The organism is Colwellia sp. MB02u-14 (genome assembly GCF_014076915.1).
GTDB lineage: Bacteria > Pseudomonadota > Gammaproteobacteria > Enterobacterales > Alteromonadaceae > Colwellia_A.
Map to the genome: position 1 here is coordinate 57,672 of NZ_JACGUX010000049.1, position 94,056 is coordinate 151,727.

At 37.3% G+C, this 94,056-nt stretch carries 75 protein-coding genes and 4 pseudogenes (1 of these 79 cut by a window edge); 35 read left to right on the plus strand and 44 right to left on the minus strand.

Annotation, left to right across the window (positions count from 1 at the left end):
- The 10 genes from H4J52_RS04235 to H4J52_RS04280 form a co-directional block, all read right to left on the minus strand.
- On the minus strand, positions 1-4 hold the 5' end (the start) of the coding sequence (locus tag H4J52_RS04235; protein WP_182177862.1) for a hypothetical protein. It extends 917 nt beyond the left edge of the window; the window shows 4 of its 921 coding nt (coding positions 1-4); the start codon lies at positions 2-4; its stop codon lies beyond the left edge, outside the window.
- 63 nt (positions 5-67) lie between these two features.
- A complete protein-coding gene (locus tag H4J52_RS04240) occupies positions 68-715 on the minus strand; it encodes a hypothetical protein (RefSeq protein ID WP_182177861.1) in 648 nt (215 codons plus the stop codon).
- Between the two features lie 84 nt (positions 716-799).
- Positions 800-1,261 (minus strand): hypothetical protein, encoded by a 462-nt coding sequence (locus H4J52_RS04245; protein ID WP_182177860.1) that lies wholly within the window; start codon positions 1,259-1,261, stop codon positions 800-802.
- 55 nt (positions 1,262-1,316) lie between these two features.
- A complete protein-coding gene (locus H4J52_RS04250) occupies positions 1,317-1,577 on the minus strand; it encodes a DnaJ domain-containing protein (protein ID WP_182177859.1) in 261 nt (86 codons plus the stop codon).
- A gap of 213 nt (positions 1,578-1,790) precedes the next feature.
- Positions 1,791-2,228 (minus strand): group 1 truncated hemoglobin, encoded by a 438-nt coding sequence (locus H4J52_RS04255; protein WP_182177858.1) that lies wholly within the window; start codon positions 2,226-2,228, stop codon positions 1,791-1,793.
- Positions 2,228-3,058, minus strand: a complete 831-nt coding sequence (locus H4J52_RS04260; RefSeq protein WP_182177856.1) for a DUF3034 family protein — start codon at positions 3,056-3,058, stop codon at positions 2,228-2,230. Before H4J52_RS04260 ends, H4J52_RS04255 begins: the two co-directional genes overlap by 1 nt.
- The gene (locus H4J52_RS04265; RefSeq protein ID WP_182177854.1) at positions 3,042-5,369 is read right to left on the minus strand and encodes an EAL domain-containing protein; all 2,328 of its coding nucleotides are present in this window, start codon (positions 5,367-5,369) and stop codon (positions 3,042-3,044) included. The genes H4J52_RS04260 and H4J52_RS04265 overlap by 17 nt, the downstream gene beginning before the upstream one ends.
- The gene (locus H4J52_RS04270; protein WP_182223272.1) at positions 5,359-6,024 is read right to left on the minus strand and encodes a methylamine utilization protein; all 666 of its coding nucleotides are present in this window, start codon (positions 6,022-6,024) and stop codon (positions 5,359-5,361) included. Before H4J52_RS04270 ends, H4J52_RS04265 begins: the two co-directional genes overlap by 11 nt.
- Before the next feature lie 289 nt (positions 6,025-6,313).
- The gene (speE, locus tag H4J52_RS04275) at positions 6,314-7,171 is read right to left on the minus strand and encodes a polyamine aminopropyltransferase (RefSeq protein ID WP_182177850.1); all 858 of its coding nucleotides are present in this window, start codon (positions 7,169-7,171) and stop codon (positions 6,314-6,316) included.
- Entirely contained in the window at positions 7,161-8,123 is a 963-nt protein-coding gene (locus H4J52_RS04280) for an adenosylmethionine decarboxylase (RefSeq protein WP_182223271.1), read from the minus strand. Before H4J52_RS04280 ends, speE begins: the two co-directional genes overlap by 11 nt.
- A gap of 316 nt (positions 8,124-8,439) precedes the next feature.
- On the opposite strand from H4J52_RS04280, the gene speB reads away from it, so the two are divergent.
- Complete coding sequence (gene speB / locus H4J52_RS04285) at positions 8,440-9,306, plus strand: agmatinase (protein ID WP_310649972.1); 867 nt, start codon at positions 8,440-8,442, stop codon at positions 9,304-9,306.
- A gap of 59 nt (positions 9,307-9,365) precedes the next feature.
- On the opposite strand, the gene nhaD is transcribed toward speB, so the two are convergent.
- Positions 9,366-10,787, minus strand: coding sequence for a sodium:proton antiporter NhaD (gene nhaD / locus H4J52_RS04290; protein WP_182177955.1), 1,422 nt, complete (start codon positions 10,785-10,787; stop codon positions 9,366-9,368).
- A gap of 511 nt (positions 10,788-11,298) precedes the next feature.
- Between nhaD and H4J52_RS20390 the strand changes: the two are divergent.
- The 3 genes and pseudogenes from H4J52_RS20390 to H4J52_RS04300 form a co-directional block, all read left to right on the plus strand.
- Positions 11,299-11,376 (plus strand): annotated as a pseudogene (locus H4J52_RS20390) (hypothetical protein); the annotation flags it as partial.
- A gap of 543 nt (positions 11,377-11,919) precedes the next feature.
- Entirely contained in the window at positions 11,920-13,383 is a 1,464-nt protein-coding gene (locus H4J52_RS04295; protein ID WP_182177846.1) for a methyl-accepting chemotaxis protein, read from the plus strand.
- A 4-nt stretch (positions 13,384-13,387) separates the two neighbouring features.
- Complete coding sequence (locus H4J52_RS04300) at positions 13,388-13,894, plus strand: DUF6436 domain-containing protein (RefSeq protein WP_182177844.1); 507 nt, start codon at positions 13,388-13,390, stop codon at positions 13,892-13,894.
- 200 nt (positions 13,895-14,094) lie between these two features.
- On the opposite strand, the gene H4J52_RS04305 is transcribed toward H4J52_RS04300, so the two are convergent.
- From H4J52_RS04305 to H4J52_RS04315, 3 genes are all read right to left on the minus strand, one after another.
- Positions 14,095-17,232 carry an efflux RND transporter permease subunit gene (locus H4J52_RS04305; protein WP_182177842.1) on the minus strand — a complete coding sequence of 1,046 codons (3,138 nt, stop codon included), beginning with the start codon at positions 17,230-17,232 and terminating at the stop codon, positions 14,095-14,097.
- Between the two features lie 9 nt (positions 17,233-17,241).
- A complete protein-coding gene (locus H4J52_RS04310; protein WP_182223270.1) occupies positions 17,242-18,654 on the minus strand; it encodes an efflux RND transporter periplasmic adaptor subunit in 1,413 nt (470 codons plus the stop codon).
- A 247-nt stretch (positions 18,655-18,901) separates the two neighbouring features.
- Positions 18,902-19,753, minus strand: coding sequence for a DUF6279 family lipoprotein (locus tag H4J52_RS04315; protein ID WP_182224262.1), 852 nt, complete (start codon positions 19,751-19,753; stop codon positions 18,902-18,904).
- Positions 19,754-20,176: 423 nt separating this feature from the next.
- Here H4J52_RS04315 and H4J52_RS04320 point away from each other — a divergent pair, with 423 nt between their 5' ends.
- The 3 genes from H4J52_RS04320 to H4J52_RS04330 are packed head-to-tail and all read left to right on the plus strand — an operon-like array spanning position 20,177 to position 22,725.
- Entirely contained in the window at positions 20,177-21,001 is an 825-nt protein-coding gene (locus tag H4J52_RS04320) for a PEP-CTERM sorting domain-containing protein (protein WP_182177836.1), read from the plus strand.
- A 28-nt stretch (positions 21,002-21,029) separates the two neighbouring features.
- Entirely contained in the window at positions 21,030-21,737 is a 708-nt protein-coding gene (locus H4J52_RS04325) for a phage tail protein (protein WP_220459994.1), read from the plus strand.
- A gap of 1 nt (position 21,738) precedes the next feature.
- Positions 21,739-22,725 (plus strand): tetratricopeptide repeat protein, encoded by a 987-nt coding sequence (locus tag H4J52_RS04330; RefSeq protein ID WP_182177834.1) that lies wholly within the window; start codon positions 21,739-21,741, stop codon positions 22,723-22,725.
- A gap of 188 nt (positions 22,726-22,913) precedes the next feature.
- Here H4J52_RS04330 and H4J52_RS04335 read toward each other — a convergent pair whose 3' ends face one another.
- From H4J52_RS04335 to H4J52_RS04340, 3 genes and pseudogenes are all read right to left on the minus strand, one after another.
- Complete coding sequence (locus tag H4J52_RS04335; protein WP_182177832.1) at positions 22,914-23,456, minus strand: TetR/AcrR family transcriptional regulator; 543 nt, start codon at positions 23,454-23,456, stop codon at positions 22,914-22,916.
- A gap of 76 nt (positions 23,457-23,532) precedes the next feature.
- Positions 23,533-23,651 (minus strand): annotated as a pseudogene (locus H4J52_RS20395) (glutaredoxin); the annotation flags it as partial.
- A 130-nt stretch (positions 23,652-23,781) separates the two neighbouring features.
- Positions 23,782-24,894, minus strand: a complete 1,113-nt coding sequence (locus H4J52_RS04340; protein WP_182224263.1) for an FAD-dependent oxidoreductase — start codon at positions 24,892-24,894, stop codon at positions 23,782-23,784.
- Positions 24,895-25,072: 178 nt separating this feature from the next.
- On the opposite strand from H4J52_RS04340, the gene H4J52_RS04345 reads away from it, so the two are divergent.
- Together H4J52_RS04345 and H4J52_RS04350 are read left to right on the plus strand one after the other, a co-directional pair.
- Positions 25,073-25,690 carry a glutathione S-transferase gene (locus H4J52_RS04345; RefSeq protein WP_182224281.1) on the plus strand — a complete coding sequence of 206 codons (618 nt, stop codon included), beginning with the start codon at positions 25,073-25,075 and terminating at the stop codon, positions 25,688-25,690.
- Between the two features lie 87 nt (positions 25,691-25,777).
- The gene (locus H4J52_RS04350) at positions 25,778-26,482 is read left to right on the plus strand and encodes a cupin domain-containing protein (protein WP_182177828.1); all 705 of its coding nucleotides are present in this window, start codon (positions 25,778-25,780) and stop codon (positions 26,480-26,482) included.
- A gap of 19 nt (positions 26,483-26,501) precedes the next feature.
- On the opposite strand, the gene H4J52_RS04355 is transcribed toward H4J52_RS04350, so the two are convergent.
- On the minus strand, positions 26,502-27,440 hold the full coding sequence (locus tag H4J52_RS04355; protein WP_182224264.1) for a LysR family transcriptional regulator: 939 nt from the start codon (positions 27,438-27,440) through the stop codon (positions 26,502-26,504).
- 119 nt (positions 27,441-27,559) lie between these two features.
- On the opposite strand from H4J52_RS04355, the gene H4J52_RS04360 reads away from it, so the two are divergent.
- From H4J52_RS04360 to H4J52_RS04380, 5 genes are all read left to right on the plus strand, one after another.
- On the plus strand, positions 27,560-28,741 hold the full coding sequence (locus H4J52_RS04360) for an efflux RND transporter periplasmic adaptor subunit (protein WP_182224265.1): 1,182 nt from the start codon (positions 27,560-27,562) through the stop codon (positions 28,739-28,741).
- 9 nt (positions 28,742-28,750) lie between these two features.
- Positions 28,751-31,894 (plus strand): efflux RND transporter permease subunit, encoded by a 3,144-nt coding sequence (locus tag H4J52_RS04365; protein ID WP_182177822.1) that lies wholly within the window; start codon positions 28,751-28,753, stop codon positions 31,892-31,894.
- Between the two features lie 3 nt (positions 31,895-31,897).
- Positions 31,898-33,319, plus strand: coding sequence for a TolC family protein (locus H4J52_RS04370; RefSeq protein ID WP_182224266.1), 1,422 nt, complete (start codon positions 31,898-31,900; stop codon positions 33,317-33,319).
- Between the two features lie 14 nt (positions 33,320-33,333).
- A complete protein-coding gene (locus tag H4J52_RS04375; RefSeq protein WP_182177818.1) occupies positions 33,334-34,371 on the plus strand; it encodes a zinc-binding dehydrogenase in 1,038 nt (345 codons plus the stop codon).
- A 299-nt stretch (positions 34,372-34,670) separates the two neighbouring features.
- Positions 34,671-37,559 (plus strand): EAL domain-containing protein, encoded by a 2,889-nt coding sequence (locus H4J52_RS04380; RefSeq protein ID WP_182224267.1) that lies wholly within the window; start codon positions 34,671-34,673, stop codon positions 37,557-37,559.
- Between the two features lie 208 nt (positions 37,560-37,767).
- On the opposite strand, the gene H4J52_RS04385 is transcribed toward H4J52_RS04380, so the two are convergent.
- The 5 genes from H4J52_RS04385 to H4J52_RS04405 all read right to left on the minus strand — a co-directional run bounded on the left by H4J52_RS04385 (position 37,768) and on the right by H4J52_RS04405 (position 41,565).
- Positions 37,768-38,160, minus strand: coding sequence for a MerC domain-containing protein (locus tag H4J52_RS04385; protein WP_182177814.1), 393 nt, complete (start codon positions 38,158-38,160; stop codon positions 37,768-37,770).
- 57 nt (positions 38,161-38,217) lie between these two features.
- Complete coding sequence (locus H4J52_RS04390; protein WP_182223266.1) at positions 38,218-38,853, minus strand: DUF2796 domain-containing protein; 636 nt, start codon at positions 38,851-38,853, stop codon at positions 38,218-38,220.
- 12 nt (positions 38,854-38,865) lie between these two features.
- Positions 38,866-39,570: a DUF1826 domain-containing protein gene (locus tag H4J52_RS04395; RefSeq protein ID WP_182177812.1), complete on the minus strand. Its 705-nt coding sequence runs from the start codon at positions 39,568-39,570 to the stop codon at positions 38,866-38,868.
- Positions 39,567-40,775 (minus strand): zinc metallochaperone GTPase ZigA, encoded by a 1,209-nt coding sequence (gene zigA / locus H4J52_RS04400; RefSeq protein WP_182224268.1) that lies wholly within the window; start codon positions 40,773-40,775, stop codon positions 39,567-39,569. Before zigA ends, H4J52_RS04395 begins: the two co-directional genes overlap by 4 nt.
- A 256-nt stretch (positions 40,776-41,031) precedes the next feature.
- Positions 41,032-41,565 carry a DUF3299 domain-containing protein gene (locus H4J52_RS04405; protein ID WP_259367814.1) on the minus strand — a complete coding sequence of 178 codons (534 nt, stop codon included), beginning with the start codon at positions 41,563-41,565 and terminating at the stop codon, positions 41,032-41,034.
- A 147-nt stretch (positions 41,566-41,712) separates the two neighbouring features.
- Here H4J52_RS04405 and H4J52_RS04410 point away from each other — a divergent pair, with 147 nt between their 5' ends.
- Both H4J52_RS04410 and H4J52_RS04415 read left to right on the plus strand, forming a co-directional pair.
- Positions 41,713-42,417, plus strand: a complete 705-nt coding sequence (locus H4J52_RS04410) for an ABC transporter ATP-binding protein (protein WP_182177806.1) — start codon at positions 41,713-41,715, stop codon at positions 42,415-42,417.
- Positions 42,417-43,655, plus strand: a complete 1,239-nt coding sequence (locus H4J52_RS04415) for an ABC transporter permease (protein ID WP_220461065.1) — start codon at positions 42,417-42,419, stop codon at positions 43,653-43,655. Before H4J52_RS04410 ends, H4J52_RS04415 begins: the two co-directional genes overlap by 1 nt.
- A 58-nt stretch (positions 43,656-43,713) precedes the next feature.
- Here the strand turns inward: H4J52_RS04415 and rimO are convergent, their stop codons facing one another.
- Both rimO and H4J52_RS04425 read right to left on the minus strand, forming a co-directional pair.
- A complete protein-coding gene (gene rimO / locus H4J52_RS04420; RefSeq protein WP_182177804.1) occupies positions 43,714-45,168 on the minus strand; it encodes a 30S ribosomal protein S12 methylthiotransferase RimO in 1,455 nt (484 codons plus the stop codon).
- Positions 45,169-46,144: 976 nt separating this feature from the next.
- Complete coding sequence (locus tag H4J52_RS04425) at positions 46,145-47,584, minus strand: serine hydrolase domain-containing protein (RefSeq protein ID WP_182177802.1); 1,440 nt, start codon at positions 47,582-47,584, stop codon at positions 46,145-46,147.
- A 494-nt stretch (positions 47,585-48,078) separates the two neighbouring features.
- Here H4J52_RS04425 and H4J52_RS04430 point away from each other — a divergent pair, with 494 nt between their 5' ends.
- Positions 48,079-48,375 carry a hypothetical protein gene (locus H4J52_RS04430; protein ID WP_182177800.1) on the plus strand — a complete coding sequence of 99 codons (297 nt, stop codon included), beginning with the start codon at positions 48,079-48,081 and terminating at the stop codon, positions 48,373-48,375.
- 210 nt (positions 48,376-48,585) lie between these two features.
- Positions 48,586-48,837, plus strand: a complete 252-nt coding sequence (locus H4J52_RS04440; protein ID WP_182224270.1) for a hypothetical protein — start codon at positions 48,586-48,588, stop codon at positions 48,835-48,837.
- Between the two features lie 355 nt (positions 48,838-49,192).
- Here H4J52_RS04440 and H4J52_RS04445 read toward each other — a convergent pair whose 3' ends face one another.
- Positions 49,193-50,230 (minus strand): hypothetical protein, encoded by a 1,038-nt coding sequence (locus H4J52_RS04445; protein WP_182224271.1) that lies wholly within the window; start codon positions 50,228-50,230, stop codon positions 49,193-49,195.
- A gap of 470 nt (positions 50,231-50,700) precedes the next feature.
- On the opposite strand from H4J52_RS04445, the pseudogene H4J52_RS04450 reads away from it, so the two are divergent.
- Together H4J52_RS04450 and H4J52_RS04460 are read left to right on the plus strand one after the other, a co-directional pair.
- Positions 50,701-51,792 (plus strand): annotated as a pseudogene (locus H4J52_RS04450) (IS30 family transposase); the annotation flags it as partial.
- 108 nt (positions 51,793-51,900) lie between these two features.
- On the plus strand, positions 51,901-52,914 hold the full coding sequence (locus tag H4J52_RS04460; protein WP_182177790.1) for a lipopolysaccharide assembly protein LapB: 1,014 nt from the start codon (positions 51,901-51,903) through the stop codon (positions 52,912-52,914).
- Between the two features lie 720 nt (positions 52,915-53,634).
- Here the strand turns inward: H4J52_RS04460 and H4J52_RS04465 are convergent.
- On the minus strand, positions 53,635-54,456 hold the full coding sequence (locus H4J52_RS04465) for a hypothetical protein (protein ID WP_182224272.1): 822 nt from the start codon (positions 54,454-54,456) through the stop codon (positions 53,635-53,637).
- Between the two features lie 253 nt (positions 54,457-54,709).
- Between H4J52_RS04465 and H4J52_RS04470 the strand changes: the two genes are divergently transcribed.
- From H4J52_RS04470 to H4J52_RS04485, 4 genes are all read left to right on the plus strand, one after another.
- On the plus strand, positions 54,710-54,856 hold the full coding sequence (locus H4J52_RS04470) for a hypothetical protein (protein WP_182177786.1): 147 nt from the start codon (positions 54,710-54,712) through the stop codon (positions 54,854-54,856).
- A 62-nt stretch (positions 54,857-54,918) separates the two neighbouring features.
- Positions 54,919-56,076, plus strand: a complete 1,158-nt coding sequence (locus H4J52_RS04475) for a hypothetical protein (protein WP_182177784.1) — start codon at positions 54,919-54,921, stop codon at positions 56,074-56,076.
- Positions 56,054-56,746 (plus strand): hypothetical protein, encoded by a 693-nt coding sequence (locus H4J52_RS04480; RefSeq protein ID WP_182224273.1) that lies wholly within the window; start codon positions 56,054-56,056, stop codon positions 56,744-56,746. The genes H4J52_RS04475 and H4J52_RS04480 overlap by 23 nt, the downstream gene beginning before the upstream one ends.
- Positions 56,743-57,645, plus strand: coding sequence for a hypothetical protein (locus H4J52_RS04485; protein WP_182224274.1), 903 nt, complete (start codon positions 56,743-56,745; stop codon positions 57,643-57,645). The genes H4J52_RS04480 and H4J52_RS04485 overlap by 4 nt, the downstream gene beginning before the upstream one ends.
- Before the next feature lie 11 nt (positions 57,646-57,656).
- Here H4J52_RS04485 and H4J52_RS04490 read toward each other — a convergent pair.
- Positions 57,657-58,845, minus strand: a protein-coding gene (locus H4J52_RS04490; RefSeq protein ID WP_182177778.1) for an IS3 family transposase whose coding sequence is annotated in 2 segments (ribosomal slippage) — positions 57,657-58,602 and positions 58,601-58,845 — 1,191 coding nt in all. Because the reading frame shifts where the segments join, the coding sequence is not laid out codon by codon here.
- A gap of 231 nt (positions 58,846-59,076) precedes the next feature.
- On the opposite strand from H4J52_RS04490, the gene H4J52_RS04495 reads away from it, so the two are divergent.
- Positions 59,077-59,598, plus strand: a complete 522-nt coding sequence (locus tag H4J52_RS04495) for a gamma carbonic anhydrase family protein (RefSeq protein ID WP_182177776.1) — start codon at positions 59,077-59,079, stop codon at positions 59,596-59,598.
- A 619-nt stretch (positions 59,599-60,217) separates the two neighbouring features.
- Here H4J52_RS04495 and H4J52_RS04500 read toward each other — a convergent pair.
- Together H4J52_RS04500 and H4J52_RS04505 are read right to left on the minus strand one after the other, a co-directional pair.
- Complete coding sequence (locus H4J52_RS04500) at positions 60,218-63,949, minus strand: translocation/assembly module TamB domain-containing protein (protein ID WP_182177774.1); 3,732 nt, start codon at positions 63,947-63,949, stop codon at positions 60,218-60,220.
- A complete protein-coding gene (locus H4J52_RS04505) occupies positions 63,946-65,742 on the minus strand; it encodes an autotransporter assembly complex family protein (protein ID WP_182177772.1) in 1,797 nt (598 codons plus the stop codon). Before H4J52_RS04505 ends, H4J52_RS04500 begins: the two co-directional genes overlap by 4 nt.
- Positions 65,743-65,890: 148 nt before the next feature.
- Here H4J52_RS04505 and H4J52_RS04510 point away from each other — a divergent pair, with 148 nt between their 5' ends.
- A complete protein-coding gene (locus H4J52_RS04510) occupies positions 65,891-66,745 on the plus strand; it encodes a universal stress protein (protein WP_182224275.1) in 855 nt (284 codons plus the stop codon).
- A gap of 67 nt (positions 66,746-66,812) precedes the next feature.
- Here the strand turns inward: H4J52_RS04510 and H4J52_RS04515 are convergent, their stop codons facing one another.
- The 4 genes from H4J52_RS04515 to H4J52_RS04530 are packed head-to-tail and all read right to left on the minus strand — an operon-like array spanning position 66,813 to position 69,987.
- Entirely contained in the window at positions 66,813-67,682 is an 870-nt protein-coding gene (locus H4J52_RS04515) for a mechanosensitive ion channel family protein (protein WP_182177768.1), read from the minus strand.
- A gap of 37 nt (positions 67,683-67,719) precedes the next feature.
- Positions 67,720-68,508 carry a hypothetical protein gene (locus H4J52_RS04520; protein ID WP_182177766.1) on the minus strand — a complete coding sequence of 263 codons (789 nt, stop codon included), beginning with the start codon at positions 68,506-68,508 and terminating at the stop codon, positions 67,720-67,722.
- A gap of 24 nt (positions 68,509-68,532) precedes the next feature.
- On the minus strand, positions 68,533-68,997 hold the full coding sequence (locus H4J52_RS04525) for a hypothetical protein (RefSeq protein WP_182177764.1): 465 nt from the start codon (positions 68,995-68,997) through the stop codon (positions 68,533-68,535).
- Positions 68,998-69,015: 18 nt separating this feature from the next.
- Positions 69,016-69,987: a magnesium transporter CorA family protein gene (locus H4J52_RS04530; protein WP_182177762.1), complete on the minus strand. Its 972-nt coding sequence runs from the start codon at positions 69,985-69,987 to the stop codon at positions 69,016-69,018.
- A 213-nt stretch (positions 69,988-70,200) separates the two neighbouring features.
- Between H4J52_RS04530 and H4J52_RS04535 the strand changes: the two genes are divergently transcribed.
- Together H4J52_RS04535 and H4J52_RS04540 are read left to right on the plus strand one after the other, a co-directional pair.
- Positions 70,201-71,229, plus strand: a complete 1,029-nt coding sequence (locus H4J52_RS04535) for a DUF21 domain-containing protein (protein WP_182177760.1) — start codon at positions 70,201-70,203, stop codon at positions 71,227-71,229.
- Between the two features lie 17 nt (positions 71,230-71,246).
- On the plus strand, positions 71,247-72,098 hold the full coding sequence (locus tag H4J52_RS04540) for a mechanosensitive ion channel family protein (protein WP_259367815.1): 852 nt from the start codon (positions 71,247-71,249) through the stop codon (positions 72,096-72,098).
- Positions 72,099-72,243: 145 nt separating this feature from the next.
- Here H4J52_RS04540 and H4J52_RS04545 read toward each other — a convergent pair whose 3' ends face one another.
- The 4 genes and pseudogenes from H4J52_RS04545 to H4J52_RS04560 all read right to left on the minus strand — a co-directional run bounded on the left by H4J52_RS04545 (position 72,244) and on the right by H4J52_RS04560 (position 76,461).
- The gene (locus tag H4J52_RS04545; RefSeq protein ID WP_182177752.1) at positions 72,244-74,073 is read right to left on the minus strand and encodes an SLC13 family permease; all 1,830 of its coding nucleotides are present in this window, start codon (positions 74,071-74,073) and stop codon (positions 72,244-72,246) included.
- A gap of 474 nt (positions 74,074-74,547) precedes the next feature.
- On the minus strand, positions 74,548-74,982 hold the full coding sequence (locus H4J52_RS04550; RefSeq protein WP_182177748.1) for a RimK/LysX family protein: 435 nt from the start codon (positions 74,980-74,982) through the stop codon (positions 74,548-74,550).
- 8 nt (positions 74,983-74,990) lie between these two features.
- Positions 74,991-76,027 (minus strand): annotated as a pseudogene (locus H4J52_RS04555) (succinylglutamate desuccinylase/aspartoacylase family protein).
- A 14-nt stretch (positions 76,028-76,041) separates the two neighbouring features.
- Positions 76,042-76,461 carry a hypothetical protein gene (locus tag H4J52_RS04560; protein ID WP_259367816.1) on the minus strand — a complete coding sequence of 140 codons (420 nt, stop codon included), beginning with the start codon at positions 76,459-76,461 and terminating at the stop codon, positions 76,042-76,044.
- A gap of 149 nt (positions 76,462-76,610) precedes the next feature.
- Here H4J52_RS04560 and H4J52_RS04565 point away from each other — a divergent pair, with 149 nt between their 5' ends.
- From H4J52_RS04565 to H4J52_RS04575, 3 genes are all read left to right on the plus strand, one after another.
- Positions 76,611-77,459, plus strand: a complete 849-nt coding sequence (locus H4J52_RS04565) for a LysR family transcriptional regulator (protein WP_182177744.1) — start codon at positions 76,611-76,613, stop codon at positions 77,457-77,459.
- A 65-nt stretch (positions 77,460-77,524) separates the two neighbouring features.
- Positions 77,525-78,346: an alpha/beta fold hydrolase gene (locus H4J52_RS04570; protein WP_182224276.1), complete on the plus strand. Its 822-nt coding sequence runs from the start codon at positions 77,525-77,527 to the stop codon at positions 78,344-78,346.
- A complete protein-coding gene (locus H4J52_RS04575) occupies positions 78,330-79,250 on the plus strand; it encodes a diguanylate cyclase (RefSeq protein WP_182177740.1) in 921 nt (306 codons plus the stop codon). The genes H4J52_RS04570 and H4J52_RS04575 overlap by 17 nt, the downstream gene beginning before the upstream one ends.
- Before the next feature lie 90 nt (positions 79,251-79,340).
- On the opposite strand, the gene H4J52_RS04580 is transcribed toward H4J52_RS04575, so the two are convergent.
- Together H4J52_RS04580 and H4J52_RS04585 are read right to left on the minus strand one after the other, a co-directional pair.
- A complete protein-coding gene (locus tag H4J52_RS04580; RefSeq protein WP_182177738.1) occupies positions 79,341-81,527 on the minus strand; it encodes an OsmC domain/YcaO domain-containing protein in 2,187 nt (728 codons plus the stop codon).
- Positions 81,528-81,903: 376 nt separating this feature from the next.
- Positions 81,904-82,269 carry a hypothetical protein gene (locus H4J52_RS04585; RefSeq protein ID WP_182177736.1) on the minus strand — a complete coding sequence of 122 codons (366 nt, stop codon included), beginning with the start codon at positions 82,267-82,269 and terminating at the stop codon, positions 81,904-81,906.
- A gap of 153 nt (positions 82,270-82,422) precedes the next feature.
- Between H4J52_RS04585 and H4J52_RS04590 the strand changes: the two genes are divergently transcribed.
- Positions 82,423-83,397 (plus strand): tRNA-dihydrouridine synthase, encoded by a 975-nt coding sequence (locus H4J52_RS04590; protein ID WP_182224277.1) that lies wholly within the window; start codon positions 82,423-82,425, stop codon positions 83,395-83,397.
- Between the two features lie 263 nt (positions 83,398-83,660).
- On the plus strand, positions 83,661-84,095 hold the full coding sequence (locus tag H4J52_RS04595; RefSeq protein ID WP_182177732.1) for a hypothetical protein: 435 nt from the start codon (positions 83,661-83,663) through the stop codon (positions 84,093-84,095).
- An 82-nt stretch (positions 84,096-84,177) separates the two neighbouring features.
- On the opposite strand, the gene ggt is transcribed toward H4J52_RS04595, so the two are convergent.
- Both ggt and H4J52_RS04605 read right to left on the minus strand, forming a co-directional pair.
- Positions 84,178-85,941 (minus strand): gamma-glutamyltransferase, encoded by a 1,764-nt coding sequence (ggt, locus tag H4J52_RS04600; RefSeq protein ID WP_182177730.1) that lies wholly within the window; start codon positions 85,939-85,941, stop codon positions 84,178-84,180.
- A gap of 24 nt (positions 85,942-85,965) precedes the next feature.
- Positions 85,966-86,538, minus strand: a complete 573-nt coding sequence (locus H4J52_RS04605) for a tRNA-uridine aminocarboxypropyltransferase (RefSeq protein WP_259366631.1) — start codon at positions 86,536-86,538, stop codon at positions 85,966-85,968.
- A 157-nt stretch (positions 86,539-86,695) separates the two neighbouring features.
- On the opposite strand from H4J52_RS04605, the gene rrtA reads away from it, so the two are divergent.
- Entirely contained in the window at positions 86,696-87,298 is a 603-nt protein-coding gene (rrtA, locus tag H4J52_RS04610) for a rhombosortase (protein ID WP_182177726.1), read from the plus strand.
- Between the two features lie 79 nt (positions 87,299-87,377).
- On the opposite strand, the gene H4J52_RS04615 is transcribed toward rrtA, so the two are convergent.
- A complete protein-coding gene (locus H4J52_RS04615) occupies positions 87,378-89,894 on the minus strand; it encodes a prolyl oligopeptidase family serine peptidase (RefSeq protein ID WP_182177724.1) in 2,517 nt (838 codons plus the stop codon).
- Positions 89,895-90,201: 307 nt separating this feature from the next.
- On the opposite strand from H4J52_RS04615, the gene H4J52_RS04620 reads away from it, so the two are divergent.
- Entirely contained in the window at positions 90,202-92,532 is a 2,331-nt protein-coding gene (locus H4J52_RS04620) for a YgiQ family radical SAM protein (protein WP_182224278.1), read from the plus strand.
- Between the two features lie 60 nt (positions 92,533-92,592).
- On the opposite strand, the gene H4J52_RS04625 is transcribed toward H4J52_RS04620, so the two are convergent.
- The gene (locus H4J52_RS04625; RefSeq protein WP_182177720.1) at positions 92,593-93,258 is read right to left on the minus strand and encodes an SDR family oxidoreductase; all 666 of its coding nucleotides are present in this window, start codon (positions 93,256-93,258) and stop codon (positions 92,593-92,595) included.
- Positions 93,259-94,056 lie beyond the last annotated feature (798 nt).

The window sequence follows — 94,056 nt, forward strand, 5'->3', positions numbered from 1 at the left end:
TCATTGATGAATTCCAATCAATTAAAGCGGTTCATATAGATTAAATAATACGGTTTTTGTTGGCAAGTTAGAGCGGTGCAAACATATCGTCGGTGTCCATTTCAACAGCAGTTACTCGTTGTTTGTTCGCATTTTGTTTTAACGCATTTTCAATGTTTTCGAGTGTTCCATTTGTACTAACCGTCATGACTTCACGATAAGCTTCTTCACTTAGCGTTTTTATTTTCATTAACAGTTCTTCAATGCTCCCTGATGTTTGCTCTTCATCTTCTTCTAATTCTGAAAAGTCATGACCGATAAAGGGCAAAGATAAATATAAAAGACCAAAGTCATCTTCAACTATCGCGTTTAATACTTCTAATTGCTTTTCTTCGTCATCTGAAGAAAGAAATATTTGTGTTAATAAACTATGCGCTTCTGTTTGCGCACAAAAAACATGCTCTTCATCCATATTTTGCCAATACGATGGCTCTACATTTAAGAGTTGTTTAATTGATTCGGCATCCATTAACCATGTTGCAATAGACGGAATAGTCGCATCGTGCTCTCTGACAATTTTTGCTACGGTTAAGATGTCCATTTCTGTTAATACCGCAAGCATTTTTTCGTCGCCCTGTTCAGAGGCAATCGCTTCTAAAGAGGTACCCGCACGTCTGCCACTGTATTGTGCTTGTTCGATAATGTCTGTCGCTAGAATTAATGCATTTTTTGTCAAGGTTATTCCTTAAAACTTATATATAGTACAAATAAATTTATGAATATAAAATTCTGCTTTTATAGAATTTTATATTTATCTCGCTTAGTAATTTTCATCATAGTCATTAGATTCATCATCATCGACTTGAGCATATTCATCTTCTTCAGCTTTTAAAGGTGTTGCATCATAACGGTTATAAAAATGGATGAGCAAAATAGCTGTTTTTAGGTCTTCTTCTGCGTGGGTCATTATTTCGGTAATACAAGCTCTAGCATCAGCATGAACGCCAACAAAAGGTTTAATTTCCGCCCAAGAAGGTTCATCTGCCAGTTCAAGTGTTGACAGGTTTTTGCTATCAATTCTGATCTTGGTTGATATCGCCATCGCTAGTTGGTCAACCATACCATTAAATAATAAGGGCATTTGCTGCAATTGTTCAAAGAGACTTGTTAAATAATTTGATAATAAATCAGGGTTTTCCGGATCGTCTAATGAATTCATATTTTCTAAATACATAGAAAAATCATCCGTTAAATAATCCGGTAAGTTTGTTTGGGATTGCATTCATATTTCCTAATAGAAAGTCTAAGAGAGGGGCTCATTGAGCACTCATTTACGCTTAGTTAAAAGCACTTTGCCAAAAAGAATCAGCAATTTCTCGCGGATCTGTTATCACGGTATAGTTACTTTTTAAGTATACCGACCGTTTTTTGGGATCAGAAATAACATCATAGGCTTTTTGAATTAACTGAAATTTTTCTTTAGCTTCAATATTGTCGTTTCTATCTGGGTGATATTTATTAGCGAGTTTTCGATAAGCTTTTTTAATTTCGATGGTCGTTGATACTCTACTTACACCTAACTGTTCAAAATAATCCATAAAATTTCAACTACCTTTGGTAAGACAACATAAAGTGACTGTTGACACAATTAGGTCAATTTTACCTTTGCAATTACATAATTAACATCATTATGTTTGCTTATTTTCTGTTTATATACATGTGTTGATTAACGCTGTTGAAACTAAACACAAATAATTTTGGGTGAGACAGCAAATAAAGTTGAGAATGTTGAGGGAAAACTAAAGACAATATTATATTTTTATTATTTCAGCTCTGAAAACAGCTAGTTTTGCGAGTATTCTATTTTGGGATGAGTAAGGAATACCAACATCTTCCATAGCCTGTATCAGTAGTTCAACCACACGATTGAAGTCTCCTTCATTAATATTCATGCCGGTATGAATATCAATCATGCTATCGCCATTATATTCACATGGCCCGTTTACCAACCCACATAAATGATTGATAAAACCTTGCTTGAAATGTTTGACGCTCGACTTAGCAAAATAAGGCAATATGACTTTATCTTTCACAATTCTTTGCACAAACGCATCAACGAGGCTTTCTAAACCTTCATGACCACCAATTTCAGCATAAAGCGCCTCACGTTGTTCTACTCGTTGGCTGCTGCAACCCAAGCATAGTTGCAAAGCGAAGACAAAAATAACAGTGCTAAAATATTTAGACATTAATAGGATCCTGACAACGACAAATACCAACCTTTTTGATCCGACAATCCCGCAAGAGTACCTAAATCAAGGTAAGCGAGAGTAACATTCACGTATTTATTTGGAAACCATGCCAAAAAAAGATCTTGCCAGTCATCCTCTTTAAGCCCTAAATTATCAGGTTTATGTCGATATTCAGTACCTACAGCAATATGTTTATTGAATAATACCGCCACAGACATTTCAGTTTGTAACGCGCCATTACCATTAGGTCCGCTAAATCCGAGCAGTCCCATTTCATTGGCTTGTGTGTATCGTAAAGAGACATTCCACAATACGTTATAACCCGCTAAAAGGCCTAAATGTAGTTTACTTGCCGCTAAATAAAAGTCGGTTCCTGTATCGTCTTTGGCGCCTAATGAAAAAGCAACATCAGCGGTTCTTAGTGATTTTTGCTGAATACCTACTGATAATTGTGGCCAAGTGCTATAAAGCAAATCACCATATAATCTTAATTTAAGACCCAGAATATCTTGAGACAGTGTTAATGACAAAGGCTCTACATCAAAGTGTTGTTTTACAAAAGAGACCTCTAAGCGATCATAAAAATTAACCTGACCACCACAACTGTTTAATTGAAAATCCTTCACATTAGCTTGTGTACAAAAGGCAGAAAAGGCTAATTCATCTTCTGTTGCATAACCTGCTAATTGAGCCCAAGGAACTAAACCGCCACCACCTGAGCCCTCTACTTGAGAAACACCTGGGGTTGCTAATATCTTACCATTAGCAAAACTCACTATTGGCAGTAACATTAATAGCAGTAAGCTAAAACTAAAGCGGCGATTCATAGCTTTTATACCATTCAATAAATTGTTCAGCGCTAACTGGTCTCGATAAATAATAACCTTGTGCATAGTCACACTTAAAGTCATTGAGTAACATTAAGCTTGCTTTATTTTCAACACCTTCAGCAACAACACTCAGCCCAAGTTTATGGCCTAGAGAAATAGTTGAGGCGACGATATCTTGATCTTTCTGACATTGCTCTAATGTTAAAATGAATGTTTTATCGATTTTTAATTCATCGACAGGCAAGCTTTTCAATTTAGCTAGTGAAGATTGACCAATACCGTAATCATCAACTGAAATAGTAAAACCCAGTGATTTTAAATGTGATAAACGTGCAATCACTAGTGCTTCATTTTCGGCGATATCTCGCTCTGTTAATTCCAGTGTTATTTGTGTTGTAGCGACGTCATGATTGTTCACTGTGGTAAGTAAATAGTCGACAAATTGTTCATTTTGAATATCTTGGGCAGATAAGTTAATCGAAACCTTAAAGAGGTATCCCATTTTATTCCATTGTTCCATTTGCTGAATAACCTGTAAAATTACCCAGCGAGTTAACGAGACAATTAAGCCCGCCTTTTCAGCTAAATCAATAAATAATTCAGGGTTTACAAATTTCCCCTCTTTGTTAATCCAACGAATTAAGGCTTCAAGTTTATCAATTTTGCCGGTATTCATATTTAATTTCGGTTGGTAATTCATAAAGAGCGGACTGACTTCACTTTCAAGTGCACCTTTTAACTCTTCAATTAACCGCAACTTATAAAGATAGTTTTCATCTTCGCCTTCTTGATAAAACCTTAACGAAACCTGCTCTTGATAAGCTAAAGAAACGGCCATAGTTGAGCGCCTGATCAAGCGTTCAGCATCAATCCCATGATCAAGTGAATTGGCGACACCAAAATAAAGTGACAAATTAATTTTAATATCATCAAGCCAAAAGGGTCGGTTTAATTCACGTTGTAATAATTCAATAAAATGGTTTATTTCATTTGTATCATTAATTGGAATAGCGATTAAAAACTCATCTGAATTGCTTCTTGCTGCCATAGTATCGTCTTTTAAGACTTGGTTTGACTTTTCAATAAAAACAATGATGCGAGCAGCGATATCTTTCAATAGACTATCGCCATTACTGAGACCAATTGTGTCATTAAGGGCTTTAAAGCCCTTAATGTTAAGAGTAATAACCACTAAGTTGATCTTTTCTTCAAAGGAGTCAGCAATAATATTTAATATTTTATGACGGTTATACAAACCCGTTAGTACATCGCGTTCTGCTTGATAAAGGATAGCTTGTTCACGGTTTTCAATAGCGGCCCCCATAACTGAAAACCCTTGATAAAGTTCACTAAATTCAACAGGCAAACGCTTAGCTAATGTAGGCACCTTAAGTTCACCACGACCAATTTTTTTGGTTAGCTCCATTAAAATGTGCAACGGGGTAGATAAGCCTCTAGATAAAAGACGAGATAAAGTAATGGCAATCACGATCACAGTCATAGCGATAATTAACATAGAGTAAATCAAACGATTAAAGTCACTCTGAATCTGTGTTAAAGAAGCAGACAACGTCGCTCTTACATCTTTAGAGCCACCGAAACTAATTGTTTTGTGAAAATAATCAGAACGGGTTAGGAGTAAATTAGGAGATGTTTGCTGGTAGCCTTTTAACAATTTTTTTATAATATCTTTATCATCAATACTTGAATCAATAAGCAGATTATTTTGTACTAGAGTTAAATCTAAAGCGATTAATTCTTTAAGTTTCAATAAGGCTATTTGATCAAATTCAAAGCCAATCACGGTATAGGCAATAACTCTCGGCGCCTTAACAGGGACAACGATGACTTGAAAAACTTTATTTTCGATACTAAGAATTTGAGCATGCACCTCTCTAAAAGGAAGTTTGTTGATATTTCTCTCAATAGTCTTAGTATCCAAAGAATGTAATGAGCTGGTCGTTGATAGCTTGCCTTCTAAGTCGAGTATTAACATCAAATCAGCATTGATACGTTTGCCGTGGTTAAGAAGTACGCTCTCTACCGTCTTTTTGTCGCGGGTCGCTACGGCTTGTTTAAAACCAAAATCAGCAGCTAAAACGCTTGCTGTTGTCGTTAACACTTTTTCTTGTGATCTCAGCGTTTGCTCAAGTACATTTTGAGCAAAATACATTTGGCGTTCAATTTGGTTTTCTGCATAATCAGCAAATCGAAACCAATTACTGCCCGTTAAAAAAATCACGGTTAATAAAATTAAACTGGTTAATAACCAAGTGATTTGTGCTTTAAAGCTAAACCTAGTGCTCATGAAAAGCTAACTCTTCAAAACTGTCTCTTGGTTCGGGTGTGTTAACACTTATTACAATAACAATGTCATTCTCATCTAGCATTTTTTGGTCAATAGTCAATAAGGTATGTTGAGATAAACCTTTAGTGCTATTAGGGTGCCAAACTTTTAATTGCATATTTAACGCTAAAGTACGCGGCAGTAACACCTCACCTTTTTTATTGCTCACATAGGCATTTTCTTTATCAGTGACATAAATATATCCCACCATAGCATCATGAATATTACAGCCCATAACAACAAGACCTTTATCATTAAAACGAACCGGACTTTTAGGTTTGCCCGCGTATAATTTTAATTCAAATGTTTTAGCGGGTGAAAAAGAGTAAACATGATGTCGTATATCATCACTATTAGGAAAGCTGACTAAACTATTAACTGGAACAACTAAAACAAGTGGTTCAAACGCTTTGTTTATTTGATCCATCACATAGATAGGGTCTTCAGTCGATTTATTTACAAGCGGTTGGGGAACCGCATACTCAATGACCGCATTAGGTAGTGGGAGATAATTTTGGTTAACAATTTTTACAAGGGTTTGGCTAAAAGCAGTTTCAGCAAAGCATACTGAACAGAAAAACATGACCATAAGCAATCGAAACTTAAGCGTTATCATAATGACCTTAGATAATTTTTTTTCTTTTTTAAATCATACCTGTACAAATGACAAGAGTCTAATTTTAATGATGTACTGATAAGCAGTCTCCTATTTTAATAAGATGATTTTATCTGCCCTCCAAAAATAGAATAACTTAAGTTTTTATAAAGTGACATTTCTCTATTTTTTATAATTTATAAAGCCAAGAAAAATAGAAGTAACTCCTTTTAAATAATACTTGTCTTCTGACGTTTCATATAATAAATGTAACCTATTGTTCAGCAGACAAGGTTTAATTTTTAGCGGCCTAATTATCGATTAACCCCACTAAGCCCTTTTTCACAAAACTGGGCAAAGCAAAGGAAGCAGCGTGTAAAGGTGCGTTATAATAATCAAAGGTCAAACCTGATTTTTCAACACGCGTAGGATTAAAATCGATCGTGGGATGATATTGCTTAGACGCAAAGGTAAAACTCCACAACCCCCCTGGATAAGTTAAATTACTAAAACTATACAAGTAGCTTTTAGGAAATACGTTATTTAATACTTTCAACAGTGATTGTTGAATATCCATGGCGTACCATGACGACTCTCCCTGTGAAACAACAATACCATCATCCGCTAGGCAATTAAAAACATCTTTATAAAACGCTTCACCAAATAAGGGTTGTGCCGGTCCAATCGGGTCTGTGCTGTCGACAATAATAACGTCGAACTTCTCAGTCGTGTCTTTCACAAACTGAACACCGTCCCCTATAATAAGATTGATACGCTCATCATTAAGTGCCGCAGAGGTCTGTGGAATGTGCTCTTTACAGGCATCAACAACCATAACATCGATTTCAACCATCGTGCATTTTTTCACGGATTTATGACGAATAACTTCTCTTGCCGTTCCACCGTCGCCACCACCAATCACTAAGACATTTTTAGGACTAGGGTGAACAAATAATGGCACATGGCTTATCATGTCGTGGTAAGCAAATTCATCACGCTCGGTGACCATGATCAAGCCGTCATTTAATAACATTTTGCCATGGCCTTTTGTTTCAACAACATCGACAGTTTGAAATTGACTTTTTCCAGAGAAAAGCACCTTTTCTACCTTAAATTTAATGCCCAAGAAATCTTCGAACTTTTCTTCTACCCATAAATTAGAGTGCATGGTTTTCCCCTGAAATATTGAGCATAATTGGCTCAACAAAGGTTGTTTGAGGCAAAATATAGTTAGCAAAGTTAACTAAGTAGCCATTATCAAGCTTTTTGCAAACACGTGATTTACTCACGTATTTGCCTGGAATTAAAGTAATGAGTTTTTCTTCAAAAGCTTGCTCATTAAAACTCATTAAATCAAAAGATTTTGGTGCCAATATCTCTAAGAGTGTTGGTGCAAGTGTCAGTAAATCTATATTTGATTCAAAACTAATATAACTGCTGTCCATTTGTGGTGTAACGTGAATGGTTAAATATTGCTGTTCTTTAAGCGCATTAAGTGAGTAACCGTAAGGAGAAAACACGAAATCGTCAATAATAAAGCCTGGCAATATCTTATCAATACATAAAAAATCACGGATCTCTTGGCCGGACAAATTGGCTTGTGTTAAATGTTTTGAGGCTTGTTCACTTATTTGATAGGCCAACAACTCGTAGGTAATATCATCAGTATCAGCAGTAAAGTCGTTGTCTAAGTGAAAGACATAGTTATGGTGACTGTCCATTTCACCAAAACGATATGCTTTACCAGGTAAATATTGATTAATTAACTTTATATCATCGCCAAAGCAACTTGGCTGTGCATTAGCAAAATATTCATTCTTACGCTGATAAGTAAGCTGTTTTATCACTTTTTTACCCAGTTTTTGAATGAAAAATTCTACCGCTTTCACTAACTGTGTTTCACCACAGGTTAAAATTAATATTCTGTCCCGCCAAACAAATAAGCTGGATTCAGACAATAAGAAGGCTTTGCAATGCTTATTTTGAATAGATGATAGTATTTGGGCTTGGCTACGATTGACTAATTCTGACCAAAATTCGTTATCAATATCAATAAGTAAAGAAAGCTGTTTACCATCAATTAAGATTTCAGCTTTTTTTTCTGACCCCTCAAAAAACATAACAACCCCTTAGTAAAAAAATAGTGCGTTATTTTACAAATTCTATAGTTATTATCAATAAAATAATGGTACTAATATTGATATAATAAACAATAAAGGTATGAACAATAACGTGATTTGGTTTGAAAGACTTTCTTTTATAAAAAATAACTATACTTTTAGGTGTTTTTTTGGATAATCATTGAAAATGATTGTTATAAGCTCTCGTTGCTAAATAATGAAAATAGTTAAAGAAATTAATGTTGAGTTAATACCTGCCCTGATACCTTTTGAAGGGGCTAAAAATAAGTAGGCTATATTTCAAGACACAACACACATTGTCGGTTTTGAGTTCGATGGTACCGCCTGCTTTAGAAAAGGAACAAAAGCCGGACCTAACGCACTTCGCCATGCTTCTGATGGCATTGAATCGTATTCCCCTTATTTAGACGCCGACGTCGAGGACATTTCATTTATTGACCTGGGTAATTTGCCCATTGACTTGTCAATCGATGAGCAAAGTGCAAAGGCTGATATCGAGAGCGCTTATAATAAAACGAATAAGGCATTCACGACGTTATTTGATGATGTTGCTTTAAAAGAAAATAACATTCGCCTGTTAACGTTAGGCGGTGAGCATTCAATTTCATACGCGCCAATCAAGAAGTATTTATCCGATTTTCCTAATTTAGTGATTTTACATCTCGATGCACAAGCTGATTTGCGTGATGGTTACTTAGGGTATCATTACTCTCATGCTTCAATAATTCGTGGTATTACCGACCATTTTGGTGAGCAGAATCAATTGATACAATATGGTATTCGCTCCGGTACTCGCGAAGAATATCAATGGATGAAAACCCATAATACCCTTAAAAAAAGTCGAGCTGAATTTTTCGACTGTGTTCAAGCGATACCCAAAGACATTCCTATTTATTTAACCCTAGATTTAGACTATTTTGATCCCAGTTTTTCCCCTAGCACAGGTACTCCTGAGCCAGGAGGGGAAGATTTCCATTCATTTATTAGTTTATGTAAAATATTACGCACTAAATATTTTGTCGGTTGCGACGTAGTAGAGTTATCACCGGCTATTGACAGCACAGGAAACAGTGATATTTTTGCTGCTAAGGTGGTGCGTGAATTGCTGCTTTGTTTAGAGAAAACCTTTCTACCTATTTTCCATAATCAAACAGCACCTTAAGTTAACACCTTTAATATAACATCAATAAATTAAAGGTGTTTTTAAGTATGTTGAGCCACTTAACCATTTATTAAAAAATGAACATAAATGCTAGCACCGTACCCTAAAGCGATCGCCCAACTCCATTTTAAGTGTCCTATAAATGAATATTTACCTTTAGTTTGCCCCATTAGAGCGACACCTGCCGCTGAACCAACAGAAAGTAAACTTCCCCCTACTCCAGCGGTCATTGTGACTAATAACCATTGTTGAAGATCCATAACGGGGTTCATGCTCAATACTGCAAAAACAACTGGAATATTATCAATAATGGCTGAAAGTACGCCGACGGCAATATTGGCATAAGTAGGATCCCAGTTGGTATACAATAACTCTGAAACCAAACCTAAATAGCCCATAAAGCCAAGCCCACCAACACACATAACTACGCCATAAAAGAACAGTAAAGTGTCCCATTCGGCACGGGCTATTTTTTCAAAAATGTCAAAAGGAACTATATTACCTAGACGCTTTAACGCTTTTTCATCATGACTTATGGTCGCCAACGTTCGTTTTTTATTCAACGAGTGAGGTAAGCTTCTGCGTAAATAAAACCCTAAGAATTTTAAATAGCCTAAACCCATCATCATCCCCAATACCGGAGGCATGTTAACAACACTGTGAGTGGCAACCGCAGTAGCAATAGTTAGTATAAATAAAAATATAATTCGCTTAGCACCACGTTTTAATATGAAATCATCGTCAGTTATCGGTGTTGATTTTTCATTAGAGATAAAGAAGCTCATAATAACAGCAGGTATTAAAAAGTTTACCAGTGACGGTATAAAGAGGACAAAAAATTGTTCGAACTTAACTAATTCTGCCTGCCATATCATTAACGTCGTTATATCACCAAACGGACTAAAAACCCCACCTGCGTTAGATGCTACTACAATATTAATACAGGCAATATTAATGAACTTAATATCTTTAGGGGCCACTTTAAGTACGATGGCACACATTAACATTGCGGTGGTTAAGTTATTCGCAAACGAAGAGATAGCAAATGCCATTAAGCCTGTAACCCAAAATAAGCTGCGTAAACTTAAGCCTTTAGAAATCATCCAAATACGTAAACTGTCAAAAACCCCTCGCTCTTCCATCGCATTGATATAAGTCATCGCGACTAATAAAAAGAGTAGTAATTGAGCATATTCAAGTAAATTATGATTAAAAGCCTCTTCAGCTGCTGCTGGAATACCATGTTGTGTGTAGATCCAACCAATAATTAACCAAATAATACCTGCCGCAACCAATACCGGTTTTGACTTTCTAAGGTGTATGAATTCTTCACCGATCACCAGTAAGTAAGCAATAATGAAAATGGTTAATGCAGTTAAACCTGCTATTGAGTTCGTTAGATCTATTTCACCAGCTCCAGCCGCAAAAGCAGGCGTTGCAAGTAGAAATAGCAAGACAGTTGTTATAAGTTTTTTCACAATACTTCTCTAAGGGTTAATTTAAAATTTGTTATAAAAACGTTTTATCTCTCGTATAAATCTGCATGGCTATTTCTTTAAAACTGACAAAAGAAGAAGATATAAAGCAATATTTACCGTTACAAATAAGCTTAGCGCTAACGTTTAAAAGGCAGAAACTTATAAGTTAAGATCTGCTAAAAATAAAGTGGGGGGATTTTACCTGCATAAACGAGCAACTAAAAAATCATTCGGTAATGTATTATTTATTTTAGCCATACGCTAATCCTGTAATCGCATCAACGTATTAGCATGACTTAAAGTATGTGTTTTATAATTTTCATCAATAAATACACTCATTTATGCTTAATCGTTGCATAGCCCCCAAAAAGATGACGATTATATTCCAATTAAAAGACAATACAATTCTAATTAAGTGATAATCAAAATAACATGTCGCTATAGAAACATTAAAGATGAAAAAAACAACAACCATACTTGCTGTATTAATTAACCCAGAACAGGCACCTTTGAAAAACTGATTGCGTTAGATGATGTCAATGCCTCGCAAAAAGTTCGACAAATGTTCAGGGAATATATTGGGATAAACTAGAAGAAAATTGGCAAGATGACGTATTTAAGTCATAAATTAAGTTAGAAGTGTATTACTAAGTATTTATAAACCGTTTATCGTCTTCATAAAAGAGACCTTTTCGGTATCGACTTACCCACTTTAATGGTGAGTATTAATTTAAAAACGGCCAAACAATCACCTTAAACATGACCAGTAAACGACAACAATCAAAATATGCGCAGACATTAATCAATACTATAATATTGAAGCGTTATTCATGCGCTAATTTTTCCCAGATGATTCCCTATAAATAAACTTCCTTTAGTTGTTAAGGCTATTGTAACGTGCAATAAAATAACCTTTCTGTATATTTTAGCGTCCTAATTTAAAGCATTACAATATTGATTTGTTTATGCTCCTCAACTAATGTTATATGAATCACGTTATTTTAAGTAATGACTTACAAGCACTTACAAGCACTTACAAAGTTATTTTTTTTGTAAACACCCGATTAAAGTTCATATATTAATGTTTGATTTGTATAAAAAACTAATATTAATTACACTTAAAAATGGATAGAAAATGAATAAAAACAATAAATTATTTACATACCTTTTTAGCGTATTGTTTGCTGAAAGTTTACTGTTAGGTTTTATCTATGATTCATATTTTTCTGCATTTGTCATAGGTTTACCTGCTTTACTTGTGCCAATATATTTTTATAAGACCGCGGCAAATAAAGCTATTGCTGGTCATATATCAGCACTTTCAGCAATGATATTTGCTGCTTTGCACATTCATCAAGCCAACGGTTTAATTGAAGTTCATTTTGAAATTTTCATTTTATTGGCTTTTTTAATCATTTTTCAGGATTGGCGAGTATTTATTACCGCTATTATTGTGGTTGCAATACATCATGTTTCTTTTTACTTTCTTCAGGTAAATGATACAGGGGTATTTATATTTGATGAGGAAAGACTTTTATTTACAACGGTAATCATTCATGCAGTCTACGCAATTGCTGAGTCGATTATTGCCGGTTACATAGCACATTCTATGAAAGTTGAGAGTGAAGCCGGTAAAGAATTATCTTTAGTGGCCACTGCATTAACTGCGGATGTTAATGCAATTGATTTAAACATCAAAACAACGGCAAATAATAGCACCCTGCTGTCATTTAATGAGTTGCTGGGGCTATTAGCAAGCGTAATTCAAGGCGTAAAAGAGCAAGTTATCGAATTAAATACTAATTCACTAAACTTAAATAAAACGAAAACAGAGCTCGAAAGTTCTACAGCACAGCGTCAACAAGAAACTGAAGTTATTGCCGCCTCTGCAGAAGAAATGGCGGTAACCGTTGCATCGATAGCAGAAGAAACTAACCAGTTAAGTGATCAGATGCAAGAAGCAACCAATTACACTAAATCCTCTAACGAAGAAATAATGAGGATTAATGAACAAAACAAAAATTTAACATCTGCATTAGAAAAAACAAGTGAACAGGTAAATGACTTAGCAAACTCTACCGAAGCTATCTCCAAAGTATTATCTGAGATTAGTGGTATTGCAGAGCAAACAAACTTATTAGCATTAAATGCAGCAATAGAAGCTGCTCGAGCAGGAGAGCAAGGCAGAGGCTTTGCTGTTGTCGCCGATGAAGTACGAGCATTGGCCACTCGAACAAAAGAAAGTACAGACAAAATAAGTCAAACACTGTCTCTTTTGAAAAATTATTCTAAGTTAACTACAGACTCTATGACTCATAGTATAGCCATTGTGCAATCCGTCATTGAAAGTGCTGATAATGCCCAAAAACAAATATCTCAAGCATCAACACTCGTTGAACATGCCAGTGCTATATCAATGAATGTCGCGGCTGCGATTGAACAACAATCAGTAACCACAGCAGATATAGCAAAAAGTGCAGAAACCTTAAGGGACACAGCGTTAATAGACAGAGAAAGAGTTGAAGCATTGGCTCAAGAAGCGAATAGTGTCACTCATACATCGAGTGCTATGGCGCTTAATATTGCTCGTTTTAAATAACTTCATGACAAAATTCCAACTTGGAGTACTCACCGTGTGGGTAGTTTTTACGCTATCTGCATTTGGTTACTTTACCAAAGGTAGGCTTGTGGATTTTGATGAGAGTAATAAGTTAGCCGGTATTGAATATCAACAACTTTCTGATGACTTTACCCGCTATACTTATCAAGAAAATATGACAGGTCGCAATACCATATTACACTTTTCTACACCTAGTTGTTATTGTCAAAAATTCAGTGAAAAACATATTCAAGATCTCAATAAATTAGCTGACGTTAATAATTTCATTGTCAAAAATGTTGTCGTTGCACAGCACAATATAATCCCTTCCACTCCTTCTGTCGCATTAATAGATGAGACAGGAAAAGTTGTCTATTTTGGTCCTTATGGGCAAGGTTTGGCTTGCTCGAAAACTACAGGTTATGCTCAAACTATGCTAAATAATTACCTAAAAGGATATACCGCAAATATTGTGGTTAAAGAAGCGAAAGGCTGTTATTGCAATGTTTAAAATTAGTTTAATAATAACTGTGGCCCTGCAAGAAATTTGAATACGCATGTTGAATTCAACCAGTATGTTTAACAAACACTACTTTATCTATTCAACTAAGTTTAGTGATCCATTAAAGGCAAAAAATTACCAATCCCATTAAGTGATTGGTAATTTAAACATCTCATAAACCTAAACCCCTAACAACTTCACGTTAAATATTACGATGGTTTAATTTTGTTAACACCTTTGCGTATTAACCAAGCCATGTCATTTTTATAACGAACGCTGTAACGCTTAATATCTTCCATAATTAGGTAATTAATTGGTACTAAAAATAAGGTAATTATCGTTGCAAACAAAATACCAAAACCCAAACTTACTGCCATTGGAATTAAGAATTGTGCTTGCGTACTTTTTTCAAATAAAAGTGGCATTAAGCCGGCAAACGTTGTTAGCGACGTTAGTAACACTGGCCTAAAGCGTCGACCACCTGCCGCATAAACAGCATCAAATAATGCGGCACCTTCTGAGCGTTTTTTATTGATATAGTCAACAAGCACCAAGGAGTCGTTAACAACAACACCTGATAAAGCTAATACTCCCATCAAACTTAACAGGGTTAAATCCATTCCCATTATCCAGTGACCTATCACGGCGCCAACCATACCAAATGGGATGACCATCATAACAACTAAAGGCTGAGAATAACTTTTAAAAGGAATAGCCAGTAAAATATATATCACCAATAACAAACCATACATGCCAAACTTTAACTCTTGAGAAGACTCTTTTTGATCTCTCGCCTCTCCCGCCATTTCATAGCTAAGACCGGGGTAGCCGCTAATAGCTTGCTGCAAAAACTCACTTAACTCTTCTTGTACAGCCGATAAGTTACCTTGCTCTTTATTAAAATCAGCTGTTATAGAAAGCGTGCGTTGGCGATCAATACGTAAAATACTTGAAGGACTTAACCCCGGCACAATGTCGGCAATTTGCCACAAAGGTACTTCTTGACGTTCCCCGACTCTTATCATCATCTGTTCTAATGTTTCAATCGACTGCCTGGCTGCAATAGGGTATCGCACCATCACTCGAACTTCTTCTCGCCCACGCTGAATACGCTGAACTTCGAAGCCATATACTGCTTGGCGCACTTGCCTAGCAACCATATTCAAGTTGAGTCCGAGCAAAGTCGCTTCTGACTTGAGTTTTAATTGTAATTCTTCTTTACCATCAGACATTGAATCTTCAACATCAGAAACCGCAGAAAACTCGCTTAATTTACCTTTAAACTTTTGACCTAACGCAGCTAAATCGTCGGCATTTTTCCCCCGCAATTCAATATTAATTGCCGGCCTGCTCCAACCAATTTCAGCACGATAATTTAATTGCTCTGCACCCGCCACTTGTCCAACCATTTTACGCCACTCAGCAACAAGCTGTTGTGTACCAATTTCTAAACTGCGATCTTCTGGCGGAATAGTTTCTACGCGGACCCGACCAGTACTTGAGTTACGCCCACCACTAATAGAATATATATTCTTAATAATCGATTCACCCAATTCAGGGTCAATGTATTTAGCTTGTAATAATTGCGCTTGTTTTGTCATGTGAGCCACAATACGGTCAGTACTTTCAAAAGCAGTACCTGCTGGCATTGTCAGCGTTGCTGTTGCGACTTCACTTTGTACTCTAGGAAAAAATACAAACTTAGTTTGACCACTAGCAAGCGCGCCAATAATAATAAATAATGACGACAGCATAATGGCTAGCGTCGCGTAACGCCAACGTAGCGCTAATGCAAGTGCGGGTTGATAAAAATTGGCGATAAAAGTCTCTAAAGATTTTGATATCGCCATTTGAACACGGGTTAACCGAGATGGCGCGCCTGTGCGTGGTTTAATATGTTTAAGATGCGCAGGTAACACTAATTTAGATTCTATCAATGAAAAAAGTAAAACAGGTACAATAACGTAAGGAATGCTTTGATACCAACTGCCCCGACCATCTAATAAAGCAAGAGGTATAAAAGCAGCGACTGTGGTTAAAATACCAAAAGTAACCGGTACAGCAACCTCTTGCGTACCTTTAATAGCAGCAGTAAGGGGATCTGTGCCCCGCTGCATATGTTCATAAACATTCTCACCAGTAACAATCGCATCGTCAACGACTATCCCCAACACTAAAATAAAAGCAAACAAACTCATAAGGTTAAGTGATATACCAAAGACAGGCATCAAAATAAATGCCCCCATAAAAGACATGGGAATGCCAATACACACCCACAAGGCAACAGCAGGCCTTAAAAATAAAGCTAACAATAAAATAACTAATAGTGCGCCTTGCCATGCACTTTTAGTCAGTGTCGCCAATCGTGCTTTTATCGACTTACTGCGATCTCGCCAGTAGGTCATCGTTAAACCTTCAGGTAACGCTCCTTGCTTAGCTAAAATATAATTTTTAACCGCATCAGTTACATCAATAATGCTTTGGTCACCGACACGAAATACTTCTACCTCTATTGCAGGAATACCATTAAACCTTGTTCTTAAGGGCGTTTCTTCAAATTCATCACGTAGTACGGCGATATCACCTAGGCGAATTAACGTACCATCATTATCAGTTAAAATAGGTAATTGGCTAAAGTCACTTGCTCTGTAAGCTTGACCAATACTACGGATAAAAATATCTCCGCCTGCTGTTTTTAAATTACCGGCAGAAACATCTGTAGAGTTACGCCTCAAGGCATCAGCAACTTGTTCTAAAGTCAGATCGTATTTTCTTAAAGACCACTCGGGTATTTCAATCGATATTTCAAAACGCAGTGAATTATCAACACTAACCTGAGACACTTCAGGCAACGCAGCTAGTTCGTCTCGCACATCTTCAGCCAAACGACGTAACGTTAAACTGTCATAATCACCATACATCACAACACCGATGGCATCGCGTTTTCGCTGTGGCATCGTGACAAGTGGGCGCTCAGCTTCAACAGGAAAGTTATTGATTGCGTCAACTCGACTTTTCATCTCATCGAGTAATTCTCTTACATCGAAACCATCTTCAACTTCAACCGTAACACTTGAACTTCCTTCATTAGAACGTGAGGTCATTTCACGAATGCCGGGAATATCTTGAATAGCCTCCTCAATCTTTATTGTTAACCCTTCTTCCACTTCTTGTGGTGAAGCGCCGGGCAGCACTGCACTTACTTGCACGGTATTAATTTCAAATTCAGGAAACAGGTCAATAGGAATTTTATTCGATAAGCTATAAAGTCCAGCGATCACAATAACTAACATTAAAAGGTTAGCTGCAACATCGTTGCGAGCAAACCAAGCGATTAATCCATGCATAATAAGCTCCTAGTTTTGCGTCGGTGTGGATGAGTTAGCGGCCGCTTTATTTACTGCGGGTAAAGTTACTGGACTATTATCGCTTGGCTTGGTATCTTTTTTAACGGGGAATATTAAAGACTTATTGGTGGCTAACTGCTCGTTAGCGTTCACATCATTCAATGACCTTACACGTGTACCAGCAGCCAAATTAGCGGTTGGCGTTAAAATAAGTTGGTCGGTGGAATTAAGCACTTTATTATAATTGTTAATGGTACCTGCTTGTGGTGACGCAGAAATAACTACCGAGTCTTTATCTGTCCATAAAGGAGCAATTAGTCGCTTTTGTAATACTCCCTCTTCAGCGACCGCAACCATATTACTCTGACTTACCGCTCGTCTTGGAATAGCATAAACGTTCGTCAGTTGTGTACCTTCAATTTTCGCTCTTAAAAATTGCCCTACGCGTAATGCCGGTAATTGCTCTGAGCTAACAAACGGATTGTCTAGCTTAGCAACGACATAAAGCATACGAGTAGATGAGTCAAATGCGCCTTCGTTGCGCACTAATTTACCTTCCCAAGTATACGTTTTACCGCCTAGTTCCCCTTCAAAAAGCACAATGGGTAAGTTTTCTCGGTTATTTATAGGGGTGTTTCCTGGGGTATGATAATCATCTGGTAACTGAATATGTGCTAAATCTTGTGCTTTTACCGGCAGCCTGACTTCAATAAAATCGGTTGAATATATTTCAGCAATTGTTTGAGAAGGGTTAACCACCTGTCCTAAATCCACCATTTGCTTTAAAATCTTCCCATCAAAGGGAGCTTTTACTTGTGTCCTTTCGAGATTCAGCTTAGCTTTCGCTAAACGTGCTTTTGATGCATCAAAAGAGGCCAACGCTGCAGCAACTTGTGGTTTTCTAAGTGCTAAGTCACGCCCTGCGTCATTACCTGGCTGTATATTCCAGTCTTGTTCAGCGACATCAGCTTGCGCCAACTCTTCTTTATATTTAACCCATGCATCAGCAACCGTTGACTTAGCAACATCGACTTCTATTTGGTAATCACGGGGATCAATAGAGAGTAAAACATCTCCGGCCTTAAAAGATGCACCCGCACGAATATTATTAGCCACCTCGATAACACGACCATTTACCTCTGCAACTAGCTGTGTTTGCGTTAATGGCTCAGCAGAGCCATAAGACTCAATCCAAACAGGATAATTAGACGCGGTTAGTTTTACTGTTTCTACACCAACTGAAGCCGGTGGTCCTCCTCCCCACTTTCTCACACTAGGTTTACTGGTAAACATTGCGGCAATGATTGAGAAAGCAACAATAAATATAATAACGGTCACAATTAAGTGAACCCCCCAAACGACAGGTTTATTACTGACTTCTAAGGCTTCCACCGATTTTTTGGGTGAATTTACATCGCTCATCTAACACTCTCTCAAATTTTTTTATAGAATAATTATGTGTACATAGCACCTTGTATTAACGGCACGTTTTAATTTTAATAACTATACGGAATAAGTCATGCTTTAGTTTACTTTATGTTTTTAAAATTGTAATTACCTTAATAGGCATTAAAAGAAATTATAATCATAAATTCAAACGATATCGGCGAGTTACAAAAAACCTGACTAAAATTCATTTATTAAATCGTATACTCAAGCAGTTTTTTCGCTAAAAATCCATTTCGAGCGTTGTTAAATCTTCAATGAAATCATCTAACTTACCATTTAAAATTTTTCGTTGCCTGTCAGTTAAATCATTCATCAAGTAATGGAATACTCTTACAGATGTTTCCATATTATTTTTAAAGAGCATCCTATACTCTTCAGACTTTAATGTGTCAGGGTTTGAGATAAGTTCCGTGAACATAACCTCATATTGTTGCTTATTTAAATCAATTGATAACACTTGTTTTAAGCCTGAGAGCCACTTTTTTCGGTAGTCCATCCTATGATTAAATGTGGGTAAAAATGCTTGCATAAGCTCACACACTTCTAACTTTTGATCAGGTGTTAACTTCCCTACCCACTTTTTAAGCTGTTCTTGTCGCTCTTTACATTGTTCTTTAAACCACTGCTCTTTAATGAGTTGTTCTTGATCATCATCACGATCTTTATTTTTTCTGGCAATTTCATCAATAACTTGTTTTCTTTGAATACTATCTAAAGTGGAGACTAACACTATAAGTTTAGGCTTTGCTCTTTCTCGCACCGTGACCCAATGATTTTTAACCTGCGCTAAATGTTCACTAACCTCTATATCGGTAATACCTCGATTAACTTGTTCTTTAAGCGTTCTAAATTGCAGTGTGTATTCCCTGAGTTGTGTTTGTCTGTGCCAAAAATGGAGCTCGTTAAATGTAGTATCAAATAACTGTTGCTGCTCTTGGTTTAGTGTAACGTAATCATTAAGGTACCAATCACTCCACCAATCTAAGTGGTTATAAATAAAACTAAAGCTACATGCCGTTAAAAGAAATGAACTAAAAATCACCAAAAAACCATTTTTAATTATTCGTGGCATATACAAACCCCCCTTTGTTTTATTTAGTTTTAAAAAAACGATTAATGTTCACAGCTATTATTCCTGGATTCTTTTAACCCATTCCATATTGAGTCGTCAGGCTATAATTCTGCTTTAACATTATTATAAGGCCATACTTTCAAAAAGTTAAGTCAACATCCTAATGGACTTTTTAGCATAGAAAGGCGTTACTAAATACGTTTAAAATTCAAAGAAGGTTCAGAAGATACTTTTTTTATTGGTTAATATTTTTAGAGAGAATTTATAAATAATTAATATTTACGTATAAATATGTCAGTAATTTTTACATTTTATTTCTATTTATTTTACTAAAAAGCATAAGTTAATGTTTTAAATGTAAATTAACAAAGTGGTTTCAACCTTGCATATGCCTTATCAACTACTTTAAAAAGGATTACACGGATGCGTAAAGTTATAAGATTTTGTTCCATTTTTTTTGCGTTAGGCTTGATTACACCAACAGTTACTGCGGGGTTAATTCCGCTAGATATCTCTCTTACCGGTAGCGCTGAACATGCTATTGATTCAGCTCCTACCACAGGTAACGCCAGTCAAAATGCGGATATGTCAATTATTGTTGGCGGTAACACCACACTTACCTCTATTGCTAATCTCACGCCAACAGGTGCCAACCCTTTATCTGGGACATTGACTGATTTTGGAGATGGCGTTGGTGTTAGTGCTATTGGGTCTTCTACTGCGGGTGCAATAAGTGAAGTTCCTGATTTTATCTTTGATATGGGGTTTTCCTTATTTAATAGTTCAGCTACTGATACTTATCAAATATTTTTTGAATTAGCATTTTTAAACTTTGCTGATGCAGACGGGCCTGATGCTTATATTGATGCTGAAATCAACCTTTTTAATACTTTAATCCCTGAATTATTCGCCTCTGATTTAACCTCAGATACTTTTTATAATGACAGCAAAAATGGTACAGATTTACCGACTAGTGGGGCAGCACTATCTGATAATGGCACATTCCTTTTTGATATTACGTTGGCGGCAGGTGCCTCAGATAACTTCTCCGCATTATTAAAAATGGATGGTAAAGCTTTCGACAATAGCTCTATTTTTAATGCACGCACCAGTGCCTTTATTAGTATTGTTGGTGCAGACAACTTAACTAACCCACAACCACCATCACAAGTGCCAGAGCCTAGTACATTCATACTGTTTTTTATTGCGATGGCACTATTACAAGTAAAGCGCAAAATAAATAATTAATGATTTTTAATAATTAAGGACAATAGAAATGAACATTGTAAAAATAATAAAATTAAGCTGTATTTTAGGATTTAGTCTCACGGCTATCACGATGCCGATGAAAGCATTAGCCTGCTCTGCTCAACCATATTTGGCTGGAATGTGCGCTTTTGGTGGTAATTTTACCATTCGAGGTTGGGCAAAAGCTGAAGGGCAATTACTGGCTATTTCAAGTAATACCGCGTTATTTTCTCTTCTTGGCACAACCTTTGGTGGCGATGGACGAAGAACTTTTGCCGTACCCGATTTACGTGGTCGCTCTCCTATTGGTCAGGGCCAAGGACCCGGACTTGGTTATTACCGTTTAGGACAAAGGGGTGGGTCAGAAACCCACACCTTAATTACTTCACAAATGCCATCGCATAATCATATAGCTACAACCACAACCAACAATGTTGTCGATACAAGTGCGACAACAATTGCGTTACGTGCATTAGCATCAAGTAGTAGGACTAATTCACCTACGAATGCGGTTTTATCAAATAGTCCAAATAGGGAAAATATATACAGCAATGGTGCTCCTAATGTCGATATGAGGGCTGATGCGATTATTTTAGACTTAAGTGTTGATGTAAGTTCCACATCAACTACAGTGGTTAATTCTAATGGTGGTAATCAAGCTTTTAATATTCGTGGACCTTACCTCCCATTAACCTGGTTAATTTCCCTTCAAGGTATTTACCCGTCGCGTAATTAATATGGCTGAATCATTTAAAAGTCAAATAATTCAAGGTCGATTAACTATCGGCCTTGTTATTATTATACTCATACTCTTCAAACCACCTGTTTTTGCCAACAATGTTGATGATTGGGCAGACCCATTACATGATGCCCAAGCATTACTGGCAAAGCAGCAATATAAAGACGCATTAATAGCCTTTAAAGCACAAGCTAATTTAGAAAATGGTCTTGCGCAATTTACTGTCGCATTATTTTACGATCTAGGTTGGGGAATCACTCCCAGCCGTTCAACCGCCTGTCAGTGGTATCAAAAAGCAGCAAAAAATAATATACCAGGCGCTATGCAATCATTGGGACAGTGCTTCTTTGAAGGACAGGGGGTTAAGCAAAATAAAAAATTGGCTTACCATTGGTTTCTAAAAGCGTTTGAACAAGGAATACCGTCGGGAGGATGTCAGGCTGGCGAATTATTACTTTCCGGTGATGGTGTTAACGTTGATTTAATGGCTGGACAACGGCTTTGCCTTAACGCAGCCCAGCAAGGCTCAATTAGTGCACAAAACAAGCTTGCTCAGTGGTACTTTTATGGTCAATATTTTCCGCAAGATTATCAACAAGCGTTTAACTGGCTACAGCGTGTTGTAAGTGAAAAATCGCCCGGTTCAGCTTATCTTTTAGCAAAATTTTATGATCAAGGAATTGGTATGAATGTTGATGAGAAAGCGGCATTGCAATGGTATGAAATCGCGGCATTAGGAAAATATAAAAAAGCTTATATGCCAACCGCTTTATTATATTGGCAAGTGTTTACCAAAGCAAAAATCAATAAAGATAAGCTTTTAGCAAAAAGCTATTTATGGGCAACAATATGGTCAAACTCATCAGAGCGATTAAAAGATAAAGCAGTGGCTAAGCAATTATTAGTGCGAATTATGGAGGAAATGCCAGAAACGTGGCAAGCAAGTTTAGATGAAAAGAGTGTTAGCCATTTGGCAGTCCCTTAGCCGTTGTTACCACGATAAAAAGAGTGTTATAAAAATCCCCCTATATTCAATGGCTTTTTTAGACTTTTTTAATAACCTCCTTAACTATGTTCCACTCATTATATTTACTCTTTTTCTGCACTTTGAAGTAAAGAAGTGATTAGCTAAATATGATGAGTGGCAAGAAACACTATTATCAATAGACTCGATTAAATGCCCTCATTGATATAATTATTAAGGCTGTCAAAAGCCGTTGTATCGTCTAACACTTTTGCTAAAATCATCATCCCTTCTAAAGTGGCTAATAATTGAATAGCTTTAGTTTTGGCAATGTCTACTGCTAAACCTTTTTCGTCTATATACACTGTTTGTAACCAGTTTATATTTAATTCAAAAAAGCGTTTTATTTCTATGTTGACTTGCTCTGGCAGTGCATCAGACTCTGCGCCTAACAGGCCACATAAACACATTTGATTGTCTTTTTCTAATGCCGTTTTAAAAGCATTAATATAGAGGTTAATCGCACTACGGCCCTTTAACTTTGCTTTTTCAGCATTTAATAACGCTAAAAACTCATCTACGTACTGGTGTGCTAGTGCGGCACCTAAATCAGCTTTTGTACGAAAATAGTAATGAACACTTGAACTTTTAATGCCAATTTCATCAGCCAGTTCCCTAAAGCTAAAATTACCATAGCCACCAGATCTTACTTTATTTTCAGCTAATTTGAGTATTTGAGATTTTTTATTCATAAATAAATGCTATTTGAAGGTGAAGTAAATGATGAAATTATTAAATAAATTTAATAATTTCATCCATTATCAATGACTAGGCTATTTTATTCAAATAGTTAATAATATCTCCAGATTCATACAGCCAAGATTCTTGACCATTTCTGTGATTTTTAAACAAGGTACCTGTTTCTTTCCCCCTTGTTCGATTAACTCTTTATTAAAGGCTAAATTTTTCTCTGTATCACATAATTCAAGGGCTACATTGCTATTTTTCATTGCGGCAATGTGGACAATGAACCTTATGATATAAAGCATAAGAACTTTTACTCATTTTATTTTCTCTCTAGTTAATATAATCAAATTCTTTTTTTAGTGAGCTAATTGCTATATCGGCAGCATAAATAGCCCCTTCAAGGTAACCTGCATCTTGCTGAGCAAATTCACTACCTGCTAGATATAAATTCAATGATGATAGCTCATCAGAAAAGCCCAATATGTTAAAGTCAGGATGTGCAGGAGGATCTGTTCTATCTTGCTCTATAGCAACGTAATCATCATTGCCCCAACTTTTTAAATAACACTGATCGTATTGTTGTGCTTCGTCGCCAAACAATAGTCTGAGTTGCTCAATACAAAGGGCTTTTAACTGTTCTGTTGATATACTTTTTATAGCTTGAGGTGAAAGTCCAATAAAACCAAATAAAGCAAACCCCTGTTGATTTTTTGCTGATGCGTCATGAATTTCAACCATCGGTCCAGTTCGACTAAAGGCCTGCCCTGCTAATCCCTTATTTCGCCAAAAAGGTTTTTGATAAGTCGCTACAAATTTGGCTTGACCTGCCATCCAGGTTGGTACGGAAACTAATGCCTGGGTAAGCCTTTTACTCGCCCAATTTTCAGGTGTTAAGTATCGGCAAATAATTCTAGGTGGTAGCGCTAAGATTAAGTGGTCTGCTTGGTGCACGACGGTTGAAGTATCTTTTCTATTTTTTACTGTTACCTGCCAAATATCATTTATTTTTTCTACGTTATTAACAGAGCTACCAAGCTGATAGTTGTATATTGATAACTTGGCTTGTAGCGCTAAAATAAGCTTGTATAAGCCTCCAGTTAAACGATGTAATAATTGTCCTTGGCCATTTTCAATAATTTGTAGTTGAGTATTTACATTTTCCTGATAAACAACCGCTCCTTCAATGTGCTGCTGAAAAAGTTGCTGGTCTAAATTTGCCACTAATATTTTCATACGGTGGTGATGAGGAAATATCCATGTTGGACCAAGATCATGCCATAGCGTTTTATCGTCATTCACTTCAGGTTGTTCACTGTATATTCGGCCACCGAAAATATCTTTCGCTTCAATGAGCAGATAAGGAATATTCAATTTTTCCAATTGAAAGGCTGTATATAAACCAGCCAACCCGCCACCAACGATAATTACACGTTTATTATTCATACACTCAAAGCTACCTACCTACTGATAGGCGAATAATAGCCAGCGATGTCTTTTAAAGCAACTTAAATTTTCAGTAAAAGCTCAGCATAAATAAAATTTGACAATATAAATAAAACCCACCAAACCACCTATCAGTAGATAGCCAGATAATACAAAAAAATTAATTAGAGATAAAAATATTAAAATATATGATGTAGAAGGTTTTCCTAACCCATTGCGTGTTCGCATGGCGTTAGCAGAGAAAAAGGCTTCTGACAAGGTCACTTTTATTGCTGTTGATGTGATGAACAAAGAACATCGAAGTGACGCTTTCCTCGCTATGACCCCCTTAGCCAGCGTACCCGTATTGGCATTAGATGATGGAACTTATATCGCTGAATGTTCTGCTATTATTGAATATATCGACCACACTTTTGATGGCATATCGTTAACAGGCACAATGGCAAAATCGCGTGCGGTTATCAGTATGATGCAACGCAGAGCTGAATCGATGGTACTTAATGCTGTCGCCACTTATTTCCACCATGCCACAGAAGGCTTAGGACCAGATTTAGAAACATATCAAAATAAAGAGTGGGGAAATAAACAAGGCGAAAAAGCCCTTGCCGGTTTTAAATATTTCAATGATATTTTAAGTACTAACGCTTATGTCGCAGGGGAAACGTTTACCGTGGCTGACATTACCTTGTTTGCTGGTCTTGGTTTTGCTGATTTTGCAAAAATAGCCATACCCAATGAATACACACATTTAATCACGTGGCGCGCTAAAGTCGCTGACCGCCCTAGCGTAAAGTAAAAGTAACGACGGTTATATTAAGTGATGCATCTAGTATCACTTAATAGTGATTAACTACATATATCATGGTTTTAAATAGGATTAATTATGGAAATTCTAGCTAATTTTGAGAAAAGAGCTATCGTTCACAGCACGGCATTAGCATGGCTAACTTCGCCTATGCCAGGCGTAGACAGAAGACCATTAGACCGAGTGGGTGGTGAAGTAGCAAGAGCAACTTCAATTGTGCGATACGCAAAAGGGAGTAAATTCTCTCCTCATGTTCATACCGGTGGTGAAGAATTTATTGTGCTTGAGGGGGTATTTCAAGATGAGCATGATGATTATCCTGCTGGATCTTATATTCGAAACCCTCCGCAATCGAGTCATACTCCTCGATCCGACCACGGTTGTATTATCTTTGTTAAATTGTGGCAATTTCAACCTGAAGATAGAACACAGGTGAGTCTTATGATGGATAAGATACCCGCGATTTCTTCTCAAGCAGCCGGTGTATCTATTACCCCTTTATACAAAGACGAAATAGAAGAAGTATCAGTTTTTGATTTTGAATCGAATGCAAAAATGAATTTTTTAGCACCCGATGGAGCAGAATTTTTTGTACTAAGCGGTGAGATACAGGCAGGAGATGACTTATTACAACAACATAGTTGGATGCGTTTACCTTTAGGTGATTCATTAATAGTCACAGCAAAAAATCATGATGCAAAAGTTTGGATTAAAACAGGAAACTTAGCTGATGTAAGTAATCAAATAAAACGAGTTCAAGCAGCTAGCCCCTCTAATAAGTAGCAACATAAAATATAAACGACTAATATAATTGTTCAAAATTGGGAATAGCACGTTCCCAAATAGGAATATCTTTTCCTAAATATTCGCGCACAGCATCAAAAAATAGTCGCGTTCTAACAGGAAGATCACGATGAGGATATACTGCATAAATAGCGCCATATTCCATTAATTTAACGTCGGTTAATAACGGAACTAAACGGCCATCTTTAACTTCATTATCGAGAACAAAAGCCGGTGCGACAAAAAATGCGGTATCTGACAGTGTTTTCATTAACAAAACTTCTGCATCGTTTGCTCTATAGATACTGTTCAGTTTCTGCTCCTTAGCTTCACCATTTTGATCATAGTAACGTACCCCTTCCACTTTAAAAGAGGTGCTTGCATAACTCGCTGCAGGTAATTGCGTTAAATCTTCAATAGTTTTAGGCATACCATAATTTTCGATAAACACCGGTGTAGCCAAAATTAACAAACGGTTGCGGGCAATTTTTCGCGCGATTAATGATGAATCTTTTGGTTCTCCGATACGAAACGCTAAATCAAAACCTTCTGAAACTATATCGATAACGCGGTCATCTAAACGCAGCTCAACTTCTACTTGAGGAAAACGCATTTGAAAGTCGTTAATCACCGGCTGCAAGTAACGTTTACCAAATAAGGTTGAAGAGGTTATTTTAAGGACACCTTGTGGCTCTAAATGATAATTTTCAGCCATACGGACTGTTTCGCCCAGTAACTCTCTTAGCTCAGCTGCTTTTTTAACCATCTCTGCGCCAGCGGCTGTTAAAGAGAATGAACGAGTTGTACGGTTAAGCAGCCTAACGCCTAATTGTTCTTCTAGGCGACTCAGTTGTTTAGAAATAACGGAACGGTCGATATTGCGAACTTCTGCTGCTTTAATAAAAGAGCCCTGTTCAACAACTTCAAGTAACATTAATAACCGACTGGTTGTATCCATATTTCTTCAACTTAATAATTTAATTGGTGCTATTTTGGCACTAATAAAATGCGAAATCTATGGTTTTTATCAACAGGTTTATTCCGTAAAATTGCGACCAAATTAAAAGAGGTCTCATCATGAATAAACATTTAATCGCAGTAGCTATTACTCTGGCCAGCTTAACCTTCTTGGGTTGCTCAGAAGAGCCTAGTCAAAATACACAGCAACAACAACTGCAGTCAATTGATGTAGCAAAAGTTCTAGTGAAGTCTGTACAAAATTGGCATACCTATACCACACGCTTAGAAGCGCCACAGCAAGTCGCATTAAAACCTCGTGTTTCTGGCGTAATTGAGCATATTGCCTTTAATGAAGGTGAGCAGATAAAAACGGGTGATCTTCTTTTTAAACTAGATGACCGCCCATTTCTAGCAATAGTCGCGAGTTTGGCTGCACAAATTAACAGTGCAAAAGCAGCATTAGATCAAGCGCAGAGTGAAGAAAAACGTGCTACTCGGTTAACTGAGCGAAAAGCAATATCAACTGAACAGGCGGAATCACGCACCTCTACATTACGTCAACGCGAGGCACAGCTTGCTGCTTTACAGGCACAATTAACAGCGGCACAACTAGATTTAGAGTTTACCTCTATCCGTTCACCTATCGACGGCATAATCTCTCGCGCCAATATTACTAAAGGTAATAACATTCTAGCAGGACAAAGTGTGCTGACCACGATTGTTTCTAACCAAGCGATGTTTGCATATTTTGATATTGATGAACGCACGTGGAATAGCGACTTTGCCAATATTAGTGCTACTGACCAACAACAAGTTGTTATGCAAAAAGTAGGACAAAGTGAATTTTCTTATAAAGGTTACATTGATTTTATTGACAACCAAATAAACTCGTCTACTGGCACATTGCGCGTTAGAGCCGTATTTAATGAAGACAAAAACCAATTGCGCGCAGGTTCTTTTGCACGTATTAAGTTAGCGGCGAATGCCGTCAACGAAAAAATTATCATACCTGCTCGTGCAATTGGTACCGACTTAAAAAATAATTTTGTCTTAACCGTCGGTGAAAACAATATTTTGCAATATAAGCTTGTTCAGTTAGGTGAGCGTTACGGTAGCTTGCAGGCGATTACTTCTGGATTAAAAGTCACCGATATTATCGCAGTTAATGGTCCGGCCCGAGTTGGACCTGGCATGCCTATCGCACCTAATAACGTAAAAATTGATAGTGCAGGTATTGCCTTTACTTTGTCACCCGATGCTGATGCCAGTTTAACGGCAAAACTAACGTCAAAAGAATAAGAGTTAATCATGAAATTTTCCCACTTTTTTATACAGCGACCTATATTTGCCGCGGTCTTGTCATTAATAATTTTACTTGCTGGCGGGCTTTCACTTTTTCAACTACCCGTCAGTGAATACCCCGAAGTCGTTCCGCCAACAGTCGTTGTTACGGCAAATTACCCAGGCGCAAACCCTTCAGTTATCGCACAGACGGTGGCAACGCCACTTGAACAAGAAATAAACGGTACTGAAAACATGTTATATATGTTTTCTCAAGCCACTGGCGATGGTCGCATGACCTTAACCGTTACTTTTGCTTTAGGCACCGATCTAGACCGTGCACAAGTGCAAGTACAAAATAGCGTTAACAGTGCATTATCTCGCTTACCCGAAGAAGTACAACGCCTAGGTGTGATCGCAGAAAAGTCATCTCCTGACTTGGCGATGGTTGTACACCTATACTCACCAGAAGAAACTCACGACACGGCATATCTATCAAACTATGCAGATCTCTATGTTAAAGATCAAATTACCCGCTTAGCTGGTGTTGGTGACGTAAAATTATTTGGTGGTGGCCAATACTCAATGCGCGTGTGGCTTAATCCAGATGCATTAGCTGCGCGTGAACTCACCGCGACTGATGTTATTCAAGCACTACGAGCGCAAAACCAGCAAGTTGCCGCTGGTAGTTTAGGGTCTCAACCTGCTGCTAACGATAGCCAATTTCAAGTCTTACTTAATGTTAAAGGTCGACTTGATAACATTGAAGAATTTGAGCAAGTTATTATTAAAGTTGGCGAGCAAGGTCAACTGACTCGATTAAAAGATGTTGCGCGTGTTGACTTAGGGCAAAATACTTATGCATTGCGTGCTATGTTAGACGGCCAGCCTGCACTCGCTATGCCTATTTTTCAACGCCCAGGCTCTAATGCTATAGAATTATCAGATCAAGTACGTGCAACTATGGCCGTATTATCTGAAGATTTTCCTGCTGGTGTTGAGTATGACATTGTTTACGATCCTACTATTTTCGTACGTGATTCCATTGACGCAGTAATAACCACTTTAATTGAAGCAATTGTGTTGGTCGTTATCGTTGTAGTGCTATTTTTACAAACGTGGCGCGCTTCAATCATTCCTTTAATTGCTGTGCCAATTTCATTAATTGGTACCTTTGCCGTAATGCAATTACTTGGCGTATCAATTAATACCTTATCTTTATTTGGCTTAGTGCTCGCCATAGGTATTGTCGTTGATGACGCTATTGTGGTGGTTGAAAATGTCGAACGTAACATTGAAAAAGGCTTAACACCTTTAGAAGCGACAAAAGTTGCGATGACCGAAGTCACAGGGCCTATTATCGCTATTGCATTAGTCTTAAGTGCTGTGTTTATTCCTACGGCATTTATCAGTGGTGTATCAGGTCAATTTTATAAACAATTTGCCTTAACCATTACCATATCAACCATCATTTCAGCCTTTAACTCCTTAACGTTGTCGCCAGCATTAGCAGCATTATTATTAAAATCACACGACAGTAAGCCAGACCGATTAACACGTCTACTTAATAAGCTTTTTGGCCGTTGGTTATTCACCCCTTTTAACCGAGTTTTTGACCGTGGCAGTAATGGTTACCAAAAGTTAGTTAAAAAATTAATGCGTATGAGTGTGGTCGTTATTGTTGCTTATATTGCGCTACTGGGCGGAACAGTTCAGCTATTTAATACAGTCCCTGGTGGCTTCATTCCTGCACAAGACAAGCAATACCTTATTGCGATAGCACAATTACCTGATGCAGCAAGCCTTGACCGCACACATGCCGTTGTCAGAGATATGGAAAAGATAGCACTACAAATACCCGGCGTTGCTCATACCGTATCTTTCCCTGGATTGTCAGTGAATGGCTTTACTAATAGCCCGAACAGCGGCATTGTCTTTGTTCCACTCGATGCCTTTGCGCTTCGTACTGATCCTAGCCGTTCAGCGATGGCAATTGCAGCACAATTAAACCAGCGTTTTACTGCTATCGATGAAGCCTTTGTGGCTGTTTTCCCACCACCACCGATCCAAGGTTTAGGCACTACAGGTGGCTTTAAATTACAAATTGAAGACCGTGGTAATAAAGGTTTTGAAACATTATTTAATAGCCTACAAGCCGTTATTAACAAAGCGAGAAAAGACCCCGCATTGGTCGGGCTTTTTTCAAGTTTTAGAATTCAAGTACCCCAAATGGATATAGACATTGACCGTGAACAAGCGCTCATCCAAGGGATCCCTCTTGATGAAGTTTTTAATGCTTTGCAAGTATATTTAGGCTCGGTATATGTTAATGACTTCAATATGTTTGGCCGTACCTACCAAGTCAAAGCTCAGGCAGAAGCTGAGTTTCGCCAAGACCCTGATCAAATATTAAACCTCAAAGTACGTAATCGCCAAGGCAACATGGTGCCGTTAGGTTCTGTTTTAACGGTAACGCCAACAACAGGGCCTGATAGAGTGATGCATTACAATGGCTACCCTAGTGCTGAGCTTAATGGTAGCCCGGCTCCTGGATATAGTTCAGACCAAGCACAGACTGCGATAGAAAATATTTTGGCTGATACGCTACCCAAAGGTATTACTTACGAATGGACCGAGGTGACTTACCAACAAATATTGGCAGGAAATACTATGGTTTATGTTTTTCCGTTAGTCGTACTATTAGTTTTTATGGTGTTAGCCGCGCAATATGAAAGTTTGCGGTTACCCTTAGCCATTATCCTTATTGTACCCATGACGATATTTTCTGCGCTGTTAGGTGTTTGGTTTGTTGGCTCAGACAACAATATTTTCACCCAGATTGCGTTAATTGTACTCGTCGCCCTAGCCTCAAAAAATGCCATATTAATGGTGGAGTTTGCTAAAGATCAAAACCAGAATGGCTTGTCTCATTTTGACGCCATTATTGAGTCGTGTAAGCTGCGTTTACGTCCGATACTCATGACTTCAATTGCATTTACAGCAGGTGTGCTACCGTTAGTTTTTGCTACGGGTGCAGGAGCTGAAATGCGCCATGCTATGGGCAATGCCGTATTTTCAGGCATGATAGGTGTTACTGTGTTTGGCCTATTATTTACGCCAGTATTTTATATATTAGTGACCAAGACTCAACCCAAAAAGAATGAGGAATAGCAGATGATTAACTTACTTATCAAGCGATTTAAAGCCAAGCAGCTAAAAACAAAGTTAACCATTAGCGCCGTTTTAGTGGCGACCTTCTTGTCAGGTTGTGCTAATAAAATTGATGAAAAACAGCATCAACAACTGATGAAAAAATTTATTGCGGACGCAGAAATAGCCACGCAATTGACAGGTAAAGACGAAATAAACTGGTGGCAACAACTTAGCTCAACGCAATTGAATCAATTGGTCAAAGATGCGCTGGCTAACAATTACAACTTACAAACGAGTCAGCTCGAATTACAGAGTGCACTTGCCCGATTAAGCGCACAAGAAGCCGATTTTTTACCCCAAGGTGGGCTAGAAATTGGTGCGCAGCGAACAAGTGTAGCAGACAACATCAGTCGTCAATCCAATGCTAATTTGGCAATGAATTGGCAACTCGATTTGTTTGGGCGCATGAGTGCGTTAGTCGATGCGGCCAACGCATCCGCCATGAGTCAAGCCGAGCAATTACGTGCTTTACAAACTCAAGTGGTTGCATCGGTCGTTAAAGGCTACATTAGCTATCAGGGCAATAAGCAAAAACAGCATATTGTGAACATGCAAATTACCGCGCTTGAACAAAGCATCGAAGTACTTGAGGCACGTGTTCAAGAAGGTATTGCTAATGAACTGGACTTAAACCGCACTCGTGCACAGCTAAGCCGCCAGCAAGCATTACTTCCTGACACCATTTATGCTCAATACCGCGACTTATCAACACTTGCATTACTCAGTGGTCGTTTAAGTGGTGATTTAGTGCTAAAAGATGAACAAGGGGTATTTGACTTACCTTTTGAGGTAGCTTTAGCTCAACCGAATGAGTCAATAGCCTTACGTCCTGACATTAGCCAAGCGTTATATGAGTTTAGCCAAGCAAACTCTCTAAGCATCGCAGCAAGTAAAGCCTTACTGCCTGACATTAGTTTACATGCTTTTGCAGGTGTATTAAGTCTAGGTAATAATCAACTCAATAATACGCAACAACAATGGCAAGTTGCTCCGCAAATACAATGGTCGCTGTTAAGTTATCCTGCGTTATTAGCACAACGTGATGCTCAGCAATATTTGAGTGAAGCGGCTTATAGCCAGTATCAGCAGGTCGTGCTTAGTGCCATCAATGAAAGTGAGCTTTCATTGCGGTTGCTAACAAAACAACTTAAACAAAAAGGGTTTGCAGATAAACGTTTTACCTATGCCAATAACGCTTTTATTCAGGCCAATGCTATGTACCAAGAGGGGCAGATCCCTTACTTAGAGTTGTTAGATGCGCGGCAGGATGTTTTAATAGCCCAAGAAAATGCAGTTAACGCGACAATTTCATCATCGTTAGCCAAAGTAACCGCTTATCAAGCGTTTAACGGCCGATGGAGTTATGGTTTAACCACCTTGTAAAATTTGAGTTTTTTATGCTAGATATTAACATATTACCCAACATTGACTTACCTCAATCGATGCGAGCCATTGAGCTAGCAGAGCCAGACGAACAGATTAGTTTATCTGACGTGCGCTTGCCTGTGCCTGAATGTAGCGAACACGAACTGTTAGTCAAGGTTGAATATGTCGGTCTAAACCCTATTGATGCTCACTTTGCTAAATCTGGATTTTCTAAATGGCAATATCCACATATACTCGGTTTAGATGCAGTTGGCACGGTAGTTCAAGCTAAAAAAGGCTTATTTCCCAATATAGGTGACCGTGTAATGTGGCATGCCAATATTGGAGAGCAAGGTGTACTTAGTGATTATGCCAAAGTGCCAAATTTTGCCGTTTCTGTTGTGCCTGAAAATGTCACAGCAAGTGAAGCGGCAACATTACCTTGTGCCGGAATGACCGCTTTAATCGCATTAGAGAAATTACAAATAGTACAAGGAGATACTATTTTAATTGAGGCTGGCGCGGGAGCCGTTGGGCAATTTGCTATTCAATTTGCTAAACAGCGCGGTGCTGATGTATTTACAACCGCTTCTAAGCATAATCACAAGTTAGTGAAAAAACTTGGAGCGGATGCCATATTTGATTATCACGACACAAAACTCTGTGAGAAAATTCGCCGAGAATTAGGGCCTCAAGGTTTTGATGCGGTACTTGACTCTATTGGTGGTGATTCAACAATACGTAATATTGAACTGATGCGTTTCTGTGGTCGTATTGCCTGCTTAAGACCTTTGCCTAATTTTGATCAAGAGCTGATGTTTAGAAAAGCGCCAAATATTGGCATTGTTTCTTTAGCAGGAGCTTGGTTAGCTAATAGCTTGTGTGCGCAACAAAGAATGAGCTTTATGAGTAATCAATTACTTGAAGGCCTGTCAAAAGGTACGCTTAGCGTGCCTAATGTGACCTTGATTGAATTTACTGCTCAGGATGTTTCTCGTGCTTTACATACGCAGATAAACGGTAATTTCACAGGAAAACAAGTCGTAAAAATAAGTGAACCTACACGTTAAAATGTTACTATTGTAACAGACCACCTTACTAAAATTAACGCTATCAGTCGCTCCTCACTCTTAATAACTATATACAAACTTACCCATCACTAAAGACTTAACGTAAATTGTTAAGTCTTTTTTACGTAAATCAATCGACGTCTCAGTAGCTATATCACCCGTCAAATCCTTCTTCTGGCCTTGCGATGAAACTAACAATAAATATCGAAAAAACAACTTATTCTGAAGATATCATGGTTAAATAAACATTCACCCTTGTAGATTTTGTGTCTAAGAACACATTAGGCTATATTCTTTAAATGATGAAAATACATTCAAATTACCAAAAAAAAATAAATCGCGCTATAAAGACGGTATTGTTCTTTGTTATTATTTTTGTCTTAAGCATATTTTCTCCCATATTCTATGAAATGAAAGGCATTGTTAGTTATCCCCCCCTTCATACACTTTTTGAGTTTTTATCAATCGTTATATCAGCAATGATTTTTGGTACCGCCTGGGTTCATATTGCTGACAATAAAAACCTGCGTAATTATATTATCCTTGCCTGTTCTTTTCTTGGTGTAGCGATACTTGATTTCTTTCATGTGTTCTCTTTTCCTAATATGCCTGCGTTAATTACGCCAAGTGGTCCAGAAAAAACCATTGAATTTTGGCTAATGGCTCGCTACTTTTCAGCCTTCAGCTTATTACTTGTTTCGTTACTTTCATGGCGAAATATTGCAACAAGGTTAATGCATTGGTCGATATTAGGTTGTACTTTATCGCTAGTCGTCATCCTCGTGATTGTTGGGTTATTTTTTCCATCATTAATTCCCAGTACCTATATTGAAGGACAAGGACTTACCCCCTTCAAAGTCATGAGTGAATATACTCTTTTCGGACTTTATTTAACGGTTGGTCTCCGCCTTTTGTATTTAATGCGAACTAACCAGCCTTATGATGTTGTTAATTTATTTACCGCCGTGTGTTTAATGGCAATGAGTGAGCTCTTTTTCACACTTTATACTGACGTGACTGATGTATTTAATTTTTTAGGACACAATTATAAAATTGTTGCTTACTTTTATATCTACAAAAGTATCTTTGTCGCAAGTATTATAAAGCCCTATGAGGAATTGTCGAAGTCGCGAAATTTATTAAGTACTATCATTGAAGCTATACCAACAAGAGTTTTTTGGAAAGATAAAAACTCTCGTTATCTCGGCTGTAATACAAAATTTGCGCGCGATGCCGGAATGAATACCCCCGATAAAATAATCAATAAATCTGATCATGAGCTTGCTTGGCATGACCTCGCGGCAAAATATCAATCGGACGACCAACATGTGATTGACACAGGTAAAGCAAAACTGAACTACGAAGAGAATCAATTAACCCCTGCCGGTGATCATATCTGGCTACGCACCTCTAAAACGCCAATACATGACGAAGACAACTGTATTATTGGCATGGTTGGTATCTATGACGACATTACCGATTGGCATCATTATCAAGAAAAAATTCAACTCGCCGCAAGCGTATTTACACACGCCCGAGAGAACATCATTATTACCGATACCGTAGGGTTTATTGTTGATGTAAATGATACCTTCACGACAACAACAGGTTATAGCCATGAAGAGGCCATTGGACAAAATCCTCGCATGCTTAAATCAGGTCGACAATCGCCTGATTTTTATATCAACATGTGGCAAGCGCTTACCGGAGACGGTTATTGGTACGGCGAGCTGTGGAATCGTCGTAAAAGTGGCGAAGTCTATGCTGAAATGAAAACCATTAGTGCGGTATACGACGAACATGGTGTCACAACGCATTATGTTTCTTTAGGTAGCGATATTACTCCAATGAAAAAATATCAAAATCAAATAGAACATATTGCGCATTATGATTTACTCACTGATTTACCTAATCGCGCCTTGTTAGCTGACCGGTTATCTCAAGCCATGTTGCAGTGTAAACGACATGCACAGTCCCTCGCCGTTGTCTTTATAGATTTAGACGGATTTAAACGTGTTAATGATGTTTATGGTCATGATATAGGTGATGAACTTTTGATTGCCCTTTCTGCTCTTATGAAAGAGGCATTACGAGAAGGTGATAGCTTAGCACGCATTGGTGGCGATGAATTTGTAGCTGTATTAGCAGACTTATCAGTTGTTGAAGATTGTGAACCTATATTAGAGCGTTTACTATTAGCAGCATCAGAGCCGGTAAAAATTAGCGATCTTATATTAACGGTGTCAGCGAGTATTGGTGTAACACTTTACCCACAAGACAATGCTGATGCCGACTTACTAATGCGCCATGCCGACCAAGCCATGTATATCGCTAAAGAATTAGGTAAAAATCGTTATCATTTATTTGATACCGCTCAAGATGATGCGGTTAAAGTACAACGTGAAAACCTAGAGGCTATTCGTAGCGCATTAGACAATCAACAATTTGTTCTCTTTTATCAACCCAAGGTTAATATGCGTATAGGTAAAGTCACTGGCACTGAAGCCTTAATTCGCTGGCAGCATCCGGTTCGAGGTTTATTAAGTCCGATAGATTTTTTACCTTTTATTGAAAATAACCCGATGATGATAGAAATGGGTGAATGGGTTATCGACACCGCACTGACACAAATCAGCCAGTGGCAAAAAATGGGACTGAGTCTTACGGTCAGTACCAGCGTAAACATTGCCGCAGTGCAATTACAGCAACCAAACTTTACCAAAAGACTAACCGCCTTGTTAGCAGCACATCCTGATGTTGAACCACACTTTTTAGAACTAGAGGTTTTAGAAACAAGTGCCTTAGATAATATAAGTCATATTTTCGCTGTCATGAATGATTGCATAGCACTGGGTGTAAGCTTTGCCTTAGATGATTTTGGCACTGGTTATTCATCCCTCAATTACCTTAGACGCTTGCCTGCCAATTTAATTAAAATAGATCAAACCTTTGTACGAGACATGTTGATTGATGATGATGATTTAGCAATTGTTGGAGGCGTAATAGCGTTAGCGAAGTCATTCAATCGAGAAGTAATTGCTGAAGGTGTAGAAACAATTGAACACGGTACTGCTCTGTTGAAAATAGGATGTGAATTGGCGCAAGGTTATGGCATTGCCAAACCGATGCCTGCTAGTGATATTCCTAAGTGGATTAAAGGTTGGACGCCTGATGTCAGTTGGCAGTAATCAATAACCCGGTGAAATAAAGATAAGTAATGCAATAATCTTAATCTTATAATAATGATTGCATTATCTTAATAGAGAAAACGTCATCTAAATAATTAACTTAACCCGTTTACATCTGGATATGGGTAAACATAATGAAGAGGTAAGCATGATGTTGATCTAAATTCTGACCATCACGATGAACAATTTAATCTTTAATCTTTAATCTTTAATCTTCACAGCGGTGACAAAGGGTGTGTTGCTGACACAAGCGGTAATTCCAATAATGACCACCTGCGATAACCGCTGATCCCATCAGAGTAAGTACTTTTTCCCAAAATTCGTTACCTAACGAAATGGCGAGAACTAAGAAAATTAGTCCAACGAAGCCAATAAACAGTAATCTATAACGTTTATGTTGCTTACACCCCATAAATAGTGCAAATACACTTGTAGGCAGAACAATGAGTACCATCGCAGTATGATACGCTTCATTGTTGAGTTGCAATACCACAAAATTTGGCAGTAACAGCAACAATAACGGCATTACTAAGCAATGAATAGCGCAAGCGACTGATAGAGTGATTGCCATTTTATCTGTAATATTTTCTATTTTTATCATCTTTTAATTTCCTGACCACTATACGGCTCTTTTATAATCAATTTTTAATACTCATAATCATAGATGTATTATCTTACGTTCTGCGCTTAGTGTTACGACACCTTTTTTTGTGTCTGTTATCCACATCGCACGAATTTCCTTAATACCTAAAAATTGATCAAAGGCTAGTACCGTAATAGCTGATAACGTTGCTGTTTCTTCACAGTGATAACGATAATTTGCCACTATTTGGCTATGATTTTGATGAGTTGTCTCTTGAATGCGGTGATCATCATGCGATTTTTTTCTATTTTTCGGCTGATGTTCATGCTCATTTTCATGACCTTTTAGTGAACCTGAGACATCAATCACGGTATTAATGAGCGAACAACCACCACCTGAAAAATAAAAAAGTGATGAAGTATTGCTCAGTAGTGTTTTAGCATTATTAACAAGCGTAATCTCTTTTTTGTTGCTTGCTTTGTGCTCAAAACCAAAGAGATTAACCGTTGGAGAAATCAATTGAATATCCAGTATTTCTCCTTCAATCGCCATCGTCATTTCAGATAAACCATGTACATGAAAATCTAAGGGACTACCATGTTCTTGCTGACTTTTTGCATGAACGAGTTGACCTAATAAAAAAACATTAAATAGTATTATATTTAACAAAAAGGATACTAACTTTTGTACTTTGATTTTTAAATTTCCCATCACTAACACTCTTTAATTATTAATAAAATCAAGCGTTAATAATAAACGACGTTCATTAGTTGAATCTTCTGACTGAACGGGTGAACGATGTACCAAACCGGCACCTTCATTATTATGCCAAAACTCACCTTTGAGTAAGGCAACATCACCTTTACTCAGTTGACAAATATCATCAGTACGATCAAAAAGACCTGATTGTTCATCTGATTTACCTTGATTTCCCGCACCTAATTTACTGCGGTCAACCAACTGATGAGGAAGCCATTCGGTGGCAACACCATGATATGTGGTTACCAGTCGACACGGAATTCGATCAAAATGAAATCTGGGACACATAGCACGATCGAGTGCCGTTAATCGTAATCCAACTTCTTTGAGATCAAACAAACAGCAAAACATATCAACCAATAGTGTGATGTCTTCGCTCAACATCCTAACAGCGCTTGTCGCACCTAACGCATTACAAAGCGTAGCATTGACACTTTTTACGGTAACTGCCTCTGCGATTTTTACTCTTGTACCCGACTTTAAAATATCATTCACAGCCAAGGCTAGTTCGTCAGGCAATTTACGTTGCCAAATTGCTATATTGATGTCATCTCGATAAATATCAGTAAATACCTCTGGCGTATCACTTTCACTGGCACGTTTTGTCAGTAACTTAGGTAAGAGGTGGCTTGTTGATTGGCTGTCATTGATCGCTGCTAGTGCACTCATTCGCTTTCACTCCACTCTGGAAACGGATCACTGAGTGTTGCCCAGTAATTTTGTCCTTTCAGTAATTCATCATCTGACAACAGGCATTCATTGAGTGCACGAGTCATCGCCACTTGATCAAGTTGCTGACCAATAAATACTAATTCTTGACGCATATCACCAAATGGCTCAACCCACTGCTTCTGTATAGCGTTCAATGACTCTTCATCGCTAGGCCAGTCTTTTTTAGGGACCGACTTCCAGAACATAGCAGCAAAACCATAATGAGCAATGCCACCCGCTTGATTCCATTGACCTGAAAAATCGGGGCGAGAAGCCAACCAAAAATAGCCTTTAGAACGAATTAATTTACCAAACTGTTCTGTATCGTGAAGAAAGTGAAAAAATTTCTCTGGATGAAATGGACGACGAGCAAGAAAACTAAAACTACTAATACCATATTCTTCGCTTTCAGGAATGTGTTCACCGCGCATTTCCTTCAGCCAGCCCGGCGCGCTGTGGGCACGTTCAAAATTGAACAAACCAGTATTAAGCACTGCATCAATATCGACTTCGCCTTGAGTAATAGGGGTAATTCTGGCATGGGTATTCAGCGTTTTAAGTATTGCTGTTAGGCGCTTAATATCAGAAGTATTAACCAAGTCGATTTTGCTAATCAAGATAACATCGGCGAATTCGACTTGGTCAACGAGTAAATCAGAAACACTACGTTCATCTTCTTCCCCTAACGACTCCCCTGCTTCTTGTAAGGAAAATGCCTCTTCGTAATCCTTTAAAAAATTTACCGCATCAACAATCGTAACCATCGTATCGAGTGTCGCCACATCTGATAATGAAATACCGTCCTCGTCGGAAAACGTAAAGGTTTCGGCTATCGGCAATGGCTCAGAAATACCTGTAGATTCAATAACCAAATAATCAAATCGTCCCTCTTTTGCTAACTTGGTCACCTCTAGGAGAAGATCTTCACGTAACGTACAACAAATACAACCATTACTCATTTCAACAAGCTTTTCATCGCTACGATTAAGAGATACTTCGTTGGCAACTGTCGCAGAATCGATATTAACATCACTCATATCATTAACAATGACAGCCACTTTTTTACCTTGACGATTATTTAAAATATGGCTTAGTACCGTGGTTTTTCCAGCACCGAGAAAACCCGATAGCACAGTAACCGGCAACTTATTTTTTTGAAGCATGAACGCACTCTCTGTTTATATCATTGAGATTGACTAGATGAACCATCCAGACATTGTGATATTATGTTATAACATCACAATAACTTAATAAAGTACTTTTGTGATACCATAACAACAAAAAACTTGAGTGCTTTATGCTTTATATTCACAAAGTAGCCCTTAACCCAACTAGTGATATTTTAGAGAACCTTAAATATTAATTTTACAATCTTGATTTAATGAGAGATTGGTATAATTATATAAAGTTCCTGTACCTTTAATCTTCGTAAAGATAAGCTTTATTAAGCCGTAGACTATATGCTGATTTTCCTAGCAGGCTGTCTGTTGTATCAATACTTAAAGTCCCTTCAAACCAAAACGCATCATATAAAGAGGTTACTTCAATGCCTACTGACGATTTTACAAAAATAATTTGATTTGGCGGTGGTGGTGGCATATTTAAGCATGCTCCAAAGTAGGGAACAATAAAGAATTGTATTACCCGTTGTTTTTCATCAGTTTCTAATGGCACAATAAATCCTGGAAGTCGAATACTTTTGCCATCAAATGTCTCTACGACACGCGTTGATTCTAGCGCCTGTTGATACCTTTTAGTTTTTTCATCAATTGGAATAATGTCTTTCAATGCATTCATATTATCATTTTCTACTTGATCTTCTATTTCAAATAAAAAATCTGGCGGATTAAGTAATACTGCTAAATCATCGGCTGGAATTAATTCGGTCCATTCTATGTCAATATACTGAACCTGTGCATGTACCGTTGCACTAAAGATTAATAGCACTAGCATGAATATTTTTGAGCATAGCAAACGGTGGCTATTCATTTTATTAAAATTAAAAATCTTCTTTCCAAGTCAGATGAATATGTTATAAAGTAACACAAAGCACATACAGATAGAAATACTTATACTGTAATTTCCGAAGGTGAATGGAACTTGTCAACACTTGCTATCAACTTACAAGATATACACTACCGCCATAAAGATACCCCTGCTAATTATGCTGGATTATCTATTGAACAATGGAAAGTCGGTATCACTGAACGTGTATTCTTATATGGAAACTCTGGTTCAGGGAAAACCACACTTTTAAATTTATTGTGTGGTATTTTAATACCAACGTCAGGCAGTGTTAATCTATTCGATAACAATATAAGTACGTTGTCAAACAGCCAGCGGGACTTATTTAGAGCAAAAAATATTGGCGTGGTATCTCAAAAATTTAACCTTATACCCTACCTGTCTGTACTTAAAAACATTCAGCTCGCAGCCTACTTCGCCAAAAATTCAAGACCTGATGTGAACAATGACGTCAAAACGTTGCTTAACGTATTACAGCTACCTAATAATATTATACACAGACAAGTTAACCAATTGAGTGTTGGGCAGCAACAACGTGTGGCAATTGCGCGTGCTCTGATAAATCATCCGAGATTATTATTGGTTGATGAACCTACCTCTGCCCTCGATGCCTCAGCAAAAAATGCATTTATGGACCTTCTTATGCAAATCTGTGACAACACTAAAATGACGCTTATATTTGTCAGTCATGATACTGCTTTGTCGCATCATTTTGATAGTAGCCTCGACATCACTACATTGAGCAGGACATTAAGTAAAACTGAGGAAAACATCGCATGATGATATTACCTTCTGTTGCATGGCAAAGCTTATTAAGCCGAAAAAATACGGCCATCTTGACCTTTTTATCATTAACCGTCAGCATTGTTGTATTGCTAAGTATCGAACATATTCGCCTGCAAGCAAAAGAAAGTTTTAATCGTACTATATCAGGTGTCGATTTGATTGTTGGCGCGCCTAGTGGCCCGTTAAACTTATTGTTATATTCTGTTTTTAGAATGGGTAGCCCCGCCAATAATATTAATTACACCAGCTTTACTACGCTCGAAAAACGACAACTAGTCGACTGGGCCATCCCTATTTCTCTTGGCGATTCTCATCAAGGTTTCCGTGTTATTGGCACGAATAACAATTATTTCACTCATTATCGCTATGGTAAAAAACAGTCACTTAAATTTGAACACGGCGGTGAATTTTCGTCCTTATTTAACGTCGTTATCGGTGCTGATGTAGCAAGAAATCTTAATTATAATTTAGGCGACAAAGTCGTCATTGCTCATGGTATTGGCAATACAAGCTTTACCAAACACGCGCAAGCACCCTTTGTGGTTAGTGGTATTTTAGCAACCACTGGCACGCCAGTTGATAAAAGTGTTCACGTAAGTTTAGGTGCCATTGAAGCGATCCACTTACCTCCATCATCACTAAAAGCATTAATAAAAGATCCCGAAGCAATACCTCCCACTCCTAAAAGTATTACAGCTATTATGCTTAAACTAAAAAGTAAATTATCAACGTTTGGATTACAGCGAGAGATTAATAACGACCAAACAGATAGACTAATGGCTGTTTTACCTGGTGTTGCCATGGCCGAACTATGGAGTTTGATGGCAACCGGTGAAAATGTGCTGCGTATCATAGCTGTGCTAGTGCTTATTTCATCCTTGTTTGGACTCACAACTATGTTGTTGGCCTCAATGAACGAGCGTCAAACTGAAATAGCAGTATTACGTATGTTAGGGGCTAGTCCTGTTACCTTATTACTATTAGTTTTGTTAGAAGCCATTATTTTAGTAAGTCTAGCCATAATGATGTCAATAGTCGTATTAACACTCGCGCTTTATAGCCTTGAGGCATGGTTGGCTGCTGAATTTGGTTTGTTTTTAAGTGGTGATATTTTTACCATGGAATTGATGAGGTTAATCTTTATGATATTTATCGCAACATTGGTTGTGCCTTTGTTACCCGGAATTAGCGCATATAAACAAGCTTTACACATTCAGCTTTCGAGTACTTAAGCATTGAACTCTGCCTGATTTCTCAGACAGAGTTTTTATAGCCTAAATTTTTATAACCTTAATCTTCAGCTTCGTCGTCAACTCTAACGCCCCAAACATCATGCTCGTCGGCATGAATTATTTGTACCCACATTAGGTCGCCAGGCTTAGCGTCATAATCATCAGACAAATACACTTTACCGTCAACTTCTGGCGCATCCATATAAGAACGCCCAACAATACCAAGGGCACTCACTTCATCAACAAGAATTAAATATTCTTGACCAATACGTGCTTGCAACTTATCAGAACTGATTTTCGCTTGAACCGCCATAAAACGTTGTAAACGTTCTTCCATAACTTCAGGTGAATTATGGTCAGGTAAGGCATTAGCCGTAGCACCTTCAACAGGCGAGTATTTAAAACAGCCTACGCGGTCAAGTTGTGCTTCTTCTAAAAATTCTAGTAACTCTTCAAATTCTTCTTCTGTTTCACCTGGGAAACCAACAATAAACGTTGAACGAATAACAAGTTCCGGACAAATTTCTCGCCATTTAGCAATGCGTTCTAATACACGGTCTGAGCTACCAGGACGTTTCATTAATTTGAGAATACGTTTATTGGCATGCTGAAAAGGAATATCTAAGTACGGTAGTATTTTACCTTCCGCCATAAGAGGAATTATTTTATCAACATGTGGATACGGGTAAACATAATGAAGACGTATCCAAACGCCCCGCTTGGCTAATTCTTCACATAACTGCTGCATGTGCGTTTTAACCGGCATACCATCCCAAAAATCAGTTTTGTGTTTAACATCGACGCCGTAAGCCGAAGTATCTTGAGATATAACTAACAATTCCTTAACGCCAGCATCAACCAAACGTTTTGCTTCACCTAAGACATCGCCAATAGGACGAGAGTCTAAGTCGCCACGCATCGAAGGAATTATACAAAAAGTACAACGGTGATTACACCCTTCTGATATTTTTAAATACGCGTAATGCTTAGGGGTAAGTTTAACGCCTTGTGGCGGCACTAAATCAATAAACGGGTTATGAACAGGTTTTGCAACGTGCTTGTGTACTTGCGTTAACACTTCATCGTAAGCATGAGGTCCCGTAACACCTAAAACATTGGGGTGAAGTTCGATAATCTCATCTTTTTTCACACCTAAACAGCCAGTGACTAATACTTTACCATTGGCAGCAAGCGCTTCACCAATAGTATCAAGTGATTCTTGTACGGCTGAATCAATAAAACCACAAGTGTTTACAATAACGAGTTCAGCATCATCGTAGCTATTGGTTACATCGTAACCTTCAGTGCGAAGCTGAGTAAGGATACGCTCGCTATCAACAAGATTTTTTGGACAGCCCAATGAAACGAAACCAATCTTAGCCGCTTTAGAGGCCTGTTGACTATTCACTTGCTGTTCAATCATCTTAGACGGAATGTCTAACGTGGTTGTTTGGCTCTCGGCTGAATTACTGCTCTTTTTAGTTGCTTGTGGGTCGAATTGTTCTACGGTCATACTGTGCCTCAACTTGCTCTTTATTTTATTACGGTCGTGCTACTGGTGCTTTTACTCATATTTTATTAAAGATAAAGAGCAGCGTTATAAATAGTGATTTTACGGCCTTTAGTGCAAATTCAGGTTTTTACTCTAAAGGCTGTTGTTTAACAGCGCGAGATTATACAGGAAAGATGTTTCAAGTGGAAAGTATTGACAATCATATACAAACTATTCTCAATACATCGCATGCTTGATAATAAGTTAAATTTCTTTTCATTATAAATCAGCAATATAATGACCTAATAAAACGAATACCAATGAATTTAATCATTATTTGTCAGCTTCGTTAAGCGTCGCTGACAAACTCTATTTTTTACTGCTCTTTTTTGTTCAATTAATAGCCCCTATATTATTTCACACGAATTACTGATGTCTCATCACTTCCTAGCAAAATCTTAATGTATTGTCATTATTCAAATATACCCTTGCATTAATTACCATCCCCTACATCGACATTTGCCAAAAGAGCTGTTTATAACAGTGTCTAAATAAGCCTTGTAATGCTCAAAAATCACACAGTCCGTTTTTCGCCATGAGCTAATTCTTATCTTAGAGCTATTGATTTATTCATATTGTGAATAGACATCGCTTGTGAGATTTCTAGACATGGAATGAGATTGAGACGTTTTATGCAATATTCACTATTACCACTTTGCTGGCCTAAATTAGTCCTGAAAATTAGGCCAGTTTATGTTCACTTGGATACGATAGAAGGCATTAAACCCAATAGGTTTTTGAGCTATATTTAGTACTTATGAGACGTATAGCTACCTTCATCTTGATAGTCAACAAAGCGGTCATAGAGAGTTTAGAGGAAAGCGGCGCTCACCCGAAAAATGAACACTCAGCCGTTTTGTATTGAAGCTTACTATTTGCAAATTAAATAAGTCGAAGTGAGATACTTGATCGATTTAAATTGCACAAAAGATTTCAGTTATTTATTCAATCCCTCTAATATCTTTTGAATACGTTGATTGCCCACATCTAGCTCTAACGCCTTATGATAAAAGGTTTTAGCCTTGTTCATATTTTTTGCATTGAAGTGAGCCTCTGCAAGGCTGTCGAATGCATTGGATGAATTAGGGTTATCTTGACAATTTAACTCAAATATAGAAATAGCTTTATATGGCCCTAGAGTCCGCATAACGTTATAACCTAAGGTGTTTATCATTTCTGCTGTTTCTAATGTCATATCATGAGAAGCTTTTTTAAATTGAGCGTATTCAGCTTTCGCTTGTTCCAAATTGTTAGCTTCTACTTCTCTAAACATGTTTTCCTTGAGAGTTATCAAAGGTGTTTTCATTTCCGTCATAATTTCACTAGCTAATGTGTAAGAGAAATCAAACGCATTGAAATATTTATTGCGGCCATTGGTTAAGTGAATAATCGTAACCGTATCTTTCGTTAAGTCATCTTTGAAAAAATGCCTAACATTCACAATATCACCACCATAGTGACCAACAGCGGTATAACCATTTGTGTTTTTTATCTCCCAGCCATGGGTGTGACGAGCTTTTCGACCATTTTTCAACGAGAGGGGGGTCCATATTTTTTCAAGGGTACCTTTACTTATAAATTGTCCTGCTAATAGTGCTTGAAACCAAATCGCTATGTCCTTTACCGAACTATTCATACCATTGGCGGCATAGTAATAGGCAGGAGGATCATTACTCACAATCCGTTTGTTTCCAGAAGCCGTGCCTTTATATCTCGTTGCACGACCTAAAACTATGTCAAACTCTCCACCAAAGTTCGTATGTGACAATTTATGAGGAATAAGAGCATGTTGTTGAATTGAACTTTCTATACTTAAAGCATCAAATTTTTCAACAAGCTTTTGAATATAAAAGAAATTTGTCTGGTTATAACTACTTTTCGTGCCAGCTTCGAATTCCATTGATTTATCGGCAACATAAGATATTGCTTCAACACCAGTTAAGCGAGTCATTTTTTTTTGCGAATATTCTGGAATGCCGGAAATATGCGAGAAAGCTTGTAAGATAGTAATTGACTTCCAATTATTCGGTATCTCCGAAAAGTGCTCACCTAAGGTGTCATCAAGTTCTAATTTCCCTTGCTCAACCAACTGCATAAGTCTTGTCGAAACAAATAGTTTTGTTGCAGAGTAGATAGTGTATATCGTCTCAGGGGTTGCAGGGATGTTAAATTCAATATTTGCTTTTCCGGTAGCTCCGAGATAAACCAGTTTACCGTTCTTAAGAACAGCTAAAGATTGACCAAAAATCCCGTGTCGCTTTTGGGCGTTCTCCAAATGATGAGTTAGCTGATTTTTTGTATCTAACGAAATACCTTTGGCTGAAACGAGCATGCTTGAAAATAGTGATAAAAATATTAAACTTTTGAAATTAATCATGTGCCACTTACCAAGTTATTTTAATGTTAATTTTTCAATTAAAGGCCATAAGTTAAATCAAAAGATTGATGACTACTTTAAGTCCTTTTGTAGTATTTAGAGGATATCATAATCCAAAAAAGTTACTAAATGTGAATAGCTTACTTTTGTAACAAAATGATATATCAATGACGGGGCTTTCTTATAAATAAATTATGGTTTAGGCTCAAAGTTACGAGTGACTAAATCAATACTTCAGCTCCGTGCTAGGAGCGGTCACTCAGCTTTTCTAAAAAGAATCCAAGTTTGCTCTTTTAGCCGCCATTCAGCTATGCTTAAACCATGCTGGAGACCAAACATGGTTCACTGAAACCACTCTCGATACTGCTTATTCATGGTTATGTAAGCATTGGCGTAACTTTCCCGCCAATGCCGATATTTGGCATCTGCGCCTTTATTGGCACACTATCCGTGGTGAGCTGCTGCAAACACTCCACAGACAAGATTACACCTTCATGCCGCTCAGTGTGGTCACCAAAGCCGATGGTGAAACCCTTCACTTGTGGTCATCACAAGATGCGCTGGTATTGAAGATGTTAGCCATGGCATTACCGGAGGCATTAGCATTATCGCCATTTTGTACTCATATCAAAGGCCATGGTGGATTAAAAGCTACCATCAGTACACTGCAAGCCGCCCTGCCTGATTATACTTATGTCATGAAAACGGATGTGAAGGGCTACTATGCGTCCATTGAACATACGATATTGCTCAAGCAATTGGATAAAGACATCACCGACCCGTTTATCTGACGCTTGTTAGTGCAGTTTGTGAAACGCAGCGCTGAAAGGGGTAGTACGTTTAAGTCCATTACTTGTGGAATATCCAGAGGTTGCCCCTTATCACCTGTAATCGCTGCCTATTACTTAAAGGGCTTAGATGAGCAGATGGAAGGTGACCCTCGCTATTTTTATCGCAGGTACATCGATGATGTGATTGTATTAGCCAAAACGCGTTAGCACTTGCGCAAGGCGGTGAGAACCGTCAATCAACACTTTAATCAATTAAAAGTGGAACAAGCGCCGGATAAAACCTTTATCGATAAAATCAGTCGGGGCTGGGATTTTCTTGGTTATCATTTTGATGGCAAACAATTAACCGTCGCAGCAAAGACGGTGGCAAAACACGTTTTACACTACAGGCAGCTTTATGAGCAACTAAGCATAAAAAAAGCCACCTCAGATGAGATGGCTTTGGCCGAGGTTTGTACGTAAAACGTTGGCAGCGATGGGTCAATGCTCGCATTGGAGCATGGGTTACCCCCACAAAAACAGATGTCGTACTATCGTAAATGGTCAAGTAGTTAAGAAATTAAAGCCACACTTATAACCGGCTATTTATTTCATCTTTCAAAGTATTCTATCATACCTCGGATTGCTCTGGCCGTATAAAGATTAGGTATCTTGAATCAATTACCCCGTTGCGATTCGTACTTAAATATGTCCAATCATGATCATGGCATTTCGAAAGTTTGAAATAACACACAGTATCGATATTTAGTAAATACATAGTATTTTAATCGTCTATACAACTGTATTTACCACCTATGCTCACTAAATCAATCTCGAATCACATCGGTGGTACCTCAGCAACTGGGATTAAACAGGCATCACCAATGGTAGAAACGCTTACCGGTCCTGTGGCGTATAAATTTCCACATGCAACATCGCTCGTGGCGCCATTTACCGCGCCATTCACATACGTCTCACCACTAAACGTTGACCCTGCTCCTAGATTGAGCGAACCGCCCAAAATCCATGTCACAGTAGCACCGTCACCCAGCACAATTTCTGCCCCAGCCCCGATAGTCATTGCCTCGCTTGTAATGACCGTGACGTCGCCATCTATATAAAGTTTGGAGTCCACCTGCAGATTTATCGCACTGTAGCGAACTGTTGTTTCAGTACCGACCGTTCCAATAGAAGAGCTGGACAGGTCCGTATTAATATTGACATATTCCTGGTTTACGTTCGCGGTCCGTTCGAGAACAGTATCAATATTCTCCATAGCAACTACCATATCGTCGGCTTTCTTTATTATGCCTGTTGATGTCTCTGCTGCATCATTTGCCCATTCTTGGTATATGTCTGAATATTCGGTCGAATCGGTGATAACTGTGCTACCCGCACCACGAGTGACAACTCCTGTATAATCGTTGGGGACCTTATGACCCACACCTGCGCCCAATGTGATGGCTGCGCCAGCTGTTATTGTGCCGACTTGCCCATTGGCACCGACGACCACTGCGGCCCCCGCGTTAACGTCCAGAGCGAAGGCATTAGCACCCACTCCAGCGGCAGCGCCAGCGTCGACATCCTTCACTCTTGACCAAGCACCTGTAGTAACAGCAGCGCCAGCATAGATGTCATTGACGGTCGTATAAGCACCGACAACAACAGCCGCTTGTCCAGCGAGATGTCCGCCAACATTGGGGGCTGTCACATAATCAGGTTGCGCTGCTATATTCACCGCACCTCCTGAAATGACAGAATACGTGAGCATTTCGTCAGGGGTCATGCCTGCAGCTTGTCCATTTGCTAAACCAGCAACAGACAAAGCCAAAGCGGTTAAGCAGGTTTTTAATACTATATTTTTATTTTTCATCATCTACTTCCATCTAATGTTATCTGATAACCTCATTGAGGGGTGACCAAGGTGTGAGGTAACAACTACCTATTAATTAACGCTCATGATGTAAAGTGAATGAGCGTAACTTCCTGACCAGACAAAGGCTTATGCCTTCATATAAGGTGCGATATGCTAAGTCTACTGAATGTATGGTAAACCTCATACCACTAATTTTTATTATATGTAATACAACGTGTTAGCTTGTTTTTCTGTTATTAATATGTGGCTTTGTAAAAAAATCTGACACTTCTTATTTTGGCTAAAAGTGGATGGAATAAGCAGGCCATGTGTGTGGGCCAACTGCGGACTCTACTATAGCTTGATTTGCCGTGGTGTGCTAATAATGCAGCGAAAATCGGTCATAGGATTGAATGACCCCCGACTGTCTGCAATTCGCCTTGAGTTCAAATGGTCAATGCAATGCTATCCTTAAACAAAGGAGCGCAGCGATGAAAGGAAGAACTCGTATTATCTATACTGCTCAGCAAAAAGCATTAATGTGGGAAAAATACCAACAAGGAAGTACGCTTAATGATATAGCTAGATTGTTTGACCGACATCATCCTTCTATATCTCGCATTATAGCGGCGACTGGAGGTATACGACCTAACAACAAACAAAGGGCAAAAAATCATTTAACGTTGGATGAACGTGAAGAGATTTCTCGTGGTATTTCAGCCAGCCTATCAAGGAAATCTATAGCTACTAAACTCAACCGCACACCATCAACTCTTTGCCGTGAAATTAATCGTAACGGTTGCTATGATAAATATCGTGCTGCACATACAGATAAAGCTGCATGGATAAGAGCAGAGCGACCTAAAACATGTAAGTTAGCATTAAATAAAAAGCTAACTCTTATTGTCGCTCGTAAACTAAAGTGCGCATGGTCACCACAACAAATAGCGGGTTGGCCACAAAGAACTCATCCTAATAATGAAGACTTTAAAGTGTCACATGAGACGATATATAAAACGTTGTATATTCAAACAAGGGGCGCATTAAAAAAAGAACTACAAAAATGTTTAAGATCAAAGCGTATCATGCGCTACTCCAGCCACGCCACACTAAAAAATAAAGGATATGGGAAAATATCAGATGGACTCACAATCTGTGAAAGGCCTGAGTCAGCAGAAGATAGAGTTGTTCCTGAACATTGGGAGGGAGATTTAATTAAAGGTTGTAATAATAGCTATATTGCAACCCTTGTAGAGCGTCATTCACGCTATGTAATGCTTGTTAAAGTTCAGGATAGTAAAACTAAGACGGTCATAAAATAATTAATAAAAAATGCTAAAAAGTTACCAAGAGAAATGTATAAATCCCTCACATGAGACAGAGGCTATGAAATAACTAATCACAAAGAATTTACGATAGCGACAAAAATTCCAGTATATCTTTGTGATCCTTATTCTCCTTGGCAGAGAGGATCAAATGAACATACTAATAGGCTAATCCGACAATATTTCCCAAAAGGAACTGATTTATCTATACACAGCCAACAAAAGTTAAGCAGTGTTGCGAGAAGGCTTAACGAAAGACTGTTGTGGTCAGAGTGATTTGGTTAGTAGCCAAAGATTCCAAAAAAGTACAATATAAATAACGCAAATAGCATAAATTATATACTAAAAATAATTACAGGAAGTAAAATGAATAAAAAATTAATTGCTTTAGCTTTATCCGTAACAATGAGCATTACGAGCTACGCAGATACTACCCTTGTTGCTACGGCTTTAGAAAATGATGATGTAAAAGCTGCTAAACTTGCTTTTAATGAATTGTCCTTGGAAGAGAAGCAAAGTATTGAAGGGCAAATATTAAGTGGCAGAATTTTATTGCAAAAAGATAAAACTGAAGAAGCGTTTGATTATTTTGAAGAATTACGCGATGACCATACCGAAAACATTGACGTAAATTATTACTTAGGTGTTAGCGCAGTGATCATGGCACAAAAAGCGAGTATTTTTTCAAAGCTAGGTTATGCCAAAGACTTTCTAGAAGCGATGGAAAAAACAATTAAATTAAACCCCAATCATGAAGATGCGTTAAATACCTTGATTGGTTTTCATTTAGGAGCGCCGAGCATTGCAGGTGGTGATACAGATAAAGCGCTTACCTATGCAAAGCAACTGCAAAGCTTTAATAAAGAACAAGGTTATGAACAACTAGCCAATGTTTATTGGCAAATTGAAAAAGCTGATTTAGCCGAGCAAACGTTGCTTGAAGGTTTAAAAGAATTTCCTGAAAGCGCTGTATTATATTTGACTAGAGCAAGTGCTTATATTAAAGATGAAGCGTGGAAAAAAGCCCGTATTGATTTAAATCTTGCAATAAAACATGCCAATGACAATGAAGAAAAAAGTCGTGCTTTATATCAACAAGGTAAGGTTTCTGCTGAATCAAGACAAGAAATTGAATTAGGCATTGAGTCACTTATTCAGGCGATACCATTAGCCGATGAGCAATATAAGCCATGGGCAGAGTATCGTTTGGTACAACTTTATATTCACAATAAAGAGTTAGATAAAGCCCAAAGCTATATTGCCAATATTAATGTTGGTAAAGATGACGATTTAAAAAGTAAAATTAAGAAACTAAAAAAGAAGCTTAAAAAGCTAATAAAACTGAACATAAGTTACCTTGAGCAGATGGAGCTAAATTAGGCCTGAATAATATCCCCTTTTTGTACATAGCAGTCTAAATTAAAATGAAAACTTAGGGGGTTATTTCCTCAAAGCGAGATAGAGCGAGGGGCTAGTTTGATGACTGCTAAGATACGAAAGAAGACCTTAGCTTTAGTTTATCTAGCGACATTTGAATCGATGAAAATCAGCCCTGCGTTAGATAATAGAATTGTTCTAAATTTCACCAGATACTTGTAAAGAAAAAAATTCTAATTTGATTAAAAAATATCTAAACGGACATTAGATTAATATGATTTTAGGTATTAAATTCTATGGTGCTTGGGGGCACAAAGCACCATAGAGTTCATTCATTTTTTATAGTCGTTTTTGAATAAAAACTTACCAATAACTATTCGAATATTAATGTCCGATTTATCTTTTATTTATCTGATATTTTAGAAATACAATTTAATTCTCTATCCTATTTAATTAATCTCAGTATTAAAGCTAATGAAATTGGTTTTAAGTATGTTTTTTATACTAAAAAATCTGTATCGTCTTACCAACAAAGCTCTATTTATATCTTAAATAATATTGAAGACATTGTATTAAAAGAGTAGTGATTTTAAAGATTCAGTTGATAATACAATTTTTTCAACGTGGTAAAAATTCCACTTCAGTAGGTTGTAGGGGGAAGCTGATTTTAAAGGTTATTAATATTAAATTGAAAATTTAAAATTGAGTAATGATTAAGAGAACCTAGTGCTTATTTCTGGATTTAAGAAAATCTTTTAAAGATGGGGTTGAGTAACACTTAACCCTTCCTCCTAGAAGCCCACTTAATTCAGCAACACCTCTTTGAAATCCAGAGTTACAATCTACATTTTTATTCTTAAGTTTAATTTCTTCCGCTTTAGTTGAATCAGGAAAAAATTTGTTGATAGATTTATCTATACTGTTTTCGCTAGCTAGTTTTTCCTCATAGTCTTCGTTCAAACCTTGCTCTAATGTTTGTGCATTAATTGATGCTCTTAATTTATTTAATGATTGTTCTGCTAAAGATGAACTCTTTAATGTGTTTGAGTGTGGCTCAGTAGAATTGATAGACGGGAGTGATTCTTTAATGAATGTACTAGTCTCTTTAGAAGTACTTTTTAGTTTTTCCTTTGAAATTGACTGGATTTTAGGCAATTGGTTCTTAGTAATTTTATTAGGAATGAGTTTAGCATTTGTTGTTTTTTTTATAATGGATTTGGTCTCAGGAACCTTTGCTTTAGCTGGCGTTCTATAATATAAAGTGGCCCTTACTTTAGGTTCTGCATAAGGTGTAACTTGTATTTTTGAGCCAGATTTTGACAAATTAAAGGCAGCACCAAGTGCAATATGCACCGCAATAATAAATACTAAATGGGTTAGTTTACATGATACTTTTACTGTGCTTTTGATGTCGGATTTTGAGTTTTTTATGACCAAATTATCAAACGCAGAGTAAGGGACATTAATGTCATAATTAAAACAAAAATTAGTGTCTAAAACTTCATCATCTTTAATACCTGGATAGAAAAATGGTTCAGATTTCATACCTTATTCATGACAATTCCATGTCCTTAGCCTTATTATTCAATTATGACAAATTATATAGTACTTAGTTTCAATCATAAATATGTGTGAATATCTTGATGTAAAATAAATCTTTACACAATGTATATATTTTGTAAATATAATTACAAGTTAATTATTTAAGAATTGATTTTGATTCTAAAAGGATTCACTGCTGGCAACGTGCCAAAAGGAATAGAGGGGAACCTCTCACAATAAAAAAAAGGATAAAAATATGAATAACCAAATGTTTGATGTAGAAAAACTAGACACTCGCTTAGAAATGCAGATCATTAGCGCAGCAGTAACTGATGCGCAAGCACAGGCACCATGCCCTCAAGAAAATGGTTGTCAAGAACCGTCATGTAGCATCCCATTTTAAGTAATACTTAGAATTTCATAGAGGCCTCGGCCTCTATTCTTATTTTAAAATAGGAAATCACAATGGAACTGGAATTTCCAATCATATTTTCAAAGTTTTCACTTAGTGTTTCTACTGAAAATGACCGATACCTACTAAACACAAATGGTAGTTATAGTGAAATATCCCCCGAATTAAGTGGATTCCTCGAAAAAATCCAATCGCACTCAAATACTGTCGATGAATTCGATATGTATTGTAAAAACAGTGGACTAACATCACAAGGTGCTATCGAAGGCTTACAAAAGTTAAGTTTAGTTGGTGATGGAATTGATAATAAAAAGCATGGTCTTGATGGTTTTATTTTCACTTTAGATCTACTGAGTAGTAAGTCAGTAACAACATTATCTAAACCCTTTACGATTCTCTTTTCAAAATCTCACCTTGTCATTTTAGCCGTTTTATTATTTTGTTGCTTTGGTATGTATAGCGAAGAAATTCGAGTAATAGAGTTTAATCAATTTATGTTTTTAAGTGATCCTATACTAATTTTCATAATATATTTTTTTAGTGTTCTATTTCACGAAATTGGTCATGCAAGTGCGCTGGTTAAGTACACAGATAGAGCTGGTGAAATTGGTTTCGGATTGTATTATATATTCCCCGTTCTATATGCAGATGTTAATGAAAGCTGGACGCTAACTAAATCTCAACGATCATGGGTTTCATTTGGAGGAGTGTTTTTCCAATTAATATTTCTGTTGGTAGTTATTTCGTATGGGATTGTGTTTGAAAGTGCTACGGCAATATCAGCTAGTAATCTAATTACAATATCAATCATATTCACCTTAAATCCTTTGTTCAAGTTTGATGGATACTGGATTCTGTGCGATGTTCTTGATGTTAATAACCTCCATAGGTATGTATCTAGAGGCTTATTTTCGTTTAGCGCAGCAGGTGTAAAGAATGTTATATTCTCATACTGCTATCTGGGTATAGCTGTACTTTACATTTTGCTGATCATCAGTTTCCTCAACAATCAATTCACTCTACTTGTGAGTCTTTATGATGGAGTAAATTCAGAAATTACTATTATGACGTTACTTGGTAGTGTGTTGGGGCTTGTTTTAATGATGTTTATGCTTATAGGAGTAGTAAGGATTTCTATGAGAACCATTAATATAGTTAGTAACTCATATAAAAATAGAGGGCTTTATAATGACAACTCAAGAGGGGTTTAATAATGTTTTGTCAAAAGCCGTTAAGAAAGAAGCTGATGCTAAGTTCACTAAGCGCATAAACAGGTGGTTGCGCCACATAAAGAATAATTATGATCGAAATAATATTTTTAACGGGAATAAGAACATCCTTTTTTTTGAACCATTTAATCAATTAGACAACGATATATTCTATAAATATGTAAATAAAAATACTAACTATAAAGTTTGTAAACTCGGTGCGAAAAAGCAGATAAATACTGGTGATAATTGTACTTACCTTGAGTTTAAAGCTAAGTGGAAAGAAGCAGAAAAGACGATTTTTATTTATACTCCCAATACCGATGTAGATCCTGACAACTTTAATATAAATACCTCAGTATTAGCAATAGATTATGAGTTACCCCTAACGATTTTTGCATTGATAAAAAATGCAGGGAATACTATTAATTATATCAAAATGGATACTTATGAAATTAGTTCGTGTTATGCAAATATGTATTCAATGGAAGGTAAAATCAAAATAGTTAATAACATTACTACCATCATTACTGAGTATATACAGAATAGAAAAAAGGATACAAATCTAGACAATATAGCCCGGTATTTCCCCTTTTATTCAATACCAAAACAAATAAAGAAAGATGCCCTACAAAAGTTGATTATACGCCATCAAGAAGAGAGGTCTGCATGAAAGTCGTGTTGTATATAATTTCGATATATGGATGGTTAATGGGTAATTATAAGTACTTTATTTCGGTAAAGAAATCCGCGGTAAAAAATAACCTTGTAGACTTCTTCGGCTATAGTCACAAGAGGGCAGATATAGACACATTAAAGCACTTTGTAACCTTTTCAAGAGGTCAACTCTTACAATGGTGGTACGGTAATTTATCGGCAAGATCGAGAAGTAAATTTATAGCTGAATTTGTAGATTACAAAATTCATCCAAAGGCCTTGGCGCTTGCAAGAAGTAGTGAAGGGGCAATAATTATAACCCCTCACCAGTCTATACAATCAATTGCCGCAATAGGTTTGAGTAAATTTTTATCGGAAAATGAAAGCAAGCTGGGAACATTTTTCGATTCAACTGATGTGAATTCAGGTAACGCAAAACACTTAGAAGTGATTGATAGCGATAAAGAAGATATAATGATTTTTCATAATAGCACTAGAGATTTAGTTAAATCCATAAGATCACTACGAGGTGGTATGTGGTTATCAATGTACCCTGACATATTTCAGTATAGTAGTGCATTTATAGCTGTACCTATGTTCAATAGAGTCATGGCTGGCATGTCGGGTATAGAGTATATGGCTTCAAAAACAGGCTCTGCGGTTATCTCAGGTGTTGCCGAGTTTAAAAATGGAAGACTTGAGATTAAAATTCACGAGCCCATAAGGACTGAACTTCTAAAATCAGGTGCTATTTCCAGCCTTGTATACACACGATTAGAAAAGTGTATCAGAGAGCAACCATATAACTGGCAATACTTATCTCAAATGAAGCAATATGTAATTGTAGATCAACCTATTGATAGAATAGCTACAATCAAAACTGAAAAGATGAACAGTCCCATTACAACCGTATAATTCTGAAGTGGTCAAGTAATATTGGCCACAGTTTTGTAGCTTAACTCATACCTTCTTTCTGATTCATTTGGACTTATTCCTGCGTTGTACCTATGTGGCCTCGTCTGATTGTAATAAGTCATGATGTAATTAATGATCGCTTGCTTAGCTTCATTAAAATTCTTGTATCCTATCGTTGGTATCCATTCCGTTTTTAAACTTCTAAAATATCGCTCCATTGGTGCATTGTCCCAACAATTTCCACGGCGGCTCATACTCTGTGTGATTTGATAACGCCACAGTCGTTGCCTAAACTTTCTGCTGGTGTAATGCGTTCCTTGATCTGAGTGGAATATGACACCTTTGGGTTTTCCTCTGCTCTCATATGCCATCATTAATGCTTGCATCGTTAACTCACTATCAGGTGAATTTGAGATAGCCCAGCCAATAACTTTTCTAGAAAATAAATCAAGGACAACAGCAAGATAAGACCAACGATTACCCGTCCAAATGTACGTCACATCGCCACACCAATAAGTATTAGGCTCAACAACAGCGAATTGGCGTTTGAGTATATTTGGGATGGCTACATGATCTTTATTCACCTTTTTATATTTATGCTTAGGTATCTGGCAACTCACTAAATCCAGTTCATTCATTAAGCTTCCTGCTCGATAACGACTTAATGGATAGCCTTCATTAGTCACCATGTCAGCAATGCTTCTAGCACCCGCAGAGCCACCACTAAGTGCATGAAAGCGTTTAACATCTGCTCTTAATTTGATTTCTGAGGAGCTTAAATTATTATCCCTGTTTACCCAATATTTATAACTGCTGCGATGTACTTCAAATACATAGCATAACGTACTAATAGGGTACTTGTTTATATTGCTCTGATTGAGTTTCTCAATTAATAAGAATTGTTCAGGGAGTCTGACATCAACAGAGCGGTAGCCTTTTTTAAAATATCCTTTTCTAATTCAATACGTTTAATTTTTTTTCAAGTTCACGTATTTTTAATTGATCAGGGGTCATCGGAGTCGCTTTAGGTTGATTACCTTTTCGCTCTTCTTTTAACTGTTTAACCCATTTGCTAACGGTGGAATAACCAACACCCATCGCTTTCGCTGCATCTTCGTGGGTATAGCCATTATCAACAACTAATTGTGCTGTTTCTAATCTAAATTCAGGACTAAAATTGGGACGTTTTTTCTTTGTCATTTGTATCACCTAACGTTTGATGAGATGCATAATAACATCTCTAAGTAGGTGGCCAAATTAACTATGCCACTTCATATTTTTGATCACCAGCTAAATGTAGAGTATATCCCCTTAAGTTAAATAACGACTGATACCAACAACAGTAAACAGATTATTAAGCGACAAAGTTAATGAATGTTAATGTCTAATTCGTTATATTCAATGTATATATTAATATTGAGGTATCAAGATATGATCTACCAGTTAGGTGAACTTTCTCCCAAAATCCCTAAAAGCTGCTTTATAGCACCCAACGCTTCTGTAATAGGCAATGTAGACTTAAGCGAAAATGTCAGTATTTGGTTTAATGTCGTGATCAGAGCCGATTTAGCACAAGTAAAGATAGCGAAAAACTCTAATATTCAAGACGGGTCTATTCTACATGTTGATAAAGGTTTCCCTATTAACATTGCTGAAAATGTAACGATTGGTCATAAAGTGATGTTACATGGTTGCACCATAGGCGAAGGGAGTTTAATTGGTATCAATGCTGTGATATTAAATGGCGCTATAATTGGCAAAAACTGCTTAGTGGGTGCTAATGCTTTAGTGACCGAAAACATGGTCATTCCTGATGGGAGTTTGGTCTTAGGCTCACCTGCAAAAGTGGTTAAACAGCTCGATGAAAAAACCAAAGTAATGATCGCAGCAGGCGCAGCTCATTATGTGCAGAACAATCATCACTATAAAAAAGAGCTAAAGCAAATAAATTAAAATATGAAATGGTTATCATAGTATTACAAGGAAGCAGCAGGTTGTAATGACTACAGGGTTACTAATACTCATAATCTCCTTAGTAATAACCTCTTCTGTTTTAGCTAATGAAGTAAATATTGATTGATTAAAGCCATGTTAACAGAGCTTTCTCTCGATGATGCACGTGAATAAGGCCATTAGTTGCGTTGGCAAATTTTTATATTTATATCGAACTCATCAAAACAGCAAGCTACACCACACAAGCATGAGCCATTTCCAACATTGACGATGATCATTTCGATAAAGCTAAATGATTAGGCTTACTCGGGCAGGCACTGACGTATCAAGGCTTAAATCAAGCCATAAACAGTTCAAAAAACAGCAAAACGTTCATTTAATCTCTGTTCAAATAGAGCAATGGGGGGGATTTATGAGCTTATTATTGATCATGACAATGCCCATTGGAAATTGGAAAGCAGCCTTGAATCGATTTATAACTGAATTTTATACCATTTAGAAGACTTTATGTAAAACCTGGCAGTTAGACAAAATCTGCTACTGGGGTATTCATTCGCGGTGCTAAAGGGCACTAACCCGTGAAGCCGATTACTACTAGGTTATTTGACTACCCGTTTATTTACTTTATATCAAAAGAGTAGTAAATGTCGGCAGAGTTTTCTAACCCCGAAACTGTTTCAACCCACAACCGATTTAACAAATAGAACCTCACCGTTAATTCATTAATAGGCTCCATAATACCCACACCATATTTAATATAAACTTGTTCACCTAAATAGCCCGCTATGGAAGCTTGTTCGTCGTCACCATCAATTTCAATTCTATTAATCAGTGGCAATTTTTCTATTTGGGTAAGTACCCCCGAAAAATTTGTTAACGCTGCCCCTAAAGCTACGCCAATTGCCGTATTACTGTCACTCGTTTCTGCATCTAACCCTCGACCTCTCACTAAGTATGACAAGGTTTCAGATTGTTGCATTGTCGGTTTTGAAAATAATTTAATATGTAAACTATTAGCTAAACCTGTTGCATCAATACCGACGATAATATTCTCTTTCTCAATACTACGGGTTGCTTGCATCGTTACATAAGGGTTATTTGCTGTGCCATTAAAAGAAATAATGCCTTTTGTTATCGATAAATCCTGCCCATAAGCGCGATAACGACCTTGGGGGATTTTTAAACTACCAAAGAGTTGTAAGGGCTGGTTAGCCTGCTGGCTCACTTGTAATTCACCACCTAAACGCCCAACAAAACCTTGGCCTTCAACGTTGAAAGCGTCAGCAATAACCACACGAACATTGGTATAGAGTTCAAATGGCTTTTCATTAGCCACTTGTTCGCCTGTATCATCAACAATAATCACATCTTTACTTAAGCTAACACTTCCTTGTGGTAATTTATTAACCAATAATTTGCCATCAAGTATCTCAATGCGGCCTGATACTTTAAGCTTAGACGCTTTTATTTGTGCATTGAGGTGGGGAGAAACGGTTAATGTAAGATCAGGAGGAATCGAAAAATGTAGTGATTCACCGTCAAAATCAAAATTACCTTTCAATTCATCTTGCCAGTCAGCGTCACCTTTAACCGTGACTGCTGCATTATTAATATTAAGACCACCAGAAATAACCGCTTGTTGCCCTTTAAAGTCAAAAGCCATATTAATATCCTCTAAGGTATTAATATTGCCTAAAATTTTAGCTTTGCCTTGGGTTAGTTTTATTCCACCATTTATGGTCGGTTTATCTAAATCGCCAACAATGGTGAGCGAAGTATTTAAGAGACCTTCCAATGATGTAAGCTCGGGTAAGAAAACCTGCAATGGTGAAAGGTTAAGGTCATTAATAATAAGTTGACTATCTATGGTTCGATTGTCGGCAAATAAGATAACACTACTGAGATTGACTATTTCAGTAGTCGCTTGAGAAAGCAAAGCAATATTTGCTGCAATACCTTGGTTATTCAGTTGTAAATTCAATTGGCCTTTTTGCCACGCAAGCAATTTATGTAAACTGCCTTCTTTCTTTACTGCTACTTGTCCGTCACTGATGAGTAATTTAGCGTTAACTGATGGCATTTTATCTTGTTGCCAACCTATAGCAACATTCCCTGCAAGCGTACTCTGCAAAAAAATGTTTTGAGGAATAAAAAGGCTTAAAAGATCACTACCTAATTTAATGGCTAAGGTTAATTCACCTTCCGTAAGCTTAACAGTCGCATCATCAATGAGACAAAGCTGTGAAGTTTTCCCAAGCCAACAGTGTTTATTCAAGGCAAGGGTATTATTGGCATTATCATATAGTAGTTTAACTGGCTGACTTGATTTAAAAACATGTTCATCTAAAGAAAAGGTAACCTTATCTGTTTCCACTTTCCATTGGTCGCTCTGCGCAAAATAGTTGCTGTTAATCGATAAATCAATCGAAGAATCCCCAAGCCAAGCAACGTTTACCTTTTGCTGACTTAAATCACCACTGCTTGCTAAGTTCACACTATTAATGCGGTGACCCTTTAAGTTCAGCTCCTTACTCGCAAAGGACACTTGATGTTGATGATTATCCAATGGGCGATATTTCAGGTCAACATTAACCATATCACTGGAAACACCAACCATGAATAAATCGGTTAATTCACCTTGTAAATTAATTTCTGGCTGCTGAGTTGGGCCTGATATTGAAATATTCGAACGCAGATCACTTTCTATATCTTTAAGCCATAACCCCGTATTAACAATATTAACTGAGCCATCGACATGCCAGTTTCCTTCGCTATACCCTTTGAGTTTAACTGCGATACCACCATAATTGAGGTTTATATTACTCGGCGCTAGTTCACCCTTGTGGTTGATATCAATATTAGCAGCAGCGGTAAGCGCAAGATGATTTATTTCACCTTGAATGCTAGAATCATCAAGCGTAAATGCCCATTCGTTATCAAGGAAAAAGCCTTTACTGCTGATCTGCCCCTGCACTCTACCTGATAATTCTTTGTTGATATTAGGTAGGTTAATACCCGATGACTCTACCTTAACATCCCATAACAGGCGGCTACCTAACTGTAATTCGCCTTTAATATCGAGCATGTTATTTGCGTGCGATTCTTCAAAATGTAAGGTGCTTATTTTAAAAGTTTGCTCATCATAAGTTGCACTTAAAACAAGTGATGCGTCTTGATAACCAAAGCCACTGATATTACTTTTCAAATCGATCAGGTGTTGGTTAATATCGCCTTCGCTTTGTAATAAGAGTGTTGAGGGGGTAATAACCTTGGCAATATTATCAGGCAAGGTAAATTGGCTTACATCAGCCTTCAATTTATAAGGTAAGTTTGCATCAGTGACATTTACTGACATTTGCGCACTTAATTCTATTTCCCCCTCACTGCTTATATTGGTGACTAAATCAGATAAATTACCCTGCAAGGATACGACTTGTTTTGTGTCGTTTAGCTGTGGTAGTAATTCGAAATTTTTGATTGAACTCTTTAAGATTAAGTCAACAACATAGGGAGGCACAAAATCGACCTTTCCCTTCAAAGATAACGCGCCAACACCTGCAACTGTTGATGATAATTCATCGATTAACAGTTTCGTTTTAAACCATGATATTTTTGCAGCGGCATCAATTGTCGCTAATAGTGTATTTTCATTACCTCTACTGTCGACTTCATTCACAGTCAATTTTTTAACAACTAACGACCTTACCGCTAACTTAACCGGTGAATAAAGCTTAGGCAGTGTTGCCAGCGGCCAAGCCATTTCAATAGGTTTTACTGATGGACTCTGCTTATCATATAACTTAATGTTGGCGTTAACCAAGCGCGCATTTTCTAGGTTTATAGATAAATGATTAACAATATTTTTATTGATAAATAAAGCACTAGAAAAGTCGATTAAGTTAACCTTTAATTCGGGACTTTTAATTTCCGCTCTCGCTAAAGAGAACTTTTTCAATTTAAGGGTGAAGGGTAACGTGAAGCTTGAAGAGTTAATCGCTTCTTCGACAAGTTCATTAGATGATGTTGCCTGCCCTTCTTTCATGTTCACTTGCAGTGATGCAATACTCAGTTCATCAATACAAAGTTGGCTTTTCCACAGACACCGTAAATGTAACTTAACACCAATATTTTTTGCATCAATAATCGTTTTATCATTTTCGATTGTTAATTGACCTAGCACTAAATCATTTAAAAGTGCGCCACTTTTGTACTTAACTTGAACAGAGGAAGTCGCGCTAACGGCATAAAGTGATAGCTTTGCTCCCAAAGGCGTTGAAAGTAGTATCGCGAGAAAACAGAGTAAGCCCGTTATCACCGCTATTATTGTGAAACTTGCCCGTTTATAAGTCATAGCTCTGCACCAATACTAAAATGAAGACGCCATGAAGGGTTTTCTTCACTCAATGAATACCCTAAAGTAAACCTGATGGGTCCGATAGGAGAAATATAATGAAGGCCGGGTCCAATAGAATAAACAGGGTCTAACTTATCATTGTCATTAACACTACCTGCATCAACAAAGAGTGCCCCTCGCCAAGTCTTTGAAAAATAATACTGATACTCTAGGCTAGCAACGACCATATTAGTCCCACCAATAACGATTTCTTCCCCTTGATTAAGACCATCTGAAAGCGTGACTTTAGGACCAATTGATTGATAATCAAAGCCTCGAATACTTTGATCGCCCCCCGCATAAAAGCGTAATGAAGGAGATAACACTTCTTCAAATTTTTTGTCAACAATCACATAGCCCAGCTCTACTCGTGCTACCACGCGATGCTTAGGCGCTAACAATGAAATATATTTCCAACGCGCATTGAAACGTAAAAAGGAGGTTTCCGACGATAAACCTTCATAACTTCCTTCTAGGTTATAATATTGTCGAAACCCTTGAGTTGGGTCGAGTAAAGGGCCATCGCGGTCAATATCAGACCAAGTAAATCCAGGGATAAAATAATCAGCATCATCATAAACACCATCAGTGTCCCACTCCTCACTGAGATGTCTTAAATAAGGTTGGCGTAACACATCACCTTTAAGATAAACACGACCAACTTGAAAAGAAAAAAACTTACTCGTTAAATCGCCATAGTCATTTTTTTCTAATTCAGTCTGCAACTGCAAGACATCGTTATTGGCATGCGATAATGGAATACTGTAAATAAAATAGCCCGTTGGGTTAATCGCTGAATACGACAACCGTGTTTCTTGGCGATGTCCGTAACGGTTAACTAATGGTGTTTTCCACCCAAAAGAAAACCTTTCTTTTGTATCCGTTGCATAACCTAGCCCTAAATTAAATTGATGGCGCTTTGCTTTTTCTAATGACACATCAATAGGCAGTATGTTGTTGGTCGTATTCTCAATTTCAGGTCGAACAACAACATTGCTAAAATACTGCGTTTCATCAAGTTCATTCTGCAAGTTTTGCAACGATGTTTGTTGATAAAAATCGCCTTGTTTAAAAGTGAGTAAAGGCCTTAAAACATCAGGATTTATAGCAAAGTCAGTAAACTTTATTTCACCGAATTGATAACGAGATCCGCTGTCAAAGTGAATAATTATTTCTGCTGTTTCTAGGCTTTTATGTATCGCAATCGTAGATTTTATAAATTTACTATCAAAGTATCCGCGCTCTAAGCCAAGAGAAACAAGGTCTGTTTTAAACTGTTCATAAACACCGTGGTGTAATATATCACCTGAAACAATTGGAATTTTTCTGATGATTTCAGAAAAAACGCTATCACCTAAGGCGTTACCACTTATATTAATACGTACTTTTTTTACGCGCGTTGGTTGATTTAACGTTACACCAAGCGAAAGCGTCCAAGTATTTTTATTTCCGTTTTTTTCAGTCGAACTGGTTACCACCGCACGATAATAACCCAGTGCTTTTAATGCATTTAATGCCTGTTTTTTTGCTGTAAAGAAAAATGCCGCCCGTTCAGTATCATCCTCTGGCAACGTGCCTAGGTAGGCATGAATATTTTGTGTTACTTCACGGGGTAAATCATCAGAGATATGAACTAAAAGTGTGCTCGATAAGGCAAAAGGTGGAAATAAAAAAAACAATATAAATAAGAAAAAACGACTATGCATTATGGTAAATTGCCAATGAACTTTAAAGCGATTAAATAAAATCATAGCATACTAAGTTTTGCTGATAGAAATGTTTTAAGGTAAAAAAGACTATCTATACATTCTTCCTTGCTATAACTTTAACCATATTTGACGTGTTAACTAAGTCATATGGACGTATTAGCGAAGGCATTATTCTACATGAGGAAAAAAAATGATAACTGAGCAATTAATTTGGTTTATAGATGGGCGCTATTTTTATAAAAATGTCACTTTAGATAAAATAATTCAGCTTGCCAATGCTCATCAAATGCGAATTAAAATAATAATAGATGCTCAAGTGAAGTCTACTCAGCGGTGGTATTGGCATTCAATGGTTGAAAGTTCATCAACGGTTAATGAAGACTTAGCGCCTATCAATAAGAAAAAACAAACGTTACTTAATGCGTTAGAAATGAGTGCGATTAAAGCCGAAATAATCATTATCGATACATCTAATCACATTAAAGCCATTAATACTGAATTAGCAAAAACAAATAATGGCCTATTAATTCTAGAAGATACACCGCCAAAACAAAGACACCCTATTTTCCAAACGCTAACACAATTGAACGCCCCCGTATTATTACTCAGTAATAACGTCTGGAAAAAACCACTCAATGTCATTGGCGCAGTTGACCCATTACACGAAAATGATCGCCCGGCAAAAATTGATGAACATATCGTTAAGCATTTAAAAAACTGGGAGGGATCATTAGCGATAAAATGGCAAGTTGTACATTGTTGTTACATTTCCTCCGTTTTAACCCAATACAAAAGCAAAGTACTTTCGATGCACCGAGAAGGGTTAAAAGAGTTTTCACGTCAGTTTAAGGTTCAACAAGATCAATACACGTTAATCGAAGGTTCACCTGAAGACGCCTTAAAGACATATATTAACAAAAACCATATAGACATTTTATTTATTGGTTTGGTTAATAGAAGTATGCTCGATAAATTTTGGGTGGGTAGTACAACATCAAACTTTTTATACGAGCCACCGTGCGATCTATTACTGATTAAACAGTAAATTAATTACCGTGTGTTAACGATTAAGCATTCAACCATAAGATTAATGCTTAATCGTTGTTTAACCTTCACTTCTTCAACGTGCCATCTTTGGTGATTTTGTAACCCGCACTTATAGCAACATCAGAAGGTTTACTTTGACTACCTGAATACAGGCTTATATGTGGAAATGGAATTTCAATACCTTGTTCATCAAAAGCTTTTTTAATATTCTGATACATCTCATTTTTAAGGGTAAGGAAGTTCTCTCTTTTTGACCAAACTGAAAATTGTATATCTACAGATGATGATCCGAATCCGGTTAAAATAAATAAGGGTGCTGGCTCTTCCAAACAAATAACATTTTTCTCCGCTATTTTTAATAGAACATCTCTGACATTTTCAATATCTTCTTTATAAGCGATACCTAACTTTAAGTCGGCTCTTCTAATAGGGTATTTTGTCATCGTGGTTACCGCACTTTTGATCATACTTTCATTGGGTATGCGGACAAACAAATTATCAAAGGTTCTTAACTTAACAGACAGTAAATCAATAGAAATAACTTCACCTAAAATTTCATTAACTTTGATCACATCGCCAATTGAAAACGGCCTTTCTACCATCAGAAATAGGCCGCTAATTAAGTTTGATGCGGAGGTTTGTGAAGCAAAACCAATAGCAACAGTAAAAATACCGGCTGCGCCAAGCAATATCGTTAAATCTATACCTACATGCTTTAAAGCGGATAATGAAAATAGTGCCAACAACGTATAAAACACCGTTCTTTTTAATAAAAAAACGCCGTGTGTCGTCATTTTTTTATCGACAATTTTTTCAATACCGCTACTTATCGTTTTAGCAATAAAGTAACCGACTATAAATAAAATAAGTGCCTGTGTTAATGTATACAAATGAGATACTTTGAGCGTATTAAAAAACTCATTAATGACTTCCATACAATATTTACCTAACTCTTGTTTGCTGAACTAATATTTACCCAAATAAATGACTAATTCTGCGTATTAATTCCCCATGCTCTGAAGACTCACGCGGAGCACTAATAGATTTGAGCAGAGACAACTTAGCCGAAATACTTTTCTCAACAATTAACTCAACATCAGCTGATTCATTTTCTATTTCGATAGTGATGCCAGATGTCCACAATTGATTTTTGTCATCGCCGTATAAGTGTAAGTAATTTACCGGAACATTAATTCTATTGATAATTAATGCTTTATCATGACTATTAATGACCATTATAGCTGTTGTTGCCCGATGAGGGTGTAAGTCTAATTCTTCAAGTTTAGTTTTTGCAGACGTATATTTCGCATAGCAGAGCTGACCATCAATGGTTGAACTGCCAAACCATGAATCAGAGGGGCGCCAAAAAGGTAAATCAACCAAACATTTGCCACTTGGAAATGTTTCAGCGTAAAACCAAATAGGTGTACTGATAAACAACTGTACTTTTTCACCAGCAAGAATAGTTAAAGGAGATGAAGGACGGGCAATAACAGGACGGTCTGCTAATTTTGGTAATACTTTTATTTTATCTGAACTGGCTTTCTCTAAAAATCGACCAATAATGGCATTGTTTTCTACGTTAAATTTTTCGCCGTCAGAAAGCACAATTTGGTGGTCTTCTTCTTGATTTTCAATGTTCCAAATATTCCACTCTGTGGCTTTACGCTTTATTAATATGGCTCGCTCGCCTACGCTCCAACACTTTTTCTCTTGTTGTTCATCAAAGGTAAACTCGCCCCACCAAATATTGTTACTCATCGTTCACTCTTTAAGAATTATTTTTTAAAGACTTATTTTAAATACTAAGTCGCCAAAACCCCAAATAAAGGTACCTGTCATCAATAAAGAAACCTCTAAAATACCCAGCTGATACCTAACATTGTCTTTAACAACGTCAATTTTATCGTCAAAGTTATCTTCAATCGTTTTAATTTCTTTTTCAATGTACTCTGCAGGCGCATTAATTTTTCTGAGCTTCATTTTTGCTCGTGATAAAACAACCCGATGTTGGATATTCAATTTACTTATTAACACTCTTTCAGCGATGATAGCGCCAATGCTTGACCAAACACCAAGCAACACAATTAAGCACCCACTTCGGGTCAGCCACTCTATTCCTAAAAATTGCGTTTTTGACAAATAATATCCCATAGAGATAAGAGTTAAAGAGAGTAACCAAGCCATTATTGGTTGCCGCTTTCTTATATTAATGACTTTATTTTCATAAAGTGTTTTTGAATCGCTCAATATTTTTCTCTTTTTAAATTACAACCAACGTTTTTTCTTAAACCAGACAATAAGCCCAACAGAAATAACTAACATCACTGCAAGTAGAGTAAAATAACCGTATTCAAATTTTAGCTCAGGTATGTATTCAAAATTCATCCCATAAATTCCCGCGAGGAAGGTCAAAGGAACAAACAAAGCAGTAATAACTGTTAACACACGCATGGTTGCATTTAACTGATGCGAGGTAACAGACATGTAACCATTAATTAAGTCACCACAAATATCATAATACATTTGAGAAAGACTCAGTAGTCGGTCAAGGCGCTCTCTTAAATCATTAACTGCATGTATTTCTTTGTCGGTAATCAGTAATGTTTCATCATCTTCAAGGTAACTGTTTAGGGTATTGCCCACAGTTACATGGTAATTAAACGTTCTTCTAATTTTAACTAACCGAGAACGATGTGCCGTAATTTCTCGCATGGTTGTATCGTTACCACTAACTTGAAACTGATCTTCAATTTTTTCTAAGTGTGCTTCAAAATCAAACAGCTGCTGTAGATAATTACCACAGCTACTGTGAAATATTTTCAACGCTAAATGTATTGGGCTTCTCGCTAAATACTTTTCACTGCTCGCGTTAAACAGTGTATTTATCGCAACAGAGCTTTCAGGGTGACCAGTAATTAATACGCGTTGACCGATGAACATACTGATTTGTACATGTTCAAACGTTAAATTGTCTTCTTTGGCAACAAAACCGCGGTATAGTAGAAAAATAAAATCACTAAACAGTTCTACTTTAGGGGGGTGTCTTTCTCTTTGCGCATCTAAAATAGCCAAAGGATGACAACCAAATTGAGTTAATATTTCTTTTTCTTGAGATTTTTCAACCTTATCAATATCAATCCATAGCGTAGTACTTTCATCTTGTTGCCATTGAGAAACTAGCTCTTGACCACCAATTATTATCGGTGAAGAAGGTGAAATCAACATACATTTAATCATGAAAAATCCTTTACTAGAATTACAAAATAGCGCTGATATCAGCATTACCTATCACAAGTTTTATAAAATTTTATAAACGACTCATTAATTTATAAATGATGCCATTATAGACAGCATTTTAGAATAAAGGTTAAATAATTAGTTGTGATCTCAGTAAGTAAAGTTAATACTTCACCCAATTAACGCTATTAATAGCCCGATTAGGATTATTACATGTCAACTGACATTATTACTTGGTGTGCTATCGCCTTTTGTATTACACAATCAGCGATTTTTTCAGGATTAAACCTCGCATTTTTTTCTATTAGTAGGCTTCATTTAGAGGTTGAAGCGAAAAAAGGCAACAAAGCCGCACAAACCATTCTACGTCTTAGAGATGATTCAAATTTCTTATTAACGACCATATTATGGGGTAATGTCGGCATTAATGTTCTGCTAACCATGCTGTCTGATTCAGTGCTTACCGGTGTCAGCGCTTTTTTATTCTCGACAATTGCAATAACCATTATTGGTGAAATTACACCTCAAGCTTACTTTTCGAGAAATGCTTTAAAAATGGGTAGCATGCTCGCCCCTATTATTCGTTTTTATCAGATCCTATTTTACCCTGTTGCAAAACCAACGGCGCTTATTTTGGATGCATGGCTTGGGAAAGAAGGTATTACCTATCTTGAAGAAAGCGAACTTAGAAGTATTATCCACCAACATATAACAGCCGAAGAAGCAGACCTTAATCAGGTAGAAGGTATCGGTGCGTTAAACTTTTTTGCCTTAGATGAAATACAAGTGACTGAAGAAGGTGAGATAATTGATCCTAAATCAATCATTTCCTTACCAACCAAGTTAGATTTACCTATCATTCCCGTGACACAACAAAGTCCTGACGACCCATTTTTAATGCAAGTGAATGAAACCAATCATAGCTGGGTAATACTCACTAATGAAGCCGGCTACCCATTACTTGTGCTTGACGCTGATGGCTATTCACGTGCAGCTTTATACCAACCTACCCATTTTGACCCTTACAATTACTGTCATCGCCCGGTAGTGATCACCGATGAAACAACCCCCTTAAATGAAGCCATGCTAAAAATGAAAGTTAACACTTCTATAGATAAAAACTTTGCTGGGGTGATAGAACACGACGTACTACTGATTTGGGGAGAGACCAAGCGTATTATTACTGGAGCCGATATCTTTGGTTTATTGCTTAAAGGCATGCTACCTAGTATCAGCAAGTAGGTTAATAAATATTTATTATGGAATGGATCAATAAAATGTACAGCTTCACCGAATTTACTGAGTTACTGTTTGAGTATAAGTTTATTGTTACCTTTTTAGTGCTTATGGCTTCTTTTTTGGTTAAAAATTTAATCATAAAAATAATAAAACTAAAGGCTAAACAAACTAAAAGATTAAAAATCAATATGGTAAGTAATATCTTTACCCTAATGATGATTATAGTACTTTTTAATCTTTGGTCTGAAGAAATTCAAAAGTTTGCTTTTTCTATTGCCGCTTTTATTGTGGCAATAGTATTAGCAACCCGAGAATTTATTCAGTGTTTTATTGGTTTTATTTATATCTTATCAAGTAGACCCTTTCGTATTGGCGACTGGATACAAGTAGGTAACTATGTCGGTGAAGTACATTCTACTGATTGGGCAAAACTGACCTTATTAGAAGTCAATAAAGATGATTATGAATATACTGGTAAAACGTTGTATTTACCGAATAGCCAATTGATAACATCAGTTATTAAAAATCTTAACTTCCTTAAACGATATGCTGTACATCATTTTACCATTGTGCGTAATGACTGTGTTAATCCTTTTGATTTCATGGAAACGTTATATGAAAAAGCGAACTTCTATTGCCATGACTTTAAAGATGTCGCTATTCGCTATAACCACCTTATTGAAAGTCGTTTAGATATAAAAATTGCAGGTCCTGAGCCTCATATTCAAGTCGCCACGTCAGAACTTGGCGATACACAGGTATTTTTCACTATTTTTTGTCCAACCGAAAGTGCTATGGAAATCGAACAAAAATTAACCGGTGATTTTATGCGTTTATGGTTTGAGCACAAAGCTTTAAAAGAGAGCCTTTAACCCGTCACTCCCCACTCCTCATTTTTTATTTGTTAAGTTATCTCGCCTCATCATTAATAAGGCTTTCATTTACCGATAATATATTATTGGTAAATCAGTGATTTGGGGCTTAGGGAAAACCAGGCGAATAGGTTGCCTACTTCCTTTATAAATATAGCCAATTTAACAGTAATGACAGTGTTACCCACATGAGAATAATCAACGGAATACCAACACGCATAAAGTCAGAAAAGCGATAACCACCAGCATTCATCACCAATAAATTAGTTTTATAAGCCATAGGTGTTGCATAACTTAAGTTGGCGCCAAACAGTACAGCCAAAATAAAAGGCTCCGCAGGCAAGTTCAGTTGACTCGCTACTGAAATGGCAATTGGCGTTCCAATAACAGCCGCGGCGTTGTTAGAAACAATGTTGGTCAGTATCGCTAATAAAAGCATTAAAGCCGACAAAACGCCCCCTGGCGGCAGGCCGAATGACAAGGCAACAAAAGCTTGGGCTATATATTCAGCCCCCCCCGTTGCCATCATCGCAGCACCCAATGCTAAAGACGCGGCAACAATTAAAATAACCTGAGTACTGAGCGCTGATGAGGCTTCTTGCCAATTTAAACATTTTGTTACTAACAAAATCAGCACACCACATATCGCACTAATTTCAATCGGTAAAATACCGAGTGCTGATGATATAACTACTGCCAACAAGGTGCCTAATGCAATGGGAGCTTTACTTGTTTGGGGTAACGACTCCGCACCATCGATAATGAGTAGCCCTTGTTTAGCTTTCAATAAATCAATTTGTTCTTGCTCTCCTTGTACGAGAAGTACATCTCCGATTTTCAATCGGGTATTGCCGATACTGCTGCGACCAATTTCCATAGCTTTACCCGCTCGATGCAATGCGACCACTGATATGCTGTGTTTTTGAATGAAATTGACTTGTTGTAAGGTCCGTCCTTCTACGCCCGAGCCCGCAATAAGAACTATCTCAGCCAAGGTTTGTTTGTCAGCTTTTAACGGATGTTCGTCATCAACTTTATTTAGCCCTGAGAATAAGGTTGCCCCTAATACCGATTCATATTCTTTTAAACGGTCGGGGTAATCATGAACTTTTAAACGGTCTCCCACCGTCAGTATTGTATCGGGTAAAGGCATAATATTCCGATAGTTTGCCCCGCGCTGAATACTTTCTATTTTTAACAGACCATCAGTCAAAGCAATTATTTCAGCAATTGCTTTCTCGTTAGCTACACTTTCTTCGTTGATATTAAGATAAGCGCTAAATAAACGTGGCGATGTATCAGGCATCGATGGTGTTCTACTGGGTAAAAGTTTTGGCGCAATTAGCCATAAATAAAGTACCGCAACAACAGAAGCAATAAGTGCAGGTTGAATAAAATCAAAGAGTCCAAATTCAACAGCGCCCATATTTTTTGCAATACTTACCACTAATAAGTTTGTAGATGTACCTATAGTCGTTGCCATTCCCCCAACTAATGTTGCTAATCCCATAGGTAACAACATCGGCGAAGAGTCTGTTTTAGTGCGCAATGAAACACTGATCAAAATAGGTAGCAATAGCACCACAACGGGAGTGTTATTAATGAAAGCACTTAAACCTCCAGCCAGAATAAGCGTTAACAGCAACGACAGTGCCGGACTTACTTTCCATAACTTGGCCAAATATCGTCCAATGGGCTCTAAGGCACCTGTACGGACGATACCCTGACCAATAATCATTAATGAACAAACTGTCACTAAAGCTTCATGACCAAAGCCAAAAAACAATGAACTGGGTTCGAAATGTATGCCATCTACGTAAAAAGGGAAAAATGCAAACGCCAAACACAGTACAGCGATGACAGCCAATGAAGAGGTCTCTAAGGGAATATCGTCTCGGCGAAAAAGATATAACGCCAATATGGTAATTAACAATACCGCTAAGGCATGATTATTGGGTAAGTCAGGAATAGTCAAAAATTAATACCACGTTAATTTAATTATTTAGCGGCTACAGCCACTATCTATAAAGCTGATTCCAAATAGATATGGTAAATGATTACAAGTTAACCGCGTCTATTCTAATTTTTTAATAACTATAATACGTGTTTTCAATTAAGTACATACTCGCTGATCAATAGATATTTTTTCCCCGAACTCGCTAAAGAGTGAACTATATCAGCTAAAAATGGCTGCAATAGCAATTCAGAACCACTGTAAAAAATAAATTTTAAACGGCATAACTTAACTGAAAGGCAATAGTAAGGAACTTTTAGTGACAAAAAATAGCGGTAATATGATCTGCATATTGTTAGGTTATTTGATGCGAGTTAACCCGCTATTTTTGATATTAGGTGTCAGTGAACGATTCACCTTCTATGGTAATGATCACAGAAGATGGATCGCTTGTAATGTATAAAGTTTATAGAGGAAACTTAAGTTAGCCAACTTTTATTTTGACCCTAAAAACACTTTAGAAGGGTCAACAAGAAACCGCTTACCAAGTGCTTCACGCCCTAACAACATTAAATAACTCATATCAGAGCGATCCGTTAACGTTATTTCAATTAACCAATTTTCTTCACCTAATACAATAGGCGTTTCAATAACATAACGCTCCTCAGACGTGCCGTTAGACGATTTAACTTTACGCATATCACTAATCGGGGCAGTACATTGCATCATAGTATCAACGTTATGCACATCAGGGTGAAGGTCAAAGATGACACTATGCACACCATCAATAATTGATTTCTTGATATTATCTACATGTAATGAAGAGGTTTTTGCCCCCGTATCTACCCGTACTTGTAAATCGTCAATCGCCAACTCAGGTAAACCGATTGACTCTAAACGCCCAATAATGACTTTACTCCCCTTTTTCATACACGCTCCTAACTCTCGTCGTTTTCAGGTAAAAATTGCTCTTGTACATTTTCGATATGCTCAGCAATTTCTTCGTCGTCTTCGCTGAAATATGCCACATGAAACATCGCTTCACCCTCTTGTACTAAGGGGATATTTTGTTTACCAATCAAAATACCTGAGCGTGTCGCTTTCACCGAGTCAAATATCGCCCCATAAGGGCTACCGATTTCCGCCATCACTTGCCCTTTCGTTATTTGGTCACCCAAGTTCACAATATTATGGACAATACCGCTCGCATTTGCCCGTATCCATTGACTGCCATTGGCAATAAAGGGCACCAGTTTTTTCTTCTTGCTACGGGCAACTTTTCTAATCATGCCTAAATGCTGTAAGACATTTAAAATACCTTTCATGCCCGCTCGAATTGAAAACTCATCAAAACGCAGTGCTTCACCCGCCTCATACAATAATATTTTCGTGTTGTTTTTAACCGCAGATTCTCTTAACGAGCCATCCACCAAAGTGGAATTCAACACCACCGGCACACCAAACACTTCCGCTAACGCTTTTGTGTCGGTATCAGACATATCTGCTCTAATTTGCGGGAGGTTTGAGCGGTGAATTGCCCCCGTGTGTAAATCAATACCGTAATCACAATGCTTGACAATTTCATTAAGAAAAATATGCGCAACACGTCCTGCTAAAGAGCCTTTAGCCGAGCCTGGAAAACAACGGTTTAAATCACGGCGGTCAGGCATATAACGGCTTTGATTCACCACGCCATACACATTAACCATCGGCACAGCAATCAGTGTACCTCGGGTGATTTTCAGTTTATTTTCAGTTTATTTTCATGAATTAAACGGCGAATGATTTCTATGCCGTTTAATTCGTCGCCATGTACCGCCGCGCTAATAAAAATAGTCGGTCCTGGCTTTTTAGCGCGAATGATATGAACCGGTAATGAAACATCGGCATCGGTATATAATTTAGCGACCGGTAAGTCTATTTTACGCTGCTCACCGGGTAAGATGTCGAACTCGCCAATACGTAATATGTCCATGAAATTCTCTTTAATTAACCGTTACCACGTGTTTTTGTGCTGTTTGGTTTGGCATGTTTTTCTAAAAACTCAAACACCATGCCAGCTACATTTTTACCTGTCGCCTTTTCAATGCCTTCTAAACCAGGCGATGAATTAACTTCCATCACCATAGGGCCATTTTGCGAGCGCAATAAATCAACACCACACATGTTTAACCCCATCGCTTTTGCAGCACTCACGGCGGTTTCTCGCTCCGCTTTCGATAACTTAACCACTTCAGCAGAGCCACCACGGTGTAAGTTAGAGCGAAATTCACCTTCTGCGCCTTGGCGTTTCATCGCTGCCACCACTTTGCCACCAATCACTAAACAACGAATGTCTGCACCGCCCGCTTCTTTTAAGCGGCGTGTCGAATAAAGGTTTTTGTTTCTAGACAAAATAACAACTTTCATAATAAATATTTGGATGAACACTCTTAATTTAATCAGAAAAAGTGAGTTAATAAGTAAAATCAAGTGTATAGTCAGTTTATTAAATAATATAGCGCTATATTTTGATGGGTTTAATCAAATAAATTGATTAAATAACTTCAGGGGTTTATATGAAAATTGAACTATTAAAGACATTTCTCGAAGTAAGTCGGACATTACATTTTAGAATAGCTTCTGAAAATTTATTCATTACTCAATCGGCGGTAAGTGCAAGAATTAAGTTATTAGAAGGTGATTTAGGTGTGTTGTTATTTGACCGCACTCAAAAGCATTTAAAATTAACTCCCGAAGGTAATCGATTAATAAAACATGCGAATGAACTTCTGTTTATGTGGCAAAAAACCAAGCAAGATGTCGGTGTAGCCGACAGCGACACTCATCAGCTAGTTGTTGGCTCTATGATGTCAATATGGGATATTGTTTTACAAGATTGGTTAAAAAAAATTCATCGTAATCTTGATGATGTTAGTTTATTGACTAACACTTACTCTCCATTAGAGCTGAGAAAAAGTTTGCTCAGTCGAGTAGTCGATATTGCTTTTTTATTTGAGCCTCCTTTTGTTAAAGACTTAATTACTGAAAAAGTAGCTACAGTTCCATTGCATTTGGTGACCACAGAGCCAAATGACATGGCAGAGACACTTTTATTAGACAACCATATTATGGTGGATTATGGAGAGTCGGTAAATGCACGTCACTTACGAGAATTCCAAGATGCGCCACCTGCAAGGCACTATATGAGCCAACCAAGAATAGCGCTAAACTTTTTATTAGACGCTGGAGGAAGCGCCTATCTTCCAAGACAAATGACTTTTGAGTATATCGAAAAAAACAAACTCTATATTGTTGAAAAGGCGCCAGTATACTCACGAGAGATATTTGCCGCTTACTTAGCTAAAAGCCAAAAGACAGACCTCATTGAACAAACCATTCAATTATTTCCGTCTGTGGTAATATAAATGTCATGTCAATGTTAATGTAATAACTTTTAGTCGCTATATGAAAATTTTTAATAGGAAATGTTATGCTGTTGTCAAATGATGTACTTGTTAGAAATAATGTAAAGTTGATTGGAAAAGGCGAAAAAACACTTTTTCTTGCTCATGGCTTTGGTTGCGATCAAAACATGTGGCGATTTTTAACGCCTAAGCTATTGAGTCAATTTACCCTTGTATTATTTGACTATGTCGGCTCTGGTGGTTCAGATATATCACAATACAACAAAAAACGTTATAGCGAACTTGAGGGGTATGCTGAAGATATTATTGAAATAGCTGAAGTGTTACAGCTATCAAATGCAATCTTTGTCGGGCACTCAGTAAGCAGCATCATTGGTGCAATTGCTGCTACAGAAAAGCCTAAATTATTTTCTAAACTTATCATGATATGCCCTTCTCCTTGTTTTCTGAATTTTCCTCCTGAATACTTGGGTGGTTTTGAAAGAGAAGATCTACTCGAGCTATTAAGCTTGATGGATAAAAACTATATTGGTTGGGCTGATTATTTAGCCCCCTTAGTGATAGGAAATGGTAATTCAACTGATTTAATAGGAGAATTAACGGGAAGTTTTTGTTCTACCGACCCTGTTATAGCTAAGAATTTTGCTGAAGCAACATTTTTATCTGATTATCGCTATATTTTAAAAGACATAAAGCAACCTTCGTTAATTTTTCAAAGTAAAAATGATGCATTAGCTGCCACGACTGTTGGTGAGTTTATTCATAGCCAAATAAAAAATAGTCAACTGGAAGTGGTTCTGGCTGATGGACATTGTTTACACATGACGCACCCGAACAAAATTGTCGACTTAATAATAGAATATGCAAACAATGACCACGACACGTAAAAATAAAGCACAAAGTAATATGCAAAATTATTCGCTTGATAGTTTTCCTTGTGGTGCTTTAGTCACTAACTCGTCCAGAATTATTACCTATGTTAATACATATTTTACCACTGAACTATTATGGCTACCCGAAGCGCTTATTGGTAAAAGTACAGATGTGATTTTCACAAAATCGTCAAAAATATTTTTTCAAAGTTATCTCATCCCAACACTTTTACATGAGAAAACGTGTGAAGAAATGCAGTTAATTATATTTAATGCTCAAGGAATACGCATTCCAGTAACTGTTAACGCCCATTTAGGTGATGATGGCTGTATTTATTGGAGCTTTTTTAATGCGTCTAAAAGAGACCAACTTTATAATGAATTATTAAAAACCCGCGAAACATTAGAAGAGCAAGCAGAAGCGTTGAAACTCCTTGCTTCTACTGACGAGTTAACCGAGTTATTAAATAGAAGAGAAATGAAATACCGAAGTGTTTTAGTCCTTGAGCAGGCAGCAAGATCTCATCAGTCGGTTGGTTTGTTAATGCTCGACATTGATTACTTTAAGAAAGTAAATGATACTTTTGGCCATTTAGAGGGGGATCGTGTATTAAAAGAGCTTGGTAAAAAGTTAAAAGCGTTTTGTCGACAAACAGACCTCGTTGCTCGCTTTGGTGGTGAAGAATTTTTGATCATGTTACCTGACACAGACAAAGTGAGTTTTTTATTATTTTGTGAAAGATTACATCAATTAATCGCTAACATTAAGGTTGATAACAAACCATTAACGGTAAGTATTGGTGCCAGTATTTGTGACGATAAAATATCATTTACTGACTTCTACGCTCAGGCTGATAATGCCGTATATAAAGCAAAAGAACTTGGCAGAAACAGAACCGAGATGTATAAAGCCGATTAATGCACGTTAGACTTAAAACTTGAATGTACAACGTTTAATAAAAAGCCAATATCTATAATAGATATTGGCTTTTTACATTATATTTTCTTGCTATTTTTCAGCCGCTATTTTACGCGCTTGATGTAATTTCTTGTAGCTTTCAATCAACCTCAGGTGCTTATCTAAGCCTTCAAGTTTCATACTTGTTGGTGTCAAACCATAAAACCTGACTTCACCAAAGACTGAACCAACCACTTGTTCCATAGTCTCTTCACCAAACATTCGATTAAAATTACCCATAAAGTCTTCAAGTTCCATCTCTTCCTCTAGAGTAACTTCTAATACAGCATGAACCGCTTGATAAAATAAACCGCGTTCAACTGTATTGTCATTGTATTGTAAAAACTCTCCAACTAATTCAATAGCTTCATCTAAAGCGCCTAAGGCAAGATAAATAAGAATCTTTAATTCAAGGATAGTGAGTTGTCCCCAAACAGTATTTTCATCAAATTCAATACCAATTAATGTTTTTATATCAATGTAGTTATCTTGTTGGCTATCTTCTAAACGCTCAACTAAAGCGACTAATTGTTCTTCATTTAAAATGTGGAGGTTTAAAATATCTTCACGGTATTCAAGTGACTTATTGGTATTGTCCCAAATAAGATCTTCAACGGGGTACACTTCTGAATAGTCAGGCACTAAAATACGACAGGCAGTAGCGCCAAGTTGATTAAACTCTGCAATATAGACTTCTTTGCCCAAGTCTTTAAAAATAGCCATTAAAACAGCATTTTCTTCTTCGTTGGTGCCAGAAAAATCCCATTCACAAAAGTCGTAATCATGTTTACGACTAAAGAAGCGCCAAGAAACAACACCGGTTGAGTCAATAAAGTGGTCAACAAAATTTTCAGGTTCTGTCACTGCCATGCTATTAAATGTAGGTTTAGGTACGTCGTTTAACCCTTCAAAGCTTCTCCCTTGAAGCAGTTCAGTTAAGCTACGTTCAAGCGCAACTTCAAAACTGGGGTGAGCACCAAATGAAGCAAAAACACCTCCCGTTTTAGGGTTCATCAGTGTTACGCACATCACTGGAAATTGACCTCCTAACGACGCATCTTTTACGACAACAGGAAACCCCTGCGCTTCTAGCCCTTCAATGCCTGCTAAAATACTTGGGTATTTTGCAATAACCGCTTTAGGTACGTCAGGTAAAACGATTTCTTGTGCAATAATTTGCTTTTTAACGGCACGTTCAAATATTTCTGACAAACATTGCACTTGTGCTTCAGGTAAATTATTACCAGCACTCATACCATTACTTAAGAATAAATTTTCAATGAGGTTTGATGGGAAATAGACGGTTTCACCATCAGATTCGCGTATATAAGGGATTGAACAAATCCCTCTTTCAGCTAAACCTGAATTAGTGTCTATAAGGTTTGACCCTCTTAGTTCGTCATCAGGGTTATAAATATCTAAACAGTACTCGTCTAGAATATCGCTGGGTAATTCATCATTTTCGCCCGGTTTAAACCATTTTTCGTTCGGGTAATGCACAAAGTCACTGTTAGCAATGTCAGTACCGAAAAACTGATCGTTATAAAAGAAATTACAGTTAAGGCGTTCGATAAATTCACCAAGTGCCGAGCAAAGTGCACTTTCTTTAGTCGTTCCTTTACCGTTGGTAAAACACATCGGTGATGCTGCATCACGAATATGTAACGACCAAACATTAGGCACGATATTACGCCAAGATGATATTTCAATTTTCATACCTAAGTCAGACAAAAGACCGGTCATATCAGCAATCGTTTGTTCGAGCGGCAAATCTTTACCTAAAATATAGGTACTGGCATCGTCATCTGACTGCCCCATGAGCATCGCTTGCGCATCTTCTTCAAGGCTTTCTACTATTTCCACCTTAAACTCTGGCCCACTTTGAACGACTTTTTTGACTGTACAACGATCGATTGAACGCACAATGCCTTTACGGTCTTTCTCTGAAATAGAGTCAGGTAATTCGACCTGAATTTGAAAAATTTGGTTATAACGATCTTCAGGGTCGACAATATTGTTTTGCGACAGTCTAATATTTTCAGTCGGAATATCTCGTGAATTACAATACACCTTAACAAAGTATGCAGCACAAAGTGCCGACGAAGCTAAAAAGTAATCGAATGGCCCTGGTGCAGAACCATCACCTTTGTATCGAATAGGTTGGTCTGCTATGACAGAAAAATCATCAAACTTAGCTTCAATTCTAAGATTGTCGAGATAATTAACTTTGATTTCCATTGAATAATTTCCGGAGTTTTGCGCTATAACTCATCTGTATCTGACTTTAGCGACTGCCTAGCGGCGGACTGTGATTAATAAACACTATTATCTGTTTTTTCGCGACATTAGTCTTGGAAAAAATACATTAATTAGTAAACAATGTGATTAAAATGAACATAGAGAGGAAAAAATGAAGAATAACTTTTATGTGGTTTTTTAAATACCGTAATGGAAACTGATGAAAAATCACTCCTGATGTATTTATAATTTTTTATAATTTTGATGCAAGTAATAACGTAAAGATGGCATTAAGCAATAAACATAACAAAGCTATTTTAATTTTAGATTAAAATAGCTTTGTGAAAAGTATATTACATTGAATTTTTATTAAAAATTAACCGCCACACTTTTTAGCTTTAGCTTTACCTTCGCCACATTTTCCTTCACCGCACTTACCTTTTTTAGCAGCTTTACCTTCGCCACATTTTCCTTCACCGCACTTACCTTTTTTGGCTACTTTACCTTCGCCACATTTTCCTTCACCGCACTTACCTTTTTTGGCTACTTTACCTTCGCCACATTTTGTTTTTTCGTCAGTTTTGCCTTCGCCACACTTTCCGCTAGCATCTACTGCAGTTATCGTTACAATACTTTGTGTTTCAAAAGGGTTAGTTTCTGCTTTTGCTGGTGTTGATACGGCAAGTGCTAAAGCAAATAGACCTAATAGAGCTGTCATTGATGATTTTTTCAAAATTTTCATTATGTTTTCCTTTAATTTTATAATTTTGGCACTACATATGTAAGCTAAAAACAAAGACCCTTGGCGTTATAAATAAATTTCAATAAAGTTGAAAAATATTTATTCATTTTTAGATAAATCTTATTACTCACATTTGAGGTTACCCGCTGTACTATGAAGACTCAAGTTAAAAAAGTTGTTTTAGCGCCAATGGAAGGTGTTGCCGATGCTTTAATGCGTCATCTATTAACCTCCTTAAATAATTATGATTTTTGTATTACAGAATTTCTACGTATCGTTGACCAACTATTACCTGAGCGGTGTTTTTATAAAGTGTGCCCTGAGTTAGAACAACAAAGTTACACGCAGGCAGGTACACCGTTAAGAATGCAGCTACTTGGCCAAGAGCCAAATTGGATGGCAGAAAATGCCGTTAGAGCTATAGAATTAGGTTCTCATGGTGTCGATCTTAATTTTGGCTGCCCAGCCAAAACCGTTAATAAAAACCGTGGTGGTGCCGCATTACTGAAAACCCCTGAAGATATTTATAAAATAGTGTTGGCAGTAAAAGAAGCTGTTGGCGAAGATGTGATACTTTCAGCAAAAATTCGTTTGGGCTTTGATGATGCCTCATTGTTAGACGAAATAGTTAGTGCAATAACGTCTGCCAATGCGGATCAACTTACCATTCATGCCAGAACTAAAGCCGATGGCTATCGTCCTCCCGCTTATTGGCACTTCATTGCTGACATTGTAAAAAAGTACCCTATAGAGGTTTTCGCGAATGGTGAGATATGGAGTTTAGCAGACGCTCACCGCTGTATTGAGGAAAGCCACACCCCAAATTTGATGCTTGGTCGTGGTGCACTTGCGCTACCAAATTTAGAAGCAGTAATAAAAAACAACCAACAGCCTATGCCTTGGCACCAACTTTGTTCGCTACTTAAAAAATACAGTGAACTTGAATTAGTTGGTGATAAAAGCTTTTATTTTTCAAGTCGATTAAAACAATGGTTACGCTACTTACGATTACAATATCCGGAGGCAGAACAATTATTTAATGATATTAAAACCTTAAAAGACAAACAAACGATTATAAGCTTATTAGATAAGTCATCCATTAATATCAGTCATAACGACTCATGCTAAAATATCTATACGGCTTAAACCAATCGATTTTTATTAAAAACCTTTAGTTAACGACTTAATGTAAAGATGAGTAATGAAAATCCCAGCACACTATTACTTGGTATTTTTATTACTGGGTCATTGATGAGAAATTAAATAGTTACTTTACGTTATTTAATTTTGATAATATTGCGATTTTTATAATATTTATCACTAACCAGCTAAAGATTTCAGGTAGTATATAAATATACTAATACGACTAATACGACTAATACTTGAAACTTATGAACTATTTAAAATTAATAATCATCTTATTTACTCTCCTACTTACTGCTTGTACAGAAGATGAAAGTGGAGATATCAAAGCGTCTGAAAGCCCAGAAGTTGTTGCGGTTGCTTTTTTTGATGCGCTTTACAATGAAAAAAATGTTAAAAAAGCGGCCAAAGTATGTAGCCCACAATTATCTCGAATTATCTTACATTACAAATCACCAAAAGCAGTTGCTCGCCATTTATTTAATATGTCTTACGATAGTGTTGTTGCATCACCCGACGATAGTGGTGTAAAAGTTCGTGAGCAATTTAAAGATGCAGCAGAAATCACTGTTTATTTTGACGGTTTGTATGACAATAATAGAATAAAAGACGTTAAACGCTTATCGCTCATTCAGATAGACGGCAACTGGGTTATTGATAAAATATTAAAAGATCCTTTCTAGTTTTTAACTGTAAATATAACGACTTACTTTTTGACCTGTCTACATTGACCTATCCGACCACCGGATAGGTCAAATAGTGAACTTACTCACCTAACACAAGCCCTTCCCTGCGCGGGTCCGCTCCGCCAATTAATCCTTTATTGGTCACTTCGATAGCATGAAGTCCACTGTTTAAATCTCTGATAATAATATGATGCCCTTTGGCTTCCAATGCTGCTTTTAGTAAGACAATATCAGTACCCTTTTCTAAGGTTGTTACATGATTACGGTTGGTCACTTTAGGCAAGTTTATCGCTGATTGTGGGTCTAATTCCCCGTCAATCACACCAATAATGGTTTGCGCTACATAATCAATGATCCGACTACCACCCGGAGAACCCACTACAAGTTTAAGAGACTTATCTGCATTAAAAACCATTGTAGGCGCCATAGAACTTCTTGGTCTTTTTAAAGGCTCAAGTCGATTAGCGACCCATTGCCCATTAACTTTTGGTGCTAAAGAAAAATCAGTTAATTGATTATTTAAAATAAAACCTTCTACCATAACCGCTGATCCAAATGCCATTTCAACACTTGTGGTCATTGATATTGCATTACCTTCACTATCAATAATAGAAATATGACTCGTTGAAGGTAACTCTAAAGCAAGATCATCTGCTTGCGCTAAAGCACCTTGTGGTTTACCTGCTTCAGCTTTACCCATATCGCTGTCAGTATTAATTAATGTTGAACGTTCTGCTAAATATTTGGGCGAGATGAGTCCGTCAACAGGTACATTAACAAAATCATCATCAGCAATGTATCTATTACGATCAGCAAACGCTAAACGTGAACTTTGTGTGAATAAATGCACTGTTTGTAAACTCGTCACTCCCTTTTCGGCTAACGGGTAAGACTCTAGTTGCCCCAGAAGTTGAATAACGGCAACGCCGCCTGAACTTGGTGGAGCCATACCACAAACGTTATAATCATGATAAGCACCACAAACTGCAGCGCGTTGCTTTGGCTGATAATGCGCTAAATCTTGCAACGAAAGTTTCCCTGGGGCTATGCTAGAATTTTGTACTGCATCAACAATTTTTTTGGCGATCCAGCCATGATAAAAAGGTGCTAAGCCTTCTTTTGCAAGACTACGATACACCACAGCTAGTTTTTTATTTTTTAAACGGTCGCCCGCTTTTATCGCAATATTATTAGGGAAAAAATATTTCTTAATTTCAGGAAGCTGACTAATACCTGGGTTGAATTGCATTGCGACCAATTTTTCTAGCCGCGGAGAAACTATAAAGCCCTGCTCGGCAAGTGCTATTGCTTCAACAAATAATTCCGCCCAGGCCAACTTTCCATATTGTTGATGTGCTTTTTTAAGTGCGGACAAGACACCAGGCACACCTACAGAGCGGCCACCAACCACCGCTTTTATCCAGGAAATGGCGTTACCCTTTTCATCAAGAAATAGTTCAGACGTTGCCTGTTTTGGCGCGGTTTCTCTGCCATCAAAGGTTGTTAAAAAATTTTTACTATTATCCCAATGCAAAATAAAAGCACCACCGCCGATACCAGATGACTGAGGCTCAACTAAGGTCAGTACCAATTGCACAGCAATTGCGGCATCGATAGCACTGCCCCCTTTTTTTAAAATATTAAAACCAGCTTCACTAGCATACGGATTAGCTGCTGCGATCATAAATTCTTTAGCGGTTACAGCTTGCTTTTGGATAACGCCCGTAGCCGCTTCTGGTTCTCGGTCTTCTTGTTTTTGTATAACTTCAGCTTGACTAGAAAATATAAAAGCAAGCGATAGTGCTATTATACTTAAGCGCTGAGAGAGTTGAAATCGAGACATAGTTTTCCTTAATAAATACATATACTAGTTGGGGTTAAACGATAACTGAAATTGGTTAAAGGCGACAAAAGACACTAATAATGGCTGGTATCTATTGGCTCTACCCTGCTGAGACTCTAATACACCCAGTGCATAACAACAGGCTTCTAACGATGATAGCGCATTTTTTTTTGTTGTTTTTCTTATTTTATACTGACCAACAATATCATTAGCTAAAGTAAAATGTGGAAGTCGTTGCAGCCACGTATTAGTCATGAACATTTTGTAGGATTTTTTCCAAGTACCGTCTAAAATAAACAAGCACTTAGGTGATAAAAAATCGCTACTTTTTTCACTTAACATCGTAGCGTCATCAGATGGGTACAAAACGGCACACTGGTGTTCATATTGCTTAAGCAACAATTGTATTTCGAGGTTGTCGGTAAAGTTTTCACCAATAATAACCTGGCTATTTTTTAATGACTGATGCAATAAGGTGACACTACCCTTACTTTGTTTTACTTCTAATGGGTGTTGTAAAATCACGACATAAATATCATTATCAACGACGGTGACTAAATGACATATACAGGATTTTTCAGGACGTTCACATTTCAAACAATATGCTCGGGTCATCAATTTGTACTTAGCTATATAATGATTAGAGAAATAGTTTACGCTGTTCGTTATTAAACGTTAAGAATATTTTCAATATAAAAAATAACATAAATACAGTAAAGTACATTTTTACTCTTTGTTTATATAAGCGCATTTAATGAGATTTACTTTTTCTAGCTTTCCCACAACGCCTCAACAAGTATCCGTCCCTTTACTCGTATTATCTATTTCTCTGCTTGCTTATATATTTGATGCTCGTTTAAGTGAGTTTTTTGTTTATCAGCGAAGTGTGGTCACCCAAGGTGAAGTGTGGCGTGTCTTTAGTAGTCATTTCTTTCATACCAATGGCTTTCATTTTCTTTTAAATGCGGCTGCTGTTGTGATGTTATGGGCTTTGCATGGCCAGTTTTATACGATAAAAAGTTATCTTGTGGTTTTTCTAATAAGTGCGATAGTTTGCTCTATTGGCATACATTGGTTTTCACCCAACATTGGACAATACGTTGGCTTGTCAGGTGTTTTACATGGGTTATTTATTTGGGGAGCTATTGAAGATATCAAAGCAAAAGAGCGGACTGGCTATTTATTACTGCTGGGGGTGATATTAAAAATAACTCACGAACAATACTATGGCGCAAGCAAAGATGTTGCTGACTTAATTGGGGCAAATGTCGCCATAAATGCGCATTTATGGGGAGCAATAGGTGGCGTACTCGCCGTATTTTTTTTAATGATAATAAAATCAAAAACTAAAAAGTAATTCTTTTAACCCAAATAAAAAAGGCACCACTCTTTATAGTTAAGAATGGTGCTTTTTGTTGTCTCATTACTGAATAAATTTACAACGTATTTTCGAATAACTTATAAATACGACGATATTCATTTAACCAAGAACTGGGTTGTACAAAGCCATGTGGCTCTACTGGATAAATAGCCGTTTCAAAGTCCTGCTTCTCTAATTCAATTAAGCGTTGCACTAAGCGCACGGTATCTTGGAAAAACACATTATCGTCAACCATAGGGGCATTAATCAATAATGGTTTTTCTAAGCCTTCAGCAAAATAAATCGGTGAACTTCTCTCATAGGCAATGGCATCATCTCCCGGAGTGTTCAGAATGTTAGAAGTATATCCATGATTATAATAAGCCCAATCAGACACTAAACGCAGTGCAGAGCCAGACTGAAATAAATCAGGCTGAGTGAACATAGACATTAGCGTTAAGAACCCGCCATACGAACCGCCATAAGTACCAATACGTTTACGGTCAACATTGGCATTTTCAACTAACCAGTTAACGCCATCACGCATATCTTGTACTTCAGGTTTGCCCATATGACGATAAATAGCAGTACGCCAATCACGTCCGTAACCTGCCGAAGCGCGGTAGTCCATATCTATCACAACATACCCCTGTTGAACTAACAAACTGTGGAACATGTACTCGCGAAAATAGCCTGACCAACCTAAGTGTGAGTTTTGTAAATATCCAGCGCCGTGACTAAACATCACCGCACGATTTTTCTCACTGGTTTTATCAAAGTTTTCAGGTAAATAAACACGAGAATAAACAGGTTCGTCTTGATATGAAGAGGGAACAGCAACCACACTTGGCGCAGTCCATGGCATGCTTAAAAATTTTTCAGAAACGGTATGTGTTAAACGTATAGCTGTCGCTTCATCATTAAGTGTTTGTACGTAGAGCTCTGGAGGCATAGCAACCGTTGAATGTTCAATTAAAAGCGTTGAATCATCAGGGCTCAATGAATAGTCATTCATGCCGCCTAAATCAGTTAACGCACTAAACTCACCTGACTTTATATCAACTTGATAAATCTCATAAATACCGGGGTGCTTTTTATTTGCTTTAAAGACAAAACGTGATTTGTCTTGCGTTAAGCTCACTTCGCTAATTTCAAACTGCCCACGTGTTAATTGTTTCGCTTTACCCTTTAAGCTTTTACTGTAGAGGTGCGAGTATCCCGTTTCTTCTGAAAGATAATAAAGCGTATGATCACCCTTTAACCAACCAAACTCATTAAAACTCCAGTTTATCCATGCATCATCATGTAAACGATGCTGTGACTCTAACTTGTTCTCCATTAAATTAACGGTGGTTAACCAACGGTCTTTGTTGTCCCAAGCCTCTAATAAAACGGCAACTTGCTTTCCATTTTCATGCCATTTAATCGGAGAATTTGCTTGCATAACATGAATGTTACGTTCAGATTTCGTTGACTCGTAGTCCTTACCTTCACGTTTATAATTTTCCGATTTTACACTGGCTAAAACATCTTCATCAGATCCCGGTAAAACATCATAAGATAACGGGAATTTTTGGCCTGACTTCAGATCAAGTAAAAAAAGTTCATCATTATATTGGCGATTATCTGCAACACGATGACGGACATTTTTCGATTTCACATGACCATCATTACCTATATAATTGGGCATAATATCGCTTTCAGCACGTGTAGATTTACCGTCACTAATACTAACAATGAGTTTGTCGCCATTGGGCGATAAACTGGCATGATTAATACGTTTGCCTGCACCTAAGTAAAAATCACTTTTGGTCAGTGTTGCATTTTGCGCTTTAAGCTTTTCTTTTTGATCTTTTCTTAATTTATTATTTCTTTTCTGCAGAGCAACATAGGCAATTAAATCATTCTGCTCACTGGCAATATAACTTTCATCACTTTTCGCATCTTTTGGATCTGCTATTAACTGTAAGTTTGCTAATTCGATAATTTTATTGCTAGATAAATCATGTTCAAAAATCTTATTGTCTACACGATAAGCAACATTACCATTATTTAAAAACATCGCTGAATGTTCATAGGCAGAAGTATAGGTAAGTTGTAGAACATTCAAATTAGCGAGTTCTTTTACAAAAACGTTACCTTCAAAAGTATAAATTTCGTGCGTATTAGCCATATTTCGTTGTGCATAGGTGTCGCTAACAATATGCATTTGCGCTAATTTTACTTTTTCAGCTTGAGGGCCTGTAATGGTTTGACGAAATAAATCATTTAACGCACTGCCAGCGCGTTTTTGTTTATAGAAGATCGTTTGATTGTCATCTCCCCAGTACCAACTCTTTGGTGAACGGCCCATCCAATCGGGATCAGACATGATTTTTTCGAGTGTAATAACAATATCGCCATTTGCTGACACTGAATCTACTGGCATCACTTTCTTAGCAACGGTGCTAAGTTTAACTTCTTTAGAGATTTTAGCCACGGCGGTTTTTGAAGAGTTATCACTTAAAATGGTTTCAGCTGATTGGTCGTTAGTCGTTGTTACACAGGCAACTAAAGACAAACTGATAGCAGCTGTTAATATTTTTATTTTCATAGGTAAGAGACTTATTTTAATAATGAATTTTAATAATAGAGAGCAGATAACTAGTTATACTCAACCCAATAAATTTATACAATCAAATAGTAAATTTAACTTGTGGCAATGTGTAATCTTATGCGACCAGCTACCATAAATTTGCGCCATAATGAGACTATACTTTCTATTAGTGCCATAACGACGATTAAGCCTACACTTAAGGCTATAATTTGCTATAATCGCGCGCCTCGTCTTGTACATCAAATCTAAACTTTGTGTATTGATCGAAGACAATAAAATTTTATTAACAGAATCTAGGCTAATTATGCTCACAAAAGTAAAAACCTCATTGTTCGAATACCCAAAATACTGGGCTGAATGCTATGGAACAGCGCCGTTTTTGCCCATGTCTCGTAGTGAGATGGATGTATTAGGCTGGGATTCTTGCGATATTATTTTAGTGACTGGCGATGCATATGTTGATCACCCAAGCTTTGGTATGGCTATAATTGGCAGAATGCTGGAATCTCAAGGATTCCGTGTCGGTATTATTGCGCAACCAGCATGGCATACAAAAGATGCATTTATGGAATTAGGTCAGCCTAATCTATTTTTTGGTGTTACTGCCGGAAATATGGATTCTATGATTAACCGTTATACCGCTGAACGAAGAATGCGTCATGACGATGCCTACACGCCAAATGATGAAGGTGGTAAACGTCCAGATAGAGCAGTAACAGCTTATACCCAACGTTGTAAAGAAGCTTATAAAGGTGTACCCGTAATTATTGGTGGTATCGAAGCCAGTTTACGGCGTATTGCCCATTATGATTACTGGACAGACAAAGTTCGCCAATCAGTTTTATTTGATTCAAAAGCAGACCTTCTCGTCTATGGTAATGCCGAACGCCCATTAATTGAAATCGCGCATCGCATCGCTAATGGTGAGGAAGTTAAAAATATCACCGATGTACGTGGTAGTGCCTTTTTGGCAAACCAAGTATTGCCAAACTGGAAAGGTATTGATTCTAGATCAATTGATAAGCCAGGAAAAATAGATCCTATTATCAGCCCTTATCAAGAGATAACATCTACTGATTGCTCTGAAAATAGCGCAGAAGCAGATGCGGCAACTGCAAACAATGACACTGATATAACCAAAACAGCACAAGTCATTGAGCTTTCACCACATAGGGCTGATCAACATAGGAATAAATCTTGGGCTGATAAGAAAAAGCCATGGGAAACCACCTATATTAACTTGCCTACTTTTGAACAAGTACGTGATAACAAAGTGTTGTATGCTCATGCTTCACGTATTTTTCATCAAGAAGTGAACCCTACTTCAGCTAAACCGATAGTACAGCGTCATGGCAGTAGAATTATTTGGTTAAATCCACCCGCAACACCATTAACAGAAAGTGAAATGGACGGTGTTTTCGGTTTACCTTATGCTCGCGTACCACATCCAAGTTACGGTGATGCAAAAATTCCTGCCTACGACATGATAAAAACGTCGGTAAATATTATGCGCGGTTGTTTTGGTGGTTGTACTTTTTGTTCTATAACAGAGCATGAAGGCAGAATTATTCAAAGTCGTTCGCAAGAATCAATACTCAATGAAATAAAAGATATTCAACTGAAAGTACCAGGTTTTACCGGTGTAATATCTGATCTAGGCGGTCCAACCGCAAATATGTATCAGCTGAATTGTAAAAGCGAAAAAGCCGAAGCAACGTGTCGTAAACCTTCATGTGTATGGCCAACAATATGTGGGCATTTAGATACAGATCATACACCTACTATCGAGTTATATCGTGCAGCAAGAAAGATCCCAGGTATTAAAAAGGTATTGATAGCCTCAGGTGTTCGATATGATTTAGCGATTCAAGATCCAGAATACGTTAAAGAATTAGCAACTCATCATGTGGGTGGTTATTTAAAAATAGCCCCTGAGCACACTGAAGAAGGTCCTCTAAATAGTATGATGAAGCCTGGTATGGGCAGCTATGATAAATTTAAAGAAATGTTTGATCATTATTCTAAGTTAGCGGGTAAAAAACAGTATTTAATTCCTTATTTTATCTCAGCGCATCCTGGTACAACAGATCGTGATATGGTGAATTTAGCACTTTGGTTAAAAAGTAATGACTTTAAACTTGACCAAGTACAAAATTTTTACCCTTCACCTTTAGCAAATGCGACAACTTTATATCATACAGAGATAGATTCACTGCGTAACGTCAATAAAAACAGCAAGACTGTTGCCGTACCTAAAGGTACTATCCAGCGTCGCTTGCATAAAGCTATTTTACGTTATCATGATCCGGCTAATTGGCCGATGCTTCGTCAAGCTTTTACTAAAATGGGCTTAGGAAAGACACTAATTGGTTCTAAACCAGGATGTCTTGTGCCAAACGAAACCCGCGGCGAGAAAGATCAACAGCATTATAAAAATAATGGTAAGGGGAAAAATAACGCTAAAGGTAATAAAACCACTTTTGGTAAGAAACCAGTGGCGGCGAAAACAGGTTATGGTAAAAAACCATCAACAAGTTCTCCTGCAGAGAAAAGTAAACAAGGTTTGACACGTTTTTCTGAAAACCAATTTGAGGATAGAAAACCAAAGCAACCTTTTGGTAAAAAGAAAAAATAGGTTTTTTTGATATTAACGACCAGATTACTTAATAATAATCTGGTTGTTATTTAGGCATACTTACCAAGGGAGTACTTGACCATTTGAGTGCATAAATACACCACTATTTTTCATCATTAAATTATTAATTAGACCTACAATTCTTTCTGCGGACACATCAGCACTTATCTCTCCATTATTATTAACCATATCAGTTTGTACATATCCTGGGTGATAAATCCCTACAGATATATCCTGAGCAGCCAAATCTTTACTTAAAGACATAGATGCTGCATTAAGTGCGGCTTTAGACATACGATACCCATAACGACCGCCTGAATCATTATCACTTATTGATCCCATACGAGAAGTTATCATCGCAATTTTCCCATCAGGGTTTAAATTACTTTGCAGTGTGTCTACTATTCTTAATGGCGCTAACGCGTTAATTTCGAACTGCTCCCTAATAGTATTGATATTCATGTCAGTTAAATTTTCATCACGTAAAATGCCCGCATTACAAACTAAAACATCGATACCAATACCACTAAGCGCCCTATTCATATTTTTAATGCCTTGATCTGTCGCTACATCAATATCAGCGATAATGTGAACCGAAAGCTCTTCTAACTCTTTAGAGCTAATTCTACATAAAGCGTAAACATTATGACCCTGTGCTTTAAATATTTTTGTCATTGCTAAGCCAATACCACGATTAGCACCAGTGATTACAACATTATTACTCATCAGAAATTTCCTTTTATAAAAGTGTTTAATAGTATTTCATTACAGTTTATCTAAAATACATGCAGTTTATATAATAAAATTTAAATACTAGACAAATATATTAAAATTGAAATAGTTTTATTTTATCTCAAACAGCAAAATCGCGGATCATTAGGAGCGGGCTGTTCTTCGCATAAATCTAACCACAAGACCAAAGAACAAGAGGTAACTTTAGGGAGGTTAGCCTAACTCAGTTTCTTAAAGGCCAAACAACAAAAATCCCAACTCGTTTGAATTGGGCTTCTCTAATTAGACATGAAGAAGGCCTTACGCTCACATTTTCTTTACTCAATATAAGTCACACTCCTGTTGGTGCGACTACTTTACAGGTATAAATGCTGTATTTTTTAAACGCCAGAAAGCAAAAAACCCGTAGCATAAGCTACGGGTTTCTGACGTGTAGGGATATACTAATGTCGCGTTACCTTAATAGGCGCGGAGAATGTCTTACGCTCACATGTGCTTTACTTCGATATAAGCCACACGACCGTCGGCGCACCGGTAATGCTGTGGCGATTTCGGTCTATTTTTGTTGTTTTTCAAATGCCAGACAGCAAAAAGCCCGAGGCTTTCGAATCGGGCTTCTCTTAATATTCGTGGAGAATGTCCTACGCTCACATGCGCTTTACTCAACATAAGCCACACGACCGTCGGCGCACCGGTAATGCTGTGGCGATTTCGGTCAATTTTTGTTGTTTTTCAAATGCCAGACAGCAAAAAGCCCGACTCTTTCGAATCGGGCTTCTCTTAATAGGCGCC

Excerpts from the sequence above, each read along its gene's own strand:
- H4J52_RS04245 (WP_182177860.1), bottom strand. The coding sequence starts at position 1,261 with ATGCAATCCCAAACAAACTTACCGGATTATTTAACGGATGATTTTTCT.
- H4J52_RS04250 (WP_182177859.1), bottom strand. The coding sequence starts at position 1,577 with ATGGATTATTTTGAACAGTTAGGTGTAAGTAGAGTATCAACGACCATC.
- H4J52_RS04255 (WP_182177858.1), bottom strand. The coding sequence starts at position 2,228 with ATGTCTAAATATTTTAGCACTGTTATTTTTGTCTTCGCTTTGCAACTA.
- H4J52_RS04260 (WP_182177856.1), bottom strand. The coding sequence starts at position 3,058 with ATGAATCGCCGCTTTAGTTTTAGCTTACTGCTATTAATGTTACTGCCA.
- H4J52_RS04265 (WP_182177854.1), bottom strand. The coding sequence starts at position 5,369 with ATGAGCACTAGGTTTAGCTTTAAAGCACAAATCACTTGGTTATTAACC.
- H4J52_RS04270 (WP_182223272.1), bottom strand. The coding sequence starts at position 6,024 with ATGATAACGCTTAAGTTTCGATTGCTTATGGTCATGTTTTTCTGTTCA.
- speE (WP_182177850.1), bottom strand. The coding sequence starts at position 7,171 with ATGCACTCTAATTTATGGGTAGAAGAAAAGTTCGAAGATTTCTTGGGC.
- H4J52_RS04280 (WP_182223271.1), bottom strand. The coding sequence starts at position 8,123 with ATGTTTTTTGAGGGGTCAGAAAAAAAAGCTGAAATCTTAATTGATGGT.
- H4J52_RS04295 (WP_182177846.1), top strand. The coding sequence starts at position 11,920 with ATGAATAAAAACAATAAATTATTTACATACCTTTTTAGCGTATTGTTT.
- H4J52_RS04300 (WP_182177844.1), top strand. The coding sequence starts at position 13,388 with ATGACAAAATTCCAACTTGGAGTACTCACCGTGTGGGTAGTTTTTACG.
- H4J52_RS04305 (WP_182177842.1), bottom strand. The coding sequence starts at position 17,232 with ATGCATGGATTAATCGCTTGGTTTGCTCGCAACGATGTTGCAGCTAAC.
- H4J52_RS04310 (WP_182223270.1), bottom strand. The coding sequence starts at position 18,654 with ATGAGCGATGTAAATTCACCCAAAAAATCGGTGGAAGCCTTAGAAGTC.
- H4J52_RS04315 (WP_182224262.1), bottom strand. The coding sequence starts at position 19,753 with ATGCCACGAATAATTAAAAATGGTTTTTTGGTGATTTTTAGTTCATTT.
- H4J52_RS04320 (WP_182177836.1), top strand. The coding sequence starts at position 20,177 with ATGCGTAAAGTTATAAGATTTTGTTCCATTTTTTTTGCGTTAGGCTTG.
- H4J52_RS04325 (WP_220459994.1), top strand. The coding sequence starts at position 21,030 with ATGAACATTGTAAAAATAATAAAATTAAGCTGTATTTTAGGATTTAGT.
- H4J52_RS04330 (WP_182177834.1), top strand. The coding sequence starts at position 21,739 with ATGGCTGAATCATTTAAAAGTCAAATAATTCAAGGTCGATTAACTATC.
- H4J52_RS04335 (WP_182177832.1), bottom strand. The coding sequence starts at position 23,456 with ATGAATAAAAAATCTCAAATACTCAAATTAGCTGAAAATAAAGTAAGA.
- H4J52_RS04340 (WP_182224263.1), bottom strand. The coding sequence starts at position 24,894 with ATGAATAATAAACGTGTAATTATCGTTGGTGGCGGGTTGGCTGGTTTA.
- H4J52_RS04350 (WP_182177828.1), top strand. The coding sequence starts at position 25,778 with ATGGAAATTCTAGCTAATTTTGAGAAAAGAGCTATCGTTCACAGCACG.
- H4J52_RS04355 (WP_182224264.1), bottom strand. The coding sequence starts at position 27,440 with ATGGATACAACCAGTCGGTTATTAATGTTACTTGAAGTTGTTGAACAG.
- H4J52_RS04360 (WP_182224265.1), top strand. The coding sequence starts at position 27,560 with ATGAATAAACATTTAATCGCAGTAGCTATTACTCTGGCCAGCTTAACC.
- H4J52_RS04365 (WP_182177822.1), top strand. The coding sequence starts at position 28,751 with ATGAAATTTTCCCACTTTTTTATACAGCGACCTATATTTGCCGCGGTC.
- H4J52_RS04370 (WP_182224266.1), top strand. The coding sequence starts at position 31,898 with ATGATTAACTTACTTATCAAGCGATTTAAAGCCAAGCAGCTAAAAACA.
- H4J52_RS04375 (WP_182177818.1), top strand. The coding sequence starts at position 33,334 with ATGCTAGATATTAACATATTACCCAACATTGACTTACCTCAATCGATG.
- H4J52_RS04380 (WP_182224267.1), top strand. The coding sequence starts at position 34,671 with ATGATGAAAATACATTCAAATTACCAAAAAAAAATAAATCGCGCTATA.
- H4J52_RS04385 (WP_182177814.1), bottom strand. The coding sequence starts at position 38,160 with ATGATAAAAATAGAAAATATTACAGATAAAATGGCAATCACTCTATCA.
- H4J52_RS04390 (WP_182223266.1), bottom strand. The coding sequence starts at position 38,853 with ATGGGAAATTTAAAAATCAAAGTACAAAAGTTAGTATCCTTTTTGTTA.
- H4J52_RS04395 (WP_182177812.1), bottom strand. The coding sequence starts at position 39,570 with ATGAGTGCACTAGCAGCGATCAATGACAGCCAATCAACAAGCCACCTC.
- zigA (WP_182224268.1), bottom strand. The coding sequence starts at position 40,775 with ATGCTTCAAAAAAATAAGTTGCCGGTTACTGTGCTATCGGGTTTTCTC.
- H4J52_RS04405 (WP_259367814.1), bottom strand. The coding sequence starts at position 41,565 with ATGCTAGTGCTATTAATCTTTAGTGCAACGGTACATGCACAGGTTCAG.
- H4J52_RS04415 (WP_220461065.1), top strand. The coding sequence starts at position 42,417 with ATGATATTACCTTCTGTTGCATGGCAAAGCTTATTAAGCCGAAAAAAT.
- rimO (WP_182177804.1), bottom strand. The coding sequence starts at position 45,168 with ATGACCGTAGAACAATTCGACCCACAAGCAACTAAAAAGAGCAGTAAT.
- H4J52_RS04425 (WP_182177802.1), bottom strand. The coding sequence starts at position 47,584 with ATGATTAATTTCAAAAGTTTAATATTTTTATCACTATTTTCAAGCATG.
- H4J52_RS04430 (WP_182177800.1), top strand. The coding sequence starts at position 48,079 with ATGCCGCTCAGTGTGGTCACCAAAGCCGATGGTGAAACCCTTCACTTG.
- H4J52_RS04445 (WP_182224271.1), bottom strand. The coding sequence starts at position 50,230 with ATGATGAAAAATAAAAATATAGTATTAAAAACCTGCTTAACCGCTTTG.
- H4J52_RS04460 (WP_182177790.1), top strand. The coding sequence starts at position 51,901 with ATGAATAAAAAATTAATTGCTTTAGCTTTATCCGTAACAATGAGCATT.
- H4J52_RS04465 (WP_182224272.1), bottom strand. The coding sequence starts at position 54,456 with ATGAAATCTGAACCATTTTTCTATCCAGGTATTAAAGATGATGAAGTT.
- H4J52_RS04470 (WP_182177786.1), top strand. The coding sequence starts at position 54,710 with ATGAATAACCAAATGTTTGATGTAGAAAAACTAGACACTCGCTTAGAA.
- H4J52_RS04475 (WP_182177784.1), top strand. The coding sequence starts at position 54,919 with ATGGAACTGGAATTTCCAATCATATTTTCAAAGTTTTCACTTAGTGTT.
- H4J52_RS04480 (WP_182224273.1), top strand. The coding sequence starts at position 56,054 with ATGACAACTCAAGAGGGGTTTAATAATGTTTTGTCAAAAGCCGTTAAG.
- H4J52_RS04485 (WP_182224274.1), top strand. The coding sequence starts at position 56,743 with ATGAAAGTCGTGTTGTATATAATTTCGATATATGGATGGTTAATGGGT.
- H4J52_RS04495 (WP_182177776.1), top strand. The coding sequence starts at position 59,077 with ATGATCTACCAGTTAGGTGAACTTTCTCCCAAAATCCCTAAAAGCTGC.
- H4J52_RS04500 (WP_182177774.1), bottom strand. The coding sequence starts at position 63,949 with ATGACTTATAAACGGGCAAGTTTCACAATAATAGCGGTGATAACGGGC.
- H4J52_RS04505 (WP_182177772.1), bottom strand. The coding sequence starts at position 65,742 with ATGATTTTATTTAATCGCTTTAAAGTTCATTGGCAATTTACCATAATG.
- H4J52_RS04510 (WP_182224275.1), top strand. The coding sequence starts at position 65,891 with ATGATAACTGAGCAATTAATTTGGTTTATAGATGGGCGCTATTTTTAT.
- H4J52_RS04515 (WP_182177768.1), bottom strand. The coding sequence starts at position 67,682 with ATGGAAGTCATTAATGAGTTTTTTAATACGCTCAAAGTATCTCATTTG.
- H4J52_RS04520 (WP_182177766.1), bottom strand. The coding sequence starts at position 68,508 with ATGAGTAACAATATTTGGTGGGGCGAGTTTACCTTTGATGAACAACAA.
- H4J52_RS04530 (WP_182177762.1), bottom strand. The coding sequence starts at position 69,987 with ATGATTAAATGTATGTTGATTTCACCTTCTTCACCGATAATAATTGGT.
- H4J52_RS04535 (WP_182177760.1), top strand. The coding sequence starts at position 70,201 with ATGTCAACTGACATTATTACTTGGTGTGCTATCGCCTTTTGTATTACA.
- H4J52_RS04540 (WP_259367815.1), top strand. The coding sequence starts at position 71,247 with ATGGAATGGATCAATAAAATGTACAGCTTCACCGAATTTACTGAGTTA.
- H4J52_RS04550 (WP_182177748.1), bottom strand. The coding sequence starts at position 74,982 with ATGAAAAAGGGGAGTAAAGTCATTATTGGGCGTTTAGAGTCAATCGGT.
- H4J52_RS04560 (WP_259367816.1), bottom strand. The coding sequence starts at position 76,461 with ATGAAAGTTGTTATTTTGTCTAGAAACAAAAACCTTTATTCGACACGC.
- H4J52_RS04565 (WP_182177744.1), top strand. The coding sequence starts at position 76,611 with ATGAAAATTGAACTATTAAAGACATTTCTCGAAGTAAGTCGGACATTA.
- H4J52_RS04570 (WP_182224276.1), top strand. The coding sequence starts at position 77,525 with ATGCTGTTGTCAAATGATGTACTTGTTAGAAATAATGTAAAGTTGATT.
- H4J52_RS04575 (WP_182177740.1), top strand. The coding sequence starts at position 78,330 with ATGACCACGACACGTAAAAATAAAGCACAAAGTAATATGCAAAATTAT.
- H4J52_RS04580 (WP_182177738.1), bottom strand. The coding sequence starts at position 81,527 with ATGGAAATCAAAGTTAATTATCTCGACAATCTTAGAATTGAAGCTAAG.
- H4J52_RS04585 (WP_182177736.1), bottom strand. The coding sequence starts at position 82,269 with ATGAAAATTTTGAAAAAATCATCAATGACAGCTCTATTAGGTCTATTT.
- H4J52_RS04590 (WP_182224277.1), top strand. The coding sequence starts at position 82,423 with ATGAAGACTCAAGTTAAAAAAGTTGTTTTAGCGCCAATGGAAGGTGTT.
- H4J52_RS04595 (WP_182177732.1), top strand. The coding sequence starts at position 83,661 with ATGAACTATTTAAAATTAATAATCATCTTATTTACTCTCCTACTTACT.
- ggt (WP_182177730.1), bottom strand. The coding sequence starts at position 85,941 with ATGTCTCGATTTCAACTCTCTCAGCGCTTAAGTATAATAGCACTATCG.
- rrtA (WP_182177726.1), top strand. The coding sequence starts at position 86,696 with ATGAGATTTACTTTTTCTAGCTTTCCCACAACGCCTCAACAAGTATCC.
- H4J52_RS04615 (WP_182177724.1), bottom strand. The coding sequence starts at position 89,894 with ATGAAAATAAAAATATTAACAGCTGCTATCAGTTTGTCTTTAGTTGCC.
- H4J52_RS04620 (WP_182224278.1), top strand. The coding sequence starts at position 90,202 with ATGCTCACAAAAGTAAAAACCTCATTGTTCGAATACCCAAAATACTGG.
- H4J52_RS04625 (WP_182177720.1), bottom strand. The coding sequence starts at position 93,258 with ATGAGTAATAATGTTGTAATCACTGGTGCTAATCGTGGTATTGGCTTA.